This is a genomic window from Rhodococcus sp. NKCM2511 (assembly GCF_014905595.1).
Taxonomy (GTDB): domain Bacteria; phylum Actinomycetota; class Actinomycetes; order Mycobacteriales; family Mycobacteriaceae; genus Rhodococcoides; species Rhodococcoides fascians.
Genome location: NZ_BNHJ02000001.1, coordinates 3,089,574 through 3,204,916, shown reverse-complemented (window position 1 = coordinate 3,204,916; position 115,343 = coordinate 3,089,574). Strand labels below are relative to the sequence as shown.

At 64.2% G+C, this 115,343-nt stretch carries 98 protein-coding genes, 3 tRNA genes and 1 pseudogene (2 of these 102 cut by a window edge); 52 read left to right on the top strand and 50 right to left on the bottom strand.

Features of this window, described 5'->3' with window-relative positions; genetic code table 11:
- The 4 genes from JLZ96_RS24995 to JLZ96_RS14980 form a co-directional block, all read left to right on the top strand.
- Positions 1 to 845: the 3' portion of a hypothetical protein gene (locus JLZ96_RS24995; RefSeq protein ID WP_236253993.1), read on the top strand. It extends 1,156 nt beyond the left edge of the window; only the last 845 of its 2,001 coding nucleotides appear in the window; its start codon lies beyond the left edge, outside the window; its stop codon occupies positions 843 to 845.
- Between the two features lie 41 nt (positions 846 to 886).
- Entirely contained in the window at positions 887 to 1,366 is a 480-nt protein-coding gene (locus JLZ96_RS14990; protein ID WP_052053680.1) for a hypothetical protein, read from the top strand.
- Positions 1,367 to 1,651: 285 nt separating this feature from the next.
- Positions 1,652 to 1,993, top strand: a complete 342-nt coding sequence (locus JLZ96_RS14985) for a hypothetical protein (RefSeq protein ID WP_201010474.1) — start codon at positions 1,652 to 1,654, stop codon at positions 1,991 to 1,993.
- 407 nt (positions 1,994 to 2,400) lie between these two features.
- The gene (locus JLZ96_RS14980; RefSeq protein ID WP_201010473.1) at positions 2,401 to 2,976 is read left to right on the top strand and encodes a hypothetical protein; all 576 of its coding nucleotides are present in this window, start codon (positions 2,401 to 2,403) and stop codon (positions 2,974 to 2,976) included.
- Positions 2,977 to 3,060: 84 nt separating this feature from the next.
- On the opposite strand, the pseudogene JLZ96_RS14975 reads toward JLZ96_RS14980, so the two are convergent.
- A pseudogene (locus JLZ96_RS14975) lies at positions 3,061 to 3,294 on the bottom strand (transposase); the annotation flags it as partial.
- A 601-nt stretch (positions 3,295 to 3,895) separates the two neighbouring features.
- On the opposite strand from JLZ96_RS14975, the gene JLZ96_RS14970 reads away from it, so the two are divergent.
- The 3 genes from JLZ96_RS14970 (at position 3,896) to JLZ96_RS14960 (ending at position 9,262) form a co-directional block, all read left to right on the top strand.
- Positions 3,896 to 4,558 (top strand): TetR/AcrR family transcriptional regulator, encoded by a 663-nt coding sequence (locus JLZ96_RS14970; protein WP_179274154.1) that lies wholly within the window; start codon positions 3,896 to 3,898, stop codon positions 4,556 to 4,558.
- Positions 4,559 to 4,760: 202 nt separating this feature from the next.
- Positions 4,761 to 7,841: an MMPL family transporter gene (locus tag JLZ96_RS14965; protein ID WP_201010471.1), complete on the top strand. Its 3,081-nt coding sequence runs from the start codon at positions 4,761 to 4,763 to the stop codon at positions 7,839 to 7,841.
- Positions 7,842 to 8,428: 587 nt separating this feature from the next.
- Entirely contained in the window at positions 8,429 to 9,262 is an 834-nt protein-coding gene (locus JLZ96_RS14960) for an SDR family NAD(P)-dependent oxidoreductase (protein WP_167325905.1), read from the top strand.
- A gap of 92 nt (positions 9,263 to 9,354) precedes the next feature.
- On the opposite strand, the gene JLZ96_RS14955 is transcribed toward JLZ96_RS14960, so the two are convergent.
- Both JLZ96_RS14955 and JLZ96_RS14950 read right to left on the bottom strand, forming a co-directional pair.
- The gene (locus tag JLZ96_RS14955; protein WP_057474017.1) at positions 9,355 to 9,960 is read right to left on the bottom strand and encodes a hypothetical protein; all 606 of its coding nucleotides are present in this window, start codon (positions 9,958 to 9,960) and stop codon (positions 9,355 to 9,357) included.
- 805 nt (positions 9,961 to 10,765) lie between these two features.
- Positions 10,766 to 10,981 (bottom strand): DUF3263 domain-containing protein, encoded by a 216-nt coding sequence (locus tag JLZ96_RS14950; protein WP_032366508.1) that lies wholly within the window; start codon positions 10,979 to 10,981, stop codon positions 10,766 to 10,768.
- A 500-nt stretch (positions 10,982 to 11,481) separates the two neighbouring features.
- Between JLZ96_RS14950 and JLZ96_RS14945 the strand changes: the two genes are divergently transcribed.
- Together JLZ96_RS14945 and JLZ96_RS14935 are read left to right on the top strand one after the other, a co-directional pair.
- Positions 11,482 to 12,504: a diguanylate cyclase gene (locus JLZ96_RS14945; protein ID WP_196249358.1), complete on the top strand. Its 1,023-nt coding sequence runs from the start codon at positions 11,482 to 11,484 to the stop codon at positions 12,502 to 12,504.
- A 418-nt stretch (positions 12,505 to 12,922) separates the two neighbouring features.
- On the top strand, positions 12,923 to 13,348 hold the full coding sequence (locus tag JLZ96_RS14935; protein WP_032366510.1) for a helix-turn-helix domain-containing protein: 426 nt from the start codon (positions 12,923 to 12,925) through the stop codon (positions 13,346 to 13,348).
- Between the two features lie 24 nt (positions 13,349 to 13,372).
- Here JLZ96_RS14935 and JLZ96_RS14930 read toward each other — a convergent pair whose 3' ends face one another.
- From JLZ96_RS14930 to JLZ96_RS14920, 3 genes are read right to left on the bottom strand one after another with little or no spacing between them, the layout of a single operon-like run.
- On the bottom strand, positions 13,373 to 14,290 hold the full coding sequence (locus tag JLZ96_RS14930; RefSeq protein ID WP_167328450.1) for a hypothetical protein: 918 nt from the start codon (positions 14,288 to 14,290) through the stop codon (positions 13,373 to 13,375).
- A 1-nt stretch (position 14,291) separates the two neighbouring features.
- The gene (locus JLZ96_RS14925; RefSeq protein WP_032366511.1) at positions 14,292 to 14,783 is read right to left on the bottom strand and encodes an ImmA/IrrE family metallo-endopeptidase; all 492 of its coding nucleotides are present in this window, start codon (positions 14,781 to 14,783) and stop codon (positions 14,292 to 14,294) included.
- Positions 14,780 to 15,628: a hypothetical protein gene (locus tag JLZ96_RS14920; RefSeq protein WP_201010470.1), complete on the bottom strand. Its 849-nt coding sequence runs from the start codon at positions 15,626 to 15,628 to the stop codon at positions 14,780 to 14,782. Before JLZ96_RS14920 ends, JLZ96_RS14925 begins: the two co-directional genes overlap by 4 nt.
- 689 nt (positions 15,629 to 16,317) lie before the next feature.
- Between JLZ96_RS14920 and JLZ96_RS14915 the strand changes: the two genes are divergently transcribed.
- From JLZ96_RS14915 to JLZ96_RS14905, 3 genes are all read left to right on the top strand, one after another.
- The gene (locus JLZ96_RS14915) at positions 16,318 to 16,758 is read left to right on the top strand and encodes a hypothetical protein (protein WP_201010469.1); all 441 of its coding nucleotides are present in this window, start codon (positions 16,318 to 16,320) and stop codon (positions 16,756 to 16,758) included.
- A 71-nt stretch (positions 16,759 to 16,829) separates the two neighbouring features.
- Positions 16,830 to 18,452 (top strand): cholesterol oxidase substrate-binding domain-containing protein, encoded by a 1,623-nt coding sequence (locus JLZ96_RS14910; protein WP_201010468.1) that lies wholly within the window; start codon positions 16,830 to 16,832, stop codon positions 18,450 to 18,452.
- Between the two features lie 314 nt (positions 18,453 to 18,766).
- Entirely contained in the window at positions 18,767 to 19,084 is a 318-nt protein-coding gene (locus JLZ96_RS14905) for a helix-turn-helix transcriptional regulator (protein ID WP_201010467.1), read from the top strand.
- A 166-nt stretch (positions 19,085 to 19,250) separates the two neighbouring features.
- Here the strand turns inward: JLZ96_RS14905 and JLZ96_RS14900 are convergent, their stop codons facing one another.
- Genes JLZ96_RS14900 through JLZ96_RS14875 form a run of 6 tightly spaced genes read right to left on the bottom strand, consistent with a single transcriptional unit; the run spans position 19,251 to position 26,189 of the window.
- The gene (locus JLZ96_RS14900) at positions 19,251 to 20,084 is read right to left on the bottom strand and encodes a GAF domain-containing protein (protein WP_201010466.1); all 834 of its coding nucleotides are present in this window, start codon (positions 20,082 to 20,084) and stop codon (positions 19,251 to 19,253) included.
- A 54-nt stretch (positions 20,085 to 20,138) separates the two neighbouring features.
- The gene (locus JLZ96_RS14895) at positions 20,139 to 21,626 is read right to left on the bottom strand and encodes an FAD-dependent monooxygenase (protein WP_201010465.1); all 1,488 of its coding nucleotides are present in this window, start codon (positions 21,624 to 21,626) and stop codon (positions 20,139 to 20,141) included.
- Positions 21,627 to 22,865: a cytochrome P450 gene (locus JLZ96_RS14890; protein ID WP_167328455.1), complete on the bottom strand. Its 1,239-nt coding sequence runs from the start codon at positions 22,863 to 22,865 to the stop codon at positions 21,627 to 21,629.
- Positions 22,862 to 24,451: an MFS transporter gene (locus JLZ96_RS14885; RefSeq protein ID WP_201010464.1), complete on the bottom strand. Its 1,590-nt coding sequence runs from the start codon at positions 24,449 to 24,451 to the stop codon at positions 22,862 to 22,864. Before JLZ96_RS14885 ends, JLZ96_RS14890 begins: the two co-directional genes overlap by 4 nt.
- Positions 24,448 to 25,167, bottom strand: coding sequence for an HAD family phosphatase (locus tag JLZ96_RS14880; protein WP_032392937.1), 720 nt, complete (start codon positions 25,165 to 25,167; stop codon positions 24,448 to 24,450). The genes JLZ96_RS14885 and JLZ96_RS14880 overlap by 4 nt, the downstream gene beginning before the upstream one ends.
- Positions 25,164 to 26,189, bottom strand: coding sequence for an AfsA-related hotdog domain-containing protein (locus JLZ96_RS14875; RefSeq protein WP_196250470.1), 1,026 nt, complete (start codon positions 26,187 to 26,189; stop codon positions 25,164 to 25,166). Before JLZ96_RS14875 ends, JLZ96_RS14880 begins: the two co-directional genes overlap by 4 nt.
- Before the next feature lie 317 nt (positions 26,190 to 26,506).
- On the opposite strand from JLZ96_RS14875, the gene JLZ96_RS14870 reads away from it, so the two are divergent.
- Positions 26,507 to 27,742, top strand: a complete 1,236-nt coding sequence (locus JLZ96_RS14870; RefSeq protein WP_201010463.1) for an MFS transporter — start codon at positions 26,507 to 26,509, stop codon at positions 27,740 to 27,742.
- A gap of 341 nt (positions 27,743 to 28,083) precedes the next feature.
- On the opposite strand, the gene JLZ96_RS14865 is transcribed toward JLZ96_RS14870, so the two are convergent.
- The 3 genes from JLZ96_RS14865 to JLZ96_RS14855 form a co-directional block, all read right to left on the bottom strand.
- Positions 28,084 to 28,156 (bottom strand) — tRNA-Arg (locus JLZ96_RS14865).
- Positions 28,157 to 28,211: 55 nt separating this feature from the next.
- Positions 28,212 to 28,301 (bottom strand) — tRNA-Ser (locus JLZ96_RS14860).
- 123 nt (positions 28,302 to 28,424) lie between these two features.
- On the bottom strand, positions 28,425 to 29,189 hold the full coding sequence (locus tag JLZ96_RS14855; RefSeq protein WP_201010462.1) for a dienelactone hydrolase family protein: 765 nt from the start codon (positions 29,187 to 29,189) through the stop codon (positions 28,425 to 28,427).
- A 96-nt stretch (positions 29,190 to 29,285) separates the two neighbouring features.
- Between JLZ96_RS14855 and hisC the strand changes: the two genes are divergently transcribed.
- A complete protein-coding gene (gene hisC / locus JLZ96_RS14850; protein WP_027494764.1) occupies positions 29,286 to 30,341 on the top strand; it encodes a histidinol-phosphate transaminase in 1,056 nt (351 codons plus the stop codon).
- Here hisC and JLZ96_RS14845 read toward each other — a convergent pair.
- Together JLZ96_RS14845 and JLZ96_RS14840 are read right to left on the bottom strand one after the other, a co-directional pair.
- Positions 30,330 to 31,376: an alpha/beta hydrolase family protein gene (locus JLZ96_RS14845; RefSeq protein ID WP_201010759.1), complete on the bottom strand. Its 1,047-nt coding sequence runs from the start codon at positions 31,374 to 31,376 to the stop codon at positions 30,330 to 30,332. The two genes, hisC and JLZ96_RS14845, sit on opposite strands and share 12 nt — an antisense overlap.
- Positions 31,377 to 31,668: 292 nt before the next feature.
- Positions 31,669 to 31,872 (bottom strand): DUF3072 domain-containing protein, encoded by a 204-nt coding sequence (locus tag JLZ96_RS14840; protein WP_027494766.1) that lies wholly within the window; start codon positions 31,870 to 31,872, stop codon positions 31,669 to 31,671.
- Between the two features lie 160 nt (positions 31,873 to 32,032).
- On the opposite strand from JLZ96_RS14840, the gene JLZ96_RS14835 reads away from it, so the two are divergent.
- Complete coding sequence (locus JLZ96_RS14835; protein ID WP_027494767.1) at positions 32,033 to 32,368, top strand: excalibur calcium-binding domain-containing protein; 336 nt, start codon at positions 32,033 to 32,035, stop codon at positions 32,366 to 32,368.
- Positions 32,369 to 32,446: 78 nt separating this feature from the next.
- Entirely contained in the window at positions 32,447 to 33,370 is a 924-nt protein-coding gene (locus tag JLZ96_RS14830) for an RluA family pseudouridine synthase (RefSeq protein WP_176456768.1), read from the top strand.
- A gap of 16 nt (positions 33,371 to 33,386) precedes the next feature.
- Here the strand turns inward: JLZ96_RS14830 and JLZ96_RS14825 are convergent, their stop codons facing one another.
- The 3 genes from JLZ96_RS14825 to JLZ96_RS14815 form a co-directional block, all read right to left on the bottom strand.
- Complete coding sequence (locus tag JLZ96_RS14825; protein ID WP_027494769.1) at positions 33,387 to 34,199, bottom strand: formate/nitrite transporter family protein; 813 nt, start codon at positions 34,197 to 34,199, stop codon at positions 33,387 to 33,389.
- Positions 34,200 to 34,314: 115 nt separating this feature from the next.
- Positions 34,315 to 34,404: transfer RNA gene (locus JLZ96_RS14820), tRNA-Ser, on the bottom strand.
- A 58-nt stretch (positions 34,405 to 34,462) separates the two neighbouring features.
- Positions 34,463 to 34,975, bottom strand: coding sequence for a MarR family winged helix-turn-helix transcriptional regulator (locus JLZ96_RS14815; RefSeq protein ID WP_167325918.1), 513 nt, complete (start codon positions 34,973 to 34,975; stop codon positions 34,463 to 34,465).
- Between the two features lie 77 nt (positions 34,976 to 35,052).
- On the opposite strand from JLZ96_RS14815, the gene mgrA reads away from it, so the two are divergent.
- The gene (mgrA, locus tag JLZ96_RS14810) at positions 35,053 to 36,087 is read left to right on the top strand and encodes an L-glyceraldehyde 3-phosphate reductase (RefSeq protein WP_201010461.1); all 1,035 of its coding nucleotides are present in this window, start codon (positions 35,053 to 35,055) and stop codon (positions 36,085 to 36,087) included.
- A gap of 34 nt (positions 36,088 to 36,121) precedes the next feature.
- Positions 36,122 to 37,111: an NAD(P)H-quinone oxidoreductase gene (locus JLZ96_RS14805; RefSeq protein ID WP_201010460.1), complete on the top strand. Its 990-nt coding sequence runs from the start codon at positions 36,122 to 36,124 to the stop codon at positions 37,109 to 37,111.
- Between the two features lie 104 nt (positions 37,112 to 37,215).
- Here JLZ96_RS14805 and JLZ96_RS14800 read toward each other — a convergent pair whose 3' ends face one another.
- A complete protein-coding gene (locus JLZ96_RS14800; protein ID WP_032366782.1) occupies positions 37,216 to 38,421 on the bottom strand; it encodes a cysteine desulfurase-like protein in 1,206 nt (401 codons plus the stop codon).
- A gap of 175 nt (positions 38,422 to 38,596) precedes the next feature.
- On the opposite strand from JLZ96_RS14800, the gene JLZ96_RS14795 reads away from it, so the two are divergent.
- From JLZ96_RS14795 to JLZ96_RS14775, 5 genes are all read left to right on the top strand, one after another.
- Positions 38,597 to 39,178: a bacterial proteasome activator family protein gene (locus tag JLZ96_RS14795; RefSeq protein ID WP_201010459.1), complete on the top strand. Its 582-nt coding sequence runs from the start codon at positions 38,597 to 38,599 to the stop codon at positions 39,176 to 39,178.
- A 93-nt stretch (positions 39,179 to 39,271) separates the two neighbouring features.
- A complete protein-coding gene (locus tag JLZ96_RS14790; protein ID WP_201010758.1) occupies positions 39,272 to 40,108 on the top strand; it encodes an ABC transporter permease in 837 nt (278 codons plus the stop codon).
- A 16-nt stretch (positions 40,109 to 40,124) separates the two neighbouring features.
- Entirely contained in the window at positions 40,125 to 40,937 is an 813-nt protein-coding gene (locus JLZ96_RS14785) for an ABC transporter ATP-binding protein (RefSeq protein WP_201010757.1), read from the top strand.
- Entirely contained in the window at positions 40,918 to 41,832 is a 915-nt protein-coding gene (locus JLZ96_RS14780) for a glycosyltransferase (protein ID WP_201010458.1), read from the top strand. The genes JLZ96_RS14785 and JLZ96_RS14780 overlap by 20 nt, the downstream gene beginning before the upstream one ends.
- Positions 41,833 to 41,871: 39 nt before the next feature.
- Positions 41,872 to 42,735, top strand: coding sequence for a TylF/MycF/NovP-related O-methyltransferase (locus JLZ96_RS14775; protein WP_201010457.1), 864 nt, complete (start codon positions 41,872 to 41,874; stop codon positions 42,733 to 42,735).
- Here the strand turns inward: JLZ96_RS14775 and JLZ96_RS14770 are convergent, their stop codons facing one another.
- From JLZ96_RS14770 to JLZ96_RS14755, 4 genes are all read right to left on the bottom strand, one after another.
- Positions 42,736 to 44,625, bottom strand: a complete 1,890-nt coding sequence (locus JLZ96_RS14770; RefSeq protein WP_032382981.1) for a glycosyltransferase — start codon at positions 44,623 to 44,625, stop codon at positions 42,736 to 42,738. It abuts the gene before it with no gap.
- A 137-nt stretch (positions 44,626 to 44,762) separates the two neighbouring features.
- Positions 44,763 to 45,596, bottom strand: coding sequence for an alpha/beta fold hydrolase (locus JLZ96_RS14765; RefSeq protein ID WP_201010456.1), 834 nt, complete (start codon positions 45,594 to 45,596; stop codon positions 44,763 to 44,765).
- Entirely contained in the window at positions 45,593 to 46,195 is a 603-nt protein-coding gene (locus JLZ96_RS14760) for a TetR/AcrR family transcriptional regulator (RefSeq protein ID WP_032407819.1), read from the bottom strand. The genes JLZ96_RS14765 and JLZ96_RS14760 overlap by 4 nt, the downstream gene beginning before the upstream one ends.
- The gene (locus tag JLZ96_RS14755) at positions 46,196 to 47,983 is read right to left on the bottom strand and encodes an amidohydrolase family protein (RefSeq protein WP_201010455.1); all 1,788 of its coding nucleotides are present in this window, start codon (positions 47,981 to 47,983) and stop codon (positions 46,196 to 46,198) included.
- 163 nt (positions 47,984 to 48,146) lie between these two features.
- On the opposite strand from JLZ96_RS14755, the gene JLZ96_RS14750 reads away from it, so the two are divergent.
- From JLZ96_RS14750 to JLZ96_RS14730, 5 genes are read left to right on the top strand one after another with little or no spacing between them, the layout of a single operon-like run.
- Positions 48,147 to 50,399 carry a hypothetical protein gene (locus JLZ96_RS14750; RefSeq protein ID WP_201010454.1) on the top strand — a complete coding sequence of 751 codons (2,253 nt, stop codon included), beginning with the start codon at positions 48,147 to 48,149 and terminating at the stop codon, positions 50,397 to 50,399.
- Between the two features lie 41 nt (positions 50,400 to 50,440).
- Positions 50,441 to 51,436 (top strand): glycosyltransferase, encoded by a 996-nt coding sequence (locus tag JLZ96_RS14745; protein ID WP_201010756.1) that lies wholly within the window; start codon positions 50,441 to 50,443, stop codon positions 51,434 to 51,436.
- Positions 51,433 to 52,374 carry an NAD(P)-dependent oxidoreductase gene (locus JLZ96_RS14740; RefSeq protein ID WP_032392948.1) on the top strand — a complete coding sequence of 314 codons (942 nt, stop codon included), beginning with the start codon at positions 51,433 to 51,435 and terminating at the stop codon, positions 52,372 to 52,374. Before JLZ96_RS14745 ends, JLZ96_RS14740 begins: the two co-directional genes overlap by 4 nt.
- Positions 52,371 to 52,838, top strand: a complete 468-nt coding sequence (locus JLZ96_RS14735; protein ID WP_032374162.1) for a GtrA family protein — start codon at positions 52,371 to 52,373, stop codon at positions 52,836 to 52,838. The genes JLZ96_RS14740 and JLZ96_RS14735 overlap by 4 nt, the downstream gene beginning before the upstream one ends.
- On the top strand, positions 52,835 to 53,671 hold the full coding sequence (locus JLZ96_RS14730; RefSeq protein WP_032374163.1) for a glycosyltransferase family A protein: 837 nt from the start codon (positions 52,835 to 52,837) through the stop codon (positions 53,669 to 53,671). The genes JLZ96_RS14735 and JLZ96_RS14730 overlap by 4 nt, the downstream gene beginning before the upstream one ends.
- A 12-nt stretch (positions 53,672 to 53,683) precedes the next feature.
- On the opposite strand, the gene rfbB is transcribed toward JLZ96_RS14730, so the two are convergent.
- Positions 53,684 to 54,688, bottom strand: a complete 1,005-nt coding sequence (rfbB, locus tag JLZ96_RS14725) for a dTDP-glucose 4,6-dehydratase (RefSeq protein ID WP_032366771.1) — start codon at positions 54,686 to 54,688, stop codon at positions 53,684 to 53,686.
- A gap of 90 nt (positions 54,689 to 54,778) precedes the next feature.
- Here rfbB and JLZ96_RS24990 point away from each other — a divergent pair, with 90 nt between their 5' ends.
- From JLZ96_RS24990 to JLZ96_RS14710, 3 genes are read left to right on the top strand one after another with little or no spacing between them, the layout of a single operon-like run.
- Positions 54,779 to 55,561 carry a hypothetical protein gene (locus tag JLZ96_RS24990; RefSeq protein ID WP_236253989.1) on the top strand — a complete coding sequence of 261 codons (783 nt, stop codon included), beginning with the start codon at positions 54,779 to 54,781 and terminating at the stop codon, positions 55,559 to 55,561.
- Positions 55,558 to 56,769 carry a WXG100 family type VII secretion target gene (locus tag JLZ96_RS14715; RefSeq protein ID WP_201010453.1) on the top strand — a complete coding sequence of 404 codons (1,212 nt, stop codon included), beginning with the start codon at positions 55,558 to 55,560 and terminating at the stop codon, positions 56,767 to 56,769. Before JLZ96_RS24990 ends, JLZ96_RS14715 begins: the two co-directional genes overlap by 4 nt.
- On the top strand, positions 56,766 to 57,122 hold the full coding sequence (locus JLZ96_RS14710) for a hypothetical protein (RefSeq protein ID WP_201010452.1): 357 nt from the start codon (positions 56,766 to 56,768) through the stop codon (positions 57,120 to 57,122). The genes JLZ96_RS14715 and JLZ96_RS14710 overlap by 4 nt, the downstream gene beginning before the upstream one ends.
- Positions 57,123 to 57,137: 15 nt before the next feature.
- Here JLZ96_RS14710 and JLZ96_RS14705 read toward each other — a convergent pair whose 3' ends face one another.
- On the bottom strand, positions 57,138 to 57,656 hold the full coding sequence (locus JLZ96_RS14705; RefSeq protein ID WP_201010451.1) for a maleylpyruvate isomerase family mycothiol-dependent enzyme: 519 nt from the start codon (positions 57,654 to 57,656) through the stop codon (positions 57,138 to 57,140).
- 147 nt (positions 57,657 to 57,803) lie between these two features.
- On the opposite strand from JLZ96_RS14705, the gene rfbA reads away from it, so the two are divergent.
- Entirely contained in the window at positions 57,804 to 58,676 is an 873-nt protein-coding gene (rfbA, locus tag JLZ96_RS14700; protein ID WP_201010450.1) for a glucose-1-phosphate thymidylyltransferase RfbA, read from the top strand.
- Entirely contained in the window at positions 58,673 to 59,254 is a 582-nt protein-coding gene (locus JLZ96_RS14695; protein ID WP_032385367.1) for a dTDP-4-dehydrorhamnose 3,5-epimerase family protein, read from the top strand. Before rfbA ends, JLZ96_RS14695 begins: the two co-directional genes overlap by 4 nt.
- Before the next feature lie 62 nt (positions 59,255 to 59,316).
- On the opposite strand, the gene JLZ96_RS14690 is transcribed toward JLZ96_RS14695, so the two are convergent.
- On the bottom strand, positions 59,317 to 60,345 hold the full coding sequence (locus JLZ96_RS14690) for a TerC family protein (protein ID WP_201010449.1): 1,029 nt from the start codon (positions 60,343 to 60,345) through the stop codon (positions 59,317 to 59,319).
- 174 nt (positions 60,346 to 60,519) lie between these two features.
- Positions 60,520 to 61,038 carry a GtrA family protein gene (locus tag JLZ96_RS14685; RefSeq protein WP_080729430.1) on the bottom strand — a complete coding sequence of 173 codons (519 nt, stop codon included), beginning with the start codon at positions 61,036 to 61,038 and terminating at the stop codon, positions 60,520 to 60,522.
- 47 nt (positions 61,039 to 61,085) lie between these two features.
- Here JLZ96_RS14685 and JLZ96_RS14680 point away from each other — a divergent pair, with 47 nt between their 5' ends.
- Genes JLZ96_RS14680 through JLZ96_RS14670 form a run of 3 tightly spaced genes read left to right on the top strand, consistent with a single transcriptional unit; the run spans position 61,086 to position 65,301 of the window.
- The gene (locus JLZ96_RS14680) at positions 61,086 to 62,537 is read left to right on the top strand and encodes an FAD-binding oxidoreductase (RefSeq protein ID WP_027494795.1); all 1,452 of its coding nucleotides are present in this window, start codon (positions 61,086 to 61,088) and stop codon (positions 62,535 to 62,537) included.
- Positions 62,534 to 63,298: a decaprenylphospho-beta-D-erythro-pentofuranosid-2-ulose 2-reductase gene (locus JLZ96_RS14675; protein WP_027494796.1), complete on the top strand. Its 765-nt coding sequence runs from the start codon at positions 62,534 to 62,536 to the stop codon at positions 63,296 to 63,298. The genes JLZ96_RS14680 and JLZ96_RS14675 overlap by 4 nt, the downstream gene beginning before the upstream one ends.
- Before the next feature lie 5 nt (positions 63,299 to 63,303).
- Positions 63,304 to 65,301, top strand: coding sequence for a galactan 5-O-arabinofuranosyltransferase (locus JLZ96_RS14670; RefSeq protein ID WP_201010448.1), 1,998 nt, complete (start codon positions 63,304 to 63,306; stop codon positions 65,299 to 65,301).
- A gap of 45 nt (positions 65,302 to 65,346) precedes the next feature.
- On the opposite strand, the gene JLZ96_RS14665 is transcribed toward JLZ96_RS14670, so the two are convergent.
- A complete protein-coding gene (locus JLZ96_RS14665; RefSeq protein ID WP_032366764.1) occupies positions 65,347 to 65,799 on the bottom strand; it encodes a helix-turn-helix domain-containing protein in 453 nt (150 codons plus the stop codon).
- A 79-nt stretch (positions 65,800 to 65,878) separates the two neighbouring features.
- On the opposite strand from JLZ96_RS14665, the gene JLZ96_RS14660 reads away from it, so the two are divergent.
- The 5 genes from JLZ96_RS14660 (at position 65,879) to JLZ96_RS14640 (ending at position 76,308) form a co-directional block, all read left to right on the top strand.
- Positions 65,879 to 66,577, top strand: coding sequence for a nitroreductase (locus JLZ96_RS14660; RefSeq protein WP_201010447.1), 699 nt, complete (start codon positions 65,879 to 65,881; stop codon positions 66,575 to 66,577).
- A gap of 98 nt (positions 66,578 to 66,675) precedes the next feature.
- On the top strand, positions 66,676 to 68,445 hold the full coding sequence (locus JLZ96_RS14655) for a glycosyl transferase (RefSeq protein WP_201010446.1): 1,770 nt from the start codon (positions 66,676 to 66,678) through the stop codon (positions 68,443 to 68,445).
- A 10-nt stretch (positions 68,446 to 68,455) separates the two neighbouring features.
- Entirely contained in the window at positions 68,456 to 71,626 is a 3,171-nt protein-coding gene (locus JLZ96_RS14650; protein ID WP_236253987.1) for an arabinosyltransferase domain-containing protein, read from the top strand.
- Between the two features lie 75 nt (positions 71,627 to 71,701).
- Entirely contained in the window at positions 71,702 to 75,019 is a 3,318-nt protein-coding gene (locus tag JLZ96_RS14645; protein ID WP_094716762.1) for an arabinosyltransferase domain-containing protein, read from the top strand.
- Between the two features lie 317 nt (positions 75,020 to 75,336).
- Positions 75,337 to 76,308 (top strand): hypothetical protein, encoded by a 972-nt coding sequence (locus JLZ96_RS14640; protein WP_201010444.1) that lies wholly within the window; start codon positions 75,337 to 75,339, stop codon positions 76,306 to 76,308.
- Positions 76,309 to 76,471: 163 nt separating this feature from the next.
- On the opposite strand, the gene JLZ96_RS14635 is transcribed toward JLZ96_RS14640, so the two are convergent.
- From JLZ96_RS14635 to cobM, 16 genes are all read right to left on the bottom strand, one after another.
- Complete coding sequence (locus JLZ96_RS14635) at positions 76,472 to 78,016, bottom strand: acyl-CoA carboxylase subunit beta (protein WP_094716760.1); 1,545 nt, start codon at positions 78,014 to 78,016, stop codon at positions 76,472 to 76,474.
- Between the two features lie 3 nt (positions 78,017 to 78,019).
- The gene (gene pks13 / locus JLZ96_RS14630; RefSeq protein WP_201010443.1) at positions 78,020 to 83,059 is read right to left on the bottom strand and encodes a polyketide synthase Pks13; all 5,040 of its coding nucleotides are present in this window, start codon (positions 83,057 to 83,059) and stop codon (positions 78,020 to 78,022) included.
- 42 nt (positions 83,060 to 83,101) lie between these two features.
- Positions 83,102 to 85,000, bottom strand: a complete 1,899-nt coding sequence (gene fadD32 / locus JLZ96_RS14625) for a long-chain-fatty-acid--AMP ligase FadD32 (protein WP_032382997.1) — start codon at positions 84,998 to 85,000, stop codon at positions 83,102 to 83,104.
- Between the two features lie 179 nt (positions 85,001 to 85,179).
- Entirely contained in the window at positions 85,180 to 86,178 is a 999-nt protein-coding gene (locus JLZ96_RS14620) for an LLM class F420-dependent oxidoreductase (RefSeq protein WP_027494807.1), read from the bottom strand.
- A 288-nt stretch (positions 86,179 to 86,466) separates the two neighbouring features.
- Positions 86,467 to 87,420 carry a cutinase family protein gene (locus tag JLZ96_RS14615; RefSeq protein WP_201010442.1) on the bottom strand — a complete coding sequence of 318 codons (954 nt, stop codon included), beginning with the start codon at positions 87,418 to 87,420 and terminating at the stop codon, positions 86,467 to 86,469.
- 9 nt (positions 87,421 to 87,429) lie between these two features.
- Complete coding sequence (locus JLZ96_RS14610; RefSeq protein WP_032374174.1) at positions 87,430 to 87,981, bottom strand: DUF732 domain-containing protein; 552 nt, start codon at positions 87,979 to 87,981, stop codon at positions 87,430 to 87,432.
- 83 nt (positions 87,982 to 88,064) lie between these two features.
- The gene (locus JLZ96_RS14605; protein WP_201010441.1) at positions 88,065 to 89,966 is read right to left on the bottom strand and encodes an alpha/beta hydrolase-fold protein; all 1,902 of its coding nucleotides are present in this window, start codon (positions 89,964 to 89,966) and stop codon (positions 88,065 to 88,067) included.
- A 219-nt stretch (positions 89,967 to 90,185) separates the two neighbouring features.
- The gene (locus JLZ96_RS14600) at positions 90,186 to 91,199 is read right to left on the bottom strand and encodes an alpha/beta hydrolase family protein (protein WP_027494811.1); all 1,014 of its coding nucleotides are present in this window, start codon (positions 91,197 to 91,199) and stop codon (positions 90,186 to 90,188) included.
- 331 nt (positions 91,200 to 91,530) lie between these two features.
- Complete coding sequence (locus JLZ96_RS14595; RefSeq protein ID WP_174557192.1) at positions 91,531 to 92,541, bottom strand: alpha/beta hydrolase family protein; 1,011 nt, start codon at positions 92,539 to 92,541, stop codon at positions 91,531 to 91,533.
- A gap of 213 nt (positions 92,542 to 92,754) precedes the next feature.
- Positions 92,755 to 94,620, bottom strand: a complete 1,866-nt coding sequence (zomB, locus tag JLZ96_RS14590; RefSeq protein WP_283550341.1) for a flagellar motor control protein ZomB — start codon at positions 94,618 to 94,620, stop codon at positions 92,755 to 92,757.
- Positions 94,598 to 95,503, bottom strand: a complete 906-nt coding sequence (locus JLZ96_RS14585; protein WP_027494814.1) for a decaprenyl-phosphate phosphoribosyltransferase — start codon at positions 95,501 to 95,503, stop codon at positions 94,598 to 94,600. The genes zomB and JLZ96_RS14585 overlap by 23 nt, the downstream gene beginning before the upstream one ends.
- Positions 95,500 to 96,036 (bottom strand): phosphatase PAP2 family protein, encoded by a 537-nt coding sequence (locus tag JLZ96_RS14580; RefSeq protein ID WP_174557191.1) that lies wholly within the window; start codon positions 96,034 to 96,036, stop codon positions 95,500 to 95,502. The genes JLZ96_RS14585 and JLZ96_RS14580 overlap by 4 nt, the downstream gene beginning before the upstream one ends.
- Positions 96,014 to 97,921, bottom strand: coding sequence for a glycosyltransferase (locus tag JLZ96_RS14575; RefSeq protein ID WP_032366754.1), 1,908 nt, complete (start codon positions 97,919 to 97,921; stop codon positions 96,014 to 96,016). Before JLZ96_RS14575 ends, JLZ96_RS14580 begins: the two co-directional genes overlap by 23 nt.
- Entirely contained in the window at positions 97,918 to 99,147 is a 1,230-nt protein-coding gene (gene glf, locus JLZ96_RS14570; RefSeq protein WP_032385360.1) for a UDP-galactopyranose mutase, read from the bottom strand. The genes JLZ96_RS14575 and glf overlap by 4 nt, the downstream gene beginning before the upstream one ends.
- 67 nt (positions 99,148 to 99,214) lie before the next feature.
- Positions 99,215 to 99,964 (bottom strand): precorrin-6A synthase (deacetylating), encoded by a 750-nt coding sequence (gene cobF / locus JLZ96_RS14565; RefSeq protein WP_201010440.1) that lies wholly within the window; start codon positions 99,962 to 99,964, stop codon positions 99,215 to 99,217.
- Complete coding sequence (gene cobM, locus JLZ96_RS14560; protein ID WP_201010439.1) at positions 99,961 to 100,704, bottom strand: precorrin-4 C(11)-methyltransferase; 744 nt, start codon at positions 100,702 to 100,704, stop codon at positions 99,961 to 99,963. Before cobM ends, cobF begins: the two co-directional genes overlap by 4 nt.
- 282 nt (positions 100,705 to 100,986) lie before the next feature.
- Between cobM and JLZ96_RS14555 the strand changes: the two genes are divergently transcribed.
- Entirely contained in the window at positions 100,987 to 103,155 is a 2,169-nt protein-coding gene (locus JLZ96_RS14555) for a peptidoglycan recognition protein (protein ID WP_201010438.1), read from the top strand.
- Between the two features lie 78 nt (positions 103,156 to 103,233).
- Here JLZ96_RS14555 and JLZ96_RS14550 read toward each other — a convergent pair whose 3' ends face one another.
- Positions 103,234 to 104,070 carry a Cof-type HAD-IIB family hydrolase gene (locus JLZ96_RS14550; RefSeq protein WP_027494821.1) on the bottom strand — a complete coding sequence of 279 codons (837 nt, stop codon included), beginning with the start codon at positions 104,068 to 104,070 and terminating at the stop codon, positions 103,234 to 103,236.
- Between the two features lie 75 nt (positions 104,071 to 104,145).
- On the opposite strand from JLZ96_RS14550, the gene JLZ96_RS14545 reads away from it, so the two are divergent.
- Together JLZ96_RS14545 and msrA are read left to right on the top strand one after the other, a co-directional pair.
- Complete coding sequence (locus tag JLZ96_RS14545; RefSeq protein ID WP_032374181.1) at positions 104,146 to 105,177, top strand: NADP-dependent oxidoreductase; 1,032 nt, start codon at positions 104,146 to 104,148, stop codon at positions 105,175 to 105,177.
- Between the two features lie 55 nt (positions 105,178 to 105,232).
- A complete protein-coding gene (gene msrA, locus JLZ96_RS14540; RefSeq protein ID WP_032381071.1) occupies positions 105,233 to 105,745 on the top strand; it encodes a peptide-methionine (S)-S-oxide reductase MsrA in 513 nt (170 codons plus the stop codon).
- A gap of 53 nt (positions 105,746 to 105,798) precedes the next feature.
- Here msrA and JLZ96_RS14535 read toward each other — a convergent pair whose 3' ends face one another.
- Entirely contained in the window at positions 105,799 to 106,845 is a 1,047-nt protein-coding gene (locus JLZ96_RS14535; RefSeq protein WP_032385353.1) for an NAD(P)-dependent alcohol dehydrogenase, read from the bottom strand.
- 94 nt (positions 106,846 to 106,939) lie between these two features.
- On the opposite strand from JLZ96_RS14535, the gene JLZ96_RS14530 reads away from it, so the two are divergent.
- The 6 genes from JLZ96_RS14530 to JLZ96_RS14505 all read left to right on the top strand — a co-directional run bounded on the left by JLZ96_RS14530 (position 106,940) and on the right by JLZ96_RS14505 (position 111,990).
- A complete protein-coding gene (locus JLZ96_RS14530; RefSeq protein WP_032366746.1) occupies positions 106,940 to 107,533 on the top strand; it encodes a TetR family transcriptional regulator in 594 nt (197 codons plus the stop codon).
- Between the two features lie 51 nt (positions 107,534 to 107,584).
- Positions 107,585 to 108,883, top strand: a complete 1,299-nt coding sequence (locus tag JLZ96_RS14525) for a YhgE/Pip domain-containing protein (protein WP_374758038.1) — start codon at positions 107,585 to 107,587, stop codon at positions 108,881 to 108,883.
- Between the two features lie 19 nt (positions 108,884 to 108,902).
- On the top strand, positions 108,903 to 109,646 hold the full coding sequence (locus tag JLZ96_RS14520; protein WP_201010437.1) for a CPBP family intramembrane glutamic endopeptidase: 744 nt from the start codon (positions 108,903 to 108,905) through the stop codon (positions 109,644 to 109,646).
- Between the two features lie 5 nt (positions 109,647 to 109,651).
- Positions 109,652 to 110,245, top strand: a complete 594-nt coding sequence (locus JLZ96_RS14515; RefSeq protein WP_201010753.1) for a DinB family protein — start codon at positions 109,652 to 109,654, stop codon at positions 110,243 to 110,245.
- Between the two features lie 412 nt (positions 110,246 to 110,657).
- Entirely contained in the window at positions 110,658 to 111,095 is a 438-nt protein-coding gene (locus JLZ96_RS14510) for a nitroreductase family deazaflavin-dependent oxidoreductase (RefSeq protein WP_236253985.1), read from the top strand.
- A gap of 61 nt (positions 111,096 to 111,156) precedes the next feature.
- A complete protein-coding gene (locus tag JLZ96_RS14505; protein WP_032366743.1) occupies positions 111,157 to 111,990 on the top strand; it encodes an LLM class F420-dependent oxidoreductase in 834 nt (277 codons plus the stop codon).
- An 83-nt stretch (positions 111,991 to 112,073) separates the two neighbouring features.
- Here the strand turns inward: JLZ96_RS14505 and JLZ96_RS14500 are convergent, their stop codons facing one another.
- Complete coding sequence (locus tag JLZ96_RS14500; RefSeq protein WP_201010781.1) at positions 112,074 to 112,709, bottom strand: hypothetical protein; 636 nt, start codon at positions 112,707 to 112,709, stop codon at positions 112,074 to 112,076.
- 127 nt (positions 112,710 to 112,836) lie between these two features.
- On the opposite strand from JLZ96_RS14500, the gene JLZ96_RS14495 reads away from it, so the two are divergent.
- Together JLZ96_RS14495 and JLZ96_RS14490 are read left to right on the top strand one after the other, a co-directional pair.
- A complete protein-coding gene (locus JLZ96_RS14495; RefSeq protein WP_072691980.1) occupies positions 112,837 to 113,520 on the top strand; it encodes a response regulator transcription factor in 684 nt (227 codons plus the stop codon).
- Positions 113,517 to 114,932, top strand: a complete 1,416-nt coding sequence (locus tag JLZ96_RS14490) for a HAMP domain-containing sensor histidine kinase (protein WP_201010435.1) — start codon at positions 113,517 to 113,519, stop codon at positions 114,930 to 114,932. The genes JLZ96_RS14495 and JLZ96_RS14490 overlap by 4 nt, the downstream gene beginning before the upstream one ends.
- A gap of 9 nt (positions 114,933 to 114,941) precedes the next feature.
- Here the strand turns inward: JLZ96_RS14490 and JLZ96_RS14485 are convergent, their stop codons facing one another.
- Positions 114,942 to 115,343 carry the 3' portion of a GNAT family N-acetyltransferase gene (locus tag JLZ96_RS14485; protein WP_032407192.1) on the bottom strand. 84 nt of this gene lie beyond the right edge of the window, so the window shows 402 of its 486 coding nt (coding positions 85-486); its start codon lies off the right edge, out of view — the gene reads right to left on this strand; the stop codon is at positions 114,942 to 114,944.

Genomic DNA, 115,343 nt, shown 5'->3' with positions numbered 1-115,343 from the left:
GCGGTGAGAACGCAGCCACCGGAAGGTCGATCACGGCGACACCGTTGTACAACGGGCAGGATGCGATCAGCGGTCAACCCGGCGGTATCGCCGTCGTCGGTGCTCCCGACCCCGGATACAGCCCATACCAACCCACCACCGACACCGTCAAAGACGGTACCGACCTCACCGTCGACCAAGGCGGCGGCACCACCAACCGCTACACCGGCACCGATGCCGGTCTGCCGTACACCACCGAAGCCACCACCGACACCTATCAGCAGATGGCCGAAGACCAAGCCGACGCCGAGCAGGCCGCTGACGATGCCGCAGCGCGGGCCGAGGTCGAACAACAGCTCCCTGCGGCCCCGACGACAAGCGACTCCCTCTCCCGCGCCGCCGGTGCTGTCGCCATCGGCGCAGTGGGGGCCGGCGAGACCGGTATCGGAGTCCCTGCCGCCATCGGACTCGCAGTCCTCGCCGGAGGCTTGTTCATCGCGGGAATGGCGCTCGACCGCGGAGACGGACGAGACCTCGGCGGACATTACGCCGACGGCAACGACGGCCGAAGCGGCAAGGAAGCCGAACAAGCCGCACTCGACGAACGTGAAGAGCTAACCGGCGAAACGATCGAACGGCGACAGGTCCGGTCCACTGTCGATGGAGCCAGAAACGGCAGGTACTACGATGGGCTCGCCGAAAACCCAGACGGGACGTATACCGCGTACGAAGTCAAGAGCGGAACCGCTCGTAAAACGGCCGGCCAGCGCGCGTTCGACGACCTCGTCTCCCCGGAGAACCCCGCAACCGCCACACTGAACGGCAAGACGATCAAAATAGTCGAAGTCCAAGACCTAGCGGGATGATCACTCACTTTTCAGACGGCACTCAACATCCAAGGAGCTCAATGTTTCTGTTCGTGTCCAACGGCGGCAAACAGCAATCCATTGCACATCGAATCGATTTTCCATGGCAGTTCGGGCAGCTACTCTCGCGGTTCGATGGAATGCAGCGGTCTGCGTTGACGGTCTCGAAGGTCCCAGAGGGCCGGTACTACGAGGATCTCAGCGACGACGAGAAAACCGCGATGAGCGAAAGCTACATCCAAGCAGCTGGGTCAGCGCGAGCGATGTCGGTCGAATTGAGGTTTCCCATCGACGGTGTTCATCGCCTGTTCGTCATCGGCCGACCCGGCCCTCGTCATGGCGAACCCACCGTCGGAATCCCCTTCTTCAGCGGCAAACGCTCCCTCACCGTGTACCCCGAAGAGGTGTTCACCGCTGACGATGCGACGCAGTTGTTCTTCGATTGGGCCACCACCGGAGACATCGACCGCACGAAGCACCATCTCCGCGAATTCGACCTCGACGCTTTCTACAGAACCTGAGACCTCGTCGACTGCTCCGATCCGACCGGGCGTGCACCCGACTTGTGGTTGCCCGCATCGACGACTGAGCCGGGCGCGCTCGAGCGCGATCACCCCGAAGTCGCGGCTTCCGATGTTGCGGTGTCCGTCAGTGCCGCCGACCCCAGAAACGTTGAGCAACAATACTATTGGAAGCTCCCTGTCGGCAGGCGGGCCATTTTCCATGGTCCACCTGCCGGTCATCACCTGAGTTATTCGCTGGAGACGTCGACCAGCACCTTGCCGAACACCCACTCAGGAGCGAACATGACCAGGAACCCTCTTCGTGAGGCGGAGGAGAACAACCCCCACGGGGTGGGGTCGGTGACCGATGGCGAGGTGGCTCAGTTCACGGCGGCGGTGGAGTATTTGCGGTCGGTGATTCTTGCCGCGTTCGGGGTGGAGTGGACCGATCCGGTGTTTTCCGGTGACAGGTACGTCGTGACCGAATTCCCACGCAGTCGTGGTGGGTACTTCACCGGGTATGACGGGGTGCGCAAGGTTGTGCGTGGGTATGCGGTGATGTCGGGCGATGAGCGCAACCTCGAGGGTGGGTCGGTGACGTTCGGTCGGTTCGAGGATGCGGTGAAGGCTACGCAGCGGGGGTGATTCGTCCGTTTCGGATGCCACACCGTGGCCCTCAGCTGGGCAGTGTGGCGTGGATGTGGAACGGCACGACCGGGCCCGGTGTCGTTGCGCACCAGTTGAATCGGTCGAATACACAGTTTCGTTATTTCCTCGACGAGGAGCCGAGTGCATGGCTCGAAGGTGGGCGGAGTGGGGCTGCGTTGTCGCATGGTTTGGGTATGTCGGTTGCGGCGTTCATCGCGGTGATCGTCGCGCATCCGAAGGTGACTGCCAAGGATGCGACAGCATGGCCGAAACCGGTGCGACCCTGACCCTTCGACCCGGTATGGCTGGTTCGGCATCGTGAGAAACACATCCAGTCAGGAGCGAACATGACCAGGAACCCTCTTCGTGAGGCGGAGGAGAACAACCCCCACGGGGCGGGGGCGTTGACCGATGACGAGGTGGCTCAGTTCACGGCGGCGGTGGAGTATTTGCGGTCGGTGATTGTTGCTGCGTTCGGGGTGGAGTGGACCGATCAGGTGTTTTCCGGTGACGGGTATGTAGTGACCGAATTTCCACGCAGTGGTGGGTACTTCGACGGGTATGAAGGGGTGCGCAAGACTGCGCGCGGGTACGTTTCGATGTCGGCATCCGAGCGCAACAGTGAGGGTGCGGCGGTGACGTTCGGTCGGTTCGAGGATGCGGTGAAACGCTACGCAGCTGGGGTGATCGGTTCATATCGGATGCCGCACCGTGGCCCCCAACTGGGGTACGTGGAGTGGATGTGGAACGGCACGACCGGCCCCGGTGTGGTGAGGCATTCGTTGAATCCGCCGTACGATACGGATTTTCGCTATTTCCTCGACGAGGAGCCGAGTGCATGGCTCGAAGGGGGGCGGAGTGGGGCTGCGTTGTCGCATGGTTTGGGTATGTCGATTGCGGCGTTCATCGCGGTGATCGTCGCGCATCCGAAAGTGACTGCCAAGGATACGACAGCATGGCCGAAACCGTTGCGTCCCTGACCTTCTCGACCCGTATCGATGGACGGGTCAGACCGGCATCTCCATCCCCGCCGGCGGCAGGGACCCCAACGCTGAGAACAACAGTAGTGTGCGCGCGGCGTCAGCGACGATGGACGCATCGTTGGCGTCGGTCTTTCCGTTGCCGGGATACAGGTCGGTAATGCGACGCATACGCCGTCCGGGTAGGTAGGCGACATCGATTCCGCAATCGCAAGCAACCACAACCGGGAGTGCGCCGATGTTGCGTGGTCGGTCGACGATCACCAGCAGCTTTTCGTGACGGCTCAAATCGTCGACCATTCGCCGCAACGCGGCCTCGTCTTGACGATGAGCTCGCCGAGAACCCGACGGGACGTACACCGCATACGAAGTCAAAAGCGCGGAGCGACCGGAGACGAACGGGTTCCTATGTGGTCGGACCGTCCAGCTGGGCCGTTCGCGTGGCAAAACGGTGCGGTGTCTGCTTTGATTTCGATATGTCTGCAACGCGAAGTAACACTTACATTCACGATTCTGTCGACATAAAAGCTCAGTCGCGACACAATCCAGTCGCTGCTGACGGAAAGCCGGGGGCGACGTGACGGGCGGGGGTCTCGAACTGAGCGATGCGCTGGTCGCGTTCGCTGTGCAGTGGGAGCCGTTCGGGGGCGCGTCGCCTGCTGATGTCTTTGTCGAGTTCGGGATCGACATCGATGAGTATCGGCGTCGTTTGTTCAGTCGATTGTGCAGGCCCGATCGGGCGCTGGTCCCCCTTGATGTGCACGGGCGACTCATCCGGTACGCCCTCGAGCCTGCGGAATCCGAGCCCAGAGTCGGTGAGTAGTGCACCGCCGCTGATCTCGCCGCGACTGTTGTGATGCGGGCGCTCGGGTAGTCTTCGCGGTCTGGGTCGTGAAGAACCGACAGGGCAGGAATGTTCGTGAAGCAGGTGCAGTGCGTGTTTCGGTCGCTACTGGGTGCTGATCCGACTGCTCAGCGTTCGTTGAGCGATCCGGCTGCCGCGCGAATCGTCGACGAGGCGATCGAGGCGATCGCGGTTCTCGGTTGGCGTCGTATGACGATGAGCGATGTGGCCAAACGCGGCCGTATCGGACGCGCGACGCTGTACCGCTACTTCGCCTCCAAAGACGAACTGCGCGATGCCATCTTCCTGCGGGAAGTCAACCGCTTCATGGACGCGTCTACTCGAGCGAGGGCCAGCACAGCCTCCGTGGAGGATGCGCTGACCTCGTCACTGGCGATTACGCTCGAATTCGTCCGTGACAACCGCATGCTGAACAGGCTTCGCGAAACCGACCGCGAAATGCTCCTGGAGGCCCTGTTCGACGACGACCTGATCGCAATGGGACGTGAATTCTCCGCACAGCTATGGAAGACCCAACTCCACGGCGAGGCACCGGTCGACGAATCTGTCATGACGCATCTTCGGACAGTCAGTGAGATCACCACCCGGCTGACGTTGTCGTTGATCGCCAACCCACAAACCGTCGTCGACTTCACCGCACCCGACGCGTCCCGTGCCTACGTTCAGCGGTATCTGCTGCCTCTGTTCCGCCCGTCCACGAACTTCGGGCAGGCGTAGACCTGCCCGCTGCAGTAGTGCCTTGAACACGTTTTTCGCATCGATGACCCCACCCTTGGGCGTGGCCTGCGCCATCGACAACATCGCCGAGCAGACGACATAACCGCCTCGGCAGCCCTTCTTGTGCCTGTCGTTCTTCGATGCTAGCGTCACCGACACTGAGACAGACTACGTATGACTGTCTCACTACGGAGGGTGTCAGATGGTTCGTCGCGCAGTGGGGAAATTTGGTTTCGGTGCGATCACCGCGGTCGCCGCGAGGCATTCCTGGTGGGTCGTCGGCATCTGGCTGATCGCGGTCGCCACTCTCAATGTCGTTGCGCCACAGCTCGAACAGACGGCGACCGAGAAGTCTGCAGCGATCGTTCCCTCCGATATGCCCTCGACCCAGGCCCTGGTTCGAATGGCGGACGACTTCGACACACCGGCATCGACGGCCGTCGGTGCTGTCGTCCTTGCCAGCGACAACGGGTTCGGTGAGCAAGAGCAGAAGTACTACTCCGAACTGATCGCCCGCCTGTTGGCGGACCGCGACCATGTGGCTTTCGTTCTCGATATGTACGGCGATCCCGCTACCCGAGACTTCGCGGTCAGCCCCGACGGCAAGGCCGTCACCGTGACGGTCGGTGAGCAGGGCGATATCGGTACCGCCGACGCTCATCGATCCACCGAGGCCATCCGTTCGACGATTACAGATGTCGCGGCACCCGAGGGGTTGGATGTGCACTTCTCCGGTCCCGCACCGACGGTGGTCGACGAATTCATTGCGGTCGATACTTCGATGGTCCTGATCACGGCGGTGTCGGTGCTGCTGATCACGTTGATGCTGGTCATCGCGTTCCGGTCGGTAGTGGCTGCGCTGATTCCCCTTCTGACCATCGGCATCGCGTTGGCGGCATCACGGGCAGTGGTGTCTGCACTGGGATGGAACGCGGTTCTTCCGGTCTCGACGCTGACAGTCACCTTGATGACAGCCCTCGTCCTCGCAGCAGGGACGGACTACGCCATCTTCCAAACGGCGGCCTTTCACGACGCACGTAGGCGCGGTGAAAGTCCCATGCGGTCGGTCGTCACTGCGGGCTCGAACGTGGGAGCCGTTCTCACGGCATCGGCATTGACCGTCGCCGCCGCCGCAACGTCGATGGTCTTTGCCAAGAACGGCATGTTCACCACATCCGGGCCGGCGATCGCCATCGGTTTGATGGTCACCCTCGCCGTGTCTGTGACCTTCACTCCCGCGTTGATCGCGATCTTCGGACGCCGCGGATGGATCGAGCCGCGAGTCTCTCACGAGCGGCAATGGCGCAAGCGCGGTTCCCGAATCCTGCGCCGCGCAGGCGCGCTCACCGCAGTGTCGGTTCTCGCCCTCGTAGCGTTGGCCGCACCAGCGCTCGGCATGGTCCCCAACGGGGACGACAGCGCCATGATCATGGGCGACGCCGACTCCACGGCGGGATACGACGCGGTGTACCAACACTTTCCGGCCAACGAGATCGTTCCTGAATACTTGGTCGTTCGCGCCGACCACGACCTACGGAACACGACCGATCTCGCAGCATTGGACCGTGCCGCCGCCGCAGTGGCGGACCTGCCGAACGTTGCGTACGTGCGGTCGTTGACCCGGCCGAACGGCGAACCGCTCCCCGAGTCCGCAACCGGTTACCAAACCGGCCTGATCGGCAGCAGTCTCGGCGCAGCGCAGGGCCAGATCGCCAACGCACAACCCGACCTCGAGCGATTGGCATCCGGCATCACCGAACTGCGAGACGGAGCGCTCGATGCACAGAAACAGCTACCCCAGTTGGTCGATGGAACCAATCAAGTTGTTGCGCTCTCGAATTCGGTGATCGATCTGTTGCCTACCGTCACAGCCCTGACCACCGCCACCACTGCCGACGGCCGAACCCTCGATCAAGTACTCGGCCAAGTGCAGTCGCTGACCGGCACGCTCGGAACCCTGGTCGCGGCCATCCAGGCGAACCAGGGTGCGGTGAACGACTTCCAGAATGCGCTGGCCCCGTTCGCTTCTCCCGGCCCCTCGCCGCAGTGCGCCGTGAATCCAGGCTGTTCGGCCGGGCGCGCACTGTTCGACCAGCTCGACGCCGCAACCTCGGGCGCACTGACCGCAGCCCTGTCCGCATCCGACGCCGTCACCGCGCTGCCACCCGACACTATCGACACCATCGACAGCGTCCTGCCGACACTTCGCAACGGACTGGGCGAGATCGATTCGCTCGTCGCATCTCTCGGTGGTCGCACACCGCAATCGATCCGGTCCGACCTCGAGCGACTTCAGGACGGGATGTCGGCACTGGCAACGGGAATGGACCAGATAGCCGGTGGCCTCTCTCAGGCCAAGGACGGCACCGACACGACAGTGGCGCTGACCGGACAACTCTCCGACGGCCTCGGCGACGCCGCGAACTATCTGTCATCCATGAGCCGAGATACCTCCACCGGACCCGGATCGGGATTCTATCTACCTCCGAGCGCCCTGCAGGACCAGCGATTCGTCACCGGAGCGAAGTTGCTGATGTCGCCGGACGGTCACGTCGCACGTATGTTGGTGATGCAGGAGGGAAACCCCTACAGCGCCGACAACATTGCCACTGTCGGTGACATTTCCCAGGCCGCACGAAACTCGTTGCAGGGCAGCACTCTCGCGGACTCCGAGGTCGGCTCCACCGGCCTCACCTCGATCACCGCCGACATAATCGATCAAGCAGAACGCGATTTCCTGCTGATCGCAATCGTCGCCGCGGTCGCCGTCTTCGTCATCCTGGCAGGCCTGCTCAGGAGTCTTGTCGCACCAGCGCTACTCGTAACTACCGTGTTGCTGTCGTTCGCCACAGCTGCCGGCATCAGCGTCCTACTGTGGCAGCACCTCATCGGAATCGGCCTGCACTGGTCGGTTCTACCGGTCTCGTTCATGTGCCTGGTTGCCGTCGGAGCGGACTACAGCATGCTGTTCGCATCGAGAGTCCGCGAGGCCAGCGCCGGCGGCACCACCAGCGGAATCCTGCGAACTTTCGGAACCACCGGCAGCGTGATCACCACTGCGGGAGTGGTATTCGCAGTCACCATGTTCGCCCTGATGTCAGGTTCTGTAGTGCTACTGCTGCAGACCGGCTTCACCATCGGTGTCGGACTGTTGATCGACATAGCCGTGGTGCGCACCGTCATCGTCCCCGCAGCACTGCACCTGCTCGGCAACCGAATCTGGTGGCCCTCGGCACCAGCAGTGCAGAACCGGCACATCCGAACACATCCCAGTCACCAGTGATGCCATGCAACCGGCCCCATCTACCCGGCATCCGATACCAGCCCTTACCGTCTCGAATGCGAGGAGAAAAATATGCATTGCGCTCTCGATCAGCAACTCGTACTCGTGTGCAGGGGCACCCCTGATTCTGCAGGCGGACGCCGCCGTAGACACTCGAGTCCACATCGAAGTATCGAGTCGTCACCGATTCGCGCCGAGCACGAACCCATCACTGCCGTATCCCATTTCGACAATCGGATGGTCTCAGCTATCGAGTGGGCACCGTTCGGCGGCGGAACAGCCCGCGACATCGACGCTGTCCACGCGCTGACGGTGACCGCGTTCTACGAAGAAGTACTGTCGTTGGCCGACAGCGAGGAGTACCGCCGTAAGTTGCCCAGGATTGTGCTCGAGCGCGTAACCGAGACGGCACGTCTTCGCCTCCGCCTAGAGCGCAATATTGAACCAACACACGCGAACCCCGACCGTAGCCCTGATCCACCGAACCAGGGGACCTCGTCGACGCGATGAGAGCTGCTGCACAGCCCCACACCCACCAAAACCGTTGCTAGAAGCCCGATTGGATACATGAGACAGGAGCGAACGCAATGACCGGAACAGCCGTAGTGACAGGAGCAGGACGCGGAATCGGGAGGACCATCACCGACCGATTGTGTGGCGAGGGATGGACGGTGTATGCGACGGTTCGTTCGGATGCACACATGCAGGAACTGTCCCAACTGGATCGGGTTGTTCCGATCCGAGTCGACATCACGGACGACGATGCAGGCGAGGTACTCACAGAAAATGTTCCTGCGCGAATCGACGCGCTGATCAACAATGCCGGATACGCGCTGACGGGACCACTCGAAACGGTATCGGCCGACCAGCTGATGAGTCAGTTGGCCACAAATGTGGTCGGTCACCACAGAGTGACCCGAGCCCTGCTTCCCAACCTACGCGCAAACGAAAACGAGAATGCAGGCCGGATTGTCTTCATCTCATCACTGAGTGGATTGTTCGCGATACCGGGCAATGGTGCGTATACCGCATCGAAGTACGCGGTCGAGGGGCTCGCCGACACCCTGCGTATGGAACTACGACGGTGGAGCATCGGAGTGAGCTTGATCGAGCCTGGGACCACACGAACCGACATTTGGACCGGCATGTCGAACGACTTCGATGCCACCGTCGCACAGTGGTCCGACCGCGACAAGGACCTGTACCGGCCCGCCACCGACAAGATGCGTCGACTCATCCCCCTGCTGCAACGAAGTGCCGTTGCCCCCGAACGCGTCGCCGACGCAACACTGCGAGCACTGACCGACAAACGACCCCGACGCCGCTATCGATGCGACCTTGCCAGCCGTATACAGATCCACGCAATGGCCCTCACGCCCGCCACTGTCACCGATCGATTACTGGCCCGTGCACTCGCCTGAGTCGTCGCGCGCACATTCCTGGGCCTCAGCAGTACAGCCCCCGGAATGGGGGGACACCCGTCGATCCCTAGCCAGTTGCGATCGGACACTGTTCAGCAATCGCCGCTCGATTCGAGGATGCGCACGCTCCGTTCGAGGTTGTGAAGCACGTCGACCTCCCGAGCAGCGTTGTCGCCAACCCGCCCGGACCCGGCATAGAGGGTGATCGTGCTCGTCACGGTGCGCCCAGGAATGGAGACAACAGAGCCTGGTGCGATCGGCTGGTCATGATCGGACAGGCGGAAGGCGACGTGGACGCCGGGAGTCGATGTCGGTGGCCACATCGCGGCGTTGATCGCCGTGCAGATCAGGACATGAAAATCCCGCGAGCGGAACCGCGGCCGACCGGTCACCACATAAACCAGCGTTCTCGAAGTGAAATCGGGGTCGCCATACGGAGGGGGCAGAGGAAGGAAGGCGACCGCTTCCCAGGTCTTGTACGAATCGAGCGCACGGTTGTATGCGAAATCCTCTCGTAAGTGCGGCCGGGCGTCGAGAGCCAGCGAGTACAGAAACCGAGCAGCGAGCTCGGCATCACCGCGATCGACCGTGCCATCGGAAATCCCCCGGAGCTGGACCGCCACTCTTTCGGCCTGGAAGGCCGACATCGCAATCGGGGCGTCGTCGCCGTCACGGATGGCATTGAAATGGTCGGTCACAGTGTTCCGGGGGCTGAGATGATCGACGGGTCGCAACCCGGGCTGAATGATGTCGGCTCAGCGCTGTAGTCATCGGTACGGCCGGTGGTGCGCGCGTTCCGCTCGAATTTTTGGTGCTCGATCGACGCGATTCGCGCTCGTACCACCAACTTTGCAATTCGAACGCGTGCGGCTCGGCGGCCCGCAGGCGGCCACGACACCCACAATTTCCTCACGACAACCATGATGCCCTCCCACACAACGCGATTGGACGTGAAAAACGAAGGACTATCTCACACCCGTACGGACTCGACGCGACCTTTGCGTCCGTTGCCAGCCGCTAGCCGATCCGGCAGAGGCATGCGAGTCCTGTTCAGTACAAACCTATTTGGAGACCACAGATTCTCTCGCTTCTACGTGCCTTCGGTCGACGAGTCGGCGCTCGGTCCGCTGTCTTTCCACGTTGTCCGAAGAAGGTCACCGCAGCTTGCCGCACTTACCCGGTTTGCGGACAGCTACTTTTCCGCTAACGTATGTGTGTCGGCGTCGAACACGCAGACGACGTCGGCCGCACCGGGCGCGGGGAGCCTTCCCCCGGGGTCTCGATACTCGCACCCGGTGCGCAAGTAGCCGAAATAAACTGACCAAAAACGATATACCCGGATCGTCGGAGTGACAGAGTTGTGTTCGGAAGAACCGACTCTTCGTCGTGTGACAACCGAAGCACAGACCACCCCAAGCCCTGAACAACGAGGCCACGGTCCGGGCTAACAGTCAGCGACACCTACATGGTGCCACGGGACGGATCACAGTCCTCGCGCAGCGCTCACCTGGTCGCCGCGTACCGCAGAAGTCGCCGATAAACGCCGGGGTCCAGGTCATACGCCGTGGTACGAGTCAAGATGCGGTGCAGCCGAGCTCGGAACTCGTCGACAGACAGGCCGAAGCACAGCAGAATCTCCGAGGCGTCCGCACCGCCGTAAGGCTCCCACCTTCTGGCGAAGTCCAGGACAACGGCATCCTCGGTTTGTCGTGGCATCATCGGGTAAACCTTTGCTCCAGAAGAATCAAATTGCTCCAGCTAACTCTAGGCTATCAGCCAGCCGACTGTCGACACTCGTTTGCATTCGCAAGCGCCCTGGCGCCCGTAATCGATACGCACCCGGCCGGCCAGTCGAATGATGTTCATACTGAACCATTGTCGAGAACGCATACGCTCTCGACCTACGGACGACGACCACACTCATCGACAGGCTGCTCCACACCTCACACTGGCCACCGTCAGCCAGGCAAGCAAACAGCAAGCAGTCGGCGTTCCATGTCACAGGCTTCCCAACAGCCCCTTCGCTCACCCACGCGATCAGCCTGAGACGTGTAAATAGCTGGTAGGTTGCCATGTGGACACCATGGTGCGACATTGACACATGAACGATGTGCATTCGCAGACAAACTACTTCGCACAGTGGCGCTCGACATCGACAGATGTTCATGCATGTTCGGTAACGGATCGATAGCTGCGTCGATATGCAGGGAGTGAAATCAGTGCGGACCACGCTACGACCCACCATCCACTTCCGGGAGGGTGGCCGCTGGATACTACTGTCCGTGCTCGCCCTGCTGGCTGTCGCAAACGGGGCCGGACTCACGTTGGCGAGGTCTGCTACCAACGACAGGCAGGCCACGGAGTACACCTCATGGTGGTTTTTCGCGGCCCTCGTTGTCGCTATCCTCGGGCTCGCATCGCTGGCTACGCCGAACGCCGGAAATGCCCGCCATTCGATCGCGCTGTCGTGTGCCGCCACGTTGCCGCCCTGCACCCTGGTCACCCAAGGACTCGCGATGCTCCAGATGTGGGGCCTGGTGTCGATTCTGTTCCTGGCCATATATATTCGAGTCTTCTACCCGGCTCGAACTGCCCGCTTACTCGTCTGTGCACTGGCGGCGACAGCCGTAATATCGGCAGTACTGTCCCCCACGCCATCACCTCTGGTATGGATCGGTTTCTATCTCGTGAGCGTATCCGTGGCGGCCGAAGTATTCGGTGCGATGGGGGCGACGCTGATAGATGGTGCCTTGCGTGACCCCTTGACCGGTGCACTCAATCGAGCAGGTGCGGCGCACGCGGCAAGCCACCTCCTGGCGCGCACCAGGAAACGCGGCGAGAACTTGGTCGTCATCGTGCTCGATGTCGACGATTTCAAAGCCGTCAACGATTGCCACGGGCATGCAGAAGGCGACCGCATCCTCGTCGAGTTGGCGCGGTCGTGGATGACGTCGCTTGCCCCGTCCGACGTGTTGGTTCGCTTGGGGGGTGACGAATTTGCAGTTCTCACAACCGGTTGCAGTCGATCCGAAGCAGAGGCTCTGGCATCCTCGCTGGTCGATGGCCATGTAGTCGAAGTGTCCTACGGAGTGGCCATTGCCGAGCCCGAAACGGACCCGTACGGAATTCTGATATCGATCGCCGACTCGGAGCTGTACTGCAACAAGCGTTTTCGCCGAAACCATTGCGACGGCACCAGCGGTGGCAACAGTTGCGACGCCGATCCCTCGATTGCCATCTGAGGTGCCGAGAGCGAGAACGACACATCGATCGAGGTGGTGAAGATTCGCTCCGAGACATTTGTGAACTTCGCAATACGCTGGGCTCGACTCGGTGGGGCAGACGAGAAGACAATCGAGGAAACATTCGGGATTTCCACGGATGAGTACCGGCGGCGGCTGCGCCTGGCGCTCACGCTGACGGACAGTTCGATCCTCTCTCCTGAAGAACGACGACGTCTTGTGCGTTCGGTTCGCACTGACGGCCCGCAGTCGAGACGATCCGGGCAGCACTAGCGGCGCTCCACCCGGCCACTGGTCGAAACGACAGCATTTACCTCGCGGGTGGAGAAGTCGGGGTCTCGAAAAGGTAACATCACGACCCGGAGCTATCGGGCGGTTATCCCGACGCTCATCACCACCACCGAGGAGGGCTTGGGCAGTGCCGACGCAGGGGTCTTTCGCGGAACGATTGAACAAGTTGTTCGAATCGATTCATCCTTCGGGACGGAAGCCGTACACGAATGCCGATGTTGCCGAAGCCCTGGCAGCGGCTGGTCACCCGATCTCGAAGCCATACATTTCGCAGTTGAGATCCGGTCATCGAACCAATCCCTCGAACGAGACCGTTGCGGCGCTGGCCCGCTTTTTCAAGGTCAAGCCCGACTACTTCTTCGATCCTGTGTACGAGGCATCGGTGGACCGCGACCTGGAGGTCTTGTCGCAACTCCAAGGCTATGGCCTGCGACGACTGTCCACGCGAGCATTCGACCTATCCGAGGAATCACAGAACCTGTTGACCGCAATGGCGGAGAAGCTGCGGACCAGCGAGGGGCTGCCCGCAGTTCCCCCGGATGGATCGGACTGACTCCTTCCGCTGTCGCGGATCGCGTCAGCGCCCGAATTCCGAAGCGATCATCGTCACCCACCTGGCCAGCGACACGCCGCTCGGCACAGCAATCCAATGTCCACCCATAACTGGGTCGGCAAGCGGATCCCGAACCGTGCGGGCCACGCGAACGGCTCGGGCACCGGATTCCACAGGCACAGGCGCTCCGTCGTCGAATTGCCCGGCACCGACCTGAAGGTACAACGCGTCCATGATTTCGGAGACGTGGTCCGATGCACGCAACACCGTCGGAGCGCCCGACCGTTTGTCGTCCACCACCTCGGGAAATCTGCGAGTGAGAGTGCGATGAAGGTTCCTGATGCGCCACAACAGGATCCGCGCACGAACCCAGCTCGTCACCAGAACCCACACTGCGGCAGCGGCCATCAGCAGCGCGCCGGCCGTGAGTACCGAGTGTCGGGGTGCAGACCCGAAGACAACCGATACCGCCACGAAAGCCGGTGCACACGTTCCGACACAGAACAGAGCTACCGCGCGGCCCAACGGCGTTCGATCGACCATTCCGAGACCTGTGACAATGAGTAGCGGAAACATGAGAAGAACGAAAACCCACGCAGCAGTAGGCCACACAGCGGAGGCAATTCCAGAAGCCACAGCGAAGAAGACCACTGCTGCGATCGATCGACGCTCTCGCGCCGCGCCGAGCATCGGTCGCGCAGTCAGAGTGATGACAGCGGAAGTTGCGGCAACTCCGATCCAACACATTCCGATGACGGTCGGCACGTCGACATAGGGTGTCAGGAGTCGCGCGACATCGTCGACCAGCAATGTTTGCCCCACAGCGAGGAAGCCAACGGCGAGCACAATGGACACTCGCACGGTATTCGCGCTCCGCACCACCACGCGGCCGACGCGAGCACCGACTGCGAGCCACACCAACAGCGCCGCTACCCAGTCCATGTCATCCCAGAGCCTGATCGAAACGCAACACCGACAATGGAGCGCCTCGGGTGTTCATCCGCCGCAGCCGCTGTAGCAATTGGCCGGCGAACGTTTCCGCCTCCCACTCTGCCAGGGCGTCCGACCCATCGAGAACTGTGGACATCAAGCTGCGCTCACTGAGCATGAACGCGATCAACTCGTCACTGACTACGTGCAACGATTTCTCTACCGGTGTGCCTTCGTGCCGAAACACGATGTGACCCAGCTCATGCGCCAGCGTCCGTTCGTAGTTCGGTAGATCCGGGGCCAGAACGATGACGTCATGGTTGGGGAAAGCACGTCGTTGTCCGCACACGCCGGGCGGCAGCTCGGCCATCTCTACCTCGATCGACCTGCCCCGCTCTCTGGCGACTGCGGAGACTATGTCATCGAGATCGAATTCTGTTGTGTCCGAGGCAATGTCGAATACGACGTCAACTGCGGCAGACACGCGGCGGTGCGAACGGATCATGGGAACAACTCCGCGCGCGCGGCAGACCGTCGCGCCTCGGTAGCGCGCGCACCGCGAAAGGTGATGACACCCGCTCCGAACCCCGCCAGCGCCAGGCCCGCGACGCCACCGACAACCGGAAGAGGAGCCACGTCATGGAGACCGCTTGTTGCCGAGGACAATTCGGTATCGGGATCCTCCTCTTCGATCACGCCATCGACGTTCGCCGCCGGCGTCGGTGACGGATCGGTAGTACTCGTGGTTTCGGTCTGCGAATAGGAAGCCGTCGGTGCCTCGTCGCCAGGAGACTCGTCGGCGGGAGACTGGTCAGCGGAAGACTCGGGCGAGTTTGCAGCATCCGACGCCGGCGACTCGGCATCCCGCGGTTCGAGCGGGTGCACCGTTTTCCCGACAGTCGAGGGTTCCGAGTAGCGGGTGTCGGAATGCAGCTCGCCATCGGCGATCGGTGGGCCGGCATCGGCACTGCTTTTCGGCTCGGCTGTTGCAGTCTTCTGCGTGTCAGCGGAAGTCGCGGTCGGGGTGTTGCTCGTCGTGGTCGGGTCGCTGCTCGTCGCGGTCGGGGCGTTGCTCGTCGTAGTCGGCTCGACAGTGGTCGCGGTCGGATCGTTGCTCGTCGTAGTCGGCTCGACAGTGGTCGTGGTCGGACCGTTGCTCGTCGTGGGTGTCGATTCCCCACACTTTCCGGGCCGCCCGACGCATATTTCGATGGTGCTGGCCGCCGAGGTCTGGCCTGCCACAGCTATGGCGAAGACACCCGAGGTGAGGGCTGCACAACAGATCGCCAGGCCCACCTTGTGCCCCATCGAGGTCATGGCAGGCACCGATCCCACCCAGACGTGGACCACGTGCCGATCTTTTTCACGCAGTGCATTGCCCCTCCGCCTGATTGATGGTGGTACCGACCGGGATAGGACATCCGGCAATACAAAATGTGTCGCTGATCTTGTAAATCGCGTTACTCGTCGATGCTGTGATGTCCAACACCGGCACTTCCCATGTCGTTCTTGCGAGCCGAATTCGAATCAGTAGCCTTGAGCTGCAACATGATTCGGCAACGTGCAGTGCGTCCACTACACGCGGCGCACGCCTTCCACGTTTCGAATCAAGAAGCACGGCAAGCCTGCCGCCCGAGGCTCGATTGACGCACCCGTACTGCTCAATTTCATTTCCAATAGCAAGTGTTTCATACGCATCACCCCCTCTGGCGGCCGCGAGATGTGTGACAGACCACAGCTGCGCGAACCAAATCAACACGTAGAAGCCCTTGGCTCAGCGACCGATAGTTAACTTCCAGCACCTAGTAATGGTGAGACCTACGACACTACTGGACCGAGCTTCCGGGCCGCATTCCTTGCGAAATCGAGCCTTTAGCGGCCGCTATGCATCCTTTTGCATCGAAGTCGGCGGGCACTTTTACGGATCGATATGCCAGCCGGAATCCCGTAGAGGTTGCTGAAAATTAGCTGTTGTGTCTGAATACAGGGACCACGCCGGTTTCTCCGAGCTGGTCTCAATCTTCGACTCAGGAGCTCCCATGAAACGTTCGATCAAGACCGTTATCGGTGCCACTGCTGTGGCCATCTCAGCGGCAACTATTGCGTCGCCGGTCGCCTCCGCAGCACCTGTGACAACCACAGGCCCCACTACGCAAGCTGCGCCGACAGGAGACGGCGTCTGGGCACCGAGCCATGACGAAGCTCTGGCACTGATTCCCGTGTGCAGTGGACCGACCGCAACGTTCAGCTGGTTGAACGCGAATTTCACAGACCATGGGAACGACGTGAAAGCTGCGATCAAGCGGAACACGGCTCTCGTCACGTCCATTCTCACGTTCTCCGCTTCCCCATACCAGGTTCTCGAGGGGTTGTTCGTCGACGTTCTCCAGGTACCCGTCTATGCGGTCAACGATGTTGTCTTTCACGATCCCGCGACGGTGAAGGACATTCTCACTTTCTGCGCCTCCACCCGGAAATGAGTCCGAAGCACTCGCGCCGAGCGGGCGATAGCGTGTTGGGCCGTCGGTCTTTTCTCACGGGTACCGCTGCCGTGACGGGTCTACTCTTCGCCGGGTTCTCTGCACCGGTGCGGGCAGAGACCGTGCTGCCGGCCTTCCCCGAAGGGCTGTCCCTGCGTAAGGCACAATTCCGCAACTGGGACGAGGCAATTGTCACGGAGGATCTGTGGACAGTAGCCATCGGCTCTGCCGACGATGCGGTAAGGGTTGCCGAGTGGGCTAGAATCAACTCGTATACGTTGCGCCCCCATGGATTTCGACACACTTGGTCACCGCTCGTCGTCGATTCCGGCACGCCCTCGTCGGCACGAGTGCTTCTTCTCGACATGACCACCTTGAACTCGATGGCGATGGTCGACGACACCGTTGTCGACGTCGAGGCAGGTGCCTCCATGCAGGACCTACTCGCCTACCTCCACGCGCACGGTCGCGCAGTACTTTCCGCGCCGGCACCGGGAGACGTCACCGTCGGAGGTGTGCTCGCAGTGGGTGGGCACGGTAGCGCCGTCGCTTCGGCCGCCGAACAGGGCAACCGGTCGTTGCCGTTCGGTTCGGTGAGCGACCTCGTCGAAACCATCTCGGCCGTTGTGTTCGACAGCCGCACCGGTACCTATATCGAGAGGACGTTCACCCGTTCCGAACCCGAATGTTCCTCTTTACTCGTGCATTTGGGGCGCACTTTGGTCACGCGCGTTCGTCTGTCGACGGTGCCGACGCACAACCTGCGGTGTCGGACCTTCACAGACATCCCGATCGAGGAACTGTTCGCAGCACCCAACGCAGCAGGCCCGCGGTCCCTGACCGCAATGCTCGACGACGCAGGTCGAGTCGGAATCATTTGGTATACCTTCACCGATCGACCGTGGATTCAACAATGGTCCGTCTCGCCCACTCGCCCGGCCGAATCACGCCCGACCACAGGCCCATTCAACTTTCCGTTTGCCGACAACCTTCCCGATCCGATACCGCAGATGCTCGGCCGGATCATCGAGGGGCATACCGAACTCGCGCCGGCATTCGGGGACGCCGTCATCGCTGCCACAGATGCAGGCCTCACCCTGACGGGTGCTCGCGACATGTGGGGCCCGGCCAAAGACTTCATTCACTTCGTCAGACCCACAACGCTACGCGTCACAGCGGCCAGCCATGCGGTGATCACCCGTCGAGACAATGTTCAGCATGTGGTTCACGAGTTCACCGAAGTGATCAGCACGATGCTCGACGAGTACGCCACACGCGGCGAGTACCCCATCAACAGCTGTGTGGAAATCAGGGTGACCGGGGTGGATTCTCGGTACCCGGTCGACAGAGCTCCCGCCCTCTCCCCCGCTACGCCGGTACCCGGACGCGCCGACCTCGATACAGCGGTGTGGCTCGACACGCTGACTTTGCCGGGCACCCCTGGGCACGCGGACTTCTACGCGGATCTCGAGCAGCGCTTCTTTCGGCCCTTTCCAGCCGAACTCGGAATCGTTCGACCAGAGTGGGCGAAGCGCTGGGGTCACGGAGACGGTGGTGCATGGACCGACCCCCACGCGCTCAGCCACGAAATTCCCGATGTGTATCCGCAGTGGTCGATCGCGGCAAATACGTTGGCTGCTCTCGACCCACACAATCTGTTCACCACGTCGCTCACCCGACGGTTGGGGCTCTGAACCAGACGTCCGGACCCGGGCACCACTACACGTCCCATCGATTCACGATGGGCGACTTCACAAGGAGAAGAACATGTTCGATCCCATCATCACCACCCTGACTCTCGCCGGCGGCCTCGGAGCCCTCGTGATCGGTGTCATCCCCTACGCGATCAAGGGCCTTTTGTTCTGACCGTACGCAATCCGAGAGATCGGGCTGCACGATGATCGTTTCCCTCCCCGGGCCTGATCATCGTGCAGTCCCTTTTTCTCGAACTCGAAGCAGTGACACCACCGAGGCGCGACTGGCAACAACAGGCGCGGGAAGGCGACCGATGACACCGACAAGCGCACAGAACCCGTGCTTGGCCGAGCTCATGGATGCTCGCGGAATGCGAGACAGTATCGATTTGCTTCCACATCTGGCCGACCGCGGTGTGCTCTTGACCGAGCCACAAGTTCGGAGACTCGTTGCGCGGCGTCCGATGCTGATGTCCCTGACCACGTTGATTGCATTGTGCGACATCTTCGGCTGTTCGCCGGCCGACATCGCTCCTTCCGACGTGCCCCGCGCCGAATACCGTAATCGTTTGCCGCAGAACGAAACTGTTGTCGATATCAACACTGTGCTGGACACTCGGCGCGCCCCGTGACCGACTGCTGATCGATGCGACCGGCAGCACCTGCCGATACGCAGACTGCGCAATACGACACGAGAAGTGGAAACAATTGTCGCGCGGCGGCCATTTCATTTCCGGCGGCACAGCCGGGCGTCGGATGTGCGAGAGTGTCCAAATCTGCAGCGCACTGCTGCATCGGTCAACCGGGATACGGTTCGGATCGCTCGAGGTCGAAGATTCCCAGTGCCAGTTGTCCGGTCTCGTCGATCGGAATTGTCGCTGATGGTGTGGGCGCTGCGATCAGCCCGGAGACGACTTCGGGAGGGAAGTCAGGGCGTCCGTCTGTGAGCCACGCGAGCACACGCCCGCTTGCGGCGTGCAGCACCGCCGTAGATGTTCCAGCGTAGGTAGCGGTTGCCTGAAGTGCGGCGCGTGGAAGTAGCTCGTCTTCTACGGCGGCGGTCGGCTCAGGGAGGCGTACGGATACTGCAAGGATGGCCGGTCCATCGAAGGTCGCCACGACCCGCATCGTGTATCGCTCGACGGTCCCATCGGTGCGGATCCAGTCTCCGGCGAAGCGATCGCCGACAGTGGCAGCGTGGACGTCCGCGGCGGTGCGACGGATATCGGACAGTCGAGCGCATCCGGAGAGCCAGTCGGTCATCGTGCCGGTCTTCGGGTCGTCGACGAAGCTCGGCGAGATCGGATCGGCCAGTTCCCATGCGAATGCCCACACCGGGGGCTCGGGTGGTGGCGTCTCGGTGGCGTCCCCGATCCACATCAATATCGCGTGTACCTGTCGAGACGGCCCGAGGACGGGCTGTGCCAGCGCCAACCGCGGCCCGCCGACGTCGAGGAGTACCTGCGATTGTTTCAGGTTGTTGAGGACGGTATCGAGTAGTTGCAGCACCGTTGTGTAGACCGAGCCGCGGAACATATTGGAGACCGGTCGCCATTGCTTGGAGCGCGCACCGACCATGACCACGGCGGGGGTCGATCCCGAGGTCTCGACCAGAAACCAGCCATTGTCCACGACACCCTCAGTCTCCAGCCGAGTCGACGAAATCGGCAATGGGCGGCAACGATATCAGTGCTCCTGCGTCCAGCGCAGCGCGAAATGACCCTCCAGAACCTTGCGCATCAGTGTGATCTGCGAACTTTCGCCGGCCCACGCGACGTATCCGTCCGGTCGGACGACGACGATCTCTGGGTAGAGCTCGGGCAATCCCTGGGCGACGACTGTGTCGGCGAACGGGATGGCTGCCGTCTCCTCGAGAGCCGAACGTGCTTGCGCACCGACAAGTATCACGATTCGGCCGCGGGCCAGAAGCTCCGACACGGTTGTCCGTGTGCCGTCGACGTCGATTTCGTGGTCGGGCAGGAACGACCCGTCGAGCTCGCTTTCCGACAGTCCGGGGATATCGTGGCGCAGGGAGTGACCGTTGATCTTGTCGCCCAACCAATCGTGAGTATCTTTGTGGCACAACATCTGCGAGACCATTCGACGCAGTGGGTCCTGTGCAGGATCTGGATTCATGATCGCCGACTGAAGACGCGTGTTGTCGATGACCCACTGCCCGACAGGTTGACGTTCGGTGGAGTAGCTGTCGAGCAGGGCGTCGTCTGCGGCACCGGTCACCACAGCGGCAAGCTTCCATCCGAGGTTGACCGCGTCGGAGATTCCGGTGTTGAGGCCCTGCCCACCGAGTGGGTAATGGATATGGGCAGCGTCTCCGACCAGGAACAGTCGACCGTCTCGATAGTTGTGCACGATCCGGCTGAAGTCACTGAACCTGTTGAGGTAGTGCGGCGACTCGAGCTCGACGTGCGAACCGACCACGCGGTCGATGGCGGCTCCGAACTCCTCCGGTGTGACCGGTGCATGCCGGTCGGCGGCTGGACCGTCGAACTCGAACACAATTATCCGGCTGTGTCCGTAGCGGTTCAGGTTGAGCAGCGTCCATCCGGCGTCGGTGCGGTTCCATCCTCCACGGAGATGCTCGGGGTGCGGCAACTGCGCGAGGCCCAGGATCGCGCGCATCGTCGGCGCGTATTCGGTTGTCGTGAACTCACCCGAACGCAGTACCGTGCTGCGGCCGCCGTCGGCACCGACCACGTAGCGCGCTGCGTACCGCTGCTCGGTGCCATCGGCGTCATGTGCAATGACGAGTGCCTGGTCGGCGGACTGTTGCACGGAGGTGACCGTGATGCCTCGGATCACCTGTGCGCCATGCGTTTCGGCCTTCGCTGCGATCGCGCGCTCGAGTTCGGCCTGAGCAATGCCCATCATGACCGGCCCGTCGATGGTTCGCGACCGCAGCGTCAGCCACGGGTATCCAGCGAACTGGAACAGCTCCGAAGAGATGGTCGTGTGATCGTTGGTCCGGCGTGGGACGGCGACGACCTGTCTGCGCGCAAGGGTCGCGATAGCGCGCGCGTGATAAGTCCCGGCCTTGGGGTACTCGTTCACGGCATCGCGACTCTCCAATACCACCGCCGAAATGTCATGCAGCGCCAGCTCGTTGGCAATGAGCATCCCCACCGGCCCGCCGCCGACCACGATCACGTCGTACATCTACACAATTCCTCTCGCACCGAGATCCACCGGCAGGACGGCAGGTCGCCGCAGTCCGGTTCCTAGATCCCATTCCACATTCGACGGATCCACACGCAGGGACAGGTCCGGGTAGCGCGTGACGACCCGGGTGAGTATCGCGATCAACTCGGTCTGCGCCAGCGCCGACCCCATGCACCGATGCATGCCATACCCGTATTGCAGATGCCGACCACGCGGGCGATCCAGCCGGATCTCCAACGGTGCATCGAACACCGCCGGATCGCGATTGGCCGCGTTGATGTGTGGGTAGACGATCGCCCCGATCGGAAGCCGACCGGCCGTGGTGTGGAGAGAACGGGTCAATTCACGCGGGAACGACCCAGGCGTTCCGAGCGGCATGAGCCGCATGATCTCTTCCACCAAGTCAGATACGAGGGAAGGATCGTCGACAACTTGTGAATACAGATCCCGATGCGCCAGTGCGGCATACAGCGTTTTCGCGAGCATCGTCGCGACGTTGTTGTCCCCTCCGAGGACGATTCCCATCACGGTCCCGCTGATGAGGGTGTCGTCGATGGCGGCGAATTCCGGTTGCCGGGCCCGCCGCTTGTAGGTGGCGAGCAGTCCGGTGTCGTCGTGTTCGGTGTCGTCGGCAACGAGTTTCTGGACCCAGCCGTACAGCTCTACCCACGAGTCGACGATGAGAGGTATCTCGTCGCGACGAGCGAGCTGAATTCGTCGACCGAGCTCGTTCATCCACGGCGCATGGTCGAGCGAGATGCCGAGCAGAGTGCACACCATCTGCGCCGGCACGACACGGAAGACCTGAGCCATGACGTCGGGATCGGCCATCGCGTCGAGCGTGTCCAACGCAGCATCGGTGAGGGCGAGGATGGTGGGTTCGAGTCCCGCGATGGCGCGGGCACTGAACTCGTGAGACACGAACTCCCTCACCACACCGTGCACCGGGGCGTCGAGATTGATGAGCACCTCGGGTGCCCAGTTGGTGGGCATGAACGACGGACCGCCATCGACGTTGCAGAGCGTGCGGCTGGCAGTCCGGTCGAGCATCAACGTCTTGACGTCCTCGTATGACGTCAGGCAGATCGCACTGTGTCCACTGGGTAGCTCTATTCTCTGGTGCCCATCGTCACTGGCGAGTTCCCGGACGTACGGCGGCGGGGTGTCGAGATTCGGAATGTCGGTCACCAGAGGGTTTGTCGATGTGCCGTCGGGTCGATGGATGGTCTGGGTCATTGCTGGATCTCCTCGCGATCGAGAGCGGTATCGGCATCGAGGACCGGATCGGCCGCGGTGGGTGTCGTCGAAGCATCGACGGGGCGGCGCAGCAGGAGTGTGACGGTCACCGCGAGGACAAAGGACAGGGCGGCGAGCACCCAGAGCAACGGAGTGAACCCGTCGGCGAACGCGGCTCGCAGCAGACCGGTGTCCACGGAGCTGTCGATACCTCCGATCTCCCCGGTGACGACCTTGTCCACGATGTTCTCCCGCTCGCCGGATCCCAGGGCGGCCGGCAGGCGGTCGCGGACCTGACCACCGACGCCCGCAGTCAGCGCGCTTGCAAACACCGCCACGACGACGGCCTCACTACCCAGCCGCACCGTGGACACCAGACCTGACACCATGCCCGACTTGTCGGCAGGCACCGATCCGATCGCCTGGCCGTCCACCAGCCCTACGCCCAACCCGAACCCCAGGCCGAGCAACAGGAACGGGGCGACGATTGTGCCGATGTTCTCCTCGGTACCGACCAGAGTGAGTGCGGCCGCACCGGCGACGAACAACAAGACGCTGCCGCCGAGGATGATCCACACCGGTACGCCACGGGTGTGCATGGCACCGGCGATGAGCGGGCCGACGATGACCGGCACGGTCATGATCAGCATCACCAGACCTACGGTCCCAGTGCCCAGCTGCCATACCGTCGACAGGAACGTCGGGTAATAGGTGAGCAGCGTGACGAAGCCGACTGCGCCGGCGACGGGGACGGCGAGCAGACCGACGAGCCGGGAGGATCGCAGCAGCGTCAGGTCGAGCAACGGGTGAGCGGTGGTGAGTTCGATCCGGATGAACGCCGCGAACAGTGCCACCCCGGCGATCAAGGTGCCGAGTGTCGCAGGCGAGTGCCATCCCCACGAATCCGACTGCACCACAGCTGCAATCACCAACGTGAGTGACGCGGCGAAGGCGACCGCGCCGGGGTAGTCCAGCCTGCCGGTGGACTGGGCAGGCGTGTCGTGCACCTTCGACGCGATGACCAAGGCTGTCGATACAGCGATGACGACGGCGTTGAACCAAAAAATGCCTGACCACCCCACCACGGCGATGGCGGTCGAGGAGATCGTCGGCCCGAGCCCGAGTCCCACTCCTGCGGCGGTGCCGAACAGCGCGAACGCGCGCGCCGCAGCAGCGCCGTCGAAGGTGATGGCCAACAGTGCTCCTGAGCAGGCAAAGATGATCGCGGCCCCGATGCCGGCGAGCGCTCGACCGACATCGAGCAGCAGTAACGACGGTGCAACAGCGCTGAGGACCGCCGCCCCGGCGAACAGCGCGCCGCCCAGGACCAGGCCGCGGCGGCGGCCGAGATGATCGGCGATGGATCCAGCGACCAAGCTGAACACTGCGAAAGTGAGATTGAAACCGTTGACGACCCACTGCAGCAGTGCCGGATCGGAGCCGAGATCGGCCGCGATGTGCGGTAACGCCACACCGGTTCCGGACACACCGGTGGGTACGACGACGACGCCGAGCAGGATCGCCGCCAACAGAAGGTTGGGTTTGGCGGACGATGTGACTGTCGAGGACGATGCGGGTGCGGTCATGCGCTGGTCTCCCTGTCTGCGATATCACCGAGATCTGCGCGTAGCAGCGCAACGAGGTCGGCGAGGGTTCGATCGTTGTCGACGAAGCGGACTGCTCCCCAACCGAATTTGCGTGCGGCGGCACAGTTCGATTCGAGATCGTCGATGAGGACGGCGGTTCCAGGGGCGGCCCCGATCCGAGTCTCGGAGATCGCGAAGATCTCCGGCTCCGGTTTGCGACACCCGACGTCGTAGGAGTCGACGATCGCGTCGACGTCGTCGTCGAGTCCGACCATCGGGCGCCAGTGGGCCTCCCACTCGCGGACGTTGTTGGTGAGAATCCCGACTCGGTAGCCCTGCGCCTTCAGCTCGTAGACCAGGTCGCGCATCGTCGTGTTGACCTGGTGGCCTGCGAACCACTGTCGACCGAAGTCGCTCTCCGCCCGCGAGACGTCGATCCCTCGGGATGTGAGCCATCGGTGCATGCGACTCACCCACTCGGCCTCGGTCAGCAGGCCGAGTTCGACGGGGGCGAGCACCTCGACACCGAGACCGTCGGCGACGCCCGCCATCGCTGCTTTGAGATCGGCTGGGCTGATACCTGTCTTGCGTTCGTAATCGACGAACAGGTCTTCGATGGGGGGCGAGAGCACGCCACCGAAGTCCAGGAAAACCGTCGTGTATCGCGACGCGGCGGATACCGGCGGGACGGTCCCGACGTGCGCTGAGGCGGTCATCGCGCGACCGCCACATGGCTGGATGCGTGCGACCGATCGAAGAGCACTCCACAGGAGGCGATGACTACACCTTCCTGTGTGATGTCGATGTCGAAACCGACACCCCGGTCGCAGGTGTCGGTCTGCGGCCGGACAAGCGCGCTGGTCGGTAGGTCGAGCTCGCCGAAGCGGGTGAATGTCGCAGACAGAGAACGTATTCGGAGACGTCGTGCACTGAGTCCGAAGTACTCATCGGCACCGATGATCCCGGCCTGGCGTACCGCTTCGAAGAGAACTGCTCCGGGGATGTGATCGAGCGGGTGGTCGAACAGACTCGGGTGATGCTGGTCGACGAGTACATCGACGTCGAAGCCGCCCGATACGTGGCGTGCAGCACCGACAACAACATTGCGACCCAAGCTACGGCCGAGGGCTTCGGGCTCGTGCGCACCGACCTGTGGGTGAGGGTGGCGTCCGGACAAAGGTTCTATGCCACTGCGATATTCGGCCAGCCCCAGCTTTGCCCGTCCCGATGCTCGGACCCGAGCCCAGACAGATTTCGGCATCCACTGAATCGACATAGTCATGGTGACTGCGGTCGTTCCGGCAAGTGTGACCGTCATATCGAGTGTGATGCCGATGATCGTGGTGTCGCGGACCTTCTCGCCGACGATCACCGCACTCAGCTCACCGTTGCCCGGGGCTGGCGTCACCGTCATCGCATCATCCGAAACAACGGTGAAGGAACCGGCATTGAAAATGAAGGACTGGTCGAACTCGACTCCCACGTGGCGATGGGCGATCAAGATCGACGCCTGCCGAAAGCACTCCAGGACGAGCAACGGGTCGTATCGGCCGGCGGCGGGCCCGACGTGATCGCTGTAGTAGCTGTGCGACTTCGGAAGATGAATACCGACGCGAAAGTTGGGGTACCGATCGCAGATGATGTCGGTGAGATAGACCTCCGACAACGCGTCGCGGTGCACGTGTTCGCGCGGGACCAGAGTCGAATGTGAAAGTGGAGGGTAAAGAGTAGATGTCACGGTGAGCCCCTTGCTGAAGGTTCGGACGGATACACAGACGAGAGGTATTGCTGGCCACCGCACGGGTGCCGCTCACGTCTGCGATTTGTCTCAAGCGATCCGGCAGGTCTCGGGCTTGTAAGCAAGGGGCTCTCAAGCGACTCTGTTCGGACTGGCAGTAGTTTAGCGCGCGCAACGAGTTCCGTCGCGCCCGAGAACCGAGTGCGCGTGAAGTCACACCACTTGTTGACGAGTGACTTGTTGCACACGCCTTCGCAGTGGCGCACATCATGTGTTGCTGGCGTGTCGATTCCATACTCGGCCCGCATAGTGGTCCGATGACTCCGAACCGACGACCGGTTGCCGTTGTCGCGGCGGGGATGGCCGTGGAGGGCTACGACTGGGTGACGTTCCTTACGCTGCTCCCCTATATGACCCGCGAGCTGTTCGGTGACGACGAAACCGGGATGACTGTAGGCCTCGCAATCTTTGCCGCCGGGTTCGTCTCTCGTCCCATGGGGGCTTACATTGTCGGGAGTATCGCCGACCGGCGGAGCCGCACAACGGCATTCGTAGCCTCTTTGTGGATCGGGGTCGGCGCGACTACCGGAATGGCCTTCACGCCCGCAATAGACGGAGTGGCCTGGGCAGCTCCGGTGTTGTTGTTGATCTTCCGTGTGATTCTGGGTGCCGCACACGGCGGACAGGCCGCGGTGGTCAATGCACACATGTACGAGATGCATTCTGTCGGAGGGAGACTGGACCCGTCGGCGTTGATCTACACGATGGCCGCGTGTGGAAAAGTGGTGTCGCTGACGGTCACCCTGCTGACGATTGCCTTGCTCGGTCATGAGCAGATGTCCGTGTGGGGCTGGCGAATTCCCTATGTGGCCGGGGCGGTGGCAGGTGCGCTGCTGGCAATAGCCGCAACCCATGGCACAGACGCCGCTCGATCACGATCTGAAGAGGTGAGCACTGCGCCGAACCTCCGGGGTTCGGCGATACTGGCTCGGATGGCGGCAGTCTGTGCGCTCACCGTGGGAACCACGCTGTCTTACAACATTTGGGTCGCCGGCACCGTTCCCTATGCGGTCACGCATCTGGGCGTTCGCGAATCGACCATGGTCGCAATATCTCTCGGGCAGACGGTTGGTTTCGCTGGACTGGTTGTTTGCGCCGGAGTGCTGATGCGGCACCGACCCCGCACCGAGCTGTACGCCGCCTCCGCGGTCATTGATGCCGTGTTCGCTCTGCCCGTGCTGTATCTGACCCGGCCGTCGGCGACACTGGCGACGTACTTGGTAGGCACGTCGCTGGCGACGGTGGCCTTGGCGGGACTGTGTGCGGCATTGCCCGCGGTTATCAGCGCGCTATTTCCGCGATCGGCGCGCGGGGTGGGCAACGGCCTGCCCTATGCCATTGCCGTCGCATTGATCGGTGGGACGGCACCGAGCCTGCGCGAGACGTTCTCATCGAACTACACAGTCTTCGCGTGGTACGCCGCGGCGACGTGTCTCATCACGGCAGGCACAGCAATCGTGGTCGACCATCGGTCAATCGGGCTGCGACGCTGAAAGCAACTTATGGCAGCAACATCTGGACCAAGTTTTCGATCGCGCTTCGACGCTGCCGGTCGAGCAGTACGTCGTCGTCAGAACTTTTGTTCCGATGTCATGTGTCCGCTCAGAGTTCGCCGGGAATGTATGAACGCCTCTGGGCTTTAAAATCTCGTGCCGAGGCAAAGCGCACCCACACGGAGCAATCCATCGATCGGGCCACCAACGTTCACACGAGTCCACATCACTCGATACTTTCGACGCAGTGCAGGTCGTTCGTGTTGAGTTGCAGGCACGTCCAGCACATACAAAAAGCCCCTGACCTGCGAATGTTCGCAGATCAGGGGCTTTTTTTCCTGTGCGCCCGAAGGGATTCGAACCCCTAACCTCTTGATCCGTAGTCAAGTGCTCTATCCGTTGAGCTACGGGCGCATGTTCAGTTGTGTCGGTTCCGAAGAACCGACGTGCCGATCCTTGCGGATCAGCGTGGCGGAGGCGAGAGGATTTGAACCTCCGGACCCGGTGAAGGGTCAAGTCATTAGCAGTGACTCCCATTCGGCCGCTCTGGCACGCCTCCTAGGCTGCCGGCCCTCTCGGACCGCCGAGGAAAGAGATTACACACGGCTGAGGCCAGAAGGCAAAACGGCTGGTCGACGCCCCAGGTTCGCGCGGCGTTCGCGTAAAAGATGCTTGTTGCTCGTCAACGCATGAAGCTGTCGAACCAGTCGAAGATGCGCGTCTGCGCATCGACGAGAGCGGCCTCGGCGGGGTCGGTGTCGTCGCTGCTGCCCGGCTGTTCCCGAGGATGATCGGCGCGATGCTCCACACCGGAGTAGGCGACGACGTTCGTGGCCACTGAGGCGCGCGTGGCGGCATCGCGAAGGGCTTCGATGTGTTCGGGTGGGGTGTGGGGGTCGTTCTCGCCGTAGAGGCCGAGCCACGGCGCCTGCAGCTTGGGCGCGGCGTCGACCAATGCGATGGCGTCCGAATTGAGCGGCTCCACGATCCCTGCTGCGGCGACACTGACCGCCGCTCCGACCGGACGGCTGGTGGCCACGATCAACGCGGCCGTTCCGGCATCGTCGAATCCGATGACGCCGATGCAATCGGAGTAGACCCCGCGCTGGACGAGCCAGTCGGAGGTGGCGTCGAAATCGGCGAAGAGGTCGTCGCCGAACACTTCCTTGTCGTCGCCGTGCCCCCGATGGAACAGGTCCGGCGCTACCGCCAGCCACCCTTCCAACGCGAGGGCGCGAAGGAGATCTTTCAGCGACTCGGGTATCTCCCTGGCCTCGTGCAACACGACGATCCCGCCGCGCGGTGACCCATCGGGCTCGACGGCCGTCAACGGCACTTTTTCCTGCGAGACGGGTTTCGATGCGGCCGTATCCACCTCGTCGTCCGCGCCGACTGTGGGCGCGGGGGCGGACCGAAGGACTGCGAAGTCGCTGAAAGTTCCCGACATACTGTACGAAGATAGGACGATCGCGGCCGTCCTGCACAGCTTTGACGCGGACAGGCAGAAGTCGCTTACCGACAGGGTCGGCGCATAATGACTGACGTGACCGTGCACATCCGCCCCGACCTCGACGCCATCCCCGCTTACGTACCCGGCCGCAGCTTTCCCGGTGCGATCAAGCTGGCGAGTAACGAAACGACACAAGGCCCTCTGCCGAGTGTCCGTGAGGCGATCGCGGAAGCGGCCGGCGGCGTCAATCGCTACCCCGACATCCGCGCGACGGCGCTCGTCGAGTCGTTGGCGAAGAAGCTCGGAGTGACTCCGGAGAACGTGGCCGCCGGGAACGGCTCGGTCGCGTTGTGCCAGGAGGTCGTCCAGATCACCTGTGGCCCCGGTGACGAGGTGATCTTCGCGTGGCGCTCGTTCGAGGCCTATCCGATCATCGTCCGGGTGACGGGAGCGACGCCCGTTCAGGTGCCGCTGACCTCGGACCACGTGCACGATCTCGACGCGATGCTCGACGCCATCACCGAGCGCACCCGACTCATCTTCGTCTGCAACCCGAACAACCCGAGCGGAACCGTCGTTCAGCGCGACAAGCTCGTGGCCTTTCTCGACGCGGTGCCGCCCAACGTCCTCGTCGTCCTCGACGAGGCCTACTTCGAGTACACCCGGCCCGACGCGGCAGGCAATCACACCGATGGGGTGGAGATCGCTCGCGGTCGCCGTAACGTGATCGTGCTGCGGACGTTCTCGAAGGCGTACGGCCTCGCGGGTCTGCGGGTGGGCTACGCGGTGGCCGATCCCGAGGTGATCACGGCACTGTCGAAGGTTCGAATTGCGTTCGCCGTCAGCACCATTGCTCAGCAGGCGGCTCTGGCGTCGCTCGAAGCCTCGGCCGAGCTACTGGCTCGTACCGATGCGCTGATCGCCGAACGTGATCGAGTGCGCGACGCCCTGGTCTCGGGTGGCTACGACGTGGGCGTATCCCAGTCCAATTTCATTTGGCTGCCGCTGGGCGAGCGTTCGGGTGAATTCGCCTCGGGCGCAGCCGAACAGGGCGTGCTGTTGCGTTCCTACGGAAACGACGGAGTGCGGGTCACCATCGGCGACCCGCACGAGAACGACGCGTTTCTGAAGTTCGCTCTACAGTCCTAGCGCGCGCTCGAGCGTCGGCCAGGATTCCCGGAGATCGTCCTGCCAGTACGGCCACTGATGAATGCCGTAGGGGCGGTAGGTGAAGGTGGCCGGTATGTGGAGCGAGCGCAGGCGTGTGTCGAAGAGCGTGGTGCAGTACAGCGCTGCAGCTTCGAGCGGTCCGCCCATCGCAGCCTCCTGCACTCCACCGCCGCCGGGGCCCAGCTCGTGCGGGCCGGGTAGGCCGGTGCCGACCGACACATAGACGTCCTTGCCGCGCAATGCTTCTGCGTTGCGTGACGGATCGTGTTCGATCCATTTCGCGTCGGCGTTCTCGCCCCACATGTTGGTGGCATTGCCGCCGTTGGTGGCGACCGTGGCGCGCACGGCGTCCTTGAGGTTGTTCTGCGAGTTGTCGTAGCACCCGCTCAAACCGGCTACTCCGGTGTAGAGATCGGGATGACGCGTGATCAGATCCATCGCGGCCTGGGCACCCATCGACACTCCGCCGATGGCATTGGTGCCGTTACCGGAGAACCGCGCGTCGATCAGCGGCGGCAACTCCGCCGTCAGGAACGTCTCCCAGTTGTTGACGCCCAGGACGGGGTCGGGCACATTCCAGTCGGTGTAGTAGCTACTCGATCCGCCGACCGGCAACACCACGTTGACCTGCTTGTCCGCGAAGAAATCGACGATGTCGGTCTTCTGCGTCCAGGTGCTTTCCTTGTAATCGGATTCCTTGCCGGCACTGACCCCGTCGAGCATGTAGAGCGTCGGACGGGACACGGCCTGCGCGGCCGGAAGAAGTACCTGCACCTGGATCGCCCTACCCATGGCCGGCGAATCGACCCACACGGCCGCACGTCGCGGAGTCAGCATGTCGACTCGGTCGATTCTTGCGGCAGGCTTGGGCGCGGACTGGGCCTGCATGCCAGGTGCCGCCCCGCCACCATCGGCACTGCCGGTACCCGGAAGCGGCTGCGCTCCGGCGATACCCGACGACAGCAAGGTCACAGCCAGCGCAGCCCCCGCTACTGCCAACACACGACGGTGCATCTGATCTGCCATCCTCCCCAGGCGCACCCTCGCGGGCGCAACACAAACAACATCCGTTCCACAACGTACCCACCGCGACGCAGACACGCCGAGGGCTGTGGGTCCGCTCACAGTAGCCGCGAAATCACGGGTACAAAAGTCTGCGTAATCCTTTGTTACATGTACCGAAGAAATAACGGTCTACCTGGTCGGATGCTGCCGTCTGGAGGTGCTTCAGAAGGCACTCGATGTGACATTCGGTGGACTTTTCGGGGGTCGATGTCACATCGAGTGGACTTCTGACGGAGCAGGCTCAGCCGCGGCCGGTTTCGCCCTGCAACTTGTCGATCATTTCCGACGCCTGCGCCTTGTTCAGGTCATCGGGAACTTCCTCCCCGGCTTCCTGCGCGAGGGTGCTCAGGTAGCTCTTCTGCGGGCCGGTCATCGGCTCGTCGCCGGTGACCCAGTCGTCGGGATCCTTTTCGGGGTTCTGGTTGACCTGCTCGTTTTCGCTCATACGTTCGTAAATACGCTCTATTGCCGGTTTCCAAACGCGTCGACCCTGCGCATTTCGGTGCCGCCCTGCTCAGCACGGCTGTCGGTCGCGCGAATGACTTCGTTGACAGTTCAAGGATCCGGCGAGGAGGCTCCATCGCACCCCCTCGAATTGGAGCAACATGAAGACGAAGAACCTGCTGGTCAGAATCGGCATCGGAAGCGCGATCGCTGCGGCAGCCATGGTCACCACCCCCGCCCTCGCTTCGGCGGATCCGATCACCGATTTCCTGTGCGGTGCCGGCTCGGCTCAGTTCTGCATCCTTCCGCCGCCGCCTGCTTTCGCTCCCCCGCCCGCACCGCAGGGTGCGCCCGCCCCCGCACCCCGGCCCAACGGTGGGTTCCAGTACCAGAACTGCGATGCCGCCCGCGACGCCGGAGCTGCACCGGTCTACCGCGACGAGTATGGCTACGGCCCCCACCTCGACCGCGACAACGACGGCATCGGCTGCGAGTAGCGAGTTCGCACTTGTGTAGGTGAATCGCTATCGATCGTCTGCACAAGTGCGATCTCGGCGGGCGGATACGCTCGCTCGGTGAGACGACGCCAGCAACCGCCCCTGGCGAAGCGCTACGGCCTCGACCCCGCACGCGTCCGAATGCCCGAGGACGGGACATGGCACACCGTCCGCGAGTTCTTGACGGCGACCGAGCAACGGATCTCGCCGGGGCGCATCGACGAGATGCTCGCTGCGGGCGAGGTCGTCGACATGGGCGGGCCTGTATCCGCTGATGCGCCGTACGTCCCCGGCGACGCTGTCTGGTTCCACCGCGACCTGCCGACAGAAACCGTTGTGCCATTCGACCTCTCGATCGTGCACCGGGACGACGCCGTACTGGTGATCGACAAGCCGCATTTTCTACCGACGATCCCGCGCGGCGGCCACATTCTGCAGACCGCGCTGGTGCGCCTGCGCCTCGAACTCGATCTTCCGCAACTGGTGCCTGCTCATCGACTCGATCGCGTCACCGCGGGCCTGGTGCTGTTCGTCGTCGATCCGACACTTCGCGGGGCGTATCAGACGTTGTTCCAGGATCGGAAGGTACACAAGAAATACGAGGCCATCGCGGCCTACGAACCGTCGCTGACCCTGCCTGCCGAGGTACGCAGCCGAATAGTCTCGGACAAGGGCCAGTTCACTGCACGCGAAGTGACCGGAGAACCCAACGCGCACACCGTCGTCGAACTCTTGGAACACCGCGAGGGCATCGGACGGTATCGACTGACACCGTCGACGGGACGAACCCATCAGCTACGTCTGCACATGAACTCGTTGGGCATCCCCATCCTGGGTGACGATCTGTATCCGACGGCAACCGGGCGGGCCGTCGACGACTTCACGGCACCACTCCAATTACTAGCCAGTGCAATCGAATTCATCGACCCGATCTCGAAAGCTGTACGACGCTTCGAGACTCGGCGCAGCCTGGAGCGCTGGGTGTCGAACAGCAGTCCGTGACTCCCGGTTCCGCTGACTACTCAGAATTCTGGTCACGCTCGGACTTCACCAGTTCCTTCGTGCGGACCAAGCGCAGCGCCGTGACCAACACGACGCCGCCGATGATGTTGAACAGCACTGTGTATCCGAACCATTCGATCCACTCGCGGTAGCTCACATCCGCTCCTGCGTGGATGGCCCCGAAGATCAGCAGGGAATCCAGGACCGAGTGGAACAACTGCAATCCGGCCAGCAGAAAACCCGCCGCCATGGCGGCAATGATCCGCGCCACGTCGGATTCGGTTCCCTGCTGCATGCGGGTCAGCAGTGTCATCGTGCTGCCGCCGAGAACAGCGAGGCAGATCGACTGAAGATCCAAGGGTGCGTAGACGAAATGATGCGCAGACTCGGACAACACTTCGAGCCATTGCGGAAACGCGTGCGCTATCAACCACATCACGAACCAACCGCCGAGCAGATTCGCGAGCAGAGTCCCGACCCACAACTTCGCGAGCTGCGCAGGCGTGCCGTTGCGGGCCACAATCGCTGCGATCGGCATCAGGAAATCCTCGGTGAACAGCTCACCGTGCGCGAGATAGATGGCCACGAGGCCGATTCCGAACGCCAGGCCTGCCAGCAGGTGACTGCCGGTCTCGTCCAGCACCGCCAGGTACGCCATCACCCCCAGAGCGACCTCGAGTCCGCCGAAGAGTCCGGTGATCAGCACGGTGCGTACGGTGCGGTGCAATCGCTCACCACCTTCGGTGACGACAGCGTCGAAACTCTCCTCGAGCTCCTCTTCCAGAGGCCCCTCGTTGTCGCCGTCGTTGCGCCGCGCTTCTTCGCTCATTGGCAGGTAGTACCCACCTAACCGGTATTGATGCCACGCCGAGAATTCGCTGCTTCGCAAACGAACAAACCCGGCCCCACCCTCGCGGGCGGACCGGGCTCGATCAATTGACATATGGCGGAAGCGGAGGGATTTGAACCCCCGGACGCTTTTACACGTCTCTCGCTTTCAAGGCGAGTGCATTGGGCCGCTCTGCCACGCTTCCGTGTGCGATCTTAACGGCCGAGGCGGCACCGGCCCAATCGCCCCTCTTTGCCGGTCTGTCAGCGTCGGGGTCGGGTTGCCGATGCGTCCATTGCGGCGTCGACCTTCTGGAAGATGTCGCCCAGGACCTCGAGTTCGGTCGGGGTGAGGAGATCGACCAGATGTTGCCGGACGCTACGGACGTGCGTGGGTGCTGCCTCCGTCAGTCGTCGTCGACCTTCCTCGGTGATGACGGCGAGGACGCCACGGCCGTCGTGCGCGCAGGTACTGCGGCGCACCATGTCCTGGACTTCCATCCGCCTGATCTGGTGGGTGAGGCGACTTCGGGAGGACAGAACCCCGTCGGCCAACTCGCTCATGCGGATGGAGCCGTCGTCCGCCTCGGACAGCATCACCAGGATGCGGTACTCCGCCATCGACAGGTCGTGCTTGTCCTGTAGATCCCTGTTCAATACCTCCATCAATCGTTGACCGCCGTCGACATAGGCACGCCAAGCTCTCATTTCCGCAGTGTCGAGCCACTGCGGGTCCCCCCCGGGACCAATGGCTAATTCGGCCGTCACGCGAGTCATCTTAGGCAGGAAATCTACTCACGAGTAGCTTGCCGTGGTTCGGGGTCCGATTCGCCGATGAGACCTAGGGTCGAGTTATGACAGATCCCTACATCGACCCTCCGTACGTTGCCGCCGCCGATCGCTACGAATCCATGTCGTATCGCAGAGTGGGATCGCGTGGGCCGGTACTGCCGGCGGTGTCGCTGGGCCTGTGGCACAACTTCGGCGACGACGTTCCACTTATGAAACAGCGCTCGATTCTTCGTCGCGCCTTCGATCTGGGAATCAACCACTTCGACTTGGCGAACAACTACGGTCCGCCGTACGGAAGCGCCGAGAAGAACTTCGGCCGCATCTTCTCCGAGGACTTCGCCGGGTACCGCGACGAACTGATCATCTCCAGCAAAGCGGGATGGGACATGTGGCCCGGCCCGTACGGCTTCGGCGGCTCCCGCAAGTACCTTTTGTCCTCACTCGACCAATCGTTGACGCGCATGAGACTCGACCACGTCGACATCTTCTACAGCCACCGCCCCGACCACGACACCCCCATCGAAGAGACAGCCGGCGCGCTGATCAGCGCTGTCCAGCAGGGGAAGGCCCTGTACGCGGGTATCAGCTCGTACAAGCCCGAGGGCACGCAGAAGATGGCGGATCTGCTCGCCGACGCCGGTGTTCCGCTGCTGATCCATCAGCCCAGCTACTCGATGGTCAACCGGTGGATCGAACCCGAACTACTGGGCACACTCGACGCGATCGGCGCAGGCGTCATTGCATTCTCTCCCCTCGCCCAAGGCATGCTCACCGACAAGTACCTCGACGGCATTCCCGCGGATTCGCGAGCAGCACAAGGCAAGTCACTGAACCCGGACTGGCTCACCGACGACCACATCGGGCACCTTCGCGCACTGAACGACATCGCGTCGGCCCGCGGTCAGTCACTGGCTCAGCTCGCGCTGAGTTGGGCGCTGCGCGACCGGCGAGTGACGTCGGTACTGATCGGCGCATCGAGCGTCGAGCAGCTCGAGAACAACGTCGCGGCGCTGGACAATCTGGATTTCTCCGACGCCGAACTCGAACAGATCGACAGTCACGCCGGCGACTTCGGCATCAACCTCTGGGACCTGTAAAGCGCCTGCGACAGTGGTGGCGCATCATGGATGCATGCGTGCAATCACACTGAAAGAATTCGGCGATCCCGACGTCATGGAGTGGACCGAGGTTCCCGATCCACGACCGGCCCGCGGACAGGTGATCGTCGACGTCTCCGCCACCGCCGTCAACCGTGCCGATCTGATGCAGCGTCAGGGCAACTACCCGCCGCCCCCGGGTGCCAGCGAGATCCTCGGTCTCGAGTGCTCGGGAATCATTTCCGAGCTCGGTGACGGCGTCAGCGGCTGGAACGTCGGCGACAGGGTCTGCGCGCTTCTGGCCGGTGGCGGGTACGCCGAGCAGGTAGCCGTGCCTGCCACCCAGCTGTTCCCGATCCCTGCGGGCCTCGATCTCCATGTGGCAGCAGCACTTCCGGAGGTCGCGTCCACGGTGTGGTCCAACCTGGTGATGGATGCGCACATGCGTTCGGGGCAGGTGCTGCTGATTCACGGCGGCGGTAGCGGAATCGGTACGCACGCAATCCAGGTCGCGAAACAGCTGGGCGTCACCGTCGCCGTGACCGCCGGATCCAAGTACAAGCTGGACATGTGCGCGGACCTCGGTGCAGACATCCTCATCGACTACAAGAACCAAGACTTCGTCACCGAAATCCGTTCACAGACAAACGATCACGGAGCCGACCTGATCCTAGACAACATGGGCGCAAAATACCTCGACCGAAACCTCGATGCCCTCGCCATGGACGGCACCGTCGTCACCATCGGAATGCAGGGCGGCGTGAAGGGGGAGCTGAACTTCGGCAAGCTCCTCGCCAAGCGCGGCTCGGTACACGCGGCCGGATTGCGTGGACGCCCCGAGACCGGACCGTCGAGCAAAGCCGACATCGTCGCCGACATGACCGCGCACCTGTGGCCGATGATCTCCGAGGGCCGCGTCACCGCCGTCGTGCATGCCGAAATCCCGATAACCGAAGCAGCACAAGGCCATCGGATGCTCGACGACGCCGAGACGATCGGGAAGGTCATCCTGCGCGTGCAGTGATGTGCGTCCGAGGGTCGTGCGTGGAACTTCGTAGTGGGCTACGAGGCCGGAGTGGAGCCTGCGGAACGACCCGGAGGCACCTCGTGCACGTGCGGCGCAGCCGCTCAAAGAGCGAGCGCAGCGAGAGCTTTCACGAGCTGATCGATCTCGTACCGGGTGGTGTAGGGAGCGAGTCCGATGGTGACGGCACCACCTTCGTCGTTGACGCCCAGGGCGTCGAGCAGACGACTGCCACCGTGGACCCCGCTGACGCTGCCGATTCGAGCCTGCGCGAGCTGCTCGGACACCTTCACCGCGGGCATACCGTCGACGGTGAAGCTGACGGTCGGGATACGCGTAGGCGCAGTGCCGAGCACCATGACGTGATCGAGGGTGGCGAGCGCAGCCATCAGATGCTCGAAAAGCCGATCCTGATAGTGCTGCAGCGACCCGATCGACAGTTCGAGCCGCTCACGGCGAGTGCCGGTGGCTGCGTCGTCGAGGTTGGCCAGGTAGTCGATGGACGACACGACACCGGCCAGCAGCGCGTACTGATGACCACTGACCTCGAGCCGCTCGGGTCCCTTCGCCGACGGGTTCAGCGACATCGACGGCAACTGGTCGAGCAGAGTCGGATCGCGGAAGATCAGCGCACCCACCGACGGCCCACCCCACGCGGCCGCGTCGATCGCGACGACGTCGGCTCCGAGTTCCTTGATGTCGACGTGTGCGTAGGGGGCTGCTCCGGCGGCATCGACGACGATGAGTCCACCGACCTCGTGGACCAGATCCGCCGCGACGCGAACGTCGGGAGCGCTACCCACGATCGGCGACGCCGCGGTGACCGCGACGAGCCGGGTGGTGGAGGTGATGAGTTCCTCGAACTGCCACGTGGGCAGCTCGCACGTATCGATCTCGACCTCGGCCCAGCGCACGTGTGCGCCGGTTCGGCTGGCGACCCGCAGCCACGGCGCGACGTTGGCTTCCTCGTCCAGACGCGAGAGCACCAGGCCGGTTCCCAGCCCGAGCCGGGAGCTCAGAGAATCGGCGAGCCACGACAGCAGCGTCGCCCGATCCGGTCCGATGACCACCCCGGACGGATAGGCACCGACCAGATCTGCGATTGCGACGCGGGCGGATTCGAGCAGAGCAGCACTCCGCTTGGCAGCGATGTTGCCGGCCGAATGATTGGACGCACTGTGCCGGAACGCCGTGGAGACGGCCGTCGACACGCGATCCGGAATCAGCATTCCCAGCTGAGGGTCCAAATGAATCCACCCGTCGCCGAGGGAGGGAATGGACCCTCTGACCCGTGCGACGTCGTACCCCATGCCGGACACTCTAAGCGCCGACCCGCCGAGGGTGTGTTTCACGTCCCGTTTCCCCAGGGAACGGCAGCCAACAACGCACGCTTCGATCCTCCTGACACCCCGGTTGCGAACGACCGAACCAGGATAATCGCCCCTGTCGATCGCGCAACGGCAGGCGACGCGTAAAGATGGATGCATGACGCAATCCGAGTCGAACAATGCACCCGGCGATCACGTCGTCGTGATCGGCCCCAACGGAGAGCCACTCGCACTGAGCCGCGAGGAAGCCACCGCTGCTGCAGCCCGCGCTTCCGGATCGGCGGCCAACGAGGAGTCGTCCGACGGATCGGACCTCTCGGAGATGGTGGAACAGCCCGCCAAGGTGATGCGCATCGGCACGATGATCAAGCAACTGCTCGAAGAAGTGCGCGCGGCACCTCTCGACGACGCCAGCCGTAATCGGCTCAAGGAAATCCACAAATCGTCCATCCAGGAGCTCAAGCAGGGCTTGGCCCCGGAGCTGCGCGACGAGCTCGAGCGTCTGGTGCTGCCGTTCGGCGACGACGTCGTGCCCACCGACGCCGAACTGCGGATCGCGCAGGCTCAGCTCGTCGGCTGGCTCGAAGGACTGTTCCACGGCATCCAGACGGCGCTGTTCGCTCAGCAGATGGCCGCACGGGCCCAGCTCGAGCAGATGCGTCAGGGCGCATTGCCGCCCGGTGTCATGCCCACACCGGGCGGCGGCCACGGCGGGAGCGGTACCGGCCAGTATCTGTAGCAAGCTCGACATGAGTCCCTCGGTCGAAGACGGGTAGTGTCGACCGTCGTGTCGGCACCAGCGAAGGATCCCGAGAGCGAGGCAGGAGAACAGATGCCTGCTGCGGTTTCGGACTCACAGACTTATCGGCGCGCGTTCGGCGATCTGCGGACCGGTTTCAACCAGCGTGAGCTGTGGCTGCATCTCGGCTGGCAGGACATCAAGCAGCGCTATCGACGGTCGGTGATCGGCCCGTTCTGGATCACCATCGCCACCGGCGTCCAGGCCATCGCCATGGGCCTGCTGTATTCGGTGCTCCTGAACATCGATCTGCGCGAGTTCCTGCCGCACGTGACCGTCGGGCTGATCGTGTGGGGCCTGATCAGCGCCGCGATCCTCGAAGGCGGAGACGTCTTCGTCGCCAACGAGGGCCTGATCAAGCAGCTGCCCAGTGCGCTCAGCGTGCACGTCTATCGGTTGGTGTGGCGTCAGCTGCTGCTCCTCGGCCACAACCTGCTGATCTACGTGATCATCATCGCGATTTTCTGGCCGCCCGGCGGACTGCACTGGACCGTGATCTTCGCGATCCCGGCGCTGGTCCTGATTCTGCTCAACGCGGTGTGGGTGTCGATCCTCTTCGGCATCATCGCCACCCGCTACCGCGACATCGCCCCGATCCTCGGCAGCTTCGTCACGCTGATGTTCTTCATGACGCCGATCGTGTGGACCACCTCGGGCCTACAGCAGATGGGCGGCGAGGCCGCGAATCGCGCGAAGCTCGTCGAGATCAACCCGCTGTTCCACTACCTGGACATCATCCGGGCCCCTCTGATCGGCGAGGACCAGCAGGCGTATCACTGGTACATCGTGCTCGGGTTCACCGTCGTCGGGTGGGCGCTGGCCATCGTCGCTCTCAAGAAGTACCGGGCCCGCGTGCCCTACTGGGTTTAGGGGTCAGCAGTTGTCCATCAGCATCAGTACTCATGACGCATGCGTCGACTTCCCGATCTTCGACGCCAAGACGCGGTCCTTGAAGAAGGCGTTCCTCGGCAAAGCCGGCGGTGCCATCGACCGGAACTCCTCCGACGTCGTCGTCGTCGAAGCTCTCAAGAACATCACGATGAACCTGAAGGACGGCGATCGCGTCGGCCTGGTGGGTCACAACGGCGCGGGCAAGTCGACGCTGCTGCGGCTGCTCTCGGGCATCTACGAGCCGACGCGCGGCAGCGCCACCATCCGCGGCCGCGTCGCGCCGGTGTTCGATCTGGGCGTCGGTATGGACCCGGAGATCTCCGGTTACGAGAACATCATCATCCGCGGTCTGTTCCTCGGCCAGACGCGCAAGCAGATGCTCGCGAAGATGGACGAGATCGCCGACTTCACCGAACTCGGCGACTATCTGGACATGCCGCTGCGCACCTACTCCACAGGTATGCGGGTGCGCGTCGCGATGGGCGTCGTCACCAGCATCGACCCGGAGATCCTGCTGCTCGACGAGGGCATCGGTGCCGTCGACGCGGAATTCATGAAGAAAGCCCGGCACCGGCTGCAGGAGTTGGTGAAGCGCTCGGGAATCCTGGTGTTCGCCAGCCACTCCAACGAATTCCTGGCTCAGTTGTGCGATACCGCGATGTGGATCGATCACGGCCAGATTCGCCGGCAGGGCGGCATCGAGGACGTGGTGCGGGCATACGACGGCGACGACGCCGGGGACCACGTCGCGCAGATCCTGAAAGAGATCGAGCGGGAAGACGGACCTGATGGGCAAGCCGGTGCCTGACCGGATCATCGGGGTCATCGTCACGCACAAGCGTCGGGAGTTGTTGGCTCTGTCGTTGGACGTCATCGGTGCCCAGACGCGTCCGCTCGATCATCTGGTCGTCGTCGACAATGCGAACGAGCCGGCCGTCCGCGAATTGGTGGACTCGATGGCCCTGCCGACGACGTACCTCGGCTCGCAGCACAACCTGGGCGGCGCAGGCGGATTCGCGCTGGGCATTCTGTACGCCCTCTCGCTCGGTGCGGACTGGGTGTTTCTCGCCGACGACGACGGCCGCCCCGAGGGCCCGAAGGTGCTCGAGACCCTTTACGACTGCGCGCTCGCGCACGGACTGGACGAGGTCTCCCCCGTCGTCTGTGACATCGAGGATCCGGATCGTCTGGCGTTTCCGCTGCGACGCGGCGTCGAGTGGCGTCGTCTTCGCTCGGAGTTGATCGACCCCGAGAATCCGGACGACGATCTGCTCGAAGGCATCGCGTCGTTGTTCAACGGTGCCCTGTTCAAGGCGTCGACGATCGATGCGGTGGGCGTGCCCGATCTGCGCCTGTTCGTGCGCGGTGACGAGGTGGAAGTACACCGCCGATTGCAGCGCTCGGGCCTGAAGTTCGGAACGTGCCTCACGGCCGCGTACGTGCACCCGAACGGGGCCGAGGAGTTCAAGCCGATCCTCGGTGGCCGGATGCACACGCAGTACCCGGAGGATGCGACCAAGCGGTACTTCACCTACCGCAACCGCGGTTACTTGATGTCGCAGCCTGGTATGCGAAAGCTGTTGCCGCAGGAGTGGATTCGCTTCACTTGGTTCTTCCTGATCACCACCAGGAATCCTCGCGGTCTGGCCGAGTGGTTCCGGCTGCGCGGACTCGGCCGTCGAGAGCACTTTCGTAAGCCCTGACGTGTTTGCGAACGCGTCCTCACCGGCTACCGTGTGCCCATGACGGAACCTCGGAAGCTCGCGGATCGCATCAAGTCGTCGGCTCGAGAAAAACTTCAACGAGCAATCGGTGAGGTTCTGGCGCAGCAGACCGCGCAGCTGGCCGAGCAGACCAGCGATCAGCAAGCGATATTGCTCGACGTCCTCGAACGTCAACGACGTGAGATCGACGATCTGCACGCCTTCATTCGCGGTCTCGAGATGCGGATGCGTCGCGACATTCCGTACGCCTCCGACGTCGAGGCCGCCGCCCAGAGCGCAGAATTCGCCGAAGAGATGATGCCGGAGGCACCGACCTTCCTGCGGCCGCACGCCACGCTGCGATTCGCCCTCGGTGAGGTCTCCATTCGCGGCATGGCGCTCGAGTTCGGAGTTGCCAGCGGGACGACGCTCGAGATCATCGCCGAGGAATTGGCGTCGCGTAAGGACATCACCGTCGTCGCCGGATTCGACGTGTTCTCCGGCCTACCCGAGACCTGGCGTACGGGCTTTCCGAAGGGACTGTTCGAGCAGGACACCATCCCCGAAGTGCCCGGCGCACAGATCGTCCCCGGATTGTTCGAGGATTCGCTGCCGGGGTTCCTGAAGGGCCACCACGAGAAGTTGGCCTTCCTGCACCTCGACGCCGACCTGTACTCGTCGACGGTCACCGTGCTGGACCTCGTGGCCGATCGACTCGCAGTGGGCACCGTCATCGTGTTCGACGAGTACTTCAACTTCCCCGGCTGGCGCAACCACGAGTACCGGGCGTGGACGGAATTCGTCGCACGCACCGGCACCGAATTCGACTACCTCGGGTACACCGCCGACAACGAACAGGTCGTCGTACGGATTCGCACGGCACCCAAGGTCCGGTCGAACTAGCTACTGCCCGTAGAGACGAGCCCAGTTCTCGCGGCTCGTCAGCTGTGGGACGGCGGCGCGGTACGACGCTGCCACGGCGGGTGTCTCGGTGCGCAGACGCTTGAGTGCCGACACCCCGCGCTTGAGCAGCTCGACGGCATGTGCCTTGTTGCGCTTGCGAACTCGGACGCCCTCTTGCGAGCGGTCGGTGACGATCGCGTGGGAGAACAGCGAGACGTGCCACCAGTGCGCGTCGTCGGCCGAGATGGAAACGGGGCCCGGATCCACCGTGCCGCGCCACTGGTTGAGGACGCGCTTGGCGAGCACGGCGAATTCCATGCTCTTCTTCGGGTGCGGGCCGGCCGGGGTGATGAACATGTCGGCCGGACGCACCCCCGGTACGTCGTTGGCGTTGTGCCGCTTGGTTTCTCCGTACGCTGCGCGCTCGCGCCGAATGGAACCGGCCGCGTCCATGCCGCCGTCGAGCAGATGTTCCGGACCGGCCAGGAAGTCCTCGACGGACTTGATCAGCGTGTACGCCATGCCATACTGCATCGACACCAGGTAGCGAAGCAGGTCGGTGAACAGCTGCTTGGCGAGCGTCTTACCGTCGAGTTCGATGTGCAGGGCGGCGGTGATCATGCCGTTGCGCAGGTTGAAGTAGCGGTGCCACTCGTCCCAGTCCTTCCACGCGAAGTCGGCGTGCCACACCGCTGCGCCCGGCAGCGTGACGGTGGCGAATCCGTTTGCGCGCGAACGGTATCCGTACTCGATGTCGTCCCACTGGAAGAACAGCGGCAACGGGTAGCCGACCTGCCCGACGATCTCCGACGGGATGAGGCACGACCACCAGCCGTTGTATCCGGCGTCGACGCGGACGTCCTGCTGACGCTTGCGCTTGAATGCGCTCTTGTCCGATACCGCGTTCTTGACGTGGACTCCGGCCTCGAGCTTCTGCAGGTTGGCCACCTCGGCACCGACGTGCACGCGGTCGGGGTGCAGCAGGTACAGCATCTGGGCGCCGATGATCGCGGGCTCGACGGTCATGTTTGCGAACGAGTTCATGCGCACGATCGCCTCGGGCTCGCACAGCACGTCGTCGTCCATGAAGATCACGTTGGCCGGATCGCCGCCCTTGCCCTGCACCTCGTAGAGCCCGCGAGTGAATCCGCCCGCGCCGCCGAGGTTGGGCTGCGTGATGTAGACGAGCTTGTCGCCCAGTTCGGCCGCGACGCGCTGGAACTTCTCGCGCGTCTGCACCTGATCGGTGCCCTGATCGACGACGTAGACGTTGTCGACGCCGAGCAGAGCGATCGGGTCGTCGGCCATTGCTGCGACGGTGTTGGCGCAGTCGTCGGCGCGGTTGAACGTGCAGATCACCACCGAGGTGGGTCGCAACTTCTCGGGAGCGGCGACGGTCCACTCCGCGTCCTGTACCGACAGCTCGCTCGACGTCGTGGTGAAACGAACGAACAGTGCGCCGCCGTCGAGGAACTGCGTGGTGGCGACGGGAACGGCCAACTGAGTCGACGCGTTCGCGGAATCGACCGTTGTGCTGGCCATCGTGCGCTCGTGACCCTTGTAGTCCGTGGCCACCAGATCGATCCGGCCGGCACCGGCGACGGTCGCCCGGAACACCACCTCGGTGACGGTGGTCCACCGCTGCCAGTAGCTGGCCGGGAACCGTCCGAAGTAGCTGTTGGTATGTACGACGCTGCGCTTGGCGATCCGGACACCGGTGCGGGTGCGCTCGGCGTTGCCCTTGCGGACCTCGCTGTACATGTCTGCGCTGACCAGGGGCGACGGGCCGTCGAACAGAAGCCTCTGAACTGTCAGTTCGGCCGTGTCGTCACCGCCGGCGGTAGCCGGCACGTCCGAGGAACCGAGACGATCGAGAGCAGTGCCGTCCATACCGAGAAATACCCCATCCAGTTCGAGTAGTGACAGTTCGAGCGATCACAGGTGTGGCCGTACCGAGAAGAAGACCACTGACCATGGTTGCACAGCCCACGGCCGATCCGTCCGACGCTCGCCGCACTGCCCGCCACCTACTCCCCTTCCCGCACCCTCTCCAGCAGCACCCGAGCGGCATCGGCCGGGTGCGTGTACGGCCACCAGTGGCCCGCCTCGACGTGAACGACGCGCAAGTCGGGGATCCACCGATCGAGACCCTCGGTGAGGTTCGTCGACAGCATCGGGTCGTGTGTCGGGACCACCACGGTGGTCGGGACGACGCACCGCGGATCGGGTCCACGGAACACCCGCCGCAGCACGTTGGCCCGGTACAGCGCGATGCCGCGCTGCTGGTCGGCCGCCGTCGGGGTCGGCTCGCCCTCGGCCTGCAGTCGGGCCAGCAGAGCCGGTATTCGCGATCGCAGGACGGGCACGTGAAACCCGAAGACGTACCAGGACCTGGCCAACTGCCCCACCAGTGACGGCCATCGATGCGGCCGGACCGACCGCGCCCGTGCCACCTGCCGCAGATGATCCAGACTCGGCCCCGACACCGACGTGTACGACGCGAATGCGGTGCTCGCCCGAGGCGAGGCCATCGCCTCCCACATCTGGACCGACCCCCAGTCGTGGGCGAAGACGTGGACCTTGCCGGTCAGGCCCGGAATCGACTCGACCACCGCGAAGGCGTCCCGCGCCAGCTGCTCGATGGCGACGTCTGCCGCAGGCTCCAGCACGGACGCTCCGCTGCCTCGTGTGTCGTAGGCGATCACCCGGACCGTGTCGCCGAGCGCGGTGATCAGCGGATCGAACACGTGATGGTTATCGGGATAGCCGTGCACCAGCAACACCGTCGAGCGGGCTGTCGGGTTCCCGTACTCGAAAACGGGAAGCTCGGCACCGGCGATGCATACCGTCCAGTGAGTCATCCCGCGTCGGTCAGGGCATGCAGTGCGCCGCCGCGCAACAGGTGAGCAATCATCTTCAGCCGCATGGCTTCCTGCTCGGGCTGCGGATGGACCACGGCTGCCAACGCCTCGCCGTCGAGCAGGTGGACGACACTGAAGACCACCGTTTCCAGATGCTGCGGATCGATCACGCCGGCAACGGGAAGCGCACGAGCAAGTTCGGCGATCTGCTCGTGATATCGAACGGTGAACGGCTGCAGTCTCTCTCGCAGCTCGTCGTCGCTGCGGGCGGCGGTCAACAGCTCGTACCAGGCCCCGTTGATCGGGGCGCGGCACGCTGCTCTGAGCAGTTCGAGACAGTGCTCGATGGACGCACTGCCGAAACCGGACAGGCCGCGGCGAAACTCCTCGAACTGACGTCGACGAACCTCGTCGGCTGCGGCGACGATCAGGTCGAGCCTGGTGTCGAAATGCCGAAACATGGCCCCGGACGACACCCCGGCCCGGCTGACGATTTCACTGACACTGGTTGCGGCGTAACCCTTCTCGCACAACGATGCGATAGTCGCGTCGAGCAGTTTTCCGATGGTCTCGGTTCGGCGCTGTTGTTGACTCGCCACTCACACACGCTCCCGGCGTCGCGGGGCGGTGGGAGTGCCTGCCCGCAGGAAGCTACCGGCCCGCTCCGACACACCGAACCAGGGCGCAAAGGTGCCGCCGGAGAACACCACTCGGCCCGCGACCAGAGTGGCGGCGACTGCTCGGTCGTTGCGATTGACCATGCGGCTCAGGCCACCGAATTCCGGCATGGTCTCCTCGCGATAGGCCAGGACATCCTCGTTCAGGCCCTCCGGGTCGATCACGACGATATCGGCACGGTCCCCCACCCGCAGGTGCCCGGCGTCGACACCGTAGAAGTCGGCCAGTTCGCCGCTGAGCTTGTGCACGGCCTTCTCGACGGTCATGAACGGCCGGCGATCGTTTCGCGCGTCGTGCACGCGGTGCAGCAACCGAATGCCGAAGTTGTAGAACGCCATGTTGCGCAGATGAGCGCCGGCATCGGAGAAACCAACGGTCACCCCGGGCTGATTGATCAGCTTGTCCATCTGCCGCTTGCGGTGATTGGCAACCGTCGTGTGCCAGCGCAACTTTCGGCCGTGCTCGACCACCAGATCGAGGAACGCGTCCACCACGTGCACACCACGTTCGGCCGCGACCTCCGCGATGTTCTTTCCGACGACCGAGGCGTCGGGGCACTCGGTGATCTCGGCGTCGGCGAAGTCCCGATGCCAGACGCGCGAGCTGAACTTCTTCTCGAAGTCGGCACGGAACCAGCGGCGGTACGCCTCGTCGGACAGCAACTCGTTGCGGCCCAACTCTTCTCGCAGATGCAGCGCGGCGCGGCCCGAGCCGAACTCCTCGAACACCACGAGATCGATGCCGTCGGAATACACGTCGAACGTAGTGGGGAGGTGCTGCCAGCGGAACTGCCCCTTGCCCGGGCCGTTGACCATCCGGGCGAGCGGGCCGAAGACGCGATGGATCCACGGCGACGCCTTGGCATCGGCCGCCGCCAGCAGCGAGATCTTGAGCGGAGTGCGGCCGACCCCGGTGGCCGAGGCGAGGAAGAACAACATGTCGTACTTGGTGTTCAGGTTCGGAATGCTCTGCAACAGCCGACCGCGTCGACGCAGAATCTTGTGCAGAGAACGGAATTCGCTCCACCGCGCATAAGAGGACGGCAACGAACGAGACCGGTATCGATCGCCGTCCAACTTGTCCCACGGGTTCGTCATGGTCGACATTCCGAGCAGCCCGGCATCGAGCGCCTTCTCGAGCGCGTCGGACATGGCACGCCATTCTTCCCGGGTGGGCTTCTGACTTCGGTCGGTCGAGCGGTCGAGCCCCATGACATGCGCCCGTAGATCCGAATGACCCACCAATGCAGCAATATTGGGCCCGAGAGGCAGGCGCTCGAGGGCTGCGATGTACTCGTCGGGACTGTTCCAATTTTTGTGCGCATCGACTGCCTTGAGCACATGATCGCGCGGCAGCGCCTCGACCCGACTGAACAGGTCCGCAATGTCGACCGGAGTGGAATAGAGCGTCGACAACGAACAGTTGCCCAGGAGAACCGTCGTGACCCCGTGCCGGACGGATTCTTCGAGACCCGGCCCGACCAACACCTCTGCGTCGTAATGGGTGTGTACGTCCACGAAGCCCGGCGTGACCCACTTGCCGGTGGCATCGACCACCTCGGTCGTCGCGCCCGCCTCGAGGGGAGTGGACGACACGGCCCGCACGACGCCGTCGACGATGCCCACATCCGCTCGAACTCCAGGACCGCCGGATCCGTCGTACACGGTTCCGCCGGTGATGACGACATCGAAAGGAATGTTCGGGTTCATGTGACCTCCGTCATAGAATGACGAAACAGTAACTTAGAGAGTGGTCACTCGCAATAGCCGCTTTCCTGCGGACATCTGCGTGATGCATGCGTCGGCGTTTCGGCTCGGGAGCAAGACGACAGCTACAGTCGGGTGTCTTTGCCCGAACTCACGGAGTTGACCCTTGCCCACTACGGATACCCAGATCGCGAGCAGCTCCCTGCCCGACAGCAGACGAGAGCGCCTCGTATGGGGAGCGGCAATTGCTGCCGTCGTCGTGTTGGGCTATCTCTTGGTGCTCAGCGTCGACCCTCGCTTCTTCTACATCGACGACACCGAATCCGGTGCCATCCCCAACTGGCTTCAACTCGGGCGCATCATGCGCGACGGTCACTTCCCGTCCCTCGTGCTCGATCAGTGGATGGCGGGCAACTATCCCGTCGAAGGCCAGGGCGGACTGTGGAACCCGGTTCAGATGGCGATCAACTACGTCTCGCCCTCGATCGACAACCTGGTCCTGCTCGCGACGGTCGTCAAACTGGGCTTCTCGATCCTGCTGGCCTGGGGTGTGTACCGCGTCGCGCTCGTCTACGGGGCACGCGCGAACTGGGCCGCCGTCGCAGGCGCAAGCGCACCGTTCGTCGGCTTCACCCTGTTCTTCGAGAACACCTCGTGGGTGACGGCCCTCATCGGCACCGCGTACATCACCAACGCATGGGCGAGCTCGGTGAAGTACGCCCGCGGCCACAGCGGCCCCGTCGTGCCGTTCGTGTTCCTCTACCTGGCCATCAGCGTGGGATACGTCCACGCCGCGGTCATGGCCGGCGTCATGATCGGCTCGGTCGCGATCGGCGAACGGTTGTTCCAGCGCCTGTGGCGTCCGGCGCTGAAGGTGTGCAGCGTCGGCATCGCCGCGGCCGCCTGCGGGGCCGTCACCTTCCTGCCGGGAGTACTGACCTCCGCGGTCACGTGGCGCAGCGGTGACGAGGGAACGTTCAACGACAACTTCCTGACGGCACCGTGGTCGGAATCGTTGACCGCCAGTATCCCGACGGCCGTGACCAGCATCGAATCGTGGGCAGGCGAGACCACCGAAGCCCCGGTCACCTACATCGCCTGGTTCCTCGTCCCTGCGCTCGCGTTCATCGCGTGGCGTCGGGTGCCCACGGCGTTGCGTGAGCTGGCCGCACCACTGATTCTGTTGGCGTTCGCGCTGGTCTTCACCGCGGGCCCCAGCGATATCGGCCCCATCCGCTGGCCCGCGCGCATCCTCCCCTTCGTCGCCATCGTCGCGTTGATCCTCGTCGTCACCCTGATCAGCCGATACGGAACTCTGGACAAGCTGCGGCCCCGACTGCTCGCCGCCGGCCTGCTGACGCTGGTGTTGCTGCTGCGTGCCGGCTCGTCGGGTCCGGAGTTCTTCGGCCGCCACATCGTTGCTGCGCTCGCGATCCTGCTGGTCGGCGCACTCGCCCTGCTGCTCGCCCACCGCTTCTCCACCCGGGCCACCGCCGCGCTCATCCTGGTGACGATCGCGCCGATCGCGATGTACCAGGTGGCCGGATACCAACCGCCGTTCGCCAAATGGTGGCTCCCCACCTCGCAGTCCGAGGCCAAGGCGCAGTTCCCGCAGTGGCAGGGCTCGACGCTGCAGCTCGGCAGTCGTGCGCTGACCGAGACCGAAGCCGACGGGCCCGACGACCCGCAACTGCCGTGGCACTCGCAGGTCTACGGCAACTCCGCCAAGGTGATGGGCCTGGACTACGTCAACGCCTACACCCCCGTCGGCTACCTCGATTTCGCAAACCTGCTGTGCTTCGAGCACGAGGGTTCGACCTGCACCGACGCCTTCGACCGGCTCTTCGAGATCGAGCCGTACACCGGCAAGACCTATGCCGATCTGATGCAGCTCGACCGCGTCGTACTGCAGAAACTGCAGTATCCGCTGGCCGAGAGGGAGGCCGCGCCCGCAGGCTGGCAGTGGGTCACCGCGCCCACCCCCGACTCCGCTCGGCAGGTCTACGTCCTCGAACGCGTCGATGGATTGATTCCTACCGCGTCGGGACGCGTCGTAGCGACGGTGAACGCCTCCGCCGACCCGATCTCGTCCGACGCGGACTCCGAGCACGTCACCGTCTCCGCGCCCGCCGGTGGCAGCGTCGTCTTCTCGCGGTTGGCCTGGCCCGGCTACACCGCCACTCTGAACGGTGAGCCGCTGCAGACGAAAGGCCTGGCCGATATCTTCCTGTACGTCGACCTGCCGCCCGGCACCGACGCAGCGGACCTCGAACTCACCTTCCGGCCGCCCGGTGAACGACTCGGACTCGCTGCCATGGCCGGTGGGGTGATGGTGCTGATCGGCCTGGTCGTACTCGATGTTCGACGACGTCCACGCCCCTCCGCGCCGGAGTTCGGCAGTACGACGTCCAGCAGATAGGGTCAGACCTCGTGACGTCCGACGCTGCTGCTCCGCACCGCATCTCCATCGTGGTTCCGGTCTACCAGGGTGAACGGACGCTCAGCGCGCTGATGGACGAGATCATCCCGTTGACGCAGGTCACCCACACGCCCCTCGGGCGGCCGATGATCGTCGAAGAAGTTCTCCTCGTGTTCGATCACGGACCCGACAACTCCGCAGCCGTGATCCGGCAGCTGACCGAGGCGCATTCGTTCGTTCGTGGCGTGTGGCTCAGTCGCAATTTCGGCCAACACCCCGCCACCCTCGCCGGCATGGCATCGAGCGGCGGCGAGTGGATCGTCACGATGGACGAGGACGGCCAGCATGACCCGGCCGCGATCGGCGGCATGCTCGATACCGCCCTCGACCGGCAGTCCACCGTCGTCTACGCCAAGCCGACGAACGTCGCACCGCACGGACTCTGGCGCAACGCCGCCTCACGCGGAGCGAAGTGGCTCATCGCCAAGGCTTTGGCCGGAGACAACACCGTCGACTACCAGAGCTACCGCCTGGTCCTCGGCGAAGTCGGTCGATCCGTTGCCGCCTACGCCGGCTCCGAGGCATACCTCGATATCGCACTCGGGTGGATTGCAGGCGACGTCACGACGAGCCCGGTGGCCCTGCGAGAAGAAGTGGACCGTCGATCGGGATACCGGCTGCGGACGCTTCTGTCGCACTTCTGGCGAATGGTGCTCTCCAGCGGCACCAAAGGTCTGCGGCTGGTGTCCTTCATCGGCATCGCCTTCGCGCTACTGGGCCTCGTTCTCGTCGCCTACGTGCTGGTGTCGTACCTCGTCTTCGATTCCGGTGCCGAAGTGCGAGGCTGGGCATCGACGATGGTGATCCTGCTGTTCGGCTTCGGAGCCACCCTGTTCTCGCTCGGAGTGGTGGCCGAGTACGTCGGCGTCAACGTCAAGACCGCCATGGGCAAGCCGCCCTACCTGATCGTGACCGACCCTGGAAACGGGCCGCTCGGACGCACCGAACCGTCGACCGATCCCGCACCGCCGGCGTGAACGCGACGCACACCTGGGTCGTCGGCAGCGGCGGACTGCTCGGCGCATCGGTGACGCGGGAGGCTCGACGACGCGGACATCACGTGCACACCAGTGCAATCCCGTGGTCCGACCGGTCACTGGCCGAAGAAACTCTGCTGCAACGCTGTTCGGCCTTCTTCGACTCGTTCCGGACCGGCGCGTGGAACGTCGTCTGGGCCGCCGGAGCCGGCGTGAACGGCACCAGTGCAGCACAATTCGCCGAAGAGAACGATCTGATCCGGACCGTACTGGCCCGGGTCGAGTCCGTCGCTGCGGACCGCGCGGACACCGGAACGGTGTTTCTCGCGTCGTCTGCCGGAGGCGTCTACGCCGGCGCACCGGGAGCCCCACACGACGAAGAGACACCGCCGATTCCGTTGGGCGACTACGGTTTCGCGAAACTGCAGTCCGAGTCGGTCGCGACCGAATTCGGCATCCGCACCGGGGTCAACGTTGTCGTCGGCCGATTCGCCAACCTCTACGGCCCGGGACAGAATCTCGCGAAACCTCAGGGGTTGATCTCGCACCTGTGCCGCGGATACCTGATGGCCTCACCGGTGTCGATCTACGTCCCCATGGACACCCTGCGCGATTACCTCTATGTCAGCGACGCCGCCGAAATGGTGGCCGACGCCCTCGCCGTCTCCGCCGAACGACGTATCGCTCCGACCGTCAAGATCTTCGCCTCGGGTGAGGCCGTCACCATCGGTTCCATTCTCGGTGCCTGCCGAACCGTCTTTCGTCGACGGCCCAACGTAGTGCTCGCGGCCTCTCCCCTCGCGGCGTTCCAAGGACGCGACCTACGACTGCGGTCGACCGTCTGGCCGCAGATCGATCGACGCACCCACCGCACACTGCCTGCAGGTATCGCCTCGACCCTGTTCGCGACGCGTCAGGCACTGGCGGTGGGCCGATGACCGAACCGCAGACTCCCGCGCCTCCGGCCGGCATGAACGGTGCACCGGGACCACTGATGCGCATCGTCAAGAATCAGAAGATCGCATTTCTGCTCGTCGGCGGCGTCAACACCGCACTGGGCACCGCATGGTTCATCGTGTGGCAGTTGCTGATCGGCGAGCGATACGGCTACCACGCCGCCATCGTGCTCGGGTATCTCTGCAACGTACTGTGCGCGTTCGCGATGTATCGCTACCTCGTGTTTCGCGTTCGCGGGCACTTCTTCCGAGATCTGCTCCGGTTCTTCGTGGTCAACTTCGGAGCGTTCCTCGCCAACATCTCACTGATGACCCTCGCCGTCTCGGTGTTCCACTTCCCGCCCATCCCTTCCCAATTGGTCGTCACAGCAGTGATGGCAGTCGTCAGCTTCTTCGGCTACCGCGACTTCTCGTTTCGCAGAAAGAGCCAGGACCCCACACCATGACACCCCGAGTTTCCGTCGTCGTCCCGGCGTACAACAACGCCGAATACCTGGCCGAGACCATCGATTCGATTCTTGCCCAGACGTTCACGGACTTCGAGCTGGTCATTGCCGACCACTCGTCGACCGACGGCACCCTGGCCGTTGCCCAGAAGTACGACGATCCACGCATTCGCCTCCTCACCACACCTGCGGGCGGCGGGGCACAGGCCAACTGGAATCGCGTCACCGAGGAAGCGTCGGGCGAGCTGATCAAACTCGTGTGCGGTGACGACACCATCCACCGCACCGCGCTCGCCGCCCAGGTACAGGCTTTCGACGCCCATCCGACCGCGGTACTCGTCGCCGCGCAGCGCACGTTGATCGACGCCAACAGCAAAACCGTCATCGCCGCGCGCGGACTCGGCGGACTACAGGGAAAGACGTCGGGTCGAGTGGCCGCGAGAACAGCAGTTCGGGCCGGAGCCAACATCTTCGGTGAACCCGGCGGCGTCATGATGAAGCTCTCGGAACTGCGCGCAGTCGGACTGTGGGACAACAGTCATCCGTACCTGATCGACCAGGCCACCTTCATCGCCGTCGCGCTGCGCGGCGACATCGTGGCCATTCCCCAGCCGCTGGCGTCGTTTCGCATCAACTCGGGACAGTGGAGCGTCGAGCTCGCCACCCAGCAGGCCCGTCAGGCCGCCGACTTCCACCGCTCCCTCCAGGCGAGCGACCCGACGTTGTTGTCCGACAGTGACGTTCGCATCGGCAACGCCAAGGCACTCATGACCTCGTTCATGCGGCGAGCCGTGTACCTGCTGCTGCGACATCGGATGTCGCGCAGCAGCTAGCGTTTCGGATTTTCAGGGCAGTACGGATTCCTTCGTCGCATAGACGGCCTCGGTGGCGTCCTTCTGCGGTCGCCACCACTGCTCGTTGTCGCGGTACCAGTCGACGGTCGCTTTCAACCCTGCGCGGAAGTCGACATAGGTTGGCGTCCAACCCAATTCGGTGCGGAGCTTGGTCGAGTCGATGGCGTAGCGCAGATCGTGACCGGGCCGGTCGGTGACGAAATCGAAGGCATCGGGCTCGTGGCCGGTCTCTTCGAGGATCGCTTCGAGGACGGTGCGGTTGTTGGCTTCGCCGTCGGCTCCGATGAGGTAGGTCTCGCCGATGCGGCCGCCGTCGATGATGGCCCAGACGGCGCTGTTGTGGTCGTCGACGTGGATCCAGTCGCGCACGTTCTGCCCGGCACCGTAGAGCTTGGGGCGTGAGCCGCTGAGGATGTTGGTGATCTGACGCGGGATGAACTTCTCCACGTGCTGATACGGGCCGTAGTTGTTGGAGCAGTTCGAGATGGTGGAGCGGACCCCGAACGAGCGGGTCCACGCGCGGACCAGCAGATCGCTCGACGCCTTGGTCGACGAGTACGGGCTCGACGGGTTGTACGGGGTCGATTCGGTGAATCTCGCCGGATCGTCGAGTTCGAGGTCGCCGTAGACCTCGTCGGTGGAGATGTGGTGGTAGCGGACGTCGTGCTCGCGGACCGCGTTGAGCAACGTGGTGGTGCCGATGACGTTGGTGTGGACGAACGGCCACGGGTCGGTCAACGAGTTGTCGTTGTGGGATTCGGCGGCGAAGTGGACGACGAGATCGGTCTCGCGGACGAGTCGGTCGACGAGATCGGCGTCGGCGATGTCGCCGTGCACGAAGTCGATGCGATCGGCAACGGGGTCCAGAGAGGCCTTGTTGCCGGCGTAGGTGAGCTTGTCGAGCACGGTGACCTGGGAGTCGGGGCGCTGCGCGAGGGTCTGATGTACGAAGTTCGCGCCGATGAACCCGGCCCCACCCGTGACGAGAATTCTCATGAACAGGCACTTTACCGGGGGATGCTTGTGTGGGGCGTTCTTGTCGGGCGCGCGTGCTAGCTTCTGTTCGACTTCGGGGGGAGTACGTCAATGGGTCTGGGAAAAATTCTTGTCCGTCTCGCGGCACTGATAACGCTGCTGTTCGGGTTCATGTGGGCAATTCCGCAGCTGGCTCCGCAAGTGCCGGAACCGTACGAGGGTGTACGGACTCTGCCACCGGTGTCACCCAGACCCACGGGCTCGACGACAGTGCCGCCGCCCCTGCCGCCGGGTTGTCCGTCGATGGAACGCCCGCCACCGCAAATCGAGGTACCCGACGGGCAGCCGCAGCCCATCGCCACCAAATTCGGCTGGACTTACGACATTCCGGCAGAGTGGCGAAACTTTTCGACCGGAATCGCGGGATGGTCGAATGCCGGTCGATCGGTCGTCTACGGCTCGATCGGAGATTTCGGGAGCAATTACTGCCCGGAATCCGACGGGTCGACGCTCGCCATGTCCGGCATGACCGGGCGCCGCGGAATGGATCTGCACACCGCAGCGCTCGACGCAGCACGAGGCGCGGAGATCATCTTCGGCGACGACTCCGCCGCACCGCCTCGAATCGAGTACTCGCAGCCGAGCGATATCGAGGTCGCAGGCGGGCCGGCTGTGCGATACACCGTCACGGCATCGAGCGTGCACAAGCGAGCCGACTGTGACCCCACGAAGGGGACGTTCGATGTTGTTGCCGTGCCCGGGTTCGCGACGGCGACGGTCGCCGTGTTCTTCGTGAAGCTGGACCTCGCTGTCGACGGGGCACTGGATCATTCGGTCGTCGAAGACATCATTTCCACACTCCGCCGTAGCGATCCCGGCGGGGTGACGCGATGACCAAAGAACTCCTTTCGGCGGACGCGGCGAACATCGCCGGTCTCGGTAATCTTCTCGATCGCATCGGTGTCGATACCCTGGCCAGTCACCACTACTTGCTCGACAACGCGGGCCTCGGCGAGAACGTGGTCGGAGAGATTCTGAAGAAGCTGCGTCCGTATATCGCGCGCTTCCAAGAGATGACCCGCACCCGACACGTTCACCTGTCGGCCAACTGCGGCGAGATGGGGGCCGAGCTGAACAAAGCTGCCTGGTTGTATGCCGATCAAGATCGAAAGAATTACGACCTGCTCAACGCCCACACATCTGTGCCACCGCTACCCGGCAGCGACCGCGGGAGTTCGGATCACGCCGCGGCCGGGCATGTAGACGAATTCGACGGTGCCGCTGACTACGGTCATCCTCACGGAATCGATTATCCTCCAACCAATCCCGCCATCGACGACATCCGCGACGTGCTCGCCGATGCCTCCGAGTGGCTCGGCGAGATCGACCGTACGATCTTCGAACTCTCCGGGTGGAGTCCGCTACGCGAAGCGACCATTCCTGTCACCGGCAACTGGAACGAAATCCGTCGAATCGGTCAGGCTTACCAGATTGCGGGCGACGCCATGGAAGCCGCAGCCGAGTCGTTGGCTGCAGGAGTACGCCGCGTCGACGTCCACTGGAACGGTGCAGCCGCACAGGCATTCACCGACTATGCCGACCGACAACTCGCCGCAATGCGATGGGAAGGGCATGCCGGCCGAACGATCGCCGCAATCTGTACAGCCATCGCCGACCGACTTCGTGGCGCAGCGCTGGCAGTGGTCCGCAAGATCGTCGAATTGCTCGAGTCCGAAGTGGCCCTCGACAACGCCCGCGGTGCGCTGAAGGTCGTGCTCAAGAAAGTGCCGGTGGTCGGCACTGCATGGCAGGTGGAGAGCATCATCGAAATATGCTTGACGGCAATGGATCTGACCAAGGATCTCATTGTGAAGATCGAGCAGGTGGTCGACGACTTCGGCGGGTTCCTCGACGCGCTCGGCGACCCCGAAGGCCAGGTGGGCCAGAAGATCGACGACACACTGCGACCGCTGAACGACCTCCTCGACTACGGCAAGCAAGCCGTCGAAGTGGGCAAGACCGCGGATATCCGACCGGTACTCGACACACCGGACGAGGACTTCTCCGTCGGCACCGGCGACGGACCATGGCGGGACGCATGATCGAGTCACTGCCTCCGCACGCCCGCGCTGCCTACGACCGACTGATGGCATCCTGCGGAGAGCTCGAAGCCATGCGTAGACGCGCCTCGAACTCAGACCTGAAAACCCAGACCGTCACAACGGAACTACTGGCCCGCGTGGCGTCCTCACCGCGAGCGTCGGCCGACCTGATCCACTACGCACGCCGCGTCGCGTCGGGTGAATGCAGTTGGGAACGAATCCAGGTGGACGCGAATCCGCTGCCTCCGGAGGTGGACGAGCTCACAGCCGATCCGCTGGTCGTGTGGCCGTCGGAATGGCCGACATCGACGACCGAAGCCCTGTCTCAGCCCTATCGAATCCCGTGGGAGTGAAGGCCGCTGGACGTGTCAGGACCGTCGAACAGTGCGCCCGGCAAAAGCCGCGATGCGCTCGTACGCGTTTGCTCCGTCGGGTGCAGGCTGCTCGGGATCGAAGGCACCACCCCTGCGCTCATCGGTCACATTGGCCGACATGAACACCATCCCCTCCTCCGCCACGGTCTGGTCGAAGTCGTCGGTACCACGCCCGAGCGCGGTCGCAAGGTCCCACGCGTGCACCGAAAGTTCAGCAGCGACCATGCCGGCCGGCAGCGGTGAACCTGCGTCGAGCTCGGTCAGCAGTTCGCGGGTCCGGGCGGTCCACAGCGGAACCGGATCCGAGGAGGGCTCGGGTGCGGCCGACCAGTCGATCTCCCCACCTCGCGCCATCGTCACCAGGTTGGCCGCGGTGTGCACCAGGTGGTCCGTCAGGTCAGCGACTGTCCACTCCGTGCAGGGCGTGGCCGACGCGCGTTCGGCGTCGGTCATTCCGGCCATCAATTCGGTGATCTGAGTGGCACCGGTGGCGATCTGACTACTCGTCGTCACTTGGCTTGTCCTTTGTTCGGTCGACGGGCGGTTCCGTCGGAACGGGGCAGGGCTGGCCGGAGTCTATGGGCAGTTGCCACCTCGCGCGCCGGAAACGAAGGTGCACGACCGAGCGGGTGATCGGAGGGTCTGGAAGACTTCGGGCTCATGCGGGGAATCATTCTGGCGGGCGGCACGGGCTCACGGCTTCATCCGATCACGATGGGAGTGAGCAAACAGCTGGTCCCGGTCTACGACAAACCGATGATCTACTACCCCCTCTCGACCCTGATCCTCGCCGGCATCCGCGAGATCCTCATCATCACCACACCCCAGGACGCCGACCAGTTCGCACGCCTGCTCGGCGACGGCTCCCAATTCGGCATCTCCTTGACCTACAAGGTCCAACACGAACCCAACGGCCTCGCCCAAGCCTTCGTCCTGGGAGCCGATCACATCGGCACCGACTCCGCCGCCCTGGTGCTCGGCGACAACATCTTCTACGGCCCCGGCCTGGGCACCCAACTCTCACGCTTCGACACCATCGACGGCGGAGCCGTCTTCGCCTACGAGGTCTCCGACCCCACCGCCTACGGCGTCATCGAATTCGACGACAACCGAAAAGCCGTGTCGTTGGAAGAAAAACCCACCGCCCCGAAATCGAACTACGCCGTCCCTGGCCTGTACTTCTACGACAACGACGTCATCGCCATCGCCCGCGACCTCGCCCCCTCCGCCCGCGGCGAATACGAGATCACCGACGTCAACCGCCACTACCTCGACGCCGGCCGCCTCCAAGTCGAAGTCCTGCCCCGCGGCACCGCCTGGCTCGACACCGGCACCTTCGACTCCCTCCTCGACGCCTCCAACTACGTGCGCACCATCGAACAACGCCAAGGACTCAAGATCGGATCCCCCGAAGAAGTCGCCTGGCGACGAGGATTCATCACCGACGACGAACTACGCACCCGCGCCGAGACACTCGTCAAATCCGGCTACGGCCGCTACCTGCTGGACCTGATCGACCGAGGAAACCGATGACGTTTCGTGAACTGACAATATCCGGCGCCTACGAATACACCCCACGCCAGTTCGGTGACGACCGCGGCGTGTTCTTCGAATGGTTCAAAGCGAGCCTCTTCGAGGAAACGACCGGGCGAGCGTTGGATCTGAAGCAGGCGAACTGCTCGGTCTCCGCCGCCGGCGTGCTGCGCGGGATCCACTTCACCACCAACCCACCCGGGCAAGCGAAATACGTCACCTGCGCCCGCGGAGCGTTCCTCGACGTCATCGTCGACCTGCGCGTCGGCTCCCCGACGTTCGGGCAGTGGGACAGCGTGCTGATCGACGACATCGACCGGAAAGCGGTGTTCCTCTCCGAAGGCCTCGGGCACGCCATCTTGTCGTTGGAAGACAACTCCACCGTGATGTATCTGTGCGGCCTCGAGTACACCCCGGCACTGGACCGCGACATCAACCCCCTCGACCCCGCCCTGGGTATCGACTGGCCCACCACCGGCCGCGACGGATCGCCCCTGACCTACGAGCTCTCCGCCAAAGACAAAGCCGCCCCCACCCTCACCGAAGCCCTCGAAGCAGGAAACCTGCCCACCTTCTGAGTTGGTCGTTGTTGGGGCGACACCGCGGTCGTGCGGCGTCGCCCCAACACCCGATGCGAAGGCTACAGACGGTCTTTCGGTCGACCGCGCGTGCTCCACAAAGGTTGAGCCGCAGCAAGTTCCGTTTCCGTCGCCGTCCGGAACGGAGACGCCGACTGGTCGACCTGCGGGCGCGCATCCTGCCCTCGGGTGGCTCGCAAACTGAGTATCACGGAGACCGCGAGAATCGACGAGATGACACCGAGCGAGACGGCGGTGGGGATGTAGAACACGTCGACCTTGAGTGCCATCTTGATGCCGACCCAGATCAGGACCAACGCCAATCCCACCTTCAGGTACACGAATCGGTGCATCAGGTCCGCGAGCAGAAAGTACATCGCCCGCAGTCCGAGAATGGCGAATGCGTTGGCGGTGAACACCAGGAAGGGGATGTCGGTGACGGCGAAGATCGCCGGTATGGAATCGACAGCGAAGACGATGTCGGTGACTTCGACGAGGACCAGCACCGCCAACAGCGGAGTGGCCAACGCAACGCCCCCGATGCGCACCATGAACTTCTGCCCGTAGAACGCGTCGGTCATGGGAACGTAGCGACGGAACAACCGCAGCGTACGAGACTGTTCGGGATCGAGATGCTCGTTGCGCTGACGCACCATGCGGTATCCGGTGAAGATCAAGAAGGCAGCGAAGAGGTAGAGCACCGCGCTGAAGCTGGCGATGAGGGCAGATCCCCCGGCGATGAAGATGCCACGAAAGACCAGCGCACCGAGTACGCCGAAGAACAGGACGCGGTGTTGCAACTCCCTGGGCACCGCGAAATACGTGAAGATGATGGCCCACACGAACACGTTGTCGACCGCCAGCGACTTCTCGATCAGGTAGCCGGCGAAGTACTGCTGGCCGAACTCGGCACCGGCGGTGGCCCAGATCAGTACTCCGAATCCAACGCCGAAAGCGACCCAGATACCGGACCAGGCAGCCGCTTCGCGCACTCCGATGACGTGTGCTCGCCGATGGGCGAACAAATCGACCGCAAGCATGGCGACGATGAAGCCGAGTACTGCCACCCAAGCCCAAAATGGAACGGACATGACAACCTCCAGTTCTGTGAACTGGAGGTCTCTCCCGCCCGACGTGGGCCGCTCGCCGGGCCCGGATTGCCGGGCCGTGGTGACGACGAAGCTGCTGGGGGATACTCCCCTCCTGAGGCCATATTGAACCAGGACTTCGGCCCGGGATCAAGGAAACTTAGCGCCCCACAACAGTTACCGAATTTTGAAGATCACGAACCGCTGCACCAGGAAGTTGATGACCGTCGCCGTTCCCTGCGCGACGACGAAAGCCACGTTGGCGTACCAGAAGCCGTCGGGAAGAACCTGGTAGAGCCAGGTGTAGATGCCGACCTGGACGGCGAAGGTGACCCCGTACAGTGCGACGACGGCGAGGAACCGGGCCCGGGACGGTGCCGCGTTGAACGTCCACCGACGGTTGATCAGATACGCCGTGGTGGTGCCGAGCACGAACCCGATCGCCTTGGCCAGAGTCACCCCGACGCCGAACACGAAATGCAGGATCAGATTGACGCCTTGATCGACGATCGCCGACAGCACACCCGTCGCCAAGAACCGCACCACCTGCGTCTTGAGATCGAGGGCCGCGTCGGCGATGTTCTCGGTCAGTGGCAGCTCGACGGGCAGCGGGACGTGATGCTGCAGCTCGTCGTCCTCGGGCGACCAGTCGTCGTTCCCGGAGCCGTCTTCGATGGAGCGATCAGGGGTGGACACGAGGACTGACATTAGCTGCTATCGCAATGCGGGTACCCTCTTGAGCGATGTCCACGACAGCCGACGACGCACTCTTCCCCCTGGAACCACAGGCCGGGAACACTGCGCCGCTACCCACGCAGACCCGCACACTCACTGGTTGGGGCCGCACTGCGCCCTCCACCGGCGAGGTGCTCTCGACCTCCGACCCCGAGCTCATCGCGAACGCGGTCAAGCAGGTCGCCGAGCAGAACGACTCCAAGCCGGCTTACCTCCGACGCGGCGTCATCGCCCGCGGCCTCGGCCGCTCCTACGGCGACAACGCGCAGAACTCTGGCGGACTCGTCATCGACATGAATGCCCTCAACGGCATTCACAGCATCGACGCGTCGACGCGCATCGTCGACGTCGACGGTGGCGTCAACCTCGACCAACTGATGCGTGCTGCACTGCCGTTCGGTCTGTGGGTTCCGGTGCTTCCGGGTACCCGTCAGGTCACCATCGGTGGAGCGATCGGCACGGACATCCACGGCAAGAACCACCACAGCGCGGGCAGCTTCGGTAACCACGTCCGCTCGATGGAACTTCTCACCGCGGACGGTCAGATCCGCCACCTGACGCCGACGGGCAAGAACGCCAAGCTCTTCTGGGCGACGGTCGGCGGCAACGGCCTGACCGGCATCATCCTGCGCGCGACGATCGAGATGACGCCCACGGAAACGGCCTACTTCATCGCCGACGGCGACGTCACCAGCACCCTCGACGAGACCATTGCCCTGCACAGCGACGGCAGTGAGAACAACTACGACTACTCGAGCGCCTGGTTCGACGCCGTCGCTCCGCCCCCCAAGCTCGGCCGCGCAGCTCTCTCACGTGGATCGTTGGCGCGCCTCGACCAGCTTCCCGAGAAGCTGCAGAAGGATCCGCTGCGCTTCAACGCCAAGCCGCTCGTGAAGTTCCCCGATATCTTTCCGAACGGGCTCGCCAACAAGTACACGTTCTCCGCCGTCGGCGAGGCCTGGTACCGCAAGGCCGGCAACTATCGGAACAAGGTTCAGTCCCTGACGGCGTTCTACCACCCACTCGACATGTTCAGTGAGTGGAACCGCGCCTACGGCTCCAAGGGATTTCTGCAGTACCAGTTCGTGGTGCCGCCGGAGGCCGTCGACGAGTTCAAGAAGATCATCGTCGATATCCAGAAGTCGGGGCACTACTCGTTCCTCAACGTGTTCAAGCTGTTCGGTCCGGGAAACAAAGCGCCACTGAGCTTTCCGATTCCAGGCTGGAACATCTGCGTGGACTTCCCGATCAAGCCGGGCCTGAACGAGTTCGTCCGCGAACTCGACAAGCGTGTGCTCGAGTTCGGCGGTCGTCTATACACCGCGAAGGATTCGCGCACCGACGCCGAGACGTTCCACTCGATGTACCCGCGGATCGACGAATGGATCAAGGTTCGTCGATCTGTAGACCCCACAGGCGTTTTCGCCTCCGATATGGCTAGAAGGCTGGAACTGCTGTGACGATAGACGCCGTAGGTAACCCGCAGACGATTCTCGTTCTGGGTGGCACCAGCGAGATCGGTCTCGCTATCACCGAGGAGTACCTCTCGAAGTCTCCGGCACGCGTCGTTCTCGCTGCGCTGCCCAACGATCCGCTGCGTGAGAGTGCCGTTGCACAGCTCACCGCCAAGGGCGCGAAGTCCGTGGACGTCATCGACTTCGACGCACTCGACACCGCGTCGCATCCGAAGGTCATCGACGCGGCCTGGGCCAAGGGTGACGTCGACGTCGCGATCGTCGCCTTCGCCGTCGACTTCGATGCCGAGCAGCTCTGGCAGGACCAGCGCAAGGCCGTCCTCGCCGCGAACATCAACTACACCGCATCCGTGTCGGTCGGCGTACTGCTGGGCGAGAAGATGAAGGCGCAGGCGTACGGCCGCATCATCGTCATGTCCTCGGTGGCAGGCGAGCGGGTCCGTCGCTCGAACTTCGTCTACGGCTCCACCAAGGCCGGCCTCGACGGTTTCTACCTCGGACTCGGAGAAGCGTTGCGCGAGTTCGGTCCTCGGGTCACGGTCGTTCGTCCGGGCATGGTGCGCACCAAGTTCAGCGCCCACGTCAAGGAAGCGCCGATGACCGTCGACAAGGAGGTCATCGCGAAGCTCGCGGTGAATGCATCGCGCAAGGGCACCCCGCTCATCTGGACTCCCGCACCGTGGCGTCTGGTGATGATGGTGCTGCGACACGTGCCGCGGCCGATCTTCCGCAAGCTGCCCATCTGATCTCGATGACTGACGGGGTTGCACCGGCTCGCAGAACCGCCTCTGCCGTCGGGGAGATCGTTCTCGGTGCGCTCGTCGCAGTCGTGGTGGCGACGGTCGGGCTGTACGCCTTCTCACTGGTTCAGTGGCCGGCGTTCAACTCGTCCAACGTCACTCGCGCTCTGACAACTCTGGGCCAGGTGGTAGCCGCGGCCCTGTTCGCGTCGTCGATCTACCTGTACCGAATCCGTAAGTGGCCGTGGATCGCTCGACTCTCGGCGTGGGTCGGGCTGTCCGGCTTCGTTACCGTGACCCTCGGAATGCCTTTGGCGGCAACCAAGCTGTACCTGTTCGGCATCTCCGTCGACCAGGAGTTTCGCACCGAATACCTGACGCGGCTGACGGATTCGGCGTCGTTGCGCGACATGACGTACGCCGACATCCCACCCTTCTACCCCGCAGGTTGGTTCTGGCTCGGTGGACGGGTCGGCAACCTGCTGGGTATGGACGGCTGGGAAGTGTTCAAGCCGTACGCAATCGGACTGCTTGCTGTCACGTCGGTGGTCGCTTTCGTACTGTGGAAGGCCCTGATCCGCAGTGACTGGGCTGTCGCCGTCAGCGCTGTCACGACTGCATTGGTTGTCGCCTACGCCTCCCCCGAGGCCTACAGCGCCGTCATCGTGCTGCTGTTCGCCCCGGCATTGCTCCTGGCCTGGGGCGCGTTGCATCGGCCCGTTACTCCTGTCTCCGACGGGGCTGGAGCGGCCACCCCCGTCGGGATGAATGCGACATCCAGTCGGTCAGACGGCAAGAATGGGACATTCATCCCCACGGGGGGACGCGCAGCAGGCGGCTGGGGAGCGGTAATCGGTACCGGCCTGTTCCTCGGTCTGGCCGCGACGTTCTACACCCTGTACCTGGGTCTGGCCGCGTTCACCGTCGTGCTGATGGCCTTGTTCGCCGCCGTTCTCGCCTACCGCGAGCGCAAGACCTGGCGGGCCCTGATTCCCATTGCACTCAAAGTGGCTGCGATCGCCGTCATCTCGGGCCTCATAGCGGCGACGGTATGGCTGCCGTATCTCGTCGACTTCCTTCGCGGCGCACCGTCCACATCGGGCACCGCACTGCACTACCTGCCCGAAGCCGGTGCAACGCTTCCGTTCCCGATGTTCGAGTTCTCGATTTTGGGCATTCTGTGCCTCATCGGAACGGTATGGGTGGCAGTACGTTTCTCGTCGTCGCGTCGAGCACAGGCACTCGGAGTCGGCGTCGTCGCGGTCTACCTGTGGACGTTGCTGTCGATGGCGGCCACGGCTGCGGGCACCACACTGCTCTCGTTCCGACTCGAAGCGGTTCTCATCGTATTGCTCGGCAGCGCAGGCGTTTTCGGATTCCTCGAAGGCAGCCACGCGATCTACCAGGCCATCAACGAGCCCCCGAAGTTCCGCATCGCTGCCGTCGTCGTCGCGGCCATCGGCGCAATGGCCTTCGCGCAGAACATCCCCCAGGTACTGCAGAGCGAGATCACCGTCGCGTACTCCGACACCGACGGTGACGGCAACCGTGCCGATATGCGTCCGCCGAGCGCCGTCTCGTACTACCGCGAGGTCGACGACGCCCTGACCGAACAGACCGGTCGACCACGCGATGAAACCGTCCTGCTCACTGCGGACACCTCGTTCCTGAGCTACTACCCGTACTTCGGATTCCAAGGACTGACGTCGCACTACGCCAATCCACTGGCGCAGTTCGATCAGCGGGCCGACGCCATCGAGCGGTGGACCGAGCTCGAGACTCCCGACCAGATGATCGAGGCGCTCGACACCAGCCAGTGGCGCGCCCCCGACGCCTTCCTGTTCCGCCGCGGTGCCGACGGCTACACCTTGAGACTGGCGGAGGACGTCTACCCGAACGATCCGAATGTGCGGCGCTACACCGTCACCTTCCCCGAGTCGCTGTTCGAGGATCCACGCTTCACGGTGACCGATATCGGGCCCTTCGCACTGGTCGTACGCACTGCATAATCGCTGCGCGCGCCGGATCGAGACCGCGGCCGCAGGCCGAGTACGTCACGGCGCAAGCGGGTTACCCGCGGCAGGCGCCGGCAGCACCTGACGAGCCGTGATCTCATCGCCGCACGAGTCACACTCGAGCCTCACGTGTGCGTTGCCCCCACAGTCGCGGTGCGTGTAGTGCACGGGGACACCGTCGGGTGCCATGTACGCGTCGCCCCAGTCCTTGAAGGCCATCAGAATCGGATAGATGTCGTGACCCTTGCGGGTCAGCCGGTATTCCGCGTAGGTGGAATCGGTCTGCACCTTGGCGAGAATGTCGTGCTCGACGAGGCGGTCGAGTCGATCCTGTAGCCGACTTCGTGAGATCCCCATGGCGCTCTGGAAGTGGTTGAAACGGCGAACCCCTGCGAACGACCACTTCAGAATCACCAGCGTCCACCGGTCACCCAGAACGGACAGAGACCTCGAAATCGAGCAGGGCACATCGGCCAGCTCCGCATGACGCATACCGTCGACCTTACCCAGCAGTCTCGAAACGAGACTATTGCTGCTACTTTGTAGTCTCGAAATGAGACCAGGGGTGTACATGGACGCTGTGACAGACGATCGAGGGCAGCAATTCTCGGCACTCGCCGGAATTCTCGAAGAACGCTGGACGTGCCGACAGTTCCGGCCGGATGCAGTGCCACGCGGCGATATCGAGCGTGTGCTCGCGCTGAGCCAGCGCACACCGTCGTGGTGCAACACCCAGCCGTGGCAGGTCATCGTGACGGAAGGGGAGGGGACAGACCGCTTCCGCCGGACACTCCAGGACCACGTCCGCGGCGGCGGCCCCCTGCAGAGTGACATCCCCTTCCCCACCCAGTACGCCGGCGACTATCGCGACCGTCGCCGTGCGTGCGGACTGCAGCTCTACGACAGTGTCGGCATCGAGAAGGGGGATCCGCGCGCCCTTGCTCAGATGCTCCGCAACTTCGACTTCTTCGATGCGCCACACGTCGCCGTGATCACCACCGAGGCCGATCTCGGCGAGTACGGAGCGATCGACTGCGGTCTGTACGTCAACACCTTTCTGCTCAGCGCACACAGCCTCGGCATCGCCACCGCCCCACAGGCCGCCCTCGCGTCGTACTCCGATTTTCTGCACGACTACTTCGAAATACCGGAGCACCGGCGCATCGTGCTCGGCATCTCGTTCGGATACGCGGACCTGGAGCACCCGATCAACTCGTTCCGAACCGAACGGGCAGACGTGACGAACGTGGCCACCTGGATCGGTGACTGATCTGTACATACGGGTGTGGGGCGGCGTCGCACTCCAGCCGGTGTGACCCAGCACGTTCGAGTTTTCGCCCACCGTGATCTTTCTGTAACCTCGACGCGATGACCACCCACGACCAGAGAGTTCTCGAGCGGCAGCCGACCACGGCACCGGCTCGACACTCCGGCGTCGGGCGTGGCGACCTCGTGGCGGCCGTCGGATTTCTGATCGCCGCCGTGTACGTCCTGCAGGGCCAGTGGCGCAATCTGAACGGTGGCTACCTCTACAACAGCGGCCAGGACCAGACGATGTGGGAGTGGTTCTTCTCCGTCGCCGCCCATGCCGTCGCGCATCTGGACAACCCACTGTCCAGTGACCTGCAGAATTACCCGCTCGGGGTGAATTTGATGGCGAACACAGCAATGTTCGGCATCTCCATTCCGCTGGCCCCGATCACGCTGTTGTTCGGACCCACCGTCACCTGGGCGATCGCCCTCACCGCCGGCCTCGCCGGCACCTCGTTCGCCTGGTACTGGCTGTTCTCGCGTCAGTTGAACGCGTCCAAGGGTGCCGCCGCAATGGGCGGCGCACTGTGCGGCTTCGCGCCCGGTGCCATCTCCCATGCCAACGGCCACCCCAACTTCGTGGTGCTGTTCCTGCTCCCGGTCATCGCGATGCTGGTCACCCGCGTCGCACACGGCGGTGGAACCACCAAGAACACCGTCGGACTCGGCTTGATCGTCGCGCTGCAGATCCTGCTCGGCGAAGAACCGCTGCTGATCTTCGCGATGTCGTTCGCCATCTTCGCCGTCGTCTACTACCTGTCCCGGCCGCGTTCCCTGTGGCCGGCCGTACGCAATGCCGTACCCCGGCTCGCGGTATCGGCGAGCATCGCGCTGGCCATCGTCGCCTTGCCGCTGTGGTGGCAGTTCTTCGGACCGCAGTCGTACTCCTTCCTCGAACACGGCCCGATGGGCAACGACGCCAAAGCCCTCTTCCAGTTCCCGACGCAATCCATCGGTGGCGTCGCCACCCCGGGACAGAACGTACGGATCAACGCCACCGAGGAGAACGCCTACTTCGGCTGGCCGCTGCTCGTGCTGTGCCTCGTGGCGGCAGTGTGGATGTGGCGTGTTGCCTGCGCCAGGGCCGCGGCTGCCACGGCCATCGTCATGAGCGTGCTCTCGCTCGGCGCGACGCTGATGATCGGCAAGAACGACACCGGCATCACCCTGCCGTGGACGAAACTCGCCGAATACCCACTCGTCGAATCCGTCCTCGAGACCCGCTTCGCCCTCGGCGCGGTCCCCGCACTGGCTCTGTTGCTCGTCCTGGCCACCGATCGGACGTTCCGCAACGGACTACGGCCGTTGCCGGCATTCTGGATCGCCGGACTCGCCCTCGCCCTCGTTCCGCTGATCCCGACGCCGCTGGTCACCGTCGACAAATCCCCCACACCCCGGTTCTTCGCCGACGGCGATTGGCAGAACTACGTCGACGACGGTTCCGTCGTCACCGTCCCTCTCCCACGGCCCGAGGACGCCCGGCCGCTGCGTTGGCAGATGGACGCGGACATGGGCTTCACGCTGGCCGCCGGATACTTCGTCGGACCGAGCGATCAGGAAGAGAAGGTCGCCAAGTACGGTGCCGTGGATCGCCCGACGGCGCTGCTGCTCGGCTCGGTCTACGACTCCGGCACCGTCCCCGAGATCACCGCCGATCAGCGCAGCCAGGCGGCGCAGGACATGCGCTTCTGGGAAGCCGACGTCGTGGTACTTCCGCCGAGCAAGAACACCGTCGCCCTGCGCAGCACGGTCACCGAGCTGCTCGACGTCCAGCCGCAATACACCGGCGGCGTATGGGTGTGGGATGTGCGCTCGCTCGTCCAATAGCATCGCCGGTGTGCCTGCGACCGCTCCGAACATCACGACCGCCCGGCTGATAGCGATCGTCACCGGCATCATCGGTGCCGTTCTGGCCATCGCCACTCCGCTGCTGCCGGTGCAGCAGGACGTCTCCACCCTGTCGTGGCCGCAGAACTCGTTCGGGAGCGTCAACGCTCCGCTGGTGAGCTACTCCCCGCTCGAATTGAACGCGACGATCCCGTGCAGTACTGCCACTCGGCTCGAGGGCGGCGGCACGGTGATGTCCACCGCTCCGATCGCGGCGGCGAAAACCGAGCAGCGAGCACTGACCGTGCGGGTCGACGACGATCGACTGCAGGTGCTGCTCCGCGATCGCGTTCTCGCCGAGGCTCCCGTATCCGACCTGGCCTCCGATTGCGCGCTGACCATCTCCTCGAACGCCGCCCGCACGGTGGTCGACCTCGGCGGCGCGGCCACCACTGTCGACGGCGACGTCCGGCCCCAGGTCGTCGGCATCTTCACCGACCTCACCGCGCCGGTCGACGGTCTGAACGTGCGCGTGGACATCGACTCCCGCTACTCCTCGACCCCGACGACGTTCAAGCTGCTGGCGATGATCGTCGGCGCGCTGGCCGTCGTCGCCTCCCTGTTCGCATTGCATCGCCTCGACAGCGTGGACGGTCGACGTCACCGCCGCTTCCTGCCGTCACGCTGGAAGTCGGTGACCGGCGTCGACGCCGTCGTCGTCGGAGTGCTGGTGTTGTGGCACTTCATCGGTGCCAACACCTCCGACGACGGCTACCTGCTCAACATGGCCCGCGTCTCCGAGCACGCCGGATACATGGCCAACTACTTCCGCTGGTTCGGCGTTCCCGAAGCACCGTTCGGCATGCCGTACTACGACATGCTGGCCGCCCTCGCCAAAGTCAGCACCGCCAGCATCTGGATGCGTCTGCCCGCCACGATCGCCGCACTGCTGTGCTGGCTCGTCATCAGCCGCGAGGTCATCCCCCGCCTCGGGCGCGCGGTACTGACCAACCGCGTCGCGCTGTGGACCGCAGGCCTGGTGTTCCTCGCCTTCTGGCTGCCCTACGACAACGGACTGCGTCCGGAACCCGTCATCGCCCTGGGCGCGCTGCTGACGTGGTGCTCGATCGAGCGGGCCATCGCCACCGGACGACTGTTGCCCGCCGCGGTCGGCACACTGATCGCCGCCTTCTCGCTCGCCGCCGGACCCACCGGACTGATCGCCGTCGCCGCGCTGCTCGCCGGACTCCGCCCGATCGTGATGATCATCGTCAAACGAGCCCGCCAAGTGGGGTTGCTCGCGGTCCTCGCGCCACTGATCGCGTCGGGACTGGCCGTGGTGATCGCGATCTTCGCCGACCAAACTCTGAGCACCGTGCTCGAAGCGACCCGGGTGCGCTCGGCTCTCGGACCCAACGTGCCCTGGTTCGAGGAACGTGTGCGCTGGGACGCGTTGATGACCATCTCCCCCGACGGCTCGCTCGCCCGACGATTCGGCATGTTCGCGATGCTGCTGTGCATCGTCGTCTGCATCGCGGTGATGCTCCGCAAGAACGGACGCATCCCCGGTACCGCCACCGGGCCATCGCGTCGGATACTCGGAATCGTCTTGGGCGCACTTGCTTTGATGATGTTCACCCCCACCAAGTGGACCCACCACTTCGGTGTGTACGCCGGTCTCGCCGCGTCTCTCGGCGCACTGGCAGCGGTGGCCGTCACGGCTGCCACCGTCCGATCCCCGCGTAACAGAACGCTGTTCACCGCCGCAGTGCTGTTCCTGACGGCGGTGGCGTTCACCAGCTCGAACGGTTGGTGGTACGTCTCGAGTTACGGCATTCCGTGGTTCGACAAGCCGCCGTCCATTGCCGGCAAGGGCTTCTCGACCATCCTGCTCGGCCTGACCGTGCTGACCCTGCTGTATGCGGCGTACCAACATGTCCGATTGCCTTATCGCACAGCAGAAACCACCACGCGTCGACGCTTCGCACCCTCGGCGTTGACCATCGTCGCCGGCGGTGTCGTCGCATTCGAAGTGCTCTCTTTCGCCAAAGGTGCTGTGGCTCAATACCCTGCGTACTCCATCGCGCGATCCAACTTCTCCGCACTCGCAGGCAACTCGTGTGGACTCGCCGGTGACGTGCAGGTGGAGACCGACGTCAACGGATCCGTCCTGCAGCCGATCGACCCCGCCCCGGACGCGCTGGGAGCAGGTGGCAGCACCGGATTCACCCCGGACGGCGTCGCCGAAGACCTGACGGCCGACTCCGAGGACACCGCCCAGGGCAGTGCCAACTCCATCCGCCCCGAGGACTCCGAAGAGAGCGCGTCGGCCACCTCGTCGAACTCCGCAGGCACCTCGGGCGGAACCAACGAGAACGTCGGAATCAACGGCAGCACAGTCGCTCTGCCGTTCGGACTGAACCCCGAAACGACCCCGGTGCTCGGCAGCTTCGGAGCCACCGAGCCCGCGTCACTGACCTCCGGTTGGTATTCGCTGCCTGGAGAGGGCGACCTGATCACCATCGCCGCCGCAGGCCGAATTCGCTCGGTGGACAAGGACGGCATCGTCACCGAAGGCCAACGCGTCGAACTGGAATACGGACGCCGCGACGGCGGAGACGTCCAGGCACTCGGCCGCGTCACGCCACTCGACATCGGCCCGGCACCGTCGTGGCGCAACCTGCGGGTACCGATGAGCGACCTACCCGCCGACGCTAACGCCGTTCGCATCGTCGCCGAGGACAACGACCTGGCCGGAGATCAGTGGCTCGCCGTCACTCCCCCTCGCGTCCCGAAGACTCAGACGCTGAATTCTCTGGTCGGGTCCACCGACCCCGTTCTGCTCGACTGGGCGGTCGGGCTGGCGTTCCCGTGCCAGCGTCCGTTCGATCATCGCGACGGCGTCGCCGAGGTGCCGAAGTACCGCATCCTGCCCGACCGAACCGGAGCCGAATCCACCAACGCCTGGCAGGATTCTTTCGGTGGCGGCCCGCTGGGGTGGACCGAACTGCTGCTCGGTGCCCAGACTCTGCCGTCGTATCTGGCCGACGACTACGCCCGCGATTGGGGGTCGATCGAGAGATACACGCCACTCGATCCGGCTGCCGCGGCCGCCCGGATCACCGTCGAGCAACAGTCTCGGTCGGGACTGTCCAGCGACGGACCGATGAAGACCGGCTGATTCCCTGTTTCTCCATCGGATCCGGGGACGGCGCCTGTGTGACCTCGAAGTCACGCTCGCATAACATCGACAATCGTGCCCGACGTCGTGACAGATTCATCAGCTGGTCCCCCCGTCCCCGCTCCGCTCGGAGCCTCGGACGAACTTCGTGCTCAGGTACGGATTCCCCGGCTGATCGCGATGGTGGCCGGCATACTCGGCGTGCTGTTCGCACTGATCACTCCGTTCGCACCCGTCACGCAGACCACCGCGAGTATCGAGTGGCCGCAGAACGGCCTCCTACAGGACGTGGACGCCCCACTGGTGTCCCAGGCACCCCTGCGACTGTCCGCAACCCTCCCGTGCTCTGCTGTGGCCGCACTACCCGCGTCGGGCGGGCTGTTGCTGGCGACCGCACCCCCGCAAGGTGAGGGTGCCGCCCTCAACAGCTTGTTCGTGCGCGTCGGCGAGTCGAACGTCGATGTCCTCGACCGCAACGTCGTCGTCGCGACGGCACCGCGCGCCGACGTCCAGAGCACACGCTGCGCCGCCATCGAGATCACCTCGAACGACCAGTACACCTCCGCAGCCTTCACCGGACTGACCGACGAGAGCGGCCAACCCGTCCAGGGTCGGCTCGACGGCGACCTCCGTCCGCAGGTCGTCGGCATCTTCAGTGATCTCAGTGGCGCGGCCCCGGCCGACATGTCGGTCACCGTCGACGTCGACTCCCGCTTCTCGTCGACTCCGACCATCCTGAAGTCGTTGATCATGGTGCTGGCGATCGCCTGCACGTTGCTGGCCATGGGCGCGCTCGCACGGCTCGACGGAACCGATCGCCGCGCGCACCGCCGCTTCTTCCCGTCGCACTGGTGGAAGTTCACGGGCGTCGACGTCACGGTTCTCGGAGTCCTCGTCGGCTGGCACTTCGTCGGAGCAAACACCTCCGACGACGGCTACCTGCTCACCATGGCCCGCGCGGCCGAACATTCCGGCTACATGGCCAACTACTTCCGCTGGTTCGGCGTCCCCGAGGCACCGTTCGGCTGGTACTACGACGTCCTGGCCGTCTTCGCCAAGATCTCGACCGCAAGCCCGTGGATGCGCTTGCCCGCCCTGATCGCCGGAGTCCTGTGCTGGATGGTGATCAGCCGCGAGGTGGTGCCGCGACTCGGACGCGCGGTGCGCAAATCGAACGTGGCGTTGTGGACCGGCGGATTGGTGTTCCTCGCCTTCTGGCTCCCGTACAACAACGGACTGCGTCCCGAGCCGATCGTCGCCCTCGGCGCATTGCTGACCTGGTGCTCGATCGAACGCTCCATCGCCACCGGTAGACTGCTCCCCGCCGCAGCCGCCTGCCTCATCGGTGCCTTCACCCTGGCCGCCGCACCCACCGGATTGATGTGTGTGGCAGCGCTTCTCGCCGGAGCCCGGCCCATCGCTCGCATCGTGGTCCGACGCCACCGGCAGGTCGGCACCCTCGCCATGCTGGCACCGTTGGCCGCTGCCGGAGTCCTCGTCCTCGTCGTCGTGTTCGCCGACCAGACCTTCGCGACGGTCATCGAATCCACCCGAGTGCGCACCATCATCGGCCCCAACGAGGCCTGGTACCAAGACTTCCTGCGGTACTACTACCTCTTCGTCCAGACCGTCGACGGTTCCGTGGCCCGCCGCTTCGCGTTCCTCGCGATGCTCCTGTGCCTGTTCACCACGCTGTTCGTGCTCCTGCGCCGCCGGCGCATTCCCGGCATCGCGAACGGGCCTGCCTGGCGACTGCTCGGCGTCGTCCTCGGAACCATCTTCTTCATGATGTTCAACCCCACCAAGTGGACTCACCACTTCGGTTCCTACGCCGGAATCGCCGGTGGGCTCGCCGCACTGACCGCAGTAGCCGTGTCGGCCAGTGCACTGCGCTCACGCCGAAACCGATCCCTGTTCACGGCCGGCCTGATGTTCGTTCTCGCACTGTCGTTCTCGGGAATCAACGGCTACTGGTACGTCTCGAGCTACGGCGTGCCGTGGTTCGACAAGACGGTCTCGCTCGGCGGCAACGAATCCGGCTCGCTGTTCCTCGTCCTCTTCGGACTGGTTCTCGCCGTCGCGGCATTCCAATACCTACGTGAGGGATACGCACCGCCACAACCGAAACCGACGTCGGCCCGCGGTAGACGCATTCGCAAGTTCGCTGCCGCACCACTGACCGTCATCGCCGGAATCATGGTCCTGTTCGAGGTCCTCTCCCTCGTCAAGGGTGCCGTCTCCCAATATCCCGCCTACTCGCTCGCGCGCTCCAATGTGCAATCGGTACTGGGCAATTCTTGCGGACTCGCCAACGACGTGCTCGTCGAAGCCGATCCCAACGCTGATGTACTGAGCCCCCTCCCAGGTGAATTCGATCCCGTCGCAGGCCCCCTCGGCGGAGCCAGCGACACCCTGCGCAACTTCACCGCCAACGGAATCCCCAGCGACCTCAGCGCCGACGCCGTGGAAGTCAAACCAGGACAGGGCAATACCGACCAACAAGCCGTCGGCCCCGCCTTCGAGGAAGGCCAGAGCTCGGGCACAGCAGGAGGCACCGGCGCACTGGGCGTCAACGGCTCCACCGCCGCCCTGCCCTTCGGACTCGACCCCGCCACCACACCTGTCCTCGGCTCCTACCAAGAAGGAATCCAGGAACCGGCCGAGGCCACCTCGAGCTGGTACCAGCTACCCGCCCGCAGCGACGACGCACCACTCGTCGTGTTCTCCGCAGCCGGACGTATCTGGTCCTACGACGACACCGGTGCCCTCACCTACGGCCAGTCGTTGCTGCTCGAATACGGCAAGCGTCAGCCCGACGGAAGCGTCCAGGCGCAGGGCACCTACCTACCTCGGGACATCGGACCCGCACCCTCGTGGCGCAACCTGCGAGTTCCGTTGGCAGACATCGCACCCGACGCCGACGCCGTCCGCATCGTCGCCAACGACCCCAACCTCACCGGCGACCAGTGGCTCGCATTCACCCCGCCGCGAGTACCGGTGATGGAGAATCTGAACACCATGATCGGCAGTGAGCAGCCCGTTCTGCTCGACTGGGCTGTCGGACTCCAGTTCCCGTGCCAACGGCCGTTCGACCACCGCTTCGGCGTCGCCGAGGTACCGGGCTACCGCATCCTCCCCGACCGCCCACTGGCCGTCAGCTCCACCGACACCTGGCAATCCGGCGAGAACGGCGGACCGCTCGGATGGTCCGAACTACTCGCCAAACCAGTCGCCGTCCCCACCTACCTCAAAAACGACTGGGCCAGGGACTGGGGCTCACTCGAGCGCTACGAGCAGTACTACCCCAACGCCGTGCCCGCCGACCTGCAAACCGGAGAAACCACGCGATCGGGATTCTACGAAGACGGAAAGCTGCGAGTCTTCGAGAAATAGTCCACCCGGCCTCGCCCGCCCCGCCCATCCGCCCTCCGCGTGGTGTCGCCCGCTCCCTTTTGGGATCAATGTCCCTTTGTTGCACTCTGACTGACTGAATCCCGCATTCATGCGGACGGGGGTTGGCGTACGGCCGATGGAGCGGGGTTTGGCGCACGATCGATGGATCGGGGGCTTACCACCGACCCCCGACAGTTTTCGGTGGACAAGACACGCCCTCGAGACATTTGTGCACAACCTCGTCGACCATCCACAGGGAACCCCTGAACGGCCGTTTTCGACGTCGAAGTGTCAGTGTCGCGCTCGACAGTCGAGGCATGAAACGGGGAGTTTGGGCCACAGACCTATCAATGCTCGAGGACGTCGCCGATCACGGCGTCGTGACAAGGGCACAGCTTCGCTCGGCCGGTGTCGCGGACGGGACGGTAGCCGGCCGATGCGCAGCCGGCGGACCCTGGCAGCACTTGCTGCCAGGGGTGGTGCTGCTGCACAACGGCTTCCCATCTCACCGACAGCGAATGGCTGCTGCCCTGGCGTACGGCGGTCCACACAGCATCCTCACTGGGAACGCGGCATTGAGTGTGCATGGCTTGGGGCCGAATCCACCGTCGAATGAAGTTCACATTCTCGTCCCGAACGAGATGCAGCGAGCATCCGTCAAATTCGTCCGATCCGAACGCACCTGGCGCATGCCCGAAGCCGTGTTCGACCACGGTCCGCGCTGCGCTCCGGTATCCCGGAGTGTCGTCGACGCGACCCGCGCACTACGCGGACGATCTCAGTGCACGGCTCTGATTGCGGAGATCATCAGACGGGGTGCGGCATCACTCGAAGAGCTGGCAATCGAATTGGCGGAGGGGCCGAGACGCTACAGCGCATCGACACGGTTGGCGATCAGGGATCTGGAAGGAAACGCTCACTCCGTCGCCGAGGCGGACGCTCAACGGCTCTACCGATCGAGCGGACTCCCACCAATGATTCACAATGCCCGGCTGTTCACCTCGGACGGTACATTCCTCGGTAGCCCCGACGGCTTCCTCGACACAGTCTGCTTCGGGTGGGAGATCGACTCCCTCGCTCATCACCTCTCGCCGATCGATCATGCGAACACGATGGCTCGCCGAGCTCTCCTGCAACGCCACGGCGCGATCGTGGTGTCACATCTGCCGCAGGACATCCGGGACGACCCCCAGCGCGTGCTCGCGGATCTTCGGGCCGGCTATCAACAGGCTCTGGCGCGGCCCCGTCCGAACCTCGTTCTTCGACAGAGCGCGACGTCGACCGGATGAATGTCTCTTGCAAGCACTCCAACTGCAACAAAGCCACATTCATTCGCTTCTGGCTCGGGGAGACAGACGAATGAATGCGGCTTTGTTGCAGTCAGAGCGACTGAAACCCACATTGATCCCAAAAGGGAGCGAAGCGACCCCGACGCAGGACCGGCGCGCTTGGCTAGATCGGGAGCAAAGAGTGCTTACGCGGACTCTTGTGCACTTCCTTGTCTTTCAGGATGTGCAGGGCCTTGCGAATTTCGAGGCGCGTCTGCGAGGGCTCGATGACGGCGTCGATGTAGCCACGCTCGGCGGCGATCCACGGCGTTGCGACATGCTCGTTGTAGAAGTTGATGAGCTGTTTGCGCAGCGCCGGAGCATTTTCGCCTGCCTCGGCGAGTTGCTTGCGACTCATGATATTGATGGCGCCTTCGGCACCCATGACGGCGATGCGGGCAGTGGGCCAGGCGAGGTTGATATCGGATCCGAGCTGCTTCGAGCCCATCACCGCGTATCCGCCGCCGTACGACTTACGAATGACGACAGTCAGTTTCGGCACCGTCGCTTCGACGAACGAGAAGATGAAGCGGCCACCGCGATGGATGACGCCGAGGGTTTCCTGGTCAACGCCGGGCAGGAAGCCGGGTGTGTCGACGAGGAAGATGATCGGAATGTTGTAGGCATCGCTGAGGCGGATGAACCGCGCACATTTGTCCGCTGCCTTGGCGTCGAGTGCCCCGGACAGGTGCATCGGCTGATTGGCGACGATTCCCACCGGCCGACCGTCGACGCGGGCGAAGCCGGTGATGACGTTCTGTGCAGTCTGGGCGGCGAGCTCGTGGAACTCGCCGTCGTCGAAGATGCGCAGGATGATGTCGTGCATGTCGTAACCGGCGTTGTCGGCGTCGGGCATGAACGAGTCGAGCGTGCGATCGGATTCGGTGATCTCCGGCTCGAGTCCCGGGTTGATCACCGGTGCCTCTTCCTGGCAGCTCGACGGCAGGTAGCTCAGGTAGTTCCGAATCCAGTCGAATGCGGCCTTCTCGTCGGCAGCGACGTGGTGCACGTTGCCGTTGATGGCCTGGACGCGGGCACTGCCGAGTTCGTCGAGGCTGACGTCCTCGCCGGTGACGGACTTGATGACGTCCGGCCCGGTGACGAACATGTACGCCTCTTCGGTGGCGACGACGATGTCGGTGTTGATCGGTGCGTACACCGCGCCACCGGCGCATTTACCGAGGATCAGCGAGATCTGCGGGCACAGGCCGGAGAGCGCCTCGTGGCGTCGACCCAGTTCGGCGTACCACGCGAGGGAGGTGACGGCGTCCTGCACGCGAGCTCCACCGGAGTCGTTGATGCCGACGACCGGGCAGCCCATCTTGATCGCGAAGTCCATGATGCCGGCGACCTTGCGGCCGAACATCTCGCCGACGGTTCCGCCGAACACTGTCTGATCGTGCGAGAACACTGCGATCGGACGGCCGTCGACGGTTCCGTGCCCGGTGACGACGCCGTCGCTGTAGAGCGCACCCGGATCGTTCGGGGCCTTCACCAGCGCGCCGATCTCGACGAAACTGCCGGGGTCGAGCAGCGAGTTCACGCGATCTCGGGCGCTGGGTATGCCCTTCTTTGCGCGCTTGGCGATGCCGATCTCGCCGGCCGGTTCCTTGGCCAGTTCCAGCCTCGCCCGTAGCTCGGCCAGCTTCTCCGCAGTGGTGCCACTCAAAATCTACGCTCCGGTTCTTGCAGACTCGATGTTCTCGAGCGTCTTCGACAGATGGGCCGCAATTTTTCCAATGTACGGCTCGTCGACGACCGCGAGGTGGTCGCCTCCGACGTAGACGATCTCGAGGTCCTTGACCACCGGTCCCCAACCACCGTGCTCTTCGCGGGTGGCGTATGCGGGCTCGAGGGCGATCGCGTCGTCGTGGTACTTGTCGGCGAGGTACAGCGTGACGTGCCCGCCGTACTCCTTGAGCTCGGCTGTCTGGATAGCCCGATTGTCGAGCCACGACGTCCGCTGATGCTCGATGATGCCGCCGGGAATCTTTGCTCCACTGAGCTTGACGAGATCGGTGATGATCCGGATCTGGCCCTCGTCGTCGGAGTCGACCAACTTGTCGTACGGGATCGGGTAGTCGACGTTGTACGTCTTCTTCGCGAACGCCGCGTACCGCTCCCACCGCTTGCGGACTTCGTCCTTGGTGTCGGGGATCTTGGTGCCGGGCATGACCGTATCGAGCAGCCCCACGTAGGCGACCTCGATGCCTTCCTCTTCCATCTGACGCGCCACCTCGTAGGCGAGGATGCCGCCGAGCGACCATCCGACGAACACGTACGGTCCCTCGGGCTGGATCGCCTTGATCAACGGCACGTACTCCGCGGCGCGCTTGGCAATGGGTCCTTCGACGCGCTCGAGGCCGTACATGGGCGTGCCTGCCGGCAACTTCCGCAGCAACGGCTCGTAGGCGACGGTGGAGCTACCGGCCGAGTGGAACGCGAATACCGGTGTGGCCGTGGAGCCCTCGGGACGGGCCCGAAGATTGCGCACGACACCGTCGATCTCGCCGTCCTCGAGGTGCGGGCGTACCTTGTCGGCGAGCTGCTCGATGGTCTCCGAGTCCAGTACGTCGTCGAAGGTGATCTCGCCGCCGGCCCGCTCGGTCAGGCGAGCGGCCAACTTCTCGGCCGTCTCGTCGTCGAGGATCGGCAGGGTGTTGAAGATGCCCTTGGCCGATTCCTTCGTCACCACTGCCCACGTCGCGAACGTCATCCGCTCGGCGTTGTCACGTGGGGGCACATCGGATCCGGCGGCCTCGGCGAACGCTTCCTTGCCGCCCAGGTCGGTCTGCGCTGCGACCACCGGTGCGGGTTGGTATTCCGCACTCGGCACCGCGGTCTCCGGTGCGGCGACGGCCGTCTCCAGGGCTGCGTCGCGTGCAGTCGCGCCACTCTCGGCAGCCTGCTCGGCAGCCTTTTCGGCGGCCTGCTTGTCTGCCAGCGCCTGCACCTCGTCGCGGTTCTCGATCGCGTAGCGCAGGTACTTCTCCACCTCACGCAGGTTCGCATCACGCACGGCCTGCAATTGCACTGTGGGGATGTCGAATTCGTACTCGACGCGGTTCTTGATCCGAACGGCGCTGAGCGAATCGAGCCCCAGTTCGATCAGAGGCACCTCGGGAGGCAGGTCCTCGGGTGCGTAGCCCATCGACTCGGCGACAATGATCGCCAACCGATCTTCGAGCTTCTGATTGCCGTTGGGATCCCAGCGGTCGCCGAACGTCTCGACGACCTCGGGCAGCTCTTCCATCGGCGATGACGAGCGTTGTTCAACGGCCACAACGGGTTCCGGCCGAGCGTCACCCGAGGTGACGACAGCCTCGTGCAGCAGGGTGAACGCCGAGCCCTCGTGTGCATGGACCTGGACCGACGCCCCACCGAGGTGCGAGGTCAATGTGGTGACGACCGTGCCGCCCGCGGGCACCGATGCATGCGAGACCGAAGCACCCAGAGCCACATCGGAGAACACCTGCGAGGCAGCGGCGGTGACCAACGCATCGAATCCCGAGACGGCCGAGGCCTGAACTTCCCAGACGTGGCGGCCGTCGGGCAACGCCACCCGGGCACCGGGAACGCGAGAGTTACCACTGGAGCTGACCTGCGAGTTGAGCCAGAACTCCTTGCGCAAGTACGCAGTTCGCGGGATTGCAGCGTACGGACCCGACTCGAACAGCGTCGCCAGTTCCAGCGCATGACCGTGCACGTACAGCTGCGCCAGCGCGGCGAGGAACGTGTCGGCCTCGTCTTCCTTGCGCTTGAGCGTCGGAATCAACGTGGCGTCGGCCAGGCCGGCAGCCCACGCGGTAGCGGCAACCGACATCAGCGCGACGGGGTTCGGGGCGAGCTCCACGAACGTCGTGTGCCCGTCTCCCACAGCAACATTGACGGCCTGGGTGAACCAGACCGGGTGACGCATTCCCTTGGTCCAGTAGTCGACGCCGTGAATCGCCGCATGTCCGACGCGGTAGTGCGCCTCACGATCGACCGAGGAGTAGACCCCGGCGGTGAGCTTGCTCGGTTCGATTCCGGCGAGCTCGGCGGCGAGCTCACCGAGCAGTACGTCGACTGCTGCGGTGTGTCCTGCTCCCTTGACGTCGAGCAGACGGGCCATTTTGCCTGCGGCTTCGGCCTTTTCGACGAGGGCTTCGACCTCGGCGCGGGGTCCGCCGACCGTGGTGTGCGTGGGCGCGGCGTACACGCAGGGCTCCACGTTCGGGAACTGATCGGTGAGGGTCTTGACCTCGTCGGGGGTGTACTCCACCAGCGCCATGGCACCCTGCGAGGCGGCACCGAGGCCGTCCTGGCCCTCGGCCAGCAGCCGCGAGCGGGCGTAGATGATGCGGACGGCGTCTTCGAGATTGAGGCCTCCGGCAACGTACGCGGCGGCGACCTCACCCATCGAGTGGCCGATCACGGCCGACGGCTCGGCACCGTGTGCGCGAAGCGTTGCGGCCAAGGCGATCTGGATGACGAAGATGGCGACCTGGGAGTTCTCGAACTCGTAGGTCTGCGAGTCGTCGAGGATGATCTCGCGGATGGAGTAGCCGGCTTCGTCGACGAGCAGCTCGTCCACCTTGTCCACCTCGGCGGCGAACACGGCGTTGGTTCGGTACAGCCGCGATGCCATCTTGCGGTGCTGCGAGCCGAATCCGGAGAACACCCACACTGCGCCGTTGGACGCGGGCGAGTCCGCGGAGAACACGCCCGGTCCGGGCTTGCCCGCCGCGATGGCGCGCAATCCGGCGATGGCCTCGGCCGTGGTGGACGCGAGAACCACTGCGCGCGAACGCCCGTGGTTCCTGCGGGCCAACGTGCGGCCGACATCGACGAGAGGCGTCGTACTGCCCTCTTCGGTCTCGAGCCAGTCGGCCAGTTCCGACGCCGCGCGCTTACGACGCGACGGCAACGCCGCAGACACTGCGAGAATCACTGTGTCCGGAGCACTGTCGGACTCCGCCAGGATGGTCTCGGCCTCGGCGACCGGGCTGGTCGTCTCGGCGTCGAGCTGCTCCTCGTAGACGCCCTCCACCACCGCGGCCTCGGGATCCACGGCAGCGGGGTCGAATTCGGCCGAGGTCTCACCCGGTACGTACTCTCGTACGACGACGTGGGCGTTGGTGCCGCCGAAGCCGAAACCGGAGATGCCGGCGACGGCCTTGCCGGTGTACCGCGGCCAGTCGGTGGCCTCCGGGATCACCTTCAGGTGCGCCTTGTCGAAGTCGATGTACGGGTTGGGGCCCACGTAGTTCAGTGACGCCGGGAGTTTGTTCTCCTGCATCGCCAGCACGACTTTGATCAAACCTGCTGCGCCTGCGGCAGATTCGAGGTGTCCGAAGTTGGTCTTCGCCGAGCCGAGCAGTGCCGGCTTGTCCGCGTCGCGGCCACGACCGACCACGCGGCCGAGCGCGTCGGCCTCGATGGGGTCACCCAGAATGGTTCCGGTGCCGTGCGCTTCGATGTAGTCCACGCCCGACGGGTTGATGCCGGCGTCGCGGTACGCGAATCGCAGTGCGTCGGCCTGCGCGTCGGGGTTCGGCGCGAGGAGTCCGTTGGAGCGGCCGTCCTGGTTGATGGCGGATCCGGCGATGACGGCGAGCACCTGATCGCCGTCTCGCTCGGCGTCCTCGAGTCGCTTGAGCACGACGAGTCCGCCGCCCTCGGAGCGAATCATGCCGTTTGCGTCGGAGGAGAAGGCCTTGATCCGGCCGTCGGGAGCGAGGACGCCGGTCTGACCGAAGCCGACGGTGATCGGCGGGGCGAGCAGCATGTTGACCCCGCCTGCGACGGCGAGATCGGATTCGCCGGTGCGCAGGCTGCGCACTGCCTGGTGGACGGCCACGAGGGACGACGAGCAGGCAGTGTCGACGGCGATCGACGGCCCGCGGAAGTCGTAGAAGTACGACACGCGGTTGGCGACGATGGCGGTGGAGGTGCCGGTCAGTGCGTAGGGGTGCACGGCCGGGTCGCTGACGGCGATGAGCTGGTAGTCGTTGGAGGAGCTACCGATGAAGACGCCGACCTGGCTGCCCTTGACCGAGCTGGCCGGGATGTGTGCGTGCTCGAGCGCTTCCCAGGTCAGTTCCAGCGCGAGGCGCTGCTGCGGGTCGACGTTGACGACCTCGTTGGGCGACATCGCGAAGAACTCGGCGTCGAAGGTCTTGACGTCGTCGAGGTAGCCACCCTTGGTGACCGTCGCGTCGACGGCTGCGGCGATGACGGGATCGGAGGTGAATTCCTTCCACCGGCCCTCGGGCAGGTCGGTGATGCCGTCGCGGCCCTCGATGAGCAGCGACCACATCTCCTCGGGGGTGTGACCGGTGCCGGGGAAGCGCGACGACAGTCCGACGATCGCGATGTCGTGGGCGTCGCCCGACTGCACGCCGCTGGTGTAGAACGCGTCGTCGACGGTACCCACCGGCTCGTCGGGTTCGCCGTCGATGATGATCTTGGCCAGAGACGCGATGGTGGGGTGCTGGTAGACGACGGTCGCGGTCAGCGTGACCCCCACCAGCTCCTCGATCTCACCGCTCAGTGCGACGGCATCGCGAGAGGACAGACCGAATTCCTCCATCGGACGGTCGTCGGAGATGGCCGACGCGGGTTGACCCGTCGCGTCCGCAACCCAGTTGCGTAGCCAATCCCGCAGTTGGGCGACCGTGAGGTCCGTCCCGTCGGCACTCTGAATCTTGTCTGTCTCTTGTTCAGCCATTACTCACCAAACTATGTATCGAAGGAACGGGAGGCCCAGAGATCAGTCGGGTAGTTCGGCGTCCGGGAATGCCGTCTGCTGGTAACCGCCGCGCAGGGTGCCCTCGATGTAGGCGGCCTTGCACGCGCGTCGGGCGATCTTGCCGCTCGACGTACGCGGGATGGAACCGGCCGGGACGAGCAGGACGTCGCGGACCGTGACGCCGTGCCGCGCCGAGACTGCGGTGCGCACCTCGTCGGCGATCGGAGCCGGGTCTGCCTTGCCCGAGCCGGGAGCGCGCTCGGCAACGATGACAAGCTGCTCGGAGCTGTCGTCCGAATCCTTGGTCAACGCGGCACCACTGAACTCGAACACGACGTCGGGCAGCTGGTTGAGCGGCACCGCGAACGCCGCCACGAAGCCCGGCCGCAGAGCCTTGCTTGCTTCCTGCGCCGAGAACTCGATGTCCTGGGGGTAGTGATTGCGGCCGTCGACGATGACGAGATCCTTCACGCGGCCGGTGATGTAGAGCTCGCCGTCGTGATAGACGCCGAAGTCTCCGGTGCGCATCCAGTTGGCGCCCTCGGGGGCCCCGGTGGCGTGCGAACCGTCGGCGACGCGGTGGACGAGCTTGTTGTGGAAGGTTTCGCTGGTCTCGGTCTCGCGACCCCAGTAGCCCTTGCCGATGTTCTCGCCGTGCAGCCAGATCTCGCCGACGTGTTCGTCGGGCACCTCGGTGGCGGTTTCGGAGTCGACGATCGCGGCCCACTGACTCCGGGCGACGGTTCCGGTCGATACCTGCGGGATGGCTCCGGGAGCGTCGGGTGCGACGACGACGAAGTTGCCTGCGTTCAGCTCGACACGGTCGACGTAGACGACCTTGGCCTCGTCGGCGTGCTTGCTCGTCGAGACGAACAGCGTCGCCTCGGCCATGCCGTACGACGGCTTGATCGCGGACTTCGGCAGACCGTACGGCCCGAAGGCCTCGTTGAACTTCTTCATCGACGACGTGGTGACGGGCTCGCTGCCGTTGATCAGGCCGATGACGTTCGACAGGTCGAGACTTTCACCGTTCTTGGGCAGTCCGCGCTGGGCGGCGTGCTCGAACGCGAAGTTCGGTGCCGCGGCGAACGTGCCTGCTCCGTCGGAGACAGCGGCGAGTTCCTTGATCCAGCGCCACGGCCGCTGCACGAACGCGCGCGGGCTCATGATCGTGATGTATTTGCCACCGAGGGCCGGGAGGATGACGGTGAGCAGACCCATGTCGTGGAACATCGGCAGCCAGGTGACGCCGCGCGAGTCGTAGTTGATCTCCATGCTGTCGACCATCTGCAGCGCGTTGACGCCGACCGCGCGGTGCGTGATCTCGACGCCGGCCGGGGTCCGCGTCGAACCGGACGTGTACTGCAGGTAGGCGATGTCGTCCAACCCTGCATTGGGCTCGACCCACGTCTCGCCGACGCTGTCGGGAACGGCGTCGACGGCGATGATGCGGGGCCGCTCGGCAGCGGGGAGCGCGCGGAAGAACGCCCGAACGCCCGCCGCCGAGTTGCTGGCGGTGAGGATCGCGCTGGGCTTGCAGTCGCCGAGGACGGCATGCAGGCGGTCGGTGTGGCCGGGCTCGTCGGGATCGAACAACGGCACCGCGATGGTGCCCGCGTAGATCGCACCGAAGAACGCGATGACGTACTCGAGGCCCTGGGGAGCGAGGATCGCCACGCGGTCACCGGGCTCGGTGACCTGCTGCAGACGGGCGGCGACAGCGCGCAGCCGCTTGCCGAACTGTGACCAGGTCAACTCGTGCGCTTCACCGTCCCGTTCCCGGGAGTAGTCCATGAACCGGTACGCGAGCGTGTCGGCGTTCTCTTCGACATTCGCCTCGACGTGGCGGACGAGTGTCTGCCCTTCACCGATGGTGATGTGGCCGTTCTCATCGATGAAATCATCGAACGTGTGGCTCATTTGCTTCAATCTCCTCCGACACGAATCGCTGCCACACATCGTGCGTGACCTGGCCTTGCACTGACGACGTTCATCGATGCAGACACCGAACAGCGTTTTATGTTACTAAGTGGTAACTCCAGCGGTGGCGGTTTCGGTCGACCTCGAGGCCGACTCCATGCTACCGACACGCGCCTGCGTCACTCGCCTTTCAGCAAGTCGACAACCGGAGCGAATGCTTCCATTTGTGTGGGGAAAACCCCGACATAGGACATCGTCGTCCGCGCGCGAACGTTACGGATCTGATCGGCGATTTCCTCGTACGTTCCGAAGGCGAGGTACGGCGACGACAGAATGTCCTCGACCGTGAGCTTGACGTCGACGTCCACGTTGGGCGGATAACCGTTGTCCAGCGCGGCCAACGCCATCTCGGCCATCTGCTCGCGATCGTCGGTGACCACGATGGTGGTGATCGCCCAGTTCAGCTCGATGTCGTCGAACCGATCCCCTGCGGCAGCCCGGATGAGCTCGACGCGCTCGAGAGTCTTCTCGATCGTCATGCCCGACAGCAGCAACTTGCCTTCCTTCGAGGTGCTCGGCACCACGGAGATGATGTCGGCGTGCTTGGCCGCCAGCGCGAGCATCTTGGGGCCGCCGCCGCCGATGCAGATCGGCGGACGCGGTCCCTGACGCGGACGAGGGCTGCCTTTGAGACCGGTGATCGTGTAGTGCTTGCCCTCGTAGTTGCATTCCTGGCCGCGCAGCAACACGTCGAGAATGTCGAGGGTCTCCGCGAGCTTCTCGATGCGGACGCCGGGACGGTCGTAGGTGATGCCGGCCTTGTCGTATTCCTCGCGCATCCAGCCCGCGCCGAGTCCGAGTTCGAGCCGTCCGCCGGAGAGCACATCGATGGTCGCCGCGTCCTTGGCGAGCACCGCGGGATGGCGGAAGCCGTTGGCGAGCACCGCCGTGCCGAGCCGAATCTTGTCGGTGGCGACGGCGAGAGCTCCGAGCGCCGCGATCGGCCCGACCTGATTACCGAGATGATCGGGGATCATGAAGCTGTCGTAACCCAGTTCCTCGGCCTGCTGAGCCAGCTTGATGAACTTCCGAGCCCCGCCCTCCTCCGCGTTTCCCTCTCCGCCTGCAGCGAAGCGGAATTTGCGCGGCCCGGGGGTCGCGGCCTCGGCGGAACTCATCTATTGCTCTCCTCTGGGGTCTGGAGCGGCCGGCACCTGGGGTCTGAGGTGGTCGGCACCGGGGTCTGGGCACACCGTGCGGGGCAGTCGGCCGGGGCCGATCCGCGCAGGTCCAAGGCGTCACTCTAGCCGCTCGCGGGAGCGGATCCCACCGACTGGGGGTCGCAGACCACAGGTTTGTGCCCTGCACCAGTTGGCGACACGCCGCGTTGTGACCTGTCCGTTATCCATGACACCGGTCACTGCGCTACCCACGACCCCGATCACGCCGTCGTCCACACGACCCGATCACGAGTGCGGAGGCGTCGGCGCATTCTCGATCAGATCGGCCGCCCACGCCGCCGTCCACTGGGTGGCCGTCGTGCCGGAACCGTCGACGACGAAACTGTTGTACGACGCGTGCACCGGATTGCCCGCCGCCCCGATCAGAATTTGGATGCTCTGCGGAATGTTGCGCAGCGACAGTCCATCCGACGGGGACGCACAGATCAGGTCGCCGGGTGCACAGATCTGATTGGTCCGGTCGTCGAGCGCGCCGAATCCGCCGTCCCGACGCCCCGTCATGGTGATGCCGGGGAGGTCGAGTCCCCCGAGGGCGACCTCGGCTCCGACACCGTCGAGCGGTCCCGGCACGTCGGTACCCGACACTCCGTCGCGGCGGCCGTCGGCGATGAGGGTGACGCCGAGGACACGATCGGCGGAGATGGGTCCGTTACCCGCGCCGATGTCGGCCGCGATGTCGCCGGAGATGACTGCTCCCTGAGAGAAGCCGGCCATGACGAAGTTGGTCAGTGGGCACCGCGCTGCGACGTCCGACATCTTCTGCACCGCAACGTTTTTGCCCTCGGTACGGCTGTTGTTGTACGATTGTTGGCCGTCCGGCGGCAGCGCGATGGGGTTCGAGAACTGTGCGACGTAGGGAACCGTGTAGATGTCCGCGCGAGATCCGGGGAACTGCTCCTGCAGCGGCCGAGTGACGTTGAGCATCAGCGACACCGGATTGGCGGTCGGGTTGTACGGGTCATCGGTCGACGACGACTCCCACGTACCCGGGATAGCAATGACCTGGACGTCCGGGCAGTCCGCCGGTTGCGAGGTCGGCTGCTCGGGCCCCGGCGGCGGTACCGGTCCCGGTCCGGGTCCGAGACGCCCGGCGAGGAGGTACCACAGGGCCACGATGACGAGTCCGATGATCACCGCGAAGGCGATCACCGGTAGAACTCTGCGTTTACGTTTGGCCATCAGCGCGAACTACGGCGTGCAGTACGTCGCCTGCGCGGCGGCGATGTAGGTCTGGGCTGCCTGCTGGGCCTGCGTCTCGTTCATCTGCGTTCCGGCTGCACTGGCCTCGACGCCGACGTTCGCGGTGACGTAGGTCGTGATTTCGTCGGCTGCGACGCCCTGCGCCTGCGCGGCACAGATGTAGTTGGCCGTCGACACCGCGATGTCGCCGTTGCCCGCCGGGGTGACGCCCTTGCTCTTCAGCTCGTCGAGGAAACGCTGGCCACGGTTGTCGATCTGGCTCTCCGTCGGCCCCGGGAAGTCGTCCGGCACGGCCTGGGGTTGCTCCGGCGGTGCCGTCGCAGCCTCGCCCGGACTGGTGGTCGGAGCGACAGTAGTGGTGGTGCTCTCGGCCGCCGACGTCGACGAACTCGCCTCGGTCGTCGTCGCAGCTGCCGTGGTGGTGCTGGTCGGCGCGCCGGTGGCCGTCGAGTCGTCACTTCCACACGCCACCAGCATCGAGCTCGCCGCCACGGCGAGCACGCCGAGTGACAGAGTTCTGGCCAGAGAGTTACGCGTCATCGATCGAAATCCTTCGGTCGTCGGGTCGCAGGCGAGAGTACAGCCACGCTCTGAGAGAACTCTGAAGCCGTGACTGCCTCCGGTCACGGAGCGATCGTGGCCTTGCCGTCCTTGACGGTGATGATGCCGAACTGGAAGTTCTGTTGCTTACCGCCACCGTCGATGTCGAACTGATCGCTGGTGGGGTAGCCGAGGCGGCCACCTTCGTAGCCCACCGATCCCCAGGCGTCGAAGATCGGGCCGTACGGCATGGACCAGGCTCCGCTGACCGGGCTCCAGTAGATGTTGCCGGTCTCGAACTGATTGAACCGTCCGCCGTCCCGGATGGGGCCGATCTCGTTGGACTTGGGGAACCCGAGAGGTCCACTCTCCCAACCCAATTCACCGTACTTACCGAGAATCATGCCCTGCACAGAATGCACGCCCGCGTCGGGAGAGGTGTAGATCGCGCCGATCTCGAAGCCCTGCACCGAGCCGGGCTTGTTGGGTGTTGCCACCTCGTCGAGCACCGGGTATCCCAGAGGACCGCCCTCGTACCCCTGGGCTGCCCACTCGTCGAGCACGGCACCCTTGACCATATGGGCTCCGGTCTGCGGCGTGAAGTAGACCATGCCGTTCTGGAAGGCGTTGAAGCGGCCGCGGCCGTCGGGAGTGGCGATCTCGCCGGTCTTCGGGAAGCCGAGCGCACCCTCGGGGCCCTTGTTGCCCTGGTAGATTCCGCCGATAGCGCCGGCAACCACCTGCGCCCCGGTGTCGGGAGTGAAGAAGACCCGACCGAACGTGAAGTCCTGAGCTCGTCCGCCTGCAACGTTGTACTCCGCGGTGAGGCAGGGACCCAGCCACGAATTCGCGCCGCTCGCATTGCCGATCATGCCCGCAACACTGCAGGCGGGCTTGTCGACCTCGACACCGAGTGCCGTGGCGAGCTGTGGCCACAGCTGATGCAACTCGAACTGCCAGTACGGCCACGAGTGCGTGCCCGACGGGCGGTAGTTGACCTGCGCGGGGATTCCGAGCTGGTTGAGCTTGGTGGCGAAGGTCTGCGAGGTGAGTCGCGAGAGGATCTCGAGTCCCATACCCGCGTAGTTGGTGCTGACGCCCGGAATCGGCGACGGCTGATCATACGGACCGGTCGAGCCGTTGCCACTCGAGATGTAGAGGCTGACGCCCTTGAGCTTGTCGGCCAGCAGGTACGGATCGTGCTGAGCCCACAGCGAGTTGGACGGTGCGCCCCACATGGCCTTGGAGTTGTAGCCGCCGGCGTCGGTCATCGCGTACTGGATGGCCTGCGGCATGCCGAGCGAGGTGGTGGTCAGGATGCCCGACAGCGAACCGGCGAACTTGAAGAAGCCGGGGTTGCGGGCCGCGAGGAACATTGCCGACGTGCCACCCATCGACAACCCGACGACGCCGCGGTTGTCGGTGCTGCGCCAGTCCTTGGCCAGGATGGGCGGCAGCTCCTTGGTCAGGAACGTCTCCCACTGGTAGTTCTTGCCGTTGTCCTGATCGACCCAGTCGGAGTAGAAGCTGGACTGTCCGCCGATCGGCAGCACGACGTTGACGTTCTTGTCGGCGAAGTAGGCCTCGGCGTCTGTCTCGGCCGTCCAGCCGTTCTCCTGGTCGGTCGCCCGGAGTCCGTCCAACATGTATACCTGCGGGAACGTGGCCTGCGGGTTGATGTTCCAGTCACGCGCGAGCAGCAGCTGCACCTGGATGGGCGTTCCCATCGACGGCGACTGGATCCACAGCGCGACGCGGCGATCGGAGAGCCAGTCCACCGAGGTGACGGTCGCACCACCGGTCTGGGTGTAGGCGGGGCCGGTCTGCGCCATCGGGGCGGCATGAGCAACCGGGGCTGCAGTGGCCAACGTCGTCGTCGCGAAGGGAATCATCAGCGCGGAGGCGACAGTCACTGCTGCTGCCGCTCGCCGAGCCCGTGTGCCGGCCGATGGGGTACGACCGAACCGAACAAGCCCAGTGCGCATGATGGTGACTCTCTTTCCTGTGACGACCGAAGGTCTCGTCTCGAGACATGCTTCGTATGTCTTTCTACACGTGCCCGATGGCCACGAACAGCAGACTCGCTGTGACTGGTGGTGCGAATGTGAATTGGGGAGGCTCGGAGAGCCGGCGCTCGAACCGACAATGCCGCCCGACGCGAGAGCGTGGGGCGGCATTGTCGGAGAGCACGTTACGGAACCGAATCAGGCGTTCAGCGCGTCCAGGATCTGGGTGCGTGCCTTCCACAGCTCGGCACCCCAGTACGGCCAGGCGTGGATTCCGTTGGCCGGGAAGCTGTAGGTCGCCGGGATACCGAGGGTGCCCATGCGGATCTGGAATGCACGGGTGTTGGCGAGCGAGAGTGCCTCGAGCGCCATGCCGTTGGCGGTGTTGTAGAAATCGATCGGCGCGGCCGGGCGGTCGAACTGGCCGGGCAGGCCACTGGCTGCGGAGATGTACAGCGACAGACCCTGCAACCTGGGTGCGAAGACGAACGGGTCGTTGCGCAGCCACGCCGGGTTCCAGGGCGGTCCCCACATGGAGTCGACGTTGAAGCGGCCGGCATCGAGCATCGCGATACGAATCGCCTCACGCATGCCCGGGGCCGAGATGTTCAGGTAACCCGAGAGCGAGCCGGCGAACTTGAACTGGTCGCGGTGGTACGCGGCGAGCGTCAGGGCAGCCGAACCACCCATCGACAGTCCGAGAACACCGTTGTTGTTGCGCGAGACGCCGTAGTTCTCCAGGAACGCCGGGAGCTCCTGCGTCAGGAACGTCTCCCACTTGTAGGTGACTTCCTGGCCGTTGAAGTTCGACGAGGTGTACCAGTCGCTGTAGAAGCTGGACTGTCCGCCGACGGGCATGACCAGCGTCACGTCGTCGTTGGCGAACTGATCCTGCGCGTTGGTCTCGAAGGTCCAGGCGTTGCGATCGTCGCGGGCACGCAGGCCGTCGAGCAGGTAGAGAGCAGCGTTTCCGCCGCGTGCCGCCCACTGGACCTGGACCTTGATCGGACCCATCTCGGATGGGACGATCAGGTCCTCGCGGCCACCGGCCGGGGTCTGATGGACGACGGCAGTGGGGGCAGCGACTGCGACTGCGCCGCCGACGACACCGGCTGCGATCGGCAGAACGAGTGCGGCAGCACCCACGCCGAGCAGGCGCTGACGCCAGCGTGATGACGCCTTCGGGTTACTGCTGAGGCCGGCAAATCGCATGAATCGTGCTCTCTCTCATCTACGCGGTCTCCGCTGTCGTAGCGGCCCCCGGCAATCGAACAGGGCTGACTGACGGCCCATGAGGCCGGGGTGAAGCTGTGGTGTGTCGAAACGTCGAGGTTCTGCTGCATAACAGGCGAACCGCTCGATGGAGGTTATTCCATCGAGCGGTTCCAAGGCAAAACTGTGATCAGCGTCCCAGTTTCGCCTCTGCGAGTTTCTGAAACAGGAGACTATCCTGCGCGGTCCCCGCTGAACAGCCCTGAAAAGTCGTGAAATATCACTACAGGGCCGAAAGCGGGGACTGCGACAGCAAACGCTGCCGGGTGGATCAGTTACCGATGTTGGCGCTCAGGTCCGGTGCCATGACGCGGATCTGCTCGCCCCAGTAGCCCCACTGGTGGGTACCGACGGCCGGGAACGCATACGTGACGTTGTTGGCACCGATGCTCGCCATGCGGATCTGGAAGGCACGGCTGTTCGCCAGGGCGATGGCCTCGAGGCCCATACCGTTCGCGGTGTTGTAGTAATCGATGAAGCTCTGTGGGCGATCGAGACCGCCGGGCAGACCGCTGCCTGCGAAGACCCACACGCGCGTGCCGTTGTCACGCAAGCGAGGCGCGAAGACGAACGGGTCGTTGCGCAGCCACGCCGGATCCCACGGCGGGCCCCACATCGCGTCGATGTTGTAGCGGCCGGAGTCCAGCAGGGCCAGGCGCATCGCCTCGCGCATGCCGGGTGCGGAGATGTTCAGGTAGCCCGACAGCGAACCGGCATAGCTGAACTGGTCCGGGTGGTACGCAGCCAGCGTGAGGGCTGCGGAGCCGCCCATCGAGATGCCGATGACACCGTTGCGGTTCGGGTTGAAGCCGTAGTTCGCGCGCAGGTTCTCGCGGAGGTTCTGCGTCAGGAAGGTTTCCCACTTGTAGGTGGTCTTCTGACCGTTGAAGTTGGACGGTGCGTACCAGTCGGAGTAGAAGCTCGACTGTCCACCGACCGGCTCGACGACGTTGATGTTCCACGAGGCGAGAACTGCTCCGGCGTCGGTCTCGTGCTCCCAGCCCGAGATGTCCGTCGTGGCGCGCAGGCCGTCGAGCAGGTAGACGACGCGGTTGGTGTTACCGTCCGCTGCCCGCCACACCCGGCTCTTGATCGGGCCCATGCTCGAGTCCGTCCAGACGTCGATGGCGTTGCCGTCGAACGCTGCGTTGGCAGTTGCGCCACCGCCCGCCACGGCCAATCCCAGTGGTAGCACCACTGCCATCAGCATGGATGTTGCGGCGCGGCGTCCCCAGGAGCCCGCTCGCTTGTCCCCGGACCGGCTCTTCCATCTACCCAGCATGCACTCGACCTCTCAGCAGCTTCGTCACATCGGTTACGCAATCAACGATTGATCTCGCAAGTTCATCATGTATGCGTCCGACCCAGGGTCTGGCGCATACATATCCTCCGCACTTATCGCACGAAGTACGTCGCCCGTTACAGGATCGAGACAGCTCATCTTCGCGTCGAGACCGAATCGGCGCAACCCGGTGATCTTCTCGTGTTCTGTCGGCTAATTATCGGCCTTCAATACGGGTGCCGGAAGATCACATCGCTGTATTTCGTATTTCGGCACCCGGTCGAATCGATAACCGGCATAGAACAACGAACGTTTCACATTCCGGACGAACAGATCCTTCGTCAACGGTGCTCGGTAGGACGTCAGCATTTCCTGGGTGTCAGGGCAGGTCAACGCCACCTGAGCTTCGGTCACCCAGTCCTCGTCCATGTACCAGGGCAGGTACGGATGGATGCCGACCAGTCCCAGATCGGCGACGACCCAGTCCGGGTAGAGGTTCTTGTCGTGACCGATGCGGCCGTTCTCGAGGCGTTCGGTGTGCGATGCCAACGGGTACGCCAGCCCCATCTGATCGATGACCCGCACGTCTAGGCCGACGTTCATGCTCGTCATCCCCAGGTTGAGGAAGTAGACGGTGTGACCGAATCCACCCTCGGGGATCGGGAGGGGCGGCGGGACGACATCCCAGTAGGTGAATTGCGCGGACGGCAGCAGCAATCCGCCGTCCGGGGTGTCGTCGATCGCCTGAACCATCGCCCGCATCCGCGGATAGTCGAGATAGTCCGACGCCAGGATCGGATGAGCGTGCCCGGTGTTGAGCGAATAGAACGCTCGTTCGTCGACGATTCCGCTTCGTCCGACGATCGAGCCCTGGGGCATTCCCGTCGTGTTCGCCGCAATCACAGCCCAGACGACAATCCCACCCCAGACGGATACATCTGCGACGAAAACAGCAGTCGCACGATTACCGGACCATCGTTGCGGGAGCGCAACGGGCAATATCGAAATGGGCAACAGCAGCGTGAACAGGGCGGGCAACAATGTTCGCCCGTGCATGAAATCGCCACCGACTCGAATTGCGTAGACCGCGAGCAACAATCCACTGACGAGCACGAATACGACGACAGCGGTCGGCGTGCGCAACGCGGCGAGCAGGCCGCCCACTGTTCTGGGCAGCGTCGGGCGCACTCGTGTCACCGACAGGGCGGCACCGAGCAGGAGCAGCACCAGCGGGAGCCACAGTAGGTACGGTCCCATCAGGTTGGTCAGATACGCCCACCCTTGCGACCACTTGGCACCGCCGGCGTCCTTGGACACTGCAGTGTTGGGGTACGGAAGGCCGTAGTAGCCCATGCGCCAAATTTGGTAGAGCACGGGAACCGCGCCCGCGAATGCGAACACGCGCAGCCTCGACAACCACGTCTGTGGGGCGAGGAAAATCATCGCCAGTGCCAGAACCGACACGATGGACAGCTCGGGGCGAACCAGCGGGCCCAGGCCGGCGAAGAAGGCCAGCAGCAGCAGCTCGACGCCACCTCCGCGGCGCTGCCCCCAGCGCACCATCAGCAGCCACAAAACCGCCAGCCAGAAGATGACCAGGCAGGTCTCCAGCCCGGACGTCGCGAAGTCACGGGCCGGCGGTACCGCGATGTACACCAGGACGCCCGCGGGGAGGAAGAGAGTGCGTGACGCAGTGCGCCCACGCAGGGCGAATGTGCCGATCATCGCGATGACGACGGCCGCTGTGGACAGCACGAGCGCGATCGTCAGGACCACGTACTCGAGCCGGCCGTCGCTGAGCCAGCTACCCGCGTAGACGAGGTAGGTCCAGATGGTGCTGGTGTTGGTCTCGACCCGCTCGCCCGCATTGAACACCGGACCGTTGCCGGCCAACAGGTTGCGGACGGTGCGCAGGACGATCAGGCCGTCGTCGGCGATCCAGCGACGTTCCCAGGCACCCCACAGAAACAGGGCACCGGTGACGACGGTCCCGACCCAGAAGACCGCCCTGGTCGAGACCGCCGGTGCCGGGGTGTCTTCTCGCGTGTCTCGCTGGTCAGGCGAGGTAGACAGCGACACCAACCACTCCGATCCACGCTATGGCGAGTAGCTGGAGAACCCTGTCTCCCAACGCGATCTCTTCGGGTTCGCCTGCCTCGCCGCCGTCTACATCCACTGCGTATCGCAGGATTGCGATAGTAAACGGAATCATCGAGATGGCGAACCAGTTGGAGTCCGTTTCGGCGTCCTGCTGAAAAGCCCACAGGCCGTAGCAGATGACGACGGCCGTCGCGGACAGCGTCCACACGAAGCGCAGATATGTCGTGGTGTAGTTCTCGAGCGACTTACGGATCTTCGCCCCGGTGCGTTCGGCCAGTTGCAGCTCGGCGTAGCGCTTGCCTGCCGCCATGAACAGCGAGCCGAACGCCATGATCAGCAGGAACCACTGTGAGAGCGGGATCGAGGCAGCGACGCCACCGGCGATCGCGCGGAGCAGGAAGCCCGAGGAGACGATGCAGATGTCGAGCACGGCCTGGTGCTTGAGGCCGAAGCAGTACGCCAGCTGGATGACGATGTAGACGCCGATGACCAGCGCGAGCTTCCAGTTCGCGAAGAACGACAGACCGACGGCGAGTCCGAGCGACACCACGGCCATCGCGTAGGCGATCGTGACGGGCAGGACTCCTGCAGCGATCGGCCGGAACCGCTTGGTGGGGTGCGCGCGGTCGGCCTCGACGTCCATGGCGTCGTTGACCAGATAGACACCGGAGGCGGCGAAGCAGAACACGATGAACGCGAGCGCGACGGACAGCAGCACGTCGCGATCGGTGACCGAGCCTGCCGCCAACGGCGCGGCCAGGACCAGCACGTTCTTGACCCACTGACGCGGGCGAAGCGCCTTGACGATGCCGTCCGCCAGATTCTTCGGCGGTGCGCCTACGGGTGCGGCATCCTCGCTCATTTGTCTCCTTCGAACTTCACGACGGCAGCAGCCGTCAACGCGCCGAGTGCAGATCCGGCCAGCACGTCGGTGGGGTAATGGACTCCGAGCACCAAGCGCGAGAGCAACATGGGTGGGACGAGGACCGCCGGTAACGGTAGCCCGGTCACGCGGCCGAGGAGAACCGCAGCCGCTGTGGTGGATGTCGCATGCGACGACGGGAAACTCAGCTTGCTCGGCGTCGAGACATTGATCCGGACGGCCGGATCGTGGGGACGCGGCCTGCGCACGATGCGCTTGATGACGATGGACGCGGCATGTGATCCGACGGCACCGACGGCCACCGACGCCCACTGGCGTCGCCGCGGCGCGTCCAGAGCAGCGCCGATACCTGCGATCGCCACCCAGCCGAGGGCATGTTCGCCGAAGTGCGACATCCCGCGCGCGACGGTGATCGCACCGGGGGCGCTACCGACCGTGGCCTGCACCTTTTCGAGAATGCGCACTTCGGTCGGCACCTCGGTCTGGCCTTTACGCCTGGTAACGAAAGACACGTTCCCACGTTTCCTTACTGGTCAGGTGCGGCACGGCATCACGGTATCGAGCCTTGAGCGCAGGGAATTCGGCTGCCAACTGCTTGCGCAACGACAGCGCTTCCTTCAGCAACGCCGCGGCCTGCGCGCGGTCGCGCTTGCGGTAGACGACGCCTCGGCCGTCGGCGGTGGTGACGGTGACGCCGTCGACCTGGGACAGCAGGAACCAGCGCGCGTCGAGAGTCGGCACGTTGAGCTGCGGACGCTCGTGGTGCTGCTCGTGCGCAGGCTTGACGTTGTGCAGCAAGCCCTTGGCCAGACGACGGACCTTGGAGATCGGGTTGGTCGGCAGGCCGACGGCTCCGACTTCCTCACCGGATGCGAGCGGCAATTCCGTGGAACTGCCGACAACGACGGCGTCGGGGAATTCCTTGCGCAGTGCGTGGACCGTCGGGAGCGCGGTGGGCAGGATCTCGAGAATGTGCTCGGGACCGGCCAGGAAGTCACGGATAGCGAGGTTCTGGATGGCGACCGTCGAGTACTCGAGGCACAGCAGGTGCTTGACGGTGGCCTTGATCGTGTCGAGCACCAGGCCCTTGCCGTCGCCGGGCATGTGCAGCGACGCGACAACGAGACGGTTGCGCAGGTGGAAGTACGCCTGCCAGTCGATGGCGTCGTCCTTGTCGCTCCACGCCATGTGCCAGATCGCGGCACCCGGCAGCGTCACCGTCGGGTAGCCGGCTTCGCGTGCGCGCAAGCCGTATTCGGCGTCGTCCCACTTGATGAACAGTGGCAGTGGCTGCCCGAGTTCCTCGGCGACGACGCGCGGGATCATGCACATCCACCAGCCGTTGTAATCGACGTCGATGCGGCGGTGCAGCAGCTTGCTGGTGCGCAGCGGGTCCTCGGAGAAGTCGTGGTCGTATTCGACGTTCTGCGCGCCGGTCCACATGAAGTTCCCGCGGTCGATCACTTCACCCATGACGTGCAGGTGACTACGCGCCTGCAGATTCAGCATCTGGCCGCCGACGAGCGTGGGCACCTTGGCGAAACGCGACATCGCCAACGCCCGCAGAATCGAGTCGGGCTCGATCTCGATGTCGTCGTCCATGAACAGAATGTGTTGGCAGGCAGTGTTGTTCAGCGCCTCGTACATGATTCGGCTGTAGCCGCCGGACCCACCGAGGTTCGCCTGATCGTGGATCGCGAGACGGCCACCGAGCGCAGCAGCGGCCTCGTCGAAGCCGGGTTCGTCCTTTGCCTTGCGGGTGCCCTGATCCGGCATGATGACGGCCTGGATCACGTCGAGCACCAACGGGTCCGAGCCAAGGGCGACAAGCGCTTTGACGGCGTCGGTGGGTCGATTGAACGTGGGTATGCCGACGGCGACGGTCGCCTCACCGGGAGCGTCGATCGGCGCGTACCAACCGGCGCTTTCGAGGACCACCTCGGAATCGGAGGTGATGTCGAACCAGATCCACCCGCCGTCCTCGAACGGGCCGAGGTCGATCAGAAACTCTTGCGCCGCATCGCCGTCCACAGCCTCGCGGCCCTCGACGTGGATGCGCGACGCATCGGCCTTGGACCGGTAGACGTCGATTCGGCAGTGGCCGGACACCTCGACGCGCAGCACCACGGACTTCAGGACGCTGTAGCGACGCCAGTAGCTGGCCGGGAATGCGTTGAAGTAGGTGCAGAACGACACCTCGGACTCGCCGCCGATGGTGAGCGAGGTACGCGAGAGCGAGTGCGCGCGTTTGGCATTGGTGGTCGCTTCTTCGAGGTACAGCGTGCGCACGTCGAGCGGCTCACCCGAACGGGGCAGCAGTACTCGCTGCAACAGCGATTTTCCGAGGACCGGCGCGACGTCTGCAACCCCGTCCTCGAGCAGGTGCTTGGCGGTCATTTGTCCCCCGCCAGGGCGGTGCCGGTCTCGAAGTGCGGGGCCAGGGTGTTGTCGTACATGTTCAGTGCGCTCGCGATGGCCATGTGCATGTCGAGGTACTGGTACGTCCCGAGTCGACCACCGAACAGCACACCGTTGGAGGCCGTCTCGGCCTTCGCGCGGTTGCGGTACGCCTCGAGCTTCTGCCGATCGTCGGGGGTGTTGATGGGGTAGTACGGCTCGTCGCCGCTCTCGGCGAAACGTGAGAACTCGCGCATGATGACCGTCTTGTCGGTCGGGTACTCACGCTCGGGATGGAAATGCCGGAACTCGTGGATCCGAATGAACGGCACGTCGTCGTCGTTGTAGTTCATCACCGGCGTTCCCTGGAAATCGCCGACCGGGAGCACCTCGGTCTCGAAATCGATGGTGCGCCAGCCCAATTCGCCCTCGGAATAGTCGAAGTAGCGGTCCAGCGGCCCGGTGTAGACGATCGGGGCGTTCGGGCTCTCGGCGACCAACTCGTCGCGTACATCGAACCAGTCGGTGTTCAGGCGAACGTCGATCTTCTCGTCGCGTGTCATGTTCTCGAGCCACGCGGTGTAGCCGTCGACCGGCAGGCCCTCGTAGGTGTCGTTGAAGTAGCGGTTGTCGAAGGTGTAACGCACCGGCAACCGGGTGATGTTGCCCGCGGGCAGTTCCTTCGGATCGGTCTGCCACTGCTTGGCGGTGTAGTCCCGGATGAACGCCTCGTAGAGCGGACGTCCGATCAGCGAGATCGCCTTCTCCTCGAAGTTCTGCGCGTCCTTGGAGTCGAACTCACTGGACTGATCCTCGATCAGGGCCCGCGCCTCGGCCGGGGAGAAGAACTTTCCGAAGAACTGCGAGATCAGCCCCAGGCCCATCGGGAACTGGTACGACTGACCGTTGTGCAGCGCGAAGACGCGGTGCTGGTAGCCGGTGAAGTCGGTGAACTGGTTGACGTAGTCCCACACGCGCTTGTTGGACGTGTGGAACAGGTGCGCACCGTACTTGTGGATCTCGATACCCGTCTCGGGCTCGGCTTCCGAGTACGCGTTGCCGCCCAGGTGGTGCCGCCGGTCGAGAACGAGAACACGCTTGCCCAGCTGGGACGCCGCCCGTTCTGCCACGGTCAGACCGAAGAACCCGGATCCGACGACGATGAGGTCGTAGCGGCCGGTCGCGGTGGCGTCGGAAGAGGTGGTCTCGGGGCTTACAGCAGTCACGGGCAACCAGGGTATCCGACGATCGTGACGGCTCCACCCCGCCAGGCACCGCCCGACCGGTCCGGTGTCAACCTGGCAGGCGTCGGAGCAGGTAGGTATCCATCACCCAGCCGTGCGCCTCCTTGACCTCGGCGCGGGCGCGGCGAATATCGTCGAGCACGTCGTCGAGCGGCCCGGCCGCGAGCTTCTCGTCGGTCGTACCCAGGTTGGCTCCCCAGTGGATGCCCCACCCTGCGCCGGTCAGCGCACTGCAGGCCAGGTTGCCGTCGAGCATGACGACGAGGTTGTCCAGCCCGGCTGCGACGTCGCCGGCCAGGTTTCTGCCGGTGGTGATGACGATCGGGCCCCCGATGCGATTGAGCACGAGTCGATGACTCGCCGCCAGCATGGACACGCTGGAGATGCCGGGTGTGACATCGAACTCGATGTCGCCGCGCAGTTCGGCGATCCGCTCGACGACGCGGATGGTGCTGTCGTAGAGCGCCGGGTCGCCCCAGACGAGAAACCCGACGACGGTGCCGTCGGCGAGACCGTCGAGCACGTCGGCGTACGCCCGGGCGCGGGCGTCGTGCCAATCGAGGACGGCGGTCTCGTACTGCCGAGGTGACCGGTCGCGTGGGGGGTCGGGCACCTCGACGACCTGGTAGCTGCCACCGTGGTGGCGCTCGAGGATCTCCTGCCTGGCTGCTGCCAGATCCCCGACGGACGCGCCCTTGTCGGCCACGATGAACACGTCCACAGCCCGCAGCTTCTCGACGGCTTGCACCGTCACCTGATCCGGGTGACCACCGCCGATGCCGATCAGATGGATTTTCACGAGCGGTCCCGGCAGGCGTCGTACAGGTGGGATTCGGCGACGACGCGACGAGCCAGAGCAGGACCGACGAGGATCACCGCGGCCTGACGCAGGCCGGCGGCCTCGACCTGATCGGCGATATCGGCCAGAGTGCCGCGCAGAACCAGCTCGTCCGGCTTGCTGGCGTGGAAGACGACTGCGGCGGGGCAGTCCGAGCCGTAGAACTGCGCCAACTCGTCGGCGATGATGCGGGTGCGAGTGATGGCCAGATGCAAAGCCAACGTCGCGCGAGTGGCCGCGAAATTGGCCAGCGCCTCGGTGTCCGGCATCGCCGTCGAGCGGGCCTGCGCGCGAGTGAGGACCACCGATTGCGTCACCTCGGGAACGGTCAGCTCGACGCCCAACGTGGCCGCAGCGGCCGCGTAGGCGGGCACTCCCGGGGTGACGTCCCACGGCACACCCGCGGCGTCGAGTCGAGCCGACTGTTCTGCGATCGCGGAGTAGAGGGACGGATCACCCGAGCACAGGCGTGCGACGTCGTCCCCGCGCTGGTCGGCGGCGACGAGTTCGGCGGTGATGGCATCGAGATCGAGCTTCGCGGTGTCGACCAGGCGAGTACCTGCCGAGCAATGTTCGAGGATCGCGTCGTCGATGTAGGTACCGGCGTAGACACACACCGGACTGGATCGCAGGAACTCGACGGCCCGCAACGTGAGCAGGTCTGCCGCTCCGGGTCCGGCTCCGATGAAGTGCACAGTCACAGGTGGAAAGCGTAGGGGGCGGGAGTGGAGCCTGCGGAATGACCCATGAAGGCGGGAGTGGAGCCTGCGGAATGACCCATGAAGGCGGGAGTGGAGCCTGCGGAATGACCCAGGAATGCAAGCCCCGACGCGCCGCGCCACCAGAACTTCCCGTGGATGGCTAACTGTCAAGCTAAGGTTTAGCCTTGTGTCTGATGGGACTCATGTTGCTGATGTGAATGTTGTTGTTCAGCAGTCGGAGATTCTACGACGCGTACCTACCACCAACCAGGGAGTACCGCCTTGCCGAACCGTCGAACGAAGCCGTCGATCGTTCTCGGTGCTGTCGCACTACTCGCCGTCGCGACCCCGTTTGCGGTCGCAGGGCTGACAGACAGCACGACCACCGGAGTTCGACCGGCCAACGAGACAACCCCGGTCACCGTGCCGACGAAGATCGTCGAGACCGCGCTGAGCGCTGCGCCGGACATCGTGATTCCGCTGCAGGAGCTCACCGGCCTGCCGCTGCCCGATCTGCGGCTCTCCGATCTGAAGTACCTGCCGCTGCCGGATTCCATCGTGATCCCGCCGATCGAGATTCCCGACATCCCGGGTCTCACGACGCCGGCGCCGGGTGGCGCAACCGCGCAGGCCCCGATCCCCAGGGTGGACGCCTCGGCACCGGTCAATCCTGAGGCTGCCGACCCCACCGGGCCGCCGCTCGGAGCGGCAGTCAAGGAAATCTCGCAGGACACCCCGTTCAGCATGGTGGCGTTGACCTCCGAGCAGCTGAACGGCGCGAGCGCACAGGTTCGACGTCAGCTCGAGGACGGATCCTGGGGCCCGTGGCTGCAGACCGCACCGGTGGATACCACTGCGAGCGACGCCGTTCCCGCTGCGGAAAAGCAGGGCACCGAACCGATCTTCGTGGGACTCACCAAGGCCGTGCAGGTGCTGTTGACTCCGCTGACGAGCAGCGCTGCTCCCGAAAGCTTTGCAACGCCGCCGGTTCCGGAGGTCCCGGTTGTTCCGCTGCCTTCCGATGCCTCCGCACCTGCGCCTGCTCCCGCCGTTGCGGAGCAGCCTTTGGGCTACACACCCGCGTCGTCGAGCAAGCCGCTGCGCCAACAGGATCCGGCACCGATAGAGCCCGCTGCGCCCGAAGCCGCTCCTGAGGTGTCGGCCGAGCAGTTGGCGTCGGCAGTCAGCGACATCAGCGCCGTGCTCATCACCCCCGGCACATCCCCCGCCGATTCGGCGTTGAGCGACCTCGCTACTCCGGTGGCGGGCGATGCAGGCCCCAACGTCATCACCCGCGCCCAGTGGGGTGCCGACGAGTCGATCCGTTGTGCCAACCCGACAATCGACGATTTCATCGGCGGTGCCACCGTGCACCACACCGCGGGCAGCAACGACTACTCGAAGTCCGAGTCGGCCGAGATCGTCCGCGCCATCTACGCGTACCACGCACAGACTCTGGGCTGGTGCGACATCGGCTACAACGCACTCGTCGACAAGTACGGCCAGATCTTCGAGGGTCGCGCCGGCGGCTTGGACAAGCCGGTCCAGGGTGCGCACGCCGGTGGATTCAACGAGAACACCGTCGGAGTGGCCATGATGGGCGACTACTCCACTCAGGATCCGTCGCAGGAGACCGTCGATTCGGTCGGCAAGTTCCTCGGCTGGCGACTCGGCAAGGCAGGTCTGGATCCCAAGGGGACCACGACGATGACCTCCGAGGGAACGGATTTCACGTTCATCGGCAAAGGCAAGAGCGTCGACCTGCCGGTGATCTTCGGTCACCGCGACGTCGGCAACACCGAATGCCCCGGTGACGCCGGATACGCCAGGCTCGGGGAGATCCGCGACATCGCGGCCGCGAACCTCGGCGGTGGCGGCGACGTCACACCGGCAGCACCCGAGACCGCGCCCGATGCCACCGCACCGGATACCGCGGTGACCGACCCGGCACCGTCACGCCCGGGCACGGACGTCAGTTCGACTCTGGGCGAGAACATCCCGGCCCTGGTCGCAGAATTGCAGCGCCTGGCGTCGACGAGCCCCGTCGCGCAGAAGTGGTTGTCCTCGGGCGGCGAAACCGGCGCTCTCGGCGTACCGGTCAGCGGCCTGGTTCAGGTCAGCGGCGGCCGCGAGAAGGCTCAGTTCCAGAACGGCGAGATCATCACCAACATGGCCGGCCAGGCCGTGGCCGTCATCGGCAAGATCTTCCAGCAGTACCTGCAGCAGGGTGGCGTCGACGGCGTCCTCGGTCTGCCGCTCACCGACGAGTTCAAGGTGCCGGAGGGCTTCCGAACGGACTTCGAGAACGGTTCGCTCATCTTCAACGAGCTCACCGGCATCGTGACCACGGTGATCAAGACGTACAACGACACCTACAACGCAGAAATGCAGAAGCCGGTCGCCGCGCCGGTGGAGCCGGCACCCGCACCGGAGCCCGCACCCGCGGGCTGAGTTCGGACAGTCGACAAGGGCCGAGTCACCGTGGTGACTCGGCCCTTGTCGTGTTCGATGCGCCCCTGTACCGGCGCATCACCACCAGCGTTCGAGTACCTGCGCCACTCCGTCGTCTGCGTTGGTGACGGTCACTTCGTCCGCGGCGGCGACGGCGGCCGGATGCGCGTTGCCCATGGCGACGCCCAGGCCGACCATCGACAACATCGGGACGTCGTTGGGCATGTCCCCGAAGGCGACGATGTCGGCGACGTCCACGGACAGGGTCTCGGCGACCTTCGCCAGGCCCGACGCCTTCGTGACGCCCGGTGCCGACAGTTCGATGAGCCCGTTGTCGGTGGAGAAGGTCAGGTCGGCGCGGCCGGAGATCAGCGGCGAGAGAATGTTTGCCATGTGGCCGCTGGTCGATCCCGACAGCCGTATCAAGAGCTTCACCGCGGGGACGTCGACGACGTCGTCCTCGGACATCTCGACGTTGTCGGGATTGAGCCACGCGTGCTCGTAGCCGGGCGAGCTGACGAACTGCGGCGTGGCCGCGTCGTGCGCCGATCGGCCGACGCGCTCGGCCGCGAGACCGCAGCCGGGTAGCGCGCGGTACGCGACGTCGGCCAGCCACTGCAACGTCTCGACATCGAGGGTCTCCGCACTGAGCACGCGATCGGTGGCCGCGTCGTAGATGACCGCACCGTTGGCGCACACCGACATCGGCGCGTATCCGAGACCGTCGACGACGGGGTGGATCCACCGCGGCGGCCTGCCGGTGGACAGCACGAACGGCACTCCGTCCGCTACGACGGCTGCGACAGCTCGCTTGGTGCGTTCACTGACACGTTCGTGCTGGTCGAGCAGGGTCCCGTCGACATCGCTGGCGACGAGGCGAGGGGCGAGGCGGGTGGTGTTCGGCGCGTTGGTCATCGTGACGTCATTCTGCCCTAGTGTCGAAGGACCCTGTTTTCGACATGCACGTCTTCGATGTGGAAGGAACGGTAGATGACATCCGTGAACCGTCAGATCCGCTTGGCTCAGCGGCCCGTGGGGCGTCCCGACGAGTCGACGTGGGATCTCACCGAGGAACCCATCCCCACCCCGGGCGACGGGGAATTCGTCGTCACCGTCGACTACGTCTCCCTCGATCCCGCCATGCGCGGTTGGCTCAACGATGCGCGCTCGTACGTGCCTCCCGTCGGCATCGGTGAGGTGATGCGTGCTCATGCCGTCGGCCGCGTCCTCGAGTCCCGGCATCCGGATTACGCTGTCGGCGAAGTCGTTTCGGGCTCGTTCGGCGTCACCGAGCATGCGATCTCGGACGGGTCGGGAGTGCAGAAGGTCGACGAATCGATCGCACCGGCACCCACCTGGCTCGGTGCCCTCGGCTTCCCGGGATTGACGGCCTACTTCGGGTTGATGGACGTCGGCAAGCTGGCCGAGGGCGATACCGTCGTCATCTCCGGGGCGGCTGGTGCCGTCGGCAGCATCGCGGGTCAGATCGCGAAAGCCAAGGGAGCCACCGTGATCGGAATTGCCGGCGGACCCGAGAAATGCGCCTGGCTCACCGAGGAGCTGGGCTTCGACGCGGCGATCGACTACAAGAACGAGTCGGTGTACAAGGCCCTCAAGGCCGCTGCACCGAAGGGCATCGACGTCTATTTCGACAACGTCGGCGGCGAGATTCTCGATGCGGCGCTCTCGCGCCTGCGTAAGGGTGCGCGAGTGGTGTTGTGCGGGGCCATCTCCGGCTACAACGCCACCGAACCGCAGCCCGGACCCGCGCACTACCTGTCCCTGCTGATCAACCGTGCGTCGATGACCGGGTTCATCATCTTCGACTATCTCGATCGCTACCAGGAAGGCGTCGACGCTCTGTCGGAGCTGCTCACCAGCGGCAAGATGACCGCGCGCGAGCAGATCGAGATCGGCGGAATCACGGCGTTCGGATCGACGCTCAACCTGTTGTTCGACGGTGCCAATACCGGCAAACTCGTCCTCGAGGTCGGCGAACGCACCCACGATTCGGAATTATGAGGACGACTCGTTCGTTGAACCCCACGTATCGCTCGATAGAGAACTAGGAGAGCACATGTCTGCAGCCACCGAAACCGCCATTCTCGCCGGAGGATGCTTCTGGGGAGCCGAAGAGCTCGTCCGCAAGCTGCCCGGGGTGGTCTCCACTCGCGTCGGCTACACCGGCGGCGAAGTCCCCAACGCGACGTACCGCAACCACGGCAACCATGCCGAAGGCCTCGAAGTGGTCTACGACCCCACCCAGACGTCGTACCGGGATCTGCTGGAGTTCTTCTTCCAGATCCACGATCCCAGCACGAAGAATCGTCAGGGCAACGACATCGGAGCCAGCTACCGCTCGGCCATCTTCTACCTGAACGACGAGCAGAAGCGCGTGGCCGAGGACACGATCGCCGATGTCGACGCGTCGGGGCTGTGGCCGGGCAAGGTCGTCACCGAAGTGACCCCGGCAGGAGATTTCTGGGAAGCCGAACCCGAGCACCAGGACTACCTGCAGAAGTACCCCGAGGGCTACACCTGCCACTGGGTTCGCCCGGACTGGAAGCTGCCGCGTCGCGCAACCGCCTAGGAGCGGCTGCGCCGCATGTGCATGGAACTTCGTAGCCTGCTACGAAGTTCCACTCACATGGGTGGGGCAGCCAGGTCCGACATATCGAGTACGAACCTGTACCGAACGTCGTTGGCTGCCAACCGATCGAAAGCCTCGTTCACTCGAGCGGACGGCATCGTCTCCACCTCGGCAACGATGCCGTGTTCGCCACAAAAATCAAGCAATTCCTGGGTGTATCGGCGTCCACCACTGCCCGCCGACGCCAGACTCTTCCGGCCGATCAGTAAATCCAGGAAAGCGACCGTCGTCGAGCCGAGATAGCCCACTGTGCAGAGCGTTCCGTCGAGTGCGAGGCAACGTAGGTACGGCGCGAGATCGTGCTCGACGGGCACGCAGTCGATGATCAGATCGAGACCACCTGCCAGTGCGTTCATCGCGGCGTCGTCGGTCGAGACGACCACGTGATGAGCACCCAGCTCCTTCGCATCGGCGGCTTTGCCTGCGCTGGTGGTGAATACGGTGACCTCCGCCCCGAGTGCGCGGCCCAGCTTGACCGCCAGATGGCCGAGCCCGCCGATTCCGGCCACCCCCAACCTCACGCCGGGGCCGACGTTCCAGCGGCGCAACGGCTCCCACACGGTGATGCCGGCACACATCAGGGGTGCCACTGCCGCTGGGTCGAGGTTCTCCGGGCGGTGGTAGACGAACCGATCGCGAACCACGTATTCGTCGGAATACGCACCGCGAGTGGTAATTCCGTCGTGTCGGTCGCGCCCTCCATAGGTCAGGGTAGGGAACTCTCGACAGAAATTTTCCTGACCCACCGTGCACATATCGCACCGCCCGCACGAGTCGACGATGTTTCCGACGGCCACCGCATCGCCGACGGCAAAATCCGTGACTCCGGGACCGATCTCGGTCACCTCCCCGACGAACTCGTGCCCGGGCACCACAGGGAAGTCACCGGGATTCCGTGTCGAGTGCAGATCGGTGTGGCACACCCCGCAGTACGTCACCCGAACGGCAACGTCGTCGTCGCGAAGATCCCGCCGGTCGAATGTCCACCGCTCGAGTGCCGCGGTCTCGTCGATGGCTCTGTATCCGGTAGCTGTCCGCATGTTCGTATCCCTTCAGAAATAACCAACTGGTTGGAAACGGTAGCGGGTCGTGGGACAGTTTTCAACCAACCAGTTGGAAATGTATGGTTCTCGCATGGGCAATTCCACGGCTACCCGAGCTCGGCTGCTGGCCGCCGCCACCGAGGAGTTCGCGACGCACGGCATCGCCGGAGCACGAGTGGACCGAATCGCGGCGACGGCCGCATCGAACAAATCGTTGATCTACAGCTACTTCGGCAACAAGGACACCTTGTTCGACACCGCCTTCGACACGCGAGTCGACACCGATATCGAGAACATCGCCTTCACTCCCGGCGACCTGCCCGGGTACGCGATGAAGCTCTACGACATGTACCTCGGCGACCCCACGCTGGTACGTCTGCTGACGTGGGCCCGGCTGGAGCGAACCCCGACCGGGCCGCTGTTCGACCGCAGACCCGGACACGACGATGAGAAATTCGTCATGATCGCCGAGGCTCAACGCGCCGGGCTGCTCGTGGACGACGTAGACCCCGCGGATATCTGGTCGATGCTGATCGCGTTGGCCGGTACGTGGGCTCAGGCGGCGATCATTCACACCGCCGACCGTAGTGAGCCCGAGACGGACCACGACCGACGCCGGGCCGCCCTCGCCGCCACCGTCCGGCGTGCATTCTGCCGACCTGTCCAGAAGGGCGGGACTTCTTAGCAGGGGTTGAACTACCGCGCACATGGGAGCCGAACTTGCGACACTGATCCGGTGACACCCGACAGAACCCCTCGGTCGATGGCCGACGTCCTTCGTTCGCCGCGCTTCTGGCTCGCTCCGATCCTTGTCGTCTCGACCCTCATGTCGTTTCTCGCGGCCCTGTATCTGGGCGGCGTTCTCGATCCGCGGGGCAACTTGCACGATCTGCCCATTGCGATCGTCAACCAGGACGAGGGCGACACCCTTGCGGGTGAGCAACGCAATATCGGCAACGACATCGTCGACGGATTGATTCAGAACGTCGATTCCGAGAAGGTCGCTTTCCGCGAGGTCGGCCCGGCTCAGGCCGAATCGTTGCTGTCCACGGCCGAGGTCTACGGCTCCATCGTCATCCCCAGTGATTTCACCAAGAGAATGGGAATCCTGGCCGAGGGCAGCATCATCCCCGGTGATATCGAGAAGCCGATCATCACCGTCTACACCAATCCGCGGGCGGGTAGCTTCGGAATGTCGCTCGTGACCGGAGTGGCCACTCCGGCATTCGAATCGGTGAATCAGACTGTGGGCCAACAGATCACCGATCAGGTTCGCCAGCAGCTCGGCGACACTCCCCTGGCGGGCGCGAGCGCTCTGACGTTGGCGCAGCCGATCGATGTGATTGTTGCCCAGCACGATCCACTGCCCGACGGTACCGGCGGTGGCCTGTCTGCGTTCTACTACGCGCTACTGCTCGTCTTGGCGGGATTCACCGGTGCGACCATCGTCAGCACCCTCGTCGACGGCTTGTTGGGGTTCACCCCAACCGAAATCGGCCCGAAGTACATCCACCGCGGACCCACCCGGATCAGCCGGTTCCAGACGCTGTTGGTCAAGTGGCTGGTGATGTTCGTTCTGGCCATGCTCGTATCCGCCCTGTACCTACTGATCAGCCATCTACTGGGTATGCCCATCACCCATGCGTGGACCCTGTGGATGTACGGCGCGTTCGCGATCACCGCCGTCGGATTCACTGCGCTGGCGGTGATGTCCGCATTCGGGACCGCCGGACTGTTGGTCAACTTGGTCGTCTTCATCATCCTGGCCCTGCCGTCCTCGGGTGGCACGATTCCTCTCGAGGCGAGCCCGCCGATTTTCACGTGGCTTGCCCAGTTCGAGCCGATGCATCAGATTTTCCTCGGCACCCGATCGATCCTGTACTTCAACGCCTCGCCCGACGCCGGCCTGCTGCATTCGGTGGGTATGACGTCCCTCGGGCTGCTCATCGGCCTCGTGTTCGGCCTGGTGTTCACCCTTCTCTACGACCGTAAGGGCCTCGACAGAAGCCTCGATTCTCCGGGTGTCGTCAGCTGACGCCGGTACACTCGATCCAATGCTTGCTGTCAACCCAGCCGGGAGCGTCGCACCTCGACGGGCCGTCCGCGCTTACCTCGACGTCGCCATCGTCGTTCTCGTGCTCGTGGGCACCAACTTCATCGCGCACTTCACCACGGTGTGGGCGAGTATCGCGACGGTTCCGATCGCCGCCGTTCTCCTGGTGATCCTGTCGAACCGTCGCGGACTCGGATGGGCCGAGCTGGGACTGTCACCCAAGCAATGGAAGACGGGTTCGCTCTACGCACTCGGTGCCGTCGGCATCGTCCTGACCGTCATCGCCGTCGGTGCATTACTGCCGATGACGCGGCCCTTCTTCATGGCCGATCGCTATGCCACCATCTCCGCGGCGCTGGTCGCCTCGATGATCGTCATCCCACTGCAAACGGTCATCCCGGAAGAACTCGCGTTCCGTGGAGTGCTGCACGGCACGTTGGGCCGCATCTACGGCGCCCGCGGAGTCTTCGCGGCAGGGTCCCTGCTCTTCGGTCTGTGGCACATCGCGTCCTCGCTCGGCCTGACCGCCGGGAACGTGGGACTCAGCGGATTTCTCGGCGGCGGGCTGTTCGGGCAAATCGTCGGGATCGCGCTCGCAGTCGTCGCGACCGCCGCAGCCGGGGTCGTCTTCACCTGGCTGCGCAGTCGAAGCGGAAGTCTCATCGCACCCATCGCCCTGCACTGGTCGTTGAACGGACTCGGCGCACTGGCCGCAGCCCTCGTGTGGCACGCATCGACGAGCTGAACGACATGAAGGACGAGCTGCACCAGTACCTTCGGATCGCTCGCCAGAACATGCTGTGGAAGCTCGACGGCCTCACCGAATACCAGAAGCGCCGACCGATGACGCCGACGGGAACCAACCTGTTGGGGTTGGTCAAACACCTCGCCATCGTCGAATACGGCTACTTCGGCCTCACGTTCGGTCGCGAATTTCCATCTCCTTTCGCGGAATTGGAAGCAGAGGGCATGGCCCGGCTGAATTCCGACATGTGGGCCACCGCCGAAGAATCGTCGGAATCCATTGTCGCCCTGTACCGCGAGGCGTGGACGTATGCCGACAAGACCATCGATTCACTCGACCTGGATGCAGCGGGACGCGTCCTGCACTGGCCTGCGGACAAACAAGAAGTGACGTTGCATCGCGTACTGGTGCATCTGTGCATCGAAACGAATCGACATGCCGGACACGCAGACATACTGCGCGAATTGATCGACAACTTCGTCGGACTGCGCCTCGGCAACGAGAACATGGCCGACGGCGACGCAGCCTGGTGGGATCAGTACCGATCCGAGCTGGAAACCGTTGCTCTAGAGGCTGATCAAGCCCGTCCCGCCGACTGAGCCTTTTTCGGCTCGACGGCTATTTTCGCGGTGTACCTGTCCAACCGCGATCGATGACCCGATTCAGCGCGACGACAGCCTGCGCGGAAATCCCGGGCAGTGATCACTGTCCGTCTACCGTTCTTTTTCTCGATTCTCACGGCCTTCCCGGAGCGCAGCTTCGATACCGGTGTCGCCCCTGCTATCGAAGCGAAGACCCCAGCCTGCCCGATCGCGCATCGGATGCACGTCCGACACGGATGTACCCCAAAATGTCTTAGGCAATAATCTGCGCCCGCGGCCACCACGCGTTGCCCACGCATCGATGCCACGATCCCCGGTGTGGAAGGGGTGGAATTACCAGGAGAGGGGCAAAGTTTCGTTGAGCGAGACGTATCGGGAATTTCCGGCCATGGCGATTGTTGGCGCCCACGTGATTGATAACGAGACCGCCACCGAAACCGAGCTGAGCCCCAAGTCCTGGGTCCGCGAGCTGACCGAGCAGATTCTCGAGCAGGGCACCACCGAGGGGGCCGAGTATCAGGGTCTGCCTGTCGTGCTGTTCACGATCACCGGGGCGAAGTCCGGCAAGAAGCGGTACGTGCCCTTGATGCGCGTCGAAGCCGAGGGCAAGTACGCCATGGTCGGTTCGAACGGTGCCGGTGCCACGAACCCGTCGTGGTACTACAACATCAAGGCAAACCCCACCGTCACGGTGCAAGACGGGACGAAGGTTCTCACCCTCCAGGCCCGCGAGCTCGACGGGGCCGAGCGCGAGAAATGGTGGACGCTAGCCGTCGAGTCCTTCGCTCAGTACGCCGAATTCCAGTCCCAGACAGACCGGCAACTCCCCGTCTTCATCCTGGAGTGACCCCGGCTGTGATCCCACTTCACGCCCCGTGCACGGGCGACACCCGACGTTAGGAACAGCCTTGAAAATCGGAATCTCCACCTTCGTCACCGACGACGGGATCGACCCGGTGTCGCTGGCTCGCGCCATCGAGGAGCGTGGATTCGACTCGCTGGTTGTCGCCGAGCACACTCACATCCCAGCCAGTAGGGAGACGGCGTTTCCCACCGGCGAAGAGATGCCCGACTTCTACTATCGGACGCTCGACCCCTTCGTCACTCTGGCAGCGGCCGCAGCGGTGACATCGAAGATCGAGCTGGTCACCGGTATCACCTTGCTCATTCAGCGTGATCCCATCACCACTGCAAAAGAATCCGCCAGTATCGACCTGATCTCACGGGGCCGGTTCGTATTCGGCGTGGGAGCGGGTTGGATCCTCGAGGAGATCCGCAACCACGGCACCGACCCGAAGACACGGGGTGCGCTGTTGGACGAGCAGATCGAAGCAATCAAAGCCCTGTGGACGAACGAGCCGGCCGAGTATCACGGCAAGCACGTCGATATCGAACCCTCCTACCTCCGTCCCAAGCCGGTGCAGACACCGCACCCCCCGATATTCATCGGCGGTGCCTCCGATGCGACGGTGAAGCGCGTCATCCGGCACGACGCCGGGTGGATAGCCAACCCACAGCCCGTCGATGTCATGTCCGCGCGCATCGATGCGATGCGCGAAGGACTCGGGCACGACGTTCCGTTGCTACAGTTCGGCACCCCCGCGGACCCCGAGTACTGGCAAGCCTGCGAAGAGTTGGGATTCGGGCAGCTTGCGCTCATGCTGCCCACCGCGCCGCACGATGAATCGTTGAAAATCCTCGACGAGTACGCCGCGCTGGCGTCCGCGTACCGCGGGAGATAAAACCCTGGGCGCGTTCGGAAGTCGCGCCTCCACCCACACCGATCCCCGCACCGATCCGGTGCGGGGACCGACCGAGCTTGCGTTCAGGAACCGGACGGCGCTGCCGGCGGTGCGGGAGGCGTCGCACCGTCAGCGGGTGCCGGCAGCGCGGGCGGAGTTGCGCCATCGGCCGGTGCCGGCGGCGCGGGCGGCGTCGCTCCGTCTTCTGGTGCGCACACCGCTCCCGGGCCACCTGCGCCCGGCCCACCCTTACCCGGACCACCATCGGCCGGTCCGCCCTTGCCCGGACCACCCGCGGGCGGGGCAGGCGGCGTTGCGCCGTCACCCGGTGCCGGTGGTGTTGCGCCATCACCCGGTGCCGGTGGTGTTGCGCCATCACCCGGTGGGGTCGGAACTGCGGGAACCGTCGATCCGTCACCGGAATCGGGAGCGGCAGGAGCCGCAGGCACCTCCGATGCATCCACACCGCCACCACCGTCGGTTCGCTGTCCGAGGGCAGACGACGACGCTACGGTGGACACGCCTGGCGAGACGTCGGGTCCAGTTGCTGCGAACACCGCCGCGGTCACCAGGGCTCCTAGGGCAAGACCCGCTGCTGCGGTCGCTGCCAGCGGTACCCGTCCCTTCCACCGCTTGGGCTTGTTCTCCCGAGTTGCCTGGGCGCTCGGGGTGGGCTCGGGGTTCGATGCGGCGGGAATCGGTTGGGTCTGATCGTTCACGTTCACTCCTTGTTCGGACTGCGTCGTTCGTTTCGGTCTGTCACCGACACTGCCGCCGCTAGCTGAAGTCACCCTGAAGCTGGGCGCATCTTCAGGATCACTTCAGCTGGTGGGTGACAATCGAGGCATGACATACAGTTCCGCTCCCCGGGTGATGGTGGTGGAGGATTCGTTACCCATCAGGGAAGCGCTGGTGGCCGCGTTCGAGGACGCGGGTTTTACCGCCGTGTCCCTGCCCGACGGCGACGACTTCGAAACCACGATGGCAGGCTTTCGTCCCGATGTGGTGATCCTCGACGTCATGCTGCCCGGTGCACGGGACGGGTTCGATCTCATCGACGTCGTCCGGCAGAGCAGCGACGCGGGCATCATCATGGTCACCGCGAAAGACCAGCTGGCCGACCGGTTGCGGGGCCTAGGTGACGGCGCCGACGACTACGTGGTCAAGCCTTTCCAACTCGACGAGGTGGTCGCCCGCGCCAAATCCGTGCTGCGGCGTCGCGGTCGTTCGTCCGACGCGGTCCAGGTCGGTGATCTACTGGTCGACGAGCCCGCCGGAGTAGTCACTCGGGCAGGTCAGGTTCTCGATCTGACGGCGACGGAGCTCCGCTTGGCCACGTTCCTCGTCGCACAGCGCGGACGTACCGTCTCCAAAACCTCTATCCTGGAATCGGTCTGGGGCTACGGCGCGTACGACGGTAACCTGGTGGAAGTTCACATCAGTGCGTTGCGTCGCAAGATGGAAGCGCATGGGCCGCGGTTGATTCATACCGTCCGCGGCTTGGGTTATGCATTGCGGGCTCCGCAGTGAAGCGGACGCCGACCCCGTCGCTTCGGATGCGGGTGGTCGCCACCGTCGTCGTGTTGTTCGCGGCACTGTTGGTGATTGTCGGCTCGTCGGTGGATGTCGTTTTGGGTCAACAGCTTCGGCGTGATCTGGAGGCGCGGTTGTCGGACCGGGCAACTCGGGCTGTCGAGCTCGTGGAGAGCGGCGTCGGGCCCGGGGATCTGGTGCAGGCCCTGCAGGGCGACGCCATCCGAGTTCGTGTCACCGCTGCGGACGGCACGGTGTACGGCGCTCCCGGCAGCGGACCGCCTGGCCCGGACATCCGGCCTGCCACCCCGGCTCCGCCTGCGGGCCAGTCGCGAACTCCCAGTCCCCCTGGTCCGCCCGATCCTCCTGCGCTGCCGTCCGATTCGTTCGAGATCACCGAACCGTTGCCCGACGGTTCGACGCTGTCTCTCCTCGGCGATACCACCGCCATCGCCGATGTTCGGCGACAACTGCGCATCCTCATGCTGGGAGCGGGTGCTGTGACGCTGCTACTGGCCGCCGCTGCACTCACCTTTGCCGTACGGCGAGCACTGTCCCCGCTGGACTCGATGACATCGGTCGCGCGCCGAATAACCAACGGCGACAGGGGTAGACGGCTGCTTCCCACCAAACCGAACACCGACCTCGGCCGTACTGCCTCGGCCGTGGACGAGATGCTCGACGCCCTCGAGGACGCCGAGCGCCGCGAGGCAGCAGCGGCGCGCACAGCCCGCCTCGCCGAGGAGGACATGCGGCGCTTTCTGGCCGACGCCGCACACGAGCTGCGCACTCCAGTCGCCGGGATCTCGGCGTTGGCGCAGTCGCTGCAGCGCGACGCCGAGCATCGCCCCGATCGAGTCCCACGCTGGAGCGAGCTGCTGGTCGGGGAATCGAGCAGGGCCTCACGATTGGTGGGCGACATGCTCGATTCCGTCCGTGCGGAGAACACGTCGGATCTCGACGCAACCGATACCGACCTTGCCGACATCACCCGCCGCACAGTGGAGCGAGCAGCTCTGGTCATGCCGGATATTCGGTTCGATGTCGATGCCCCGCAACCGATCCCGGTTCACATCGACGTCGGACGCATCGAACAGATCCTGTCGAACGTGCTCGACAATGCCGGTCGTTTCACCCCGTCCGGCGGCACGATTCGGGTAGCGGTCGGCCGGGACACCCACGCATTCATCACCGTGGACGACGAAGGACCGGGTGTCGCCGAGGCAGACCGTGAGCGCATCTTCGAGCGGCTCGTCAGGCTGAACTCCGCCCGTGACCGAGCATCCGGTGGCGTCGGACTGGGGCTGTCGATCGCTCGGACACTGGCGCGCGCCCACGGCGGCGAACTCGTCTGCCTCGCAGGGCCTTCGGGGGCACGTTTCCGCCTGACTGTCCCCCTGAACGCGTGAACATGTCAGCTAGTCGACGATCAGGTCCATCAGCAGACTGTCGTGCCAGCCGTCCGGTCCCTTCTCGTACTTGCGCATGATCCCGACCGGCTCGAAACCGACTGCGCTGTAACAGGCTATCGCTACTGCGTTGTCGGCGGCCGGATCGATCACCAGGCGGTGATGACCTAGACCGACTGTCAGGTAGCGCACCAGCGTGCCTACCGCGTCCTTTCCGACGCCGCGGCCGTGTACAGCCGGATCGAGGAAGATGTCGATCGACGCGTGCCGGTACATCGGGTCGGTCTCTTCGCCGTACTGGATCAAACCGACTGTCGCGGAGTCCAATTCGACAACCAGGCGGGTCTCTTCAGGGTTGTCGAACGGCCAGCTCTCGTCGGCGTCCTCGTCACCCCACCGCGCATGCACCTC

What these genes read in the sequence shown, in the direction of transcription:
- JLZ96_RS14855 (WP_201010462.1), bottom strand. Translation starts at nt 29,189, where the DNA reads ATGTCGGGAACTTTCAGCGACTTCGCAGTCCTTCGGTCCGCCCCCGCG.
- JLZ96_RS14690 (WP_201010449.1), bottom strand. Translation starts at nt 60,345, where the DNA reads ATGTCCGTTCCATTTTGGGCTTGGGTGGCAGTACTCGGCTTCATCGTC.
- JLZ96_RS14895 (WP_201010465.1), bottom strand. Translation starts at nt 21,626, where the DNA reads ATGTACGACGTGATCGTGGTCGGCGGCGGGCCGGTGGGGATGCTCATT.
- JLZ96_RS14880 (WP_032392937.1), bottom strand. Translation starts at nt 25,167, where the DNA reads ATGACCGCCTCAGCGCACGTCGGGACCGTCCCGCCGGTATCCGCCGCG.
- JLZ96_RS14735 (WP_032374162.1), top strand. Translation starts at nt 52,371, where the DNA reads ATGACCGAACCGCAGACTCCCGCGCCTCCGGCCGGCATGAACGGTGCA.
- JLZ96_RS14605 (WP_201010441.1), bottom strand. Translation starts at nt 89,966, where the DNA reads ATGCGCACTGGGCTTGTTCGGTTCGGTCGTACCCCATCGGCCGGCACA.
- msrA (WP_032381071.1), top strand. Translation starts at nt 105,233, where the DNA reads ATGTCTGCAGCCACCGAAACCGCCATTCTCGCCGGAGGATGCTTCTGG.
- JLZ96_RS14665 (WP_032366764.1), bottom strand. Translation starts at nt 65,799, where the DNA reads ATGCGTCATGCGGAGCTGGCCGATGTGCCCTGCTCGATTTCGAGGTCT.
- JLZ96_RS14795 (WP_201010459.1), top strand. Translation starts at nt 38,597, where the DNA reads ATGACGCAATCCGAGTCGAACAATGCACCCGGCGATCACGTCGTCGTG.
- JLZ96_RS14680 (WP_027494795.1), top strand. Translation starts at nt 61,086, where the DNA reads ATGTCCACGACAGCCGACGACGCACTCTTCCCCCTGGAACCACAGGCC.
- JLZ96_RS14495 (WP_072691980.1), top strand. Translation starts at nt 112,837, where the DNA reads ATGACATACAGTTCCGCTCCCCGGGTGATGGTGGTGGAGGATTCGTTA.
- JLZ96_RS14775 (WP_201010457.1), top strand. Translation starts at nt 41,872, where the DNA reads ATGACGGAACCTCGGAAGCTCGCGGATCGCATCAAGTCGTCGGCTCGA.
- JLZ96_RS14655 (WP_201010446.1), top strand. Translation starts at nt 66,676, where the DNA reads ATGACCACCCACGACCAGAGAGTTCTCGAGCGGCAGCCGACCACGGCA.
- JLZ96_RS14950 (WP_032366508.1), bottom strand. Translation starts at nt 10,981, where the DNA reads ATGATGCCACGACAAACCGAGGATGCCGTTGTCCTGGACTTCGCCAGA.
- JLZ96_RS14770 (WP_032382981.1), bottom strand. Translation starts at nt 44,625, where the DNA reads ATGGACGGCACTGCTCTCGATCGTCTCGGTTCCTCGGACGTGCCGGCT.
- JLZ96_RS14610 (WP_032374174.1), bottom strand. Translation starts at nt 87,981, where the DNA reads ATGACGCGTAACTCTCTGGCCAGAACTCTGTCACTCGGCGTGCTCGCC.
- JLZ96_RS14885 (WP_201010464.1), bottom strand. Translation starts at nt 24,451, where the DNA reads ATGACCGCACCCGCATCGTCCTCGACAGTCACATCGTCCGCCAAACCC.
- fadD32 (WP_032382997.1), bottom strand. Translation starts at nt 85,000, where the DNA reads ATGAGCCACACGTTCGATGATTTCATCGATGAGAACGGCCACATCACC.
- JLZ96_RS14835 (WP_027494767.1), top strand. Translation starts at nt 32,033, where the DNA reads ATGAAGACGAAGAACCTGCTGGTCAGAATCGGCATCGGAAGCGCGATC.
- JLZ96_RS14990 (WP_052053680.1), top strand. Translation starts at nt 887, where the DNA reads ATGTTTCTGTTCGTGTCCAACGGCGGCAAACAGCAATCCATTGCACAT.
- JLZ96_RS14780 (WP_201010458.1), top strand. Translation starts at nt 40,918, where the DNA reads ATGGGCAAGCCGGTGCCTGACCGGATCATCGGGGTCATCGTCACGCAC.
- JLZ96_RS14710 (WP_201010452.1), top strand. Translation starts at nt 56,766, where the DNA reads ATGATCGAGTCACTGCCTCCGCACGCCCGCGCTGCCTACGACCGACTG.
- JLZ96_RS14845 (WP_201010759.1), bottom strand. Translation starts at nt 31,376, where the DNA reads ATGCACCGTCGTGTGTTGGCAGTAGCGGGGGCTGCGCTGGCTGTGACC.
- JLZ96_RS14960 (WP_167325905.1), top strand. Translation starts at nt 8,429, where the DNA reads ATGACCGGAACAGCCGTAGTGACAGGAGCAGGACGCGGAATCGGGAGG.
- JLZ96_RS14915 (WP_201010469.1), top strand. Translation starts at nt 16,318, where the DNA reads ATGAAACGTTCGATCAAGACCGTTATCGGTGCCACTGCTGTGGCCATC.
- mgrA (WP_201010461.1), top strand. Translation starts at nt 35,053, where the DNA reads ATGACAGATCCCTACATCGACCCTCCGTACGTTGCCGCCGCCGATCGC.
- JLZ96_RS14985 (WP_201010474.1), top strand. Translation starts at nt 1,652, where the DNA reads ATGACCAGGAACCCTCTTCGTGAGGCGGAGGAGAACAACCCCCACGGG.
- JLZ96_RS14585 (WP_027494814.1), bottom strand. Translation starts at nt 95,503, where the DNA reads ATGAGCGAGGATGCCGCACCCGTAGGCGCACCGCCGAAGAATCTGGCG.
- JLZ96_RS14965 (WP_201010471.1), top strand. Translation starts at nt 4,761, where the DNA reads ATGGTTCGTCGCGCAGTGGGGAAATTTGGTTTCGGTGCGATCACCGCG.
- JLZ96_RS14670 (WP_201010448.1), top strand. Translation starts at nt 63,304, where the DNA reads ATGACTGACGGGGTTGCACCGGCTCGCAGAACCGCCTCTGCCGTCGGG.
- rfbB (WP_032366771.1), bottom strand. Translation starts at nt 54,688, where the DNA reads ATGAGAATTCTCGTCACGGGTGGGGCCGGGTTCATCGGCGCGAACTTC.
- JLZ96_RS14790 (WP_201010758.1), top strand. Translation starts at nt 39,272, where the DNA reads ATGCCTGCTGCGGTTTCGGACTCACAGACTTATCGGCGCGCGTTCGGC.
- JLZ96_RS14535 (WP_032385353.1), bottom strand. Translation starts at nt 106,845, where the DNA reads ATGCGGACAGCTACCGGATACAGAGCCATCGACGAGACCGCGGCACTC.
- JLZ96_RS14840 (WP_027494766.1), bottom strand. Translation starts at nt 31,872, where the DNA reads ATGAGCGAAAACGAGCAGGTCAACCAGAACCCCGAAAAGGATCCCGAC.
- JLZ96_RS14615 (WP_201010442.1), bottom strand. Translation starts at nt 87,420, where the DNA reads ATGGCCAAACGTAAACGCAGAGTTCTACCGGTGATCGCCTTCGCGGTG.
- JLZ96_RS14765 (WP_201010456.1), bottom strand. Translation starts at nt 45,596, where the DNA reads ATGACTCACTGGACGGTATGCATCGCCGGTGCCGAGCTTCCCGTTTTC.
- JLZ96_RS14550 (WP_027494821.1), bottom strand. Translation starts at nt 104,070, where the DNA reads ATGACCAACGCGCCGAACACCACCCGCCTCGCCCCTCGCCTCGTCGCC.
- JLZ96_RS14905 (WP_201010467.1), top strand. Translation starts at nt 18,767, where the DNA reads ATGACACCGACAAGCGCACAGAACCCGTGCTTGGCCGAGCTCATGGAT.
- JLZ96_RS14890 (WP_167328455.1), bottom strand. Translation starts at nt 22,865, where the DNA reads ATGACCCAGACCATCCATCGACCCGACGGCACATCGACAAACCCTCTG.
- JLZ96_RS14815 (WP_167325918.1), bottom strand. Translation starts at nt 34,975, where the DNA reads ATGACTCGCGTGACGGCCGAATTAGCCATTGGTCCCGGGGGGGACCCG.
- pks13 (WP_201010443.1), bottom strand. Translation starts at nt 83,059, where the DNA reads ATGGCTGAACAAGAGACAGACAAGATTCAGAGTGCCGACGGGACGGAC.
- JLZ96_RS14545 (WP_032374181.1), top strand. Translation starts at nt 104,146, where the DNA reads ATGACATCCGTGAACCGTCAGATCCGCTTGGCTCAGCGGCCCGTGGGG.
- JLZ96_RS14715 (WP_201010453.1), top strand. Translation starts at nt 55,558, where the DNA reads ATGACCAAAGAACTCCTTTCGGCGGACGCGGCGAACATCGCCGGTCTC.
- JLZ96_RS14600 (WP_027494811.1), bottom strand. Translation starts at nt 91,199, where the DNA reads ATGCGATTTGCCGGCCTCAGCAGTAACCCGAAGGCGTCATCACGCTGG.
- JLZ96_RS14660 (WP_201010447.1), top strand. Translation starts at nt 65,879, where the DNA reads ATGGACGCTGTGACAGACGATCGAGGGCAGCAATTCTCGGCACTCGCC.
- JLZ96_RS14800 (WP_032366782.1), bottom strand. Translation starts at nt 38,421, where the DNA reads ATGGGGTACGACGTCGCACGGGTCAGAGGGTCCATTCCCTCCCTCGGC.
- JLZ96_RS14825 (WP_027494769.1), bottom strand. Translation starts at nt 34,199, where the DNA reads ATGAGCGAAGAAGCGCGGCGCAACGACGGCGACAACGAGGGGCCTCTG.
- JLZ96_RS14515 (WP_201010753.1), top strand. Translation starts at nt 109,652, where the DNA reads ATGAAGGACGAGCTGCACCAGTACCTTCGGATCGCTCGCCAGAACATG.
- rfbA (WP_201010450.1), top strand. Translation starts at nt 57,804, where the DNA reads ATGCGGGGAATCATTCTGGCGGGCGGCACGGGCTCACGGCTTCATCCG.
- JLZ96_RS14805 (WP_201010460.1), top strand. Translation starts at nt 36,122, where the DNA reads ATGCGTGCAATCACACTGAAAGAATTCGGCGATCCCGACGTCATGGAG.
- JLZ96_RS14595 (WP_174557192.1), bottom strand. Translation starts at nt 92,541, where the DNA reads ATGCTGGGTAGATGGAAGAGCCGGTCCGGGGACAAGCGAGCGGGCTCC.
- JLZ96_RS14755 (WP_201010455.1), bottom strand. Translation starts at nt 47,983, where the DNA reads ATGAACCCGAACATTCCTTTCGATGTCGTCATCACCGGCGGAACCGTG.
- JLZ96_RS24990 (WP_236253989.1), top strand. Translation starts at nt 54,779, where the DNA reads ATGGGTCTGGGAAAAATTCTTGTCCGTCTCGCGGCACTGATAACGCTG.
- JLZ96_RS14695 (WP_032385367.1), top strand. Translation starts at nt 58,673, where the DNA reads ATGACGTTTCGTGAACTGACAATATCCGGCGCCTACGAATACACCCCA.
- JLZ96_RS14530 (WP_032366746.1), top strand. Translation starts at nt 106,940, where the DNA reads ATGGGCAATTCCACGGCTACCCGAGCTCGGCTGCTGGCCGCCGCCACC.
- JLZ96_RS14575 (WP_032366754.1), bottom strand. Translation starts at nt 97,921, where the DNA reads ATGACCGCCAAGCACCTGCTCGAGGACGGGGTTGCAGACGTCGCGCCG.
- JLZ96_RS14930 (WP_167328450.1), bottom strand. Translation starts at nt 14,290, where the DNA reads ATGGACTGGGTAGCGGCGCTGTTGGTGTGGCTCGCAGTCGGTGCTCGC.
- JLZ96_RS14620 (WP_027494807.1), bottom strand. Translation starts at nt 86,178, where the DNA reads ATGAGTTCCGCCGAGGCCGCGACCCCCGGGCCGCGCAAATTCCGCTTC.
- JLZ96_RS14640 (WP_201010444.1), top strand. Translation starts at nt 75,337, where the DNA reads ATGAAACGGGGAGTTTGGGCCACAGACCTATCAATGCTCGAGGACGTC.
- JLZ96_RS14925 (WP_032366511.1), bottom strand. Translation starts at nt 14,783, where the DNA reads ATGATCCGTTCGCACCGCCGCGTGTCTGCCGCAGTTGACGTCGTATTC.
- JLZ96_RS14730 (WP_032374163.1), top strand. Translation starts at nt 52,835, where the DNA reads ATGACACCCCGAGTTTCCGTCGTCGTCCCGGCGTACAACAACGCCGAA.
- JLZ96_RS14520 (WP_201010437.1), top strand. Translation starts at nt 108,903, where the DNA reads ATGCTTGCTGTCAACCCAGCCGGGAGCGTCGCACCTCGACGGGCCGTC.
- JLZ96_RS14870 (WP_201010463.1), top strand. Translation starts at nt 26,507, where the DNA reads ATGACTCCGAACCGACGACCGGTTGCCGTTGTCGCGGCGGGGATGGCC.